Annotated in this window: 104 protein-coding genes, 1 tRNA gene and 2 pseudogenes (2 of these 107 only partly in view); 56 read left to right on the forward strand and 51 right to left on the reverse strand. The window is 67.6% G+C overall.

The features are described from left to right. Window positions 1-35, reverse strand: the beginning of a protein-coding gene (locus AB4Z48_RS23815; RefSeq protein WP_441618493.1) for an HAD family hydrolase. The gene continues 640 nt to the left of window position 1, outside the view; only the first 35 of its 675 coding nucleotides appear in the window; the start codon lies at window positions 33-35; the stop codon falls past the left edge of the window. 115 nt (window positions 36-150) lie between these two features. Next, window positions 151-858, reverse strand: coding sequence for a DnaA regulatory inactivator Hda (gene hda, locus AB4Z48_RS23820; RefSeq protein WP_441618495.1), 708 nt, complete (start codon window positions 856-858; stop codon window positions 151-153). 19 nt (window positions 859-877) lie between these two features. On the opposite strand from hda, the gene AB4Z48_RS23825 reads away from it, so the two are divergent. Together AB4Z48_RS23825 and purM are read left to right on the forward strand one after the other, a co-directional pair. Beyond that, entirely contained in the window at window positions 878-1093 is a 216-nt protein-coding gene (locus tag AB4Z48_RS23825) for a hypothetical protein (protein WP_441618497.1), read from the forward strand. A gap of 43 nt (window positions 1094-1136) precedes the next feature. Continuing rightward, window positions 1137-2189, forward strand: coding sequence for a phosphoribosylformylglycinamidine cyclo-ligase (gene purM, locus AB4Z48_RS23830; protein ID WP_441618499.1), 1053 nt, complete (start codon window positions 1137-1139; stop codon window positions 2187-2189). 72 nt (window positions 2190-2261) lie between these two features. On the opposite strand, the gene AB4Z48_RS23835 is transcribed toward purM, so the two are convergent. The 3 genes from AB4Z48_RS23835 to mutL form a co-directional block, all read right to left on the reverse strand. Then, window positions 2262-2774, reverse strand: coding sequence for a GNAT family N-acetyltransferase (locus AB4Z48_RS23835; RefSeq protein ID WP_441618501.1), 513 nt, complete (start codon window positions 2772-2774; stop codon window positions 2262-2264). A 118-nt stretch (window positions 2775-2892) separates the two neighbouring features. Beyond that, on the reverse strand, window positions 2893-3861 hold the full coding sequence (gene miaA / locus AB4Z48_RS23840) for a tRNA (adenosine(37)-N6)-dimethylallyltransferase MiaA (RefSeq protein ID WP_441618503.1): 969 nt from the start codon (window positions 3859-3861) through the stop codon (window positions 2893-2895). Between the two features lie 34 nt (window positions 3862-3895). Further along, entirely contained in the window at window positions 3896-5923 is a 2028-nt protein-coding gene (mutL, locus tag AB4Z48_RS23845) for a DNA mismatch repair endonuclease MutL (protein ID WP_441618505.1), read from the reverse strand. Window positions 5924-6082: 159 nt separating this feature from the next. Here mutL and AB4Z48_RS23850 point away from each other — a divergent pair, with 159 nt between their 5' ends. After that, the gene (locus tag AB4Z48_RS23850) at window positions 6083-6709 is read left to right on the forward strand and encodes a VTT domain-containing protein (RefSeq protein ID WP_441618722.1); all 627 of its coding nucleotides are present in this window, start codon (window positions 6083-6085) and stop codon (window positions 6707-6709) included. A gap of 42 nt (window positions 6710-6751) precedes the next feature. On the opposite strand, the gene AB4Z48_RS23855 is transcribed toward AB4Z48_RS23850, so the two are convergent. Next, window positions 6752-7600 (reverse strand): SirB1 family protein, encoded by an 849-nt coding sequence (locus tag AB4Z48_RS23855; RefSeq protein WP_441618507.1) that lies wholly within the window; start codon window positions 7598-7600, stop codon window positions 6752-6754. Between the two features lie 151 nt (window positions 7601-7751). Then, on the reverse strand, window positions 7752-9305 hold the full coding sequence (murJ, locus tag AB4Z48_RS23860; RefSeq protein WP_441618509.1) for a murein biosynthesis integral membrane protein MurJ: 1554 nt from the start codon (window positions 9303-9305) through the stop codon (window positions 7752-7754). Window positions 9306-9667: 362 nt separating this feature from the next. Between murJ and rpsT the strand changes: the two genes are divergently transcribed. Then, the gene (gene rpsT / locus AB4Z48_RS23865; RefSeq protein ID WP_006157537.1) at window positions 9668-9934 is read left to right on the forward strand and encodes a 30S ribosomal protein S20; all 267 of its coding nucleotides are present in this window, start codon (window positions 9668-9670) and stop codon (window positions 9932-9934) included. Between the two features lie 296 nt (window positions 9935-10230). On the opposite strand, the gene AB4Z48_RS23870 is transcribed toward rpsT, so the two are convergent. Next, a complete protein-coding gene (locus AB4Z48_RS23870) occupies window positions 10231-10530 on the reverse strand; it encodes a DUF3579 domain-containing protein (protein WP_441618511.1) in 300 nt (99 codons plus the stop codon). A gap of 400 nt (window positions 10531-10930) precedes the next feature. On the opposite strand from AB4Z48_RS23870, the gene argF reads away from it, so the two are divergent. From argF to ppnP, 3 genes are all read left to right on the forward strand, one after another. After that, window positions 10931-11854 carry an ornithine carbamoyltransferase gene (gene argF / locus AB4Z48_RS23875; protein WP_441618513.1) on the forward strand — a complete coding sequence of 308 codons (924 nt, stop codon included), beginning with the start codon at window positions 10931-10933 and terminating at the stop codon, window positions 11852-11854. A 195-nt stretch (window positions 11855-12049) separates the two neighbouring features. After that, a complete protein-coding gene (locus AB4Z48_RS23880; RefSeq protein ID WP_043349357.1) occupies window positions 12050-13279 on the forward strand; it encodes an argininosuccinate synthase in 1230 nt (409 codons plus the stop codon). A 138-nt stretch (window positions 13280-13417) separates the two neighbouring features. Continuing rightward, window positions 13418-13729: a pyrimidine/purine nucleoside phosphorylase gene (ppnP, locus tag AB4Z48_RS23885; RefSeq protein WP_441618515.1), complete on the forward strand. Its 312-nt coding sequence runs from the start codon at window positions 13418-13420 to the stop codon at window positions 13727-13729. Between the two features lie 36 nt (window positions 13730-13765). On the opposite strand, the gene murB is transcribed toward ppnP, so the two are convergent. Continuing rightward, window positions 13766-14782 (reverse strand): UDP-N-acetylmuramate dehydrogenase, encoded by a 1017-nt coding sequence (gene murB / locus AB4Z48_RS23890; protein WP_441618517.1) that lies wholly within the window; start codon window positions 14780-14782, stop codon window positions 13766-13768. 156 nt (window positions 14783-14938) lie between these two features. Between murB and AB4Z48_RS23895 the strand changes: the two genes are divergently transcribed. Further along, on the forward strand, window positions 14939-15424 hold the full coding sequence (locus AB4Z48_RS23895) for a YajQ family cyclic di-GMP-binding protein (protein WP_441618519.1): 486 nt from the start codon (window positions 14939-14941) through the stop codon (window positions 15422-15424). Window positions 15425-15468: 44 nt separating this feature from the next. Here the strand turns inward: AB4Z48_RS23895 and AB4Z48_RS23900 are convergent, their stop codons facing one another. The 3 genes from AB4Z48_RS23900 to AB4Z48_RS23910 all read right to left on the reverse strand — a co-directional run bounded on the left by AB4Z48_RS23900 (window position 15469) and on the right by AB4Z48_RS23910 (window position 17108). Further along, a complete protein-coding gene (locus AB4Z48_RS23900) occupies window positions 15469-15918 on the reverse strand; it encodes a DUF192 domain-containing protein (protein WP_441618521.1) in 450 nt (149 codons plus the stop codon). A 207-nt stretch (window positions 15919-16125) separates the two neighbouring features. Further along, window positions 16126-16347 carry a hypothetical protein gene (locus AB4Z48_RS23905; protein WP_441618523.1) on the reverse strand — a complete coding sequence of 74 codons (222 nt, stop codon included), beginning with the start codon at window positions 16345-16347 and terminating at the stop codon, window positions 16126-16128. A 104-nt stretch (window positions 16348-16451) separates the two neighbouring features. Next, window positions 16452-17108, reverse strand: a complete 657-nt coding sequence (locus AB4Z48_RS23910; RefSeq protein WP_441618525.1) for a pseudouridine synthase — start codon at window positions 17106-17108, stop codon at window positions 16452-16454. 350 nt (window positions 17109-17458) lie between these two features. Here AB4Z48_RS23910 and icd point away from each other — a divergent pair, with 350 nt between their 5' ends. Further along, window positions 17459-18709, forward strand: coding sequence for an NADP-dependent isocitrate dehydrogenase (gene icd / locus AB4Z48_RS23915; RefSeq protein WP_441618527.1), 1251 nt, complete (start codon window positions 17459-17461; stop codon window positions 18707-18709). Window positions 18710-18877: 168 nt separating this feature from the next. Then, window positions 18878-19339 carry a VOC family protein gene (locus AB4Z48_RS23920; protein ID WP_441618724.1) on the forward strand — a complete coding sequence of 154 codons (462 nt, stop codon included), beginning with the start codon at window positions 18878-18880 and terminating at the stop codon, window positions 19337-19339. 225 nt (window positions 19340-19564) lie between these two features. On the opposite strand, the gene AB4Z48_RS23925 is transcribed toward AB4Z48_RS23920, so the two are convergent. Next, window positions 19565-19771 (reverse strand): cold-shock protein, encoded by a 207-nt coding sequence (locus AB4Z48_RS23925; RefSeq protein WP_441618726.1) that lies wholly within the window; start codon window positions 19769-19771, stop codon window positions 19565-19567. A 499-nt stretch (window positions 19772-20270) separates the two neighbouring features. On the opposite strand from AB4Z48_RS23925, the gene clpS reads away from it, so the two are divergent. The 4 genes from clpS to AB4Z48_RS23945 all read left to right on the forward strand — a co-directional run bounded on the left by clpS (window position 20271) and on the right by AB4Z48_RS23945 (window position 24934). Beyond that, entirely contained in the window at window positions 20271-20597 is a 327-nt protein-coding gene (gene clpS, locus AB4Z48_RS23930; protein WP_006157525.1) for an ATP-dependent Clp protease adapter ClpS, read from the forward strand. After that, window positions 20594-22897 (forward strand): ATP-dependent Clp protease ATP-binding subunit ClpA, encoded by a 2304-nt coding sequence (gene clpA, locus AB4Z48_RS23935; protein ID WP_441618529.1) that lies wholly within the window; start codon window positions 20594-20596, stop codon window positions 22895-22897. The genes clpS and clpA overlap by 4 nt, the downstream gene beginning before the upstream one ends. Window positions 22898-23043: 146 nt before the next feature. Further along, entirely contained in the window at window positions 23044-24057 is a 1014-nt protein-coding gene (locus AB4Z48_RS23940) for a Bug family tripartite tricarboxylate transporter substrate binding protein (protein WP_441618531.1), read from the forward strand. 34 nt (window positions 24058-24091) lie between these two features. Then, window positions 24092-24934 carry a VOC family protein gene (locus tag AB4Z48_RS23945; RefSeq protein WP_441618533.1) on the forward strand — a complete coding sequence of 281 codons (843 nt, stop codon included), beginning with the start codon at window positions 24092-24094 and terminating at the stop codon, window positions 24932-24934. 25 nt (window positions 24935-24959) lie between these two features. Here AB4Z48_RS23945 and dut read toward each other — a convergent pair whose 3' ends face one another. From dut to coaBC, 3 genes are all read right to left on the reverse strand, one after another. Then, on the reverse strand, window positions 24960-25460 hold the full coding sequence (gene dut / locus AB4Z48_RS23950; protein WP_441618535.1) for a dUTP diphosphatase: 501 nt from the start codon (window positions 25458-25460) through the stop codon (window positions 24960-24962). 76 nt (window positions 25461-25536) lie between these two features. Then, on the reverse strand, window positions 25537-26559 hold the full coding sequence (locus AB4Z48_RS23955) for an LLM class flavin-dependent oxidoreductase (protein ID WP_441618537.1): 1023 nt from the start codon (window positions 26557-26559) through the stop codon (window positions 25537-25539). Window positions 26560-26582: 23 nt separating this feature from the next. Then, on the reverse strand, window positions 26583-27779 hold the full coding sequence (gene coaBC / locus AB4Z48_RS23960) for a bifunctional phosphopantothenoylcysteine decarboxylase/phosphopantothenate--cysteine ligase CoaBC (protein ID WP_441618539.1): 1197 nt from the start codon (window positions 27777-27779) through the stop codon (window positions 26583-26585). A gap of 185 nt (window positions 27780-27964) precedes the next feature. On the opposite strand from coaBC, the gene AB4Z48_RS23965 reads away from it, so the two are divergent. Further along, window positions 27965-28558 carry a YdcF family protein gene (locus AB4Z48_RS23965; protein ID WP_441618541.1) on the forward strand — a complete coding sequence of 198 codons (594 nt, stop codon included), beginning with the start codon at window positions 27965-27967 and terminating at the stop codon, window positions 28556-28558. Between the two features lie 32 nt (window positions 28559-28590). Here the strand turns inward: AB4Z48_RS23965 and lspA are convergent, their stop codons facing one another. The 3 genes from lspA to AB4Z48_RS23980 form a co-directional block, all read right to left on the reverse strand. Continuing rightward, entirely contained in the window at window positions 28591-29118 is a 528-nt protein-coding gene (gene lspA, locus AB4Z48_RS23970) for a signal peptidase II (RefSeq protein WP_441618543.1), read from the reverse strand. Next, the gene (gene ileS, locus AB4Z48_RS23975) at window positions 29118-31997 is read right to left on the reverse strand and encodes an isoleucine--tRNA ligase (protein WP_441618545.1); all 2880 of its coding nucleotides are present in this window, start codon (window positions 31995-31997) and stop codon (window positions 29118-29120) included. Before ileS ends, lspA begins: the two co-directional genes overlap by 1 nt. Window positions 31998-32139: 142 nt before the next feature. Next, window positions 32140-33147: a bifunctional riboflavin kinase/FAD synthetase gene (locus AB4Z48_RS23980; protein WP_441618547.1), complete on the reverse strand. Its 1008-nt coding sequence runs from the start codon at window positions 33145-33147 to the stop codon at window positions 32140-32142. 148 nt (window positions 33148-33295) lie between these two features. Between AB4Z48_RS23980 and AB4Z48_RS23985 the strand changes: the two genes are divergently transcribed. Next, window positions 33296-35125, forward strand: a complete 1830-nt coding sequence (locus AB4Z48_RS23985; RefSeq protein ID WP_441618549.1) for an ATP-binding protein — start codon at window positions 33296-33298, stop codon at window positions 35123-35125. Between the two features lie 181 nt (window positions 35126-35306). Here AB4Z48_RS23985 and AB4Z48_RS23990 read toward each other — a convergent pair whose 3' ends face one another. Beyond that, complete coding sequence (locus AB4Z48_RS23990) at window positions 35307-35966, reverse strand: response regulator (protein WP_441618551.1); 660 nt, start codon at window positions 35964-35966, stop codon at window positions 35307-35309. Between the two features lie 241 nt (window positions 35967-36207). On the opposite strand from AB4Z48_RS23990, the gene purN reads away from it, so the two are divergent. Both purN and AB4Z48_RS24000 read left to right on the forward strand, forming a co-directional pair. After that, window positions 36208-36864, forward strand: coding sequence for a phosphoribosylglycinamide formyltransferase (gene purN / locus AB4Z48_RS23995; protein WP_441618553.1), 657 nt, complete (start codon window positions 36208-36210; stop codon window positions 36862-36864). Further along, on the forward strand, window positions 36861-38261 hold the full coding sequence (locus AB4Z48_RS24000; RefSeq protein WP_441618555.1) for an RsmB/NOP family class I SAM-dependent RNA methyltransferase: 1401 nt from the start codon (window positions 36861-36863) through the stop codon (window positions 38259-38261). Before purN ends, AB4Z48_RS24000 begins: the two co-directional genes overlap by 4 nt. Window positions 38262-38369: 108 nt before the next feature. Here AB4Z48_RS24000 and AB4Z48_RS24005 read toward each other — a convergent pair whose 3' ends face one another. Both AB4Z48_RS24005 and AB4Z48_RS24010 read right to left on the reverse strand, forming a co-directional pair. Continuing rightward, entirely contained in the window at window positions 38370-39164 is a 795-nt protein-coding gene (locus tag AB4Z48_RS24005) for an IclR family transcriptional regulator (protein ID WP_441618557.1), read from the reverse strand. Beyond that, window positions 39161-39943, reverse strand: coding sequence for an IclR family transcriptional regulator (locus tag AB4Z48_RS24010; RefSeq protein ID WP_441618559.1), 783 nt, complete (start codon window positions 39941-39943; stop codon window positions 39161-39163). The genes AB4Z48_RS24005 and AB4Z48_RS24010 overlap by 4 nt, the downstream gene beginning before the upstream one ends. A gap of 170 nt (window positions 39944-40113) precedes the next feature. Here AB4Z48_RS24010 and AB4Z48_RS24015 point away from each other — a divergent pair, with 170 nt between their 5' ends. From AB4Z48_RS24015 to nadC, 9 genes and pseudogenes are all read left to right on the forward strand, one after another. Beyond that, a complete protein-coding gene (locus AB4Z48_RS24015; RefSeq protein ID WP_441618561.1) occupies window positions 40114-41274 on the forward strand; it encodes an acyl-CoA dehydrogenase family protein in 1161 nt (386 codons plus the stop codon). 39 nt (window positions 41275-41313) lie between these two features. Beyond that, window positions 41314-42291 carry a Bug family tripartite tricarboxylate transporter substrate binding protein gene (locus AB4Z48_RS24020; RefSeq protein WP_441618563.1) on the forward strand — a complete coding sequence of 326 codons (978 nt, stop codon included), beginning with the start codon at window positions 41314-41316 and terminating at the stop codon, window positions 42289-42291. Window positions 42292-42386: 95 nt separating this feature from the next. Then, window positions 42387-43069: pseudogene (locus AB4Z48_RS24025) on the forward strand (CoA transferase). Between the two features lie 479 nt (window positions 43070-43548). Then, window positions 43549-45198: an amino acid adenylation domain-containing protein gene (locus AB4Z48_RS24030; RefSeq protein ID WP_441618565.1), complete on the forward strand. Its 1650-nt coding sequence runs from the start codon at window positions 43549-43551 to the stop codon at window positions 45196-45198. Between the two features lie 54 nt (window positions 45199-45252). Further along, entirely contained in the window at window positions 45253-46998 is a 1746-nt protein-coding gene (locus AB4Z48_RS24035) for a serine aminopeptidase domain-containing protein (RefSeq protein ID WP_441618566.1), read from the forward strand. Between the two features lie 141 nt (window positions 46999-47139). Next, a complete protein-coding gene (locus tag AB4Z48_RS24040; RefSeq protein WP_441618568.1) occupies window positions 47140-48543 on the forward strand; it encodes a mechanosensitive ion channel family protein in 1404 nt (467 codons plus the stop codon). Window positions 48544-48912: 369 nt separating this feature from the next. Next, window positions 48913-50103: a DesA family fatty acid desaturase gene (locus AB4Z48_RS24045; RefSeq protein ID WP_441618570.1), complete on the forward strand. Its 1191-nt coding sequence runs from the start codon at window positions 48913-48915 to the stop codon at window positions 50101-50103. A 150-nt stretch (window positions 50104-50253) separates the two neighbouring features. Further along, window positions 50254-51405 (forward strand): quinolinate synthase NadA, encoded by a 1152-nt coding sequence (gene nadA / locus AB4Z48_RS24050; protein WP_441618572.1) that lies wholly within the window; start codon window positions 50254-50256, stop codon window positions 51403-51405. Between the two features lie 32 nt (window positions 51406-51437). Beyond that, window positions 51438-52301, forward strand: coding sequence for a carboxylating nicotinate-nucleotide diphosphorylase (nadC, locus tag AB4Z48_RS24055; RefSeq protein WP_441618574.1), 864 nt, complete (start codon window positions 51438-51440; stop codon window positions 52299-52301). Between the two features lie 111 nt (window positions 52302-52412). Here the strand turns inward: nadC and nadB are convergent, their stop codons facing one another. The 4 genes from nadB to radC all read right to left on the reverse strand — a co-directional run bounded on the left by nadB (window position 52413) and on the right by radC (window position 55514). Then, window positions 52413-54011: an L-aspartate oxidase gene (gene nadB / locus AB4Z48_RS24060; RefSeq protein ID WP_441618576.1), complete on the reverse strand. Its 1599-nt coding sequence runs from the start codon at window positions 54009-54011 to the stop codon at window positions 52413-52415. A gap of 198 nt (window positions 54012-54209) precedes the next feature. Next, a complete protein-coding gene (rpmG, locus tag AB4Z48_RS24065; RefSeq protein WP_006157508.1) occupies window positions 54210-54380 on the reverse strand; it encodes a 50S ribosomal protein L33 in 171 nt (56 codons plus the stop codon). Window positions 54381-54393: 13 nt separating this feature from the next. After that, on the reverse strand, window positions 54394-54627 hold the full coding sequence (gene rpmB / locus AB4Z48_RS24070; RefSeq protein WP_006575661.1) for a 50S ribosomal protein L28: 234 nt from the start codon (window positions 54625-54627) through the stop codon (window positions 54394-54396). A 212-nt stretch (window positions 54628-54839) separates the two neighbouring features. Then, window positions 54840-55514 carry a RadC family protein gene (radC, locus tag AB4Z48_RS24075; RefSeq protein ID WP_441618578.1) on the reverse strand — a complete coding sequence of 225 codons (675 nt, stop codon included), beginning with the start codon at window positions 55512-55514 and terminating at the stop codon, window positions 54840-54842. A gap of 111 nt (window positions 55515-55625) precedes the next feature. Between radC and AB4Z48_RS24080 the strand changes: the two genes are divergently transcribed. The 7 genes from AB4Z48_RS24080 to AB4Z48_RS24110 all read left to right on the forward strand — a co-directional run bounded on the left by AB4Z48_RS24080 (window position 55626) and on the right by AB4Z48_RS24110 (window position 62884). After that, entirely contained in the window at window positions 55626-56117 is a 492-nt protein-coding gene (locus tag AB4Z48_RS24080) for an FKBP-type peptidyl-prolyl cis-trans isomerase (RefSeq protein WP_441618580.1), read from the forward strand. A 49-nt stretch (window positions 56118-56166) separates the two neighbouring features. Beyond that, a complete protein-coding gene (gene ispH / locus AB4Z48_RS24085) occupies window positions 56167-57123 on the forward strand; it encodes a 4-hydroxy-3-methylbut-2-enyl diphosphate reductase (protein WP_441618582.1) in 957 nt (318 codons plus the stop codon). A gap of 726 nt (window positions 57124-57849) precedes the next feature. Beyond that, window positions 57850-59055 (forward strand): branched-chain amino acid ABC transporter substrate-binding protein, encoded by a 1206-nt coding sequence (locus AB4Z48_RS24090; RefSeq protein WP_441618584.1) that lies wholly within the window; start codon window positions 57850-57852, stop codon window positions 59053-59055. A gap of 207 nt (window positions 59056-59262) precedes the next feature. Beyond that, window positions 59263-60198: a branched-chain amino acid ABC transporter permease gene (locus tag AB4Z48_RS24095; RefSeq protein ID WP_441618586.1), complete on the forward strand. Its 936-nt coding sequence runs from the start codon at window positions 59263-59265 to the stop codon at window positions 60196-60198. 11 nt (window positions 60199-60209) lie between these two features. After that, window positions 60210-61367: an ABC transporter permease subunit gene (locus AB4Z48_RS24100; protein ID WP_441618588.1), complete on the forward strand. Its 1158-nt coding sequence runs from the start codon at window positions 60210-60212 to the stop codon at window positions 61365-61367. 13 nt (window positions 61368-61380) lie between these two features. After that, entirely contained in the window at window positions 61381-62157 is a 777-nt protein-coding gene (locus AB4Z48_RS24105) for an ABC transporter ATP-binding protein (protein WP_441618590.1), read from the forward strand. 10 nt (window positions 62158-62167) lie between these two features. Then, window positions 62168-62884, forward strand: a complete 717-nt coding sequence (locus AB4Z48_RS24110) for an ABC transporter ATP-binding protein (protein WP_441618592.1) — start codon at window positions 62168-62170, stop codon at window positions 62882-62884. A 107-nt stretch (window positions 62885-62991) separates the two neighbouring features. Here the strand turns inward: AB4Z48_RS24110 and AB4Z48_RS24115 are convergent, their stop codons facing one another. Continuing rightward, a complete protein-coding gene (locus tag AB4Z48_RS24115; RefSeq protein ID WP_441618594.1) occupies window positions 62992-64179 on the reverse strand; it encodes an acetylornithine transaminase in 1188 nt (395 codons plus the stop codon). Window positions 64180-64467: 288 nt separating this feature from the next. After that, entirely contained in the window at window positions 64468-65523 is a 1056-nt protein-coding gene (locus tag AB4Z48_RS24120; RefSeq protein ID WP_441618596.1) for a CDP-6-deoxy-delta-3,4-glucoseen reductase, read from the reverse strand. A gap of 9 nt (window positions 65524-65532) precedes the next feature. On the opposite strand from AB4Z48_RS24120, the gene AB4Z48_RS24125 reads away from it, so the two are divergent. The 12 genes from AB4Z48_RS24125 (at window position 65533) to AB4Z48_RS24180 (ending at window position 78613) form a co-directional block, all read left to right on the forward strand. Continuing rightward, a complete protein-coding gene (locus tag AB4Z48_RS24125) occupies window positions 65533-66525 on the forward strand; it encodes an NAD-dependent epimerase/dehydratase family protein (RefSeq protein WP_441618597.1) in 993 nt (330 codons plus the stop codon). Window positions 66526-66963: 438 nt separating this feature from the next. After that, the gene (locus AB4Z48_RS24130) at window positions 66964-67929 is read left to right on the forward strand and encodes an ABC transporter substrate-binding protein (protein ID WP_441618599.1); all 966 of its coding nucleotides are present in this window, start codon (window positions 66964-66966) and stop codon (window positions 67927-67929) included. Window positions 67930-67942: 13 nt separating this feature from the next. Continuing rightward, a complete protein-coding gene (locus AB4Z48_RS24135) occupies window positions 67943-68824 on the forward strand; it encodes an ABC transporter permease (RefSeq protein ID WP_441618601.1) in 882 nt (293 codons plus the stop codon). Continuing rightward, on the forward strand, window positions 68821-69600 hold the full coding sequence (locus AB4Z48_RS24140; RefSeq protein WP_441618603.1) for an ABC transporter ATP-binding protein: 780 nt from the start codon (window positions 68821-68823) through the stop codon (window positions 69598-69600). The genes AB4Z48_RS24135 and AB4Z48_RS24140 overlap by 4 nt, the downstream gene beginning before the upstream one ends. 4 nt (window positions 69601-69604) lie before the next feature. Beyond that, window positions 69605-70378, forward strand: a complete 774-nt coding sequence (gene hutC, locus AB4Z48_RS24145; RefSeq protein WP_441618605.1) for a histidine utilization repressor — start codon at window positions 69605-69607, stop codon at window positions 70376-70378. A gap of 80 nt (window positions 70379-70458) precedes the next feature. Beyond that, a complete protein-coding gene (gene hutH / locus AB4Z48_RS24150; protein WP_441618607.1) occupies window positions 70459-72045 on the forward strand; it encodes a histidine ammonia-lyase in 1587 nt (528 codons plus the stop codon). Between the two features lie 45 nt (window positions 72046-72090). After that, window positions 72091-73812 (forward strand): urocanate hydratase, encoded by a 1722-nt coding sequence (gene hutU / locus AB4Z48_RS24155; protein ID WP_441618609.1) that lies wholly within the window; start codon window positions 72091-72093, stop codon window positions 73810-73812. Further along, on the forward strand, window positions 73809-74396 hold the full coding sequence (locus tag AB4Z48_RS24160) for a HutD/Ves family protein (protein ID WP_441618611.1): 588 nt from the start codon (window positions 73809-73811) through the stop codon (window positions 74394-74396). The genes hutU and AB4Z48_RS24160 overlap by 4 nt, the downstream gene beginning before the upstream one ends. After that, window positions 74393-75643, forward strand: coding sequence for an imidazolonepropionase (hutI, locus tag AB4Z48_RS24165; protein WP_441618613.1), 1251 nt, complete (start codon window positions 74393-74395; stop codon window positions 75641-75643). The genes AB4Z48_RS24160 and hutI overlap by 4 nt, the downstream gene beginning before the upstream one ends. Next, window positions 75640-77040, forward strand: coding sequence for a formimidoylglutamate deiminase (locus AB4Z48_RS24170; RefSeq protein ID WP_441618615.1), 1401 nt, complete (start codon window positions 75640-75642; stop codon window positions 77038-77040). Before hutI ends, AB4Z48_RS24170 begins: the two co-directional genes overlap by 4 nt. A 109-nt stretch (window positions 77041-77149) precedes the next feature. Further along, window positions 77150-77962 (forward strand): N-formylglutamate deformylase, encoded by an 813-nt coding sequence (gene hutG / locus AB4Z48_RS24175; protein WP_441618616.1) that lies wholly within the window; start codon window positions 77150-77152, stop codon window positions 77960-77962. 501 nt (window positions 77963-78463) lie between these two features. Beyond that, on the forward strand, window positions 78464-78613 hold the full coding sequence (locus tag AB4Z48_RS24180) for a hypothetical protein (RefSeq protein WP_441618618.1): 150 nt from the start codon (window positions 78464-78466) through the stop codon (window positions 78611-78613). A gap of 81 nt (window positions 78614-78694) precedes the next feature. On the opposite strand, the gene cls is transcribed toward AB4Z48_RS24180, so the two are convergent. The 5 genes and pseudogenes from cls to AB4Z48_RS24205 form a co-directional block, all read right to left on the reverse strand. After that, window positions 78695-80230, reverse strand: a complete 1536-nt coding sequence (cls, locus tag AB4Z48_RS24185; protein WP_441618620.1) for a cardiolipin synthase — start codon at window positions 80228-80230, stop codon at window positions 78695-78697. A gap of 128 nt (window positions 80231-80358) precedes the next feature. Next, a pseudogene (locus tag AB4Z48_RS24190) lies at window positions 80359-80514 on the reverse strand (bifunctional aspartate transaminase/aspartate 4-decarboxylase); the annotation flags it as partial. Window positions 80515-80754: 240 nt separating this feature from the next. Then, complete coding sequence (aspT, locus tag AB4Z48_RS24195) at window positions 80755-82440, reverse strand: aspartate-alanine antiporter (protein ID WP_441618622.1); 1686 nt, start codon at window positions 82438-82440, stop codon at window positions 80755-80757. Window positions 82441-82510: 70 nt separating this feature from the next. Then, on the reverse strand, window positions 82511-84211 hold the full coding sequence (aspT, locus tag AB4Z48_RS24200) for an aspartate-alanine antiporter (protein ID WP_441618624.1): 1701 nt from the start codon (window positions 84209-84211) through the stop codon (window positions 82511-82513). Window positions 84212-84557: 346 nt separating this feature from the next. Beyond that, window positions 84558-85049, reverse strand: coding sequence for a MarR family winged helix-turn-helix transcriptional regulator (locus AB4Z48_RS24205; protein WP_441618626.1), 492 nt, complete (start codon window positions 85047-85049; stop codon window positions 84558-84560). 267 nt (window positions 85050-85316) lie between these two features. Here AB4Z48_RS24205 and AB4Z48_RS24210 point away from each other — a divergent pair, with 267 nt between their 5' ends. Then, on the forward strand, window positions 85317-86732 hold the full coding sequence (locus tag AB4Z48_RS24210) for an MATE family efflux transporter (protein ID WP_441618628.1): 1416 nt from the start codon (window positions 85317-85319) through the stop codon (window positions 86730-86732). Between the two features lie 146 nt (window positions 86733-86878). Here the strand turns inward: AB4Z48_RS24210 and AB4Z48_RS24215 are convergent. Further along, window positions 86879-86963, reverse strand: a tRNA-Leu gene (locus tag AB4Z48_RS24215). Window positions 86964-87076: 113 nt separating this feature from the next. Then, the gene (locus tag AB4Z48_RS24220) at window positions 87077-87436 is read right to left on the reverse strand and encodes an HNH endonuclease (RefSeq protein WP_441618630.1); all 360 of its coding nucleotides are present in this window, start codon (window positions 87434-87436) and stop codon (window positions 87077-87079) included. A 260-nt stretch (window positions 87437-87696) separates the two neighbouring features. Between AB4Z48_RS24220 and AB4Z48_RS24225 the strand changes: the two genes are divergently transcribed. Continuing rightward, entirely contained in the window at window positions 87697-88653 is a 957-nt protein-coding gene (locus tag AB4Z48_RS24225; protein ID WP_441618632.1) for an alpha/beta hydrolase, read from the forward strand. 129 nt (window positions 88654-88782) lie between these two features. On the opposite strand, the gene AB4Z48_RS24230 is transcribed toward AB4Z48_RS24225, so the two are convergent. The 3 genes from AB4Z48_RS24230 to AB4Z48_RS24240 form a co-directional block, all read right to left on the reverse strand. After that, entirely contained in the window at window positions 88783-90696 is a 1914-nt protein-coding gene (locus AB4Z48_RS24230; protein ID WP_441618634.1) for an amidohydrolase, read from the reverse strand. 193 nt (window positions 90697-90889) lie between these two features. Next, window positions 90890-91783: an NAD(P)-dependent oxidoreductase gene (locus tag AB4Z48_RS24235; RefSeq protein WP_441618636.1), complete on the reverse strand. Its 894-nt coding sequence runs from the start codon at window positions 91781-91783 to the stop codon at window positions 90890-90892. A 12-nt stretch (window positions 91784-91795) separates the two neighbouring features. Next, window positions 91796-93001: an ABC transporter substrate-binding protein gene (locus AB4Z48_RS24240; RefSeq protein WP_441618638.1), complete on the reverse strand. Its 1206-nt coding sequence runs from the start codon at window positions 92999-93001 to the stop codon at window positions 91796-91798. A gap of 243 nt (window positions 93002-93244) precedes the next feature. Between AB4Z48_RS24240 and AB4Z48_RS24245 the strand changes: the two genes are divergently transcribed. The 3 genes from AB4Z48_RS24245 to AB4Z48_RS24255 are packed head-to-tail and all read left to right on the forward strand — an operon-like array spanning window position 93245 to window position 95712. Further along, complete coding sequence (locus AB4Z48_RS24245) at window positions 93245-93757, forward strand: DUF6622 family protein (RefSeq protein ID WP_441618640.1); 513 nt, start codon at window positions 93245-93247, stop codon at window positions 93755-93757. A gap of 26 nt (window positions 93758-93783) precedes the next feature. Further along, window positions 93784-94872 carry a sensor histidine kinase gene (locus AB4Z48_RS24250; RefSeq protein ID WP_441618642.1) on the forward strand — a complete coding sequence of 363 codons (1089 nt, stop codon included), beginning with the start codon at window positions 93784-93786 and terminating at the stop codon, window positions 94870-94872. A gap of 30 nt (window positions 94873-94902) precedes the next feature. Then, a complete protein-coding gene (locus AB4Z48_RS24255) occupies window positions 94903-95712 on the forward strand; it encodes a LytR/AlgR family response regulator transcription factor (RefSeq protein ID WP_441618644.1) in 810 nt (269 codons plus the stop codon). A gap of 224 nt (window positions 95713-95936) precedes the next feature. On the opposite strand, the gene AB4Z48_RS24260 is transcribed toward AB4Z48_RS24255, so the two are convergent. The 8 genes from AB4Z48_RS24260 to AB4Z48_RS24295 all read right to left on the reverse strand — a co-directional run bounded on the left by AB4Z48_RS24260 (window position 95937) and on the right by AB4Z48_RS24295 (window position 103596). Then, the gene (locus tag AB4Z48_RS24260) at window positions 95937-96803 is read right to left on the reverse strand and encodes an IclR family transcriptional regulator (RefSeq protein WP_441618646.1); all 867 of its coding nucleotides are present in this window, start codon (window positions 96801-96803) and stop codon (window positions 95937-95939) included. Between the two features lie 147 nt (window positions 96804-96950). Then, window positions 96951-98591 (reverse strand): fatty acid--CoA ligase, encoded by a 1641-nt coding sequence (locus AB4Z48_RS24265; protein WP_441618648.1) that lies wholly within the window; start codon window positions 98589-98591, stop codon window positions 96951-96953. A gap of 72 nt (window positions 98592-98663) precedes the next feature. Further along, window positions 98664-99476 (reverse strand): alpha/beta fold hydrolase, encoded by an 813-nt coding sequence (locus AB4Z48_RS24270; RefSeq protein ID WP_441618649.1) that lies wholly within the window; start codon window positions 99474-99476, stop codon window positions 98664-98666. Between the two features lie 14 nt (window positions 99477-99490). Then, window positions 99491-100405, reverse strand: coding sequence for an alpha/beta hydrolase (locus AB4Z48_RS24275; protein WP_441618651.1), 915 nt, complete (start codon window positions 100403-100405; stop codon window positions 99491-99493). A gap of 63 nt (window positions 100406-100468) precedes the next feature. After that, window positions 100469-101275: an enoyl-CoA hydratase/isomerase family protein gene (locus AB4Z48_RS24280; protein ID WP_441618653.1), complete on the reverse strand. Its 807-nt coding sequence runs from the start codon at window positions 101273-101275 to the stop codon at window positions 100469-100471. 10 nt (window positions 101276-101285) lie between these two features. Then, window positions 101286-101765 (reverse strand): DUF6841 family protein, encoded by a 480-nt coding sequence (locus AB4Z48_RS24285; RefSeq protein WP_441618654.1) that lies wholly within the window; start codon window positions 101763-101765, stop codon window positions 101286-101288. A 36-nt stretch (window positions 101766-101801) separates the two neighbouring features. Further along, a complete protein-coding gene (locus AB4Z48_RS24290) occupies window positions 101802-102791 on the reverse strand; it encodes a Bug family tripartite tricarboxylate transporter substrate binding protein (protein ID WP_441618656.1) in 990 nt (329 codons plus the stop codon). 28 nt (window positions 102792-102819) lie between these two features. Continuing rightward, a complete protein-coding gene (locus AB4Z48_RS24295; protein ID WP_441618658.1) occupies window positions 102820-103596 on the reverse strand; it encodes an SDR family NAD(P)-dependent oxidoreductase in 777 nt (258 codons plus the stop codon). Between the two features lie 106 nt (window positions 103597-103702). Here AB4Z48_RS24295 and AB4Z48_RS24300 point away from each other — a divergent pair, with 106 nt between their 5' ends. Then, the gene (locus AB4Z48_RS24300; RefSeq protein ID WP_441618659.1) at window positions 103703-103993 is read left to right on the forward strand and encodes a hypothetical protein; all 291 of its coding nucleotides are present in this window, start codon (window positions 103703-103705) and stop codon (window positions 103991-103993) included. Window positions 103994-104176: 183 nt separating this feature from the next. Here AB4Z48_RS24300 and AB4Z48_RS24305 read toward each other — a convergent pair whose 3' ends face one another. From AB4Z48_RS24305 to AB4Z48_RS24325, 5 genes are all read right to left on the reverse strand, one after another. Beyond that, entirely contained in the window at window positions 104177-104833 is a 657-nt protein-coding gene (locus tag AB4Z48_RS24305; RefSeq protein ID WP_441618661.1) for a peroxiredoxin, read from the reverse strand. A gap of 408 nt (window positions 104834-105241) precedes the next feature. Beyond that, on the reverse strand, window positions 105242-105592 hold the full coding sequence (locus tag AB4Z48_RS24310; RefSeq protein ID WP_441618663.1) for a DUF1428 domain-containing protein: 351 nt from the start codon (window positions 105590-105592) through the stop codon (window positions 105242-105244). Window positions 105593-105790: 198 nt separating this feature from the next. Beyond that, window positions 105791-106351 carry a hypothetical protein gene (locus AB4Z48_RS24315; RefSeq protein ID WP_441618665.1) on the reverse strand — a complete coding sequence of 187 codons (561 nt, stop codon included), beginning with the start codon at window positions 106349-106351 and terminating at the stop codon, window positions 105791-105793. Window positions 106352-106496: 145 nt separating this feature from the next. After that, a complete protein-coding gene (locus AB4Z48_RS24320; RefSeq protein ID WP_441618667.1) occupies window positions 106497-107651 on the reverse strand; it encodes a methyltransferase in 1155 nt (384 codons plus the stop codon). A 107-nt stretch (window positions 107652-107758) separates the two neighbouring features. Continuing rightward, a complete protein-coding gene (locus tag AB4Z48_RS24325; RefSeq protein WP_441618669.1) occupies window positions 107759-108700 on the reverse strand; it encodes a CysB family HTH-type transcriptional regulator in 942 nt (313 codons plus the stop codon). A 157-nt stretch (window positions 108701-108857) separates the two neighbouring features. Here AB4Z48_RS24325 and AB4Z48_RS24330 point away from each other — a divergent pair, with 157 nt between their 5' ends. The 4 genes in view from AB4Z48_RS24330 to AB4Z48_RS24345 are tightly spaced (at most 36 nt apart) and all read left to right on the forward strand, a layout consistent with a single transcriptional unit that may run on beyond the window. Continuing rightward, window positions 108858-109631 (forward strand): sulfite exporter TauE/SafE family protein, encoded by a 774-nt coding sequence (locus AB4Z48_RS24330; RefSeq protein WP_441618671.1) that lies wholly within the window; start codon window positions 108858-108860, stop codon window positions 109629-109631. 36 nt (window positions 109632-109667) lie between these two features. Then, window positions 109668-111347 (forward strand): nitrite/sulfite reductase, encoded by a 1680-nt coding sequence (locus tag AB4Z48_RS24335; protein WP_441618673.1) that lies wholly within the window; start codon window positions 109668-109670, stop codon window positions 111345-111347. Window positions 111348-111365: 18 nt separating this feature from the next. Beyond that, window positions 111366-111950 (forward strand): DUF934 domain-containing protein, encoded by a 585-nt coding sequence (locus AB4Z48_RS24340; protein ID WP_441618675.1) that lies wholly within the window; start codon window positions 111366-111368, stop codon window positions 111948-111950. Beyond that, window positions 111947-112144: the 5' end (the start) of a phosphoadenylyl-sulfate reductase gene (locus tag AB4Z48_RS24345; protein ID WP_441618677.1), read on the forward strand. 633 nt of this gene lie beyond the right edge of the window; 198 of the gene's 831 nt are visible here — the first part of the coding sequence; the start codon lies at window positions 111947-111949; the stop codon falls past the right edge of the window. The genes AB4Z48_RS24340 and AB4Z48_RS24345 overlap by 4 nt, the downstream gene beginning before the upstream one ends.

Consider the following 112144-nt stretch of genomic DNA (forward strand, 5'->3'; position numbering starts at 1 on the left):
AGGGTGTGGTCGAGGTCGAACAATGCCAGATTCATGGGCGGCGATTTTACATTAACGTGATTGTTGCCGGTTTCTTGGCGTCACTGCACCGCGGTACATGCAAGCACGGGGCATGCCAGTGGCCGCGGGCACCGTGCCGGTAGCCTGCGCTCACTCGCGCAGCTCCGCAAACATTTCCCGCAGCAGCGGCAGGGTGACGGCGCGCTTGCGCTCGAGCGAATAGGTGTCGAGCGCGTCCAGCAAGGCCATCAGGCTGGGCATGTCGCGGTAGTGGCGCGTGACCAGCCAGTGCGGGATTTCGGGCGAAAGCTGCAGGCCGCGCTCGCGCGCCGCCTGCACCAGCGCCGTCATCTTGTCTTCGTCCGACAGCGGTGCAAGCTGGTAGACCAGGCCCCAGCCCAGGCGCGTGCGCAGGTCCTCGCGCACCGGCATGGCCAGCGGCGCCACGCTGCCGGCCACCACGATGGCGGTGCGCACGTGGGCGCGCACCTCGTTGTAGAGCGAGAACACCGCGATCTGGCGCGCTTCGTCAAGCAGTTCCACGTCGTCGACGGTGTAGAGTTGGCAACTGGGATCGAAGATGAAGTCCGACAGGGCATGGTGCGGGCTCAGGTAGCGGCAGCCGATGCCGGCCTGGTAGCCGCTTTCGCAGATCGCGTGCAGCAGGTGGGTGCGGCCCGAGCCCGTTTCACCCCACAGGTAGATCAGGCGGTCGGACGCGCGCTCCTGCGCGACGGCCGTGGCCAGGTCGCTCAGGCGCTGCACCGGCTCGCGGTTGGCGGCCACGAAGAAATTCTCGAAGGTCGACGGCGGCGGACTGCCAAGTTCAAGCGAAAGCTGCTTGGGACGCGGATACATGACGTTTCGGTTACTTGGGATGAAAGCCAGCTACCGGGTAAACGCGTCGCGGCATGCTTGCGCCGACCGCCCGCAGGGCGCATGCGCGCTGGCCGGGGGCCGCCTGATTGATGTGCATCGGCATGGTGTGGGGGCAAGACTTCATGACGCGGGAAACCGGAAACTGGAAGCCGGAAGCCTGTATCCGTTAAAATTGCGATTCTACTGGACTCGCGGCCGCAAATCGCCGTCGTGAGCGCCGCATTCCTCACTTCACACCCCCAGGACGAGCAGGTTCTATGAGCGCATCCCCCACTTCCGGCCAGGCAGGCCTTTCCTACCGCGATGCCGGCGTCGATATCGATGCGGGCGACGCGCTCGTAGACCGCATCAAGCCGTTCGCCAAGCGCACCATGCGCGAAGGCGTGATGGCCGGCATCGGGGGCTTCGGCGCGCTGTTCGAGCTGTCGAAGAAATACAAGGAGCCGGTGCTGGTTTCCGGCACCGACGGCGTGGGCACCAAGCTCAAGCTGGCGTTCCAGCTCAACCGCCACGACACCGTGGGCCAGGATCTGGTCGCGATGAGCGTCAACGACATCCTGGTGCAGGGCGCCGAGCCGCTGTTCTTCCTCGACTACTTCGCCTGCGGCAAGCTCGACGTGGAAACCGCGGCCACCGTGATCCAGGGCATCGCCCACGGCTGCGAGCTGTCCGGCTGCGCGCTGATCGGCGGCGAGACCGCCGAAATGCCGAGCATGTACCCCGACGGCGAATACGACCTGGCCGGCTTCGCCGTCGGCGCGGTCGAGAAAAGCCGCATCATCGACGGCAGCACCATCGTCCCGGGCGACGTGGTGCTGGGCCTGGCCTCGTCGGGCGCGCACTCCAACGGCTACTCGCTGGTGCGCAAGATCATCGAGGTGGCCAAGCCGGACCTGAACGCCGATTTCCACGGCCAGCGCCTGCAGGACGCCATCATGGCGCCGACCCGCATCTACGTGAAGCCGCTGCTGTCGCTGATCGAGACCCTGCCGGTCAAGGGCATGGCCCACATCACCGGCGGCGGCCTGACCGAGAACGTGCCGCGCGTGCTGGCGCAGAACGTGACCGCCGTGCTGCAGCGCGATGCGTGGACCCTGCCGCCGCTGTTCCAGTGGCTGCAGGCGCAAGGCAACGTGGCCGACGACGAAATGCACCGCGTGTTCAATTGCGGCATCGGCATGGTGGTGATCGTGGCCAAGGAAGACGCCGAGCGCGCCATCCGCCATCTGCAGGCAGCCGGCGAAGCTGTGTGGCAGATCGGCGAAATCCGCGAGCGCGCGGAAGGCCAGGCGCAGACCGTGGTGGTCTGAGCGTCAGCGCCCCGGCAGCAAAAACGGCACATGCGAGCATGTGCCGTTTTTTTTTTGCGCGCGCCAATCCGCCTATTCAGCCCCACCCATCTTGGTCAGTGCCTCTCCCGTCACCCGGCAGATGCGCCAGTCCGGCAGCACGTCCGCGCCCATGGCCCGGTAGAAATCGATCGACGGCGTGTTCCAGTCGAGCACGGTCCACTCGAAGCGGCCGCAGCCCCGCTCGACCGCCAGCGCCGCCAGGTGCTTGAGCAGCGCCTTGCCCATGCCGTGGCCGCGCCAGGCCGGTTCCACGTAGAGGTCTTCCAGGTAGAGGCCGCGCCTGGACAGGAACGTCGAGAAGTTGTGGAAGAACAGCGCGAAGCCGACCGCCTGCGGCCCTTGCGCACCGGGCACCTCCACCAGTACCGCCTCGGCCAGCGGGCGCGGGCTGAACAGCGCCTCATGCAGCTTCTGCGGGGTGGCTTCGAGGAGGTGGGTCAGCTTTTCGTACTCCGCCAGCGCCGAGATCAGCTGGAGCAGCGTGTCGCAGTCGGCGGCGGTGGCGGGGCGCAGGACAAAACGGGGAGCGGCGGCGGTGGTCATGGCAGTGCGCGGGGCGAGTCGAGAAACGCGGATTATCGCCCAGGCATCACTTTGGCCGGCGCTTCTGGTGCAATTGTTGCGAATGCCTGCGCCGGTCCAGGCGCGGCTGCCGGGCCGCTCAGGCCTGCCCGATGCGGGCCAGCTCCGCCACCCGCGCCACATAGCCGGGCGCGAGGCAGTCCACCACCTCGCGCTCGGGCGTGCTGCGCAGCCACGTGAGCTGGCGCTTGCAGAGCTGGCGCGTGGCGGCCAGTCCGCGCTCGCGCATGGTGGCGAAGTCGGTCTCGCCGTCGAGGTATTCCCACACTTGCCGGTAGCCCACGCAGCGGATCGAGGGTAGCGTGGGCTGCAGGTCGCCGCGCGCGCGCAGGCGTTCCACTTCCTCGATGAAGCCACCGGCCAGCATGGCGTCGTAGCGGGATTCGATGCGCGCATGCAGCGCCGCGCGGTCCGATGGCTCCAGCGCGATCACGCGAAAGCGGCGATCGGCCGTGCCGGCAAACGTGCGCTCGTCCGCCTGCCGCGCCAGCAGCGTGGACATCGGCTGGCCGCTGAGCCGGTGGATTTCCAGCGCGCGCTGGATGCGCTGCGCGTCGTTGGGCGCCAGCCGCGCGGCGGTGACCGGGTCGACCTCGGCCAGCATCGCGTGCAGGGCCGGCCAGCCGCGCTCGGCGGCCAGCGCGTCGAGTTCCGCGCGCACTGCGGGGTCGGCCTGCGGCAGGTCGTTCAGGCCCTGCGTCAACGCTTTGTAGTAGAGCATGGTGCCGCCGACGATCAGCGGCTCGCGGCCGCGCGCGCGGATCTCGCCGGTCAGGCGTTCGGCGTCCGCCACGAACTGCGCGGCCGAATAGCTCTCGGCCGGGTCGATGATGTCGATCAGGTGGTGCGGCACCGAGGCGAGCTCGGCCGCGGACGGCTTGGCGGTGCCGATATCCATCCCGCGATAGACCAGGGCCGAATCGAGGCTGATGATCTCGACAGGTGTCTGCGCCGCCAGCGCGAGCGCGGCGGCGGTCTTGCCCGATGCGGTGGGGCCGAGCAGGCAGACGACGGGCGCGGCGTGGCCGGGGGGAGCGGAGGCTGTCAAGGCGATGCGATGCTATGCGATGCGATCGGCCGGCTTACTGGCCGCGCAGGAACAACCGGTCCAGTTCCGCCACCGACAGCTGCACCCAGGTGGGCCGGCCGTGATTGCACTGGTCGGCGCGCTCGGTCTGCTCCATCTGGCGCAGCAGCGCGTTCATTTCTTCCACGGTGAGCTTGCGGTTGGCGCGCACCGCGTTGTGGCAGGCCAGCGTGGCGAGCAGCTCGTTTTGCCGCTCGGCCAGCACGCGCGAGCCGCCGAACGATTGCAGGTCGCGCAGGACGTCGCGCGCCAGCGCCTCGGTGTCGGCCTGCTTGAGCAGCGCGGGGATGGCGCGCACCGCAAGCGTGGTGGGCGAGACCGGCGCGATATCGAAGCCCAGCAGCGCGAGCGTTTCCTGGTGTTCCTCGGCGGCGCCGATCTCCATCGGGCTGGCGGTCAGCGTGACCGGGATCAGCAGCGGCTGCACCGCCAGCTCGCGCGTCTCGAGGGCGGTCTTGATCTGCTCGTAGAGGATGCGTTCGTGGGCGGCGTGCATGTCCACCAGCACCAGGCCGCGCGCGTTCTGCGCGAGCACGTAGATGCCGTGCAGTTGCGCGATGGCGAAGCCAAGCGGGTTGGCGTCGCCGGCTGCCGGTTCCTGCCGCACGGGGGCGTCGAGCAGTCCGGGCGGGTCGTTTTCGCGCGCGGCCTGGGCGTCGGCCAGCCAGGCCGGAGGCGTGGACGAGCCGCCCGCGTAGCCGGCCGATGCCGGCGCGGCGGGGCGCGGGAAGCCGCCGCCGGGCTGGATCGCGTCGCGCACCATGCCGAGGTAGGCCTGGCGCGGCTGGGCGATGCCGAGCTCGGTCTGGCGCGCGGCGGCGGTGTAGTCGACCCAGGGGCGCGCGCCGGCGCCGCCGCCCATGCCACCGCCCGTGCCGCCACCCATGCCGCCACCCGGCGCGCTGCCTCGTGCCGCGGCGGCGCTGCCGAAGCTGCCGGGGCCGGCGCGCGGCACCATGGCGGGCGCGCCTTCGTCGACCGCGCTGCTATGCAGGCTGTCGCCCTGTTCGCCGGCCTGGCGGGCCAGGCAGCGCTGCACCGCGTGGTAGACGAACTGGTGCACCGCGCGCGATTCGCGGAAGCGCACTTCGATCTTGGACGGGTGCACGTTCACGTCCACCATTTCCGGCGGCAGGTCCATGCACAGCACGTAGGACGGAAAGCGGTCGCCGTGCAGCACGTCCTGGTAGGCGCTGCGCACCGCGTGGTTCAGCAGCTTGTCGCGCACGTAGCGGCCGTTGACGAAGAAGAACTGCTGGTCAGGGCGGCCGCGCGAGGCGGTCGGCAGGCCGGCGAAGCCGTACAGGTGCAGGGTGTCGGCTTCCTCGTCGAGCGGCAGGCGGGCCCGCGCAAAGTCGGCGCCGAGCACCTGCGCCGTGCGCGTGGCCACGTCGCCGCTGTTCCAGTGCTCCATCGGGCGGCCGTTGTGATGGACCGTGATGCTCACGTCCGGGCGCGCCAGCGCGGCGCGCCGGACCATCTCCAGGCAATGCCCGAACTCCGTCTGTTCCGATTTGAGGAACTTTCTGCGCGCCGGCGTGTTGAAGTAAAGGTGCTGCACGTCGACGGTGGTGCCGACGCCCCCGGATGCCGGCTGCACGCTGCCAGTATCGGCGGCGACCTGCGTGGCATGGGCGTCGTCGGCGGTGCGGCTGGTCAGGGTCAGCTCGGAAACCGAGGCGATCGAGGCCAGCGCTTCGCCGCGAAAGCCCAGCGTGAGCACGGACTCCAGCTCGTCGAGCGAGGCGATCTTGCTGGTGGCGTGCCGCATCAGCGCGACCGGCAGTTCGGCGGCGGGGATGCCGCAGCCGTTGTCGGCGATCACGATGCGGCGCACGCCGCCTTCCTCGAGACGGATATTGAGCTGGGTGGCGCCCGCGTCGAGCGCGTTCTCCAGCAGCTCCTTGACCACGGAGGCGGGGCGTTCCACCACCTCGCCGGCAGCGATCTGGCTGATCAGCTGGTCGGGCAGGGGGCGGATGGGGCGGGGCGGCTGGGCGGGGCGTGTGGCTTCGGCAGGCATGGGCGGAATTATACGTGGGCGGCGCGCCCGGCCGGCAGGTCAGCGCGGCGGCTGCGGAAGCGAACGGATCGGGTGACTTTGAAGCCGGTCCGCTCTTGTATGATGTGGGCTGAATCTAGAACGGGGATCGAATTGGATATCGCTTTGCAGTTCATCGACATGTTGCTGCACGTCGACAAATACCTTGGCACCGTCATCCAGAACTATGGCGCGTGGGTCTATGCCATTCTTTTCGCGATCGTCTTCGCGGAAACCGGGCTGGTGGTGCTGCCGTTCCTGCCGGGCGATTCCCTGCTGTTCATCGCCGGCGCCTTCTGCGCCACGGGCGCCATGAACGAGTGGGCCCTGGTGGGCCTGCTGCTGGTGGCGGCCATCGGCGGCAATACCGTCAACTACATGGTGGGAAGCTGGGTGGGGCCGAAGGTGTTCGACGGCCATTGGCGCTTCCTCGACCAGACTGCCCTGCGCAAGACGCACAATTTCTATGAACGGCACGGCGGCAAGACCCTGGTGATGGCCCGCTTCCTGCCGATCGTGCGCACCTTCGCGCCGTTCGTCGCCGGCGTGTCGCAGATGACCTTCGCCAAGTTCCAGCTCTTCAACGTGCTGGGCGCGGCGGCCTGGGTGCTGGGCCTGGTGTTCGCGGGCTATTTCTTCGGCAACCTGCCCTTCATCAAGCAATACCTGAACCTGATCGTGCTGGCAGGCATCGGCGCGGCCGTCGTGCCGCTGGTGCTGGGCGGGCTGTGGAAGCTGGTGCGCGGCGGCAAGCGCCGGCCTTCCTGAGGGTGGCAATGGGCGGGCTGCGCGGCGCGCGGCCCGCCTGGCTCAGTTCACGCTGCGGCTCATCATGCGCAGCGCCGGCATGCGGTCCCGGATCTGGGTCGTGTCGGCCGCATCGGGGCGCGCTATCACATAGGCTTCCAGGTCTTCCAGCGCCGGGCGGAAACACTCCAGGTTGGCATAGGCCAGGCCCCGGTCGCGCACCTCCTCGATCGAGCCCGGCAACAGGATCACCAGGCGGTTCTGCACCGCCAGCAGGCGCTGCCAGCGCGACTCCTGCAGATAGATCGACTTGAGGTTGCGCAGCACGCGCGCCACGATCTCGCGGTGGCTGGCCACCTGCAGGAACAGGCCCAGCGGCACTTCGTTGGGATCGGCGATGCCCTCGCGTTCGAGATGCGGGTCCAGCATCTCCTGCAATTGCTCCTTCGACAGCGTCTCGCCCGTGAGCGGGTCCACCACCACCTCGCCCGCCGGGATCGACATCCGCACCAGGAAATGATTGGGGAAGGACACGCCCTTGAGTGGCAGGCCGATATGCTGCCCCAGCTCCATATAGAGCACCGCCAGCGAGATGGGGATGCCGCGGCGCTGCTTGAGCACCACGTTCAGGTAGGAGTTGTCGGGGTCGTAGTAATCGTTCGCGTTGGCGCCGAAGCCCAGGTCGCGGTAGAAGAAATGATTGAGCAGGCGCAGGCGCTGGATGGCCGGCGTGCCCTCCGCGACGCGGCGCTTGAGCCGTGCCGCGAGCACGTCCAGGGCGGCCAGCTCGGCCTGCAGGTCCAGGTCCGGATAGGCATCCTGGGCGAGCGAGAGCACGGCCTCGGTCAGTGGGATACCGTGCTCGTCTGCCACGAGGCTGGCGAAGTAATCCAGGACTTTCGTGGTTGTCATTGCGGCTTTCCTGAATACGGCGTGTTGGCCATGCCTGCCGGCACGACCTCGACTGCCTTGACCCTGTACCGCGCGCTGTCTCCCGGTTCTGTGCGGCGCGTACGCACGCATACGGCGCCGCTGCATCCGGCCGATAGACAGGCGGGGCTTCCTAGCCGGCTCTCCGCTTGAATGCGGAGTATCTCAGCCCCATGAGCCACAGTGTACCGAAGTAGACGACCGCTGCAAGTACCAGGCAGGAAGCGAGCAGCGCGATGCGCAACAGCGGCGTGGCACCCAGGGCCACCCAGTCGAAGGTACGCGCGAACCACAGCAGCATGCCGGCCAGCAACAGGACCGCAGTCAGCAGCTGGGCCAGGAACAGCAGCCAGCCCTTGGCCGGCGTGTAGAAACCGCGTTTGCGCAGGCCCAGGAACAGCAGCAGCGCGTTGACCGTGGCGCCGAAGCTGATCGACAGCGCCAGCCCGGCATGGCCGAAGCGCGGCACGAACACATAGTTGGACAGCTGCGTGATCACCAGCACCAGCAAGGCGATCTTGACCGGCGTGCGGATATCCTGGCGCGCGTAGAAGCCCGGCGCCAGGATCTTGATCAGGATCAGTCCGAGCAGGCCCGTGCCGTAGGAAACCAGCGCCTGGCGCGTCATTTCCACCGCGTGGGCGTCGAACTTGCCGTAGTTGAACAGCACCGCGGTCAGCGGCGCGCCGAACACGAACAGCCCCACCGCGCACGGCACGGCCAGCAGGAAGGTCAGGCGCAGGCCCCAGTCGAGCAGGCCGGAGTATTCGGCGCGGTTGTCGTCTGCGCTGGCCTTGGACAGGCTGGGCAGCAGGATGGTCCCCAGCGCCACGCCCAGCAGCGCGGTGGGAAACTCCATCAGGCGGTCGGCGTAGGTCAGGTAGGACACGCTGCCCGCGGCCAGGCGCGAGGCGATATTGGTATTGATGATCAGGCTGATCTGCGCCACCGAGACCGCCAGCAGCGCCGGTGCCATCTGCCGCATGACGCGGCGCACGCCGGGGTCCGACCAGGCCGCGCGCAGGTCGAAGGTCAGGCGCGGCATGACGCCGAGCCGCCGCAGCGCGGGGACCTGCACCGCCAGCTGCAGGATGCCGCCCACCAGCACGCCCCACGCCTGCGCGTAGATCGGCTGCGCCATGTGCGGCCCGACGAACAGCGCGGCCACGATCAGGCACAGGTTGAGCAGCACCGGCGTGAAGGCCGGCATGGCAAAGCGGCGCCAGGTATTGAGGATGCCCGAGGCCAGCGCCACCAGCGAGATCAGGCCGATGTACGGGAACATCACCCGGGTCATGAAGACCGCCGCGTCGTAGGTCTCGCCGCCTTGCCGGTGGAAGCCGGTAGCGACCACCAGCATCACCAGCGGCGCGCCGATCACGCCGAGCAGCGACACGCCCATCAGCACCCAGGTCATCACCGTGGCGACTGCGTCGATCAGGGCGCGGGTCTCGCCTTCGCCGCGCTTGCTGTGATATTCGCCCAGGATCGGCACGAAGGCCTGCGAGAACGCGCCTTCGCCGAAAATGCGCCGCAGCAGGTTGGGGATGCGGAACGCCACATTGAAGGCGTCGGTCATGTCCGAGGCACCGAAGGCCCGGGCGATCAGGATCTCGCGCACGAGGCCGGTGATGCGCGACAGCATCGTCAGGCTGCTGATGGTGGCGAGCGCTTTGAGCAGGTTCAAGATGGGTCGGCGGCAAGGGGAGAGGCGGCGGTGGCATGCTGCGTGCCACCGGGCGGACCGGCTTGAGACGCCGGGCGCGCGCCAAAGTTGCATCGGGGCCACGCGGGGCGGGGCCGGTGTGGCGCGTATTATACGGTTTGGCCCGGCGGCTCCCCGTCCGCGGCCGTTTGCGTCACCCCGCCAGTGTTCGGACGTGGTCCGGCTTGCCAGCTGCTTTTTCTTCTGTGTATAATTGCCGATTCACAAGGATAGTTGCGTTCCGGATTCGTGTGCCAGTGCATCCCGGGTCGCTTGATGTGCACTTAATTGTGTCTGCGGTTTTGTCCGTGGGGCACGCATCTGAATTCAGGATATCTACTTAAATGGCAAATTCCGCACAAGCCCGTAAGCGCGCTCGCCAGGCCGTCGCCCAAAACGCTCACAACTCCAGCCTGCGCTCGCGTCTGCGCACCGCCGTGAAGGCCGTCCGCAAGGCGATCGAAGCTGGCGACAAGGCCGCCGCCGCCGAGATCTTCAAGAACTCGCAATCGATCATCGACGCCATCGCCGACAAGAAGATCGTGCACAAGAACAAGGCTGCACGCCACAAGTCGCGCCTGTCGTCGGCCATCAAGTCGATGGCTGCCTGATAGCAGCCGCTGCGCCCGGCGCATGCCAGGCGCCTTCCGGCACCACGCCGGCCATCGTGTTCCATACCGGCCTTCTGGTGGGTACGTAGCGCGGCGGTCCGGTGGCAAGCCGGGAGCGCGAATCGCATTGCGCGATTCCGCACGATAAAAAAGCTCGTCATTCGACGAGCTTTTTTATTTTCCGCTTCTCTTTGCCGTTGCCGCGCCTTTCCTTGTCGCTTCGCTATCCCTTCGCCGGGCGCATCGCCGTTCACGCCGGTGCCGCCGCTGCGGGGCGACCGGCCGGCCCCGCCCGCTTACTCGAGCGAGCAGGCCTCGACCAGTTGCAGGTCGTTGTCGCGCGCGAAGTTGAGCACGAAGTCTAGCGCCTTGGGTTCGATGTCGCGCAGGCGCGCGTCCACCACCACGGTCTTCACGTTGCTGGTCATCACGGGCCGCACGTAAGGGGAGTAGGTGAGGCGTGGATCCCCGGTGTCCCCTTCGGGGCGGAATTGCGCCATCACGCCACACAGCCGTTCAGCCCAGTCGCTTGGACGGAAGGTCTTGCCTTCCTTGGTAATGCCTTGGATGAAATATTCGCGAACGATGGGCTTCATTGGACTGCGGGGATAAGACGGGTGACTCGACGGTAAACCCGCCAGACTTGACCAGACGGAAGCCCTTTTGACGCGGCCAGGAAACGTTTGGTTCGTTTCTTTTCCGGCCAGGGGCAGCGGGGGCGTCGGTGTCGGCGGGGGCACTTTTGATRCCGGCAGCGGGCGGGGGCATGGGTATGCCTGGCCCCGCGTGAATCAGCCAGTATTATATCTTATATAAGACTGGCGCATAAGCTCCGGCGCCGGTCCTCCGCGCGCCGCAGGCTCGCCAAAGCAGAAATAATCCCTTATGATTCTTACAGTTAAATTGCGCAAGCGACGCGAAAGGCGGCTCCGCGGCATGCTCGGGTCATGAATCCTTCATGACGGTGTGCCCCAACCGAGCCGCCTTCTTTGTTTTATGAGCCCAACTTCGATCAAGCATTACCTCCAGTTCAGCGACCTGACTCCCGACGAGTATGAGTACCTGCTGGACCGCGCGCGGATTCTGAAGGCCAAGTTCAAGAATTACGAGACATGGCACCCGTTGCACGACCGCACGCTGTCCATGATCTTCGAGAAGAATTCGACGCGCACGCGCCTGTCGTTCGAGGCCGGCATCCACCAGTTGGGTGGCCATGCGGTCTTCCTGAACACCCGCGATTCCCAGCTCGGGCGCGGCGAGCCGATCGAGGATGCGGCGCAGGTGATCTCGCGCATGGTCGACATCATCATGATCCGCACCTTCGGCCAGGAGATCATCGAGCGTTTCGCCGCGCATTCGCGCGTGCCGGTGATCAACGGCCTGACCAACGAATACCATCCCTGCCAGGTGCTGGCGGATGTGTTCACCTATATAGAGCAGCGCGGCAGTATCCGCGGCAAGATCGTGGCCTGGATCGGCGACGCCAACAACATGGCCTACACCTGGATCCAGGCGGCCGAGCGGCTTGGCTTCACCTTCCATTTCTCGGCGCCGCCGGGCTACCAGCTCGACCCGGCCATGGTGCCGCCTTCGGCCGCGCACCTGGTCAAGGTATTTGCCGATCCGCTGGCCGCCTGCCAGGGCGCGGACCTGGTCACCACCGACGTGTGGACCAGCATGGGCTTCGAGGCCGAGAACGACGTGCGCAAGCGCGCCTTCCAGGACTGGATGGTGACCACGGCCATGATGGACCGCGCCGGCCCCGACGCGCTGTTCATGCACTGCCTGCCCGCCCACCGCGGCGAGGAAGTCGAAGCGGCGGTGATCGACGGGCCCAAGAGCGTGGTGTGGGAAGAGGCCGAGAACCGCCTGCACGTGCAGAAGGCCCTGATGGAATACCTGCTCTGCGGCCGTTACTGAGCAGGGCCGGCCGGAGGCGCCGTGCGCAGCGCATGGCGCACATCGGTCACGCCGGGGCGGCGACCCCGCGCCGCCTGAGGGCCGCAAGTGCCGCCCAAGCCCGGGCGGACGTGTCAAAATAGCGGTTTTCCGCATCAATCTCTCGCGTGTCCGGCAACCATGCCGGCCGCGCTTACTTTGCGCATCGAGTCGAACATGAGCGATATCAAGAAAGTCGTGCTTGCCTACTCCGGCGGGCTGGACACTTCGGTGATCCTGAAGTGGCTGCAAGACACCTATCAATGCGAGGTCGTGACCTTCACCGCCGACATCGGCCAGGGCGAGGAACTCGAACCTGCCCGCCAGAAGGCGCTCAAGTTCGGCATCAAGCCGGAAAACATTTTCATCGACGACCTGCGTGAAGAGTTCGTGCGCGACTTCGTCTTCCCGATGTTCCGCGCCAACGCGGTCTACGAAGGCGAATACCTGCTGGGCACCTCGATCGCGCGTCCGCTGATCGCCAAGCGCCAGATCGAGATCCTGCGCAGCACCGGCGCGGATGCCGTGTCGCACGGCGCCACCGGCAAGGGCAACGACCAGGTCCGCTTCGAACTGGGCTATTACGGCCTCGAGCCGGGCGTGAAGGTCATCGCCCCGTGGCGCGAATGGGACCTGCTGTCGCGCGAAAAGCTGCTGGCCTACGCTGAAAAGGCCGGCATCGACATCGACATGAAGCACAAGAAGGGCGGCGCGCCGTACTCGATGGACGCCAACCTGCTGCATATCTCCTTCGAAGGCCGCCACCTGGAAGATCCCAAGGCCGAGGCCGAGGAAGACATGTGGCGCTGGACCGTGTCGCCGGAGAACGCACCGGACGCGGCCGAATACCTGGACGTCGAGTTTGAGGGCGGCGACATCGTCGGCCTGAACGGCAAGCGCATGACCCCGGCCGAAGTGCTGACCGAGCTGAACCGCCTGGGCGGCAAGCACGGCATCGGCCGCCTGGACCTGGTGGAAAACCGCTACGTCGGCATGAAGAGCCGCGGCTGCTACGAAACCCCCGGCGGCACCATCATCCTGAAGGCCCACCGCGCCATCGAGTCGATCACGCTCGACCGCGAAGTCGCGCACCTGAAGGACGACCTGATGCCGCGCTACGCCAGCCTGATCTACAACGGCTACTGGTGGAGCCCGGAGCGCCGCGCGCTGCAGGTCCTGATCGACCATACCCAGGCCAAGGTCAACGGCTGGGTTCGCGTGAAGCTGTACAAGGGCAACGTGATCGTGGTCGCGCGCGATTCGAAGGACACGCTGTTCGACAAGACCATCGCGACCTTCGACGACGACGGCGGCGCCTACAACCAGGCCGACGCCGGCGGCTTCATCAAGCTCAATGCGCTGCGCATGCGCATCGCTGAAAACGCCCGTCGCCAGCGTGGCGAATAAGGCGAGTTGATCCCGCCCCGGCACGGTCCGGGCGTGGCAGCAAGGAAGAGGGGCCGTCACGGCCCCTTTTTTGCGCCGCGCCCGCGTCGCCGTGCCGCCCATCCAGACACCCAGAACCCGCATCAAAGGAGAAAAAGCATGAGCCAGTTCGACAACGTTTCCGTCGTCAAGAAAGCCAACCTCTACTTCGACGGCAAGTGCGTCAGCCACACCGTGCTGTTCCCGGATGGCACCCGCAAGACGCTGGGCGTGATCTTCCCCGCCACGCTGACCTTCGGCACGGGCGCGCCGGAAATCATGGAAATCAACGCGGGCAGCTGCCGCGTGCGCCTGGCGGGCGAGGAGCAATGGAACACGTACGGCGCAGGCCAGCAGTTCAATGTGCCGGGCAACAGCAGCTTCGACATCGACGTGCAGGAAACCCTGGACTACGTCTGCCACTTCGCCTGAAGAACGGCAGCGCAGCCGGGCCCGGCTGCGCCGCTCTTACAGGACGACCGGCTCGGGCTCGATGCGCACGCCAAAGCGCGCCGCCACGGTATCGGCGATGCGGCTTGCCAGCGCCAGCAGTTCCTGCCCGCTGCCGCCGCCGTGGTGCACCAGCACCAGGGCCTGTTTGCCGTAGACGCCGACCGCGCCGTCGCTCAGGCCCTTGAACCCGCACTGGTCGATCAGCCAGCCGGCTGCCAGCTTGTAGCTGCCGTCCGGCTGGGCATGGCTGACCAGGCCGGGGTGCTGCGCCAGCAGCGCATCGCGTTGCCCGGCGCCGACCACCGGATTCTTGAAGAAGCTGCCCGCGTTGCCGATTTCGGCCGGGTCGGGCAGCTTGCGCGAGCGGATGGCGATGACGGCATCGCGGATGCGGCTGGCCGTGGCCGGCGCGGCCGGATCCTGCGCGACTTCCCGCGCGAGCTCCGCGTAGCCGAGCACCGGCTGCCACGGTCGCGGCAGGCGCAGCGTGACGGCGGTGATGATGTAGCGGTCGCGGCCCTCGCCCTTGAACAGGCTGTCGCGATAGGCGAAACGGCACTGGTCCAGCGTCAGGTCGACGAATTCGCCGGCGCGGCGGTCCCATGCGCGCAGGCGCTCGAAGCGCTCGCGCAGTTCCACGCCGTAGGCGCCGATGTTCTGGATCGGCGCGGCGCCCGCCGTGCCGGGAATCAGCGCCAGGTTTTCCAGGCCGGGCATGCCGTCGGCGACCGTGCGGCAGACCAGCGCGTGCCAGTTCTCGCCGGCGCCGGCGGTCACCAGGAAGGTATCGTCGGCCGCGCTCACGGTGTAGCCGGGGATTTCCATCAGCAGGACCAGGGCATCCAGGTCCTGCGTCAGCACCACATTGCTGCCGCCGCCCAGCACCACCAGCGGCAAGCCATGCGCGCGGGGATCCGCCAGCGCATGCAGCAGGTCGGCTTCGCTGCGCACATGGACGGCGAAGCGCGCGCGCACGTCGAATCCGAATGTATTGTGGCGGCGCAGGGGATAAAATTCGTGGAAATCTGCCATGCAAGGGAAAGGTGAAGCGGCGGCCGCGCGGCGGCGCCGGACTGCAGGGTAGGCTGGATTATACGTAAGCGCCGCCATCGGCCTGCCGCTGCGGGCGAACGGCGCTACACCGCAACATCAGCAACATCAGCAACACGCAAGACAAAGGAGAATGCAATGCCGTCGTTTGACGTAGTGTGCGAAGCGAATATGGTCGAGGTGAAGAACTCGGTCGAACAGGCCAACAAGGAGATCACCACCCGTTTCGACTTCAAGGGATCGGACGCCCGGGTCGAGCACAAGGAAAACGAGCTGACCGCCTTCGCCGATGACGATTTCAAGCTCGGCCAGGTCAAGGACGTGCTCATCAGCAAGATGGCCAAGCGCAATGTGGACGTGCGCTTCCTCGACTACGGCAAGACCGACAAGATCAGTGGCGACAAGGTCAAGCAGGTCATCACCATCAAGAAGGGCGTCACCGGCGACCTGGCCAAGAAGATCGTGCGGATGATCAAGGACAGCAAGATCAAGGTGCAGGCCAGCATCCAGGGCGATGCGGTGCGCGTGTCCGGCACCAAGCGCGACGACCTGCAGAGCGTGATCGCCCTGCTGCGCAAGGACGTTCCCGAGGCGCCGCTGGACTTCAACAACTTCCGCGACTGATCTCGTCGCAGGGCGCGGCGGCCGGACCGCCGCGCCCTGCGCCTTCAGCGCGGCTGCGGCAGGCCGCCGATCTTCGCGCCGGCCTTCAGGCCCTTCTGCGCAAACCATCCCTTGTTCATTTCCAGCGCATAGCGCACGGCTGCGCGCGGGCAATGGTTGTCTTCCGTCTGCGGCGCCATGTCCTCGATATTGACGATGGCGCCATCATCGGCGAGGAAGGCGATCGACAGCGGCAGGTCGGTGTTCTTCATCCAGAAGCAATGCCCTGCCTTCTCCTCGAAGACAAAGAGCATGCCCTCGTTGGCGGGCATGGTCTTGCGGTACATCAGCCCGAGTTCGCGGGATTCCGGCGTGGCGGCAATCTCCGCCTTGATCGCGTACATGCCTGCGGTGAGCTGCCTGACCGGCAGGCTGGCCTGCGCCTGGGCAAACGCGGAAGTCAGGGCGGCAACGGCGCAGCCGCCGGCGAGAAGTAACGGGAGGACAGGGCGCATGAAAGGGAGGCGGCGTATGACGGGTTCAGGACAGCCGCCAGCATAACGCAGCTGCGAGGCGGGCGGCTGGCTCGCATATTTCGCCGCGTTGCACGGGCGTGCCACGCGCGCGGCACGCCGGGGCGGACAACAAAAAAGGCAGGCACCCGACGGGCAGCCTGCCTCTCTCATGCCGGACCCAAAGGACCCGGCGTGCCAGCAATGCGCTTACTGGGGAGCAGCTTCGGTCTTGGCAGCCGGAGCAGCCTTGGTCTTGTTGTGAGCGTGCTTCTTGTGGGTCTTCTTGGTGCTCTTGGTCGCGGGCTTTGCGGCCGGAGCTTCAGCTGCCGGTGCTGCGGCAGCCGGTGCTGCCGGTGCGGGAGCGGCGGCTTGGGCGAAAGCGCCGGTGGCGAACAGGCCGGCAACCAGAGCAGCGATCAGTTTGTTCATGCTATCTACCTTGGAAGGTTGAATTCGATTCGAAAGAGTGACTCGTATGCGACGCGTCAGTGTCAAAAACGAAACCGAGTGGTGAGTCGTTGACCTTCTCTCTGTTAATTTTTGTAACTTCCTGGGCGGGGGCGCGCGGGGCGCCGTCCCTGAGGGGCGGCGGACCCGCCTGGTGCGCCTGCGCGTGGCGAGCCCGGGGTGTCGAGGCCAAGGTCCGCGGGCGCGATTTCGCGCCATTGTCCCGGCGCCAGCCCGAGCGTGCGCAGGTCGAGCGCGCCGATCTTCAGCCGCACCAGCCGCAGGGTGGGAAAGCCCACCGCCGCCGTCATGCGCCGCACCTGCCGGTTTTTCCCTTCGCGGATCTCCAGCTCCAGCCACTGCGTCGGGATGGCGGCGCGAAACCGCACCGGCGGATTGCGCGGCCACAGGAAGACGGGCTCCTCGATGCAGCGCGCCCGTGCCGGCAGCGTGCGGAAATCGCCAAGATCGACGCCCTCGCGCAGGCGCGCGAGCGCTTGGTCTTGCGGAATGTTCTCCACCTGGGCCAGGTAGGTCTTCGGCAACTTATGGTGTGGATCCGCGATACGCGCCTGCAGGGCGCCATCATCGGTCAGTAGCAGCAGGCCCTCGCTGTCGGCGTCGAGCCGGCCCGCCGGATACACGCCGGGCAGCGCCACGCAGTCGGCCAGCGTCGGCCGCGTGGGGTGGGCGGAAAACTGGCTCATGGTGCCGAAGGGCTTGTTCAGGGCAATCAGGGTCATGCGGATACGAGGAAACGGTGCAGGCCGGGCGCCCGCCGGCGCCAGTATGCCGCAGCCGGGCGCCCGGTTGCGGGGCGGTGGCAGGATTCGGGGGTGCCGCGGAGATGGCGGATCATGAAATTTTGCTGCATAATACAAAACGGTCTTATGTCTTATATAAGACCAAATTTTGCACATAGGGATAGAGGATTTGCGCGCACCGGGGTGCGCGCGGACGCTCCGTCGTGATGCGACGCAGCATCGTGGCCATGCCGTTCCCCGTTAAAATGCCCCCGCGCGTCACCCACATCTCGCCGTCCGGTCACGGGCCTGGCGGCAGTTTCAATCCCCCGTTCCGCACTGGAGACGTCATGTATCAACACATCAAGGTTCCGGCCGGCGAAAAGATCACGGTCAACCAGGATTTTTCGCTGAATGTTCCGGACAATCCGATCATTCCCTTTATCGAGGGTGACGGGACGGGCCTGGACATCACCCCGGTGATGATCAAGGTGGTTGACGCTGCCGTGGCCAAGGCCTACGCAGGCAAGCGCAAGATTTCCTGGATGGAGATCTACGCCGGCGAGAAGTCCACCAAGGTGTACGGTCCCGATGTCTGGCTGCCGGAAGAAACCCTCGCGGCCCTGAAGGAATACGTGGTGTCGATCAAGGGCCCGCTGACAACGCCGGTCGGCGGCGGCATCCGTTCGCTGAACGTAGCGCTGCGCCAGCAACTGGACCTGTACGTCTGTCTGCGCCCGGTCGCCTATTTCAAGGGCGTGCCTTCGCCGGTGCGCGAGCCGCAGAAGATCGACATGGTCATCTTCCGCGAGAACTCGGAAGACATCTACGCCGGCATCGAATGGGAAGCCGAAAGCGACCAGGCCAAGAAGCTGATCGCCTTCCTGCAGAATGAAATGGGCGTCAAGAAGATCCGTTTCCCGGACACCTCCGGGATCGGCGTCAAGCCGGTTTCCCGCCAGGGCACCCAGCGCCTGGTGCGCAAGGCGATCCAGTACGCGATCGACAACGACAAGCCGTCGGTGACCATCGTGCACAAGGGCAACATCATGAAGTTCACCGAAGGTGGCTTCCGTGACTGGGCCTACGAACTGGCGCAGAAGGAGTTCGGTGCGGAACTGATCGACGGCGGCCCGTGGTGCAAGTTCAAGAACCCGAAGACCGGCCGCGAGATCGTGATCAAGGACGCCATTGCCGACGCCTTCCTGCAGCAGATCCTGCTGCGCCCGGCCGAGTACTCGGTGATCGCCACGCTGAACCTGAACGGCGACTACATCTCCGACGCGCTGGCCGCGCAGGTCGGCGGCATCGGCATTGCCCCCGGCGCCAATCTGTCGGACTCCGTGGCCATGTTCGAAGCGACCCACGGCACCGCGCCGAAGTATGCCGGCAAGGACTACGTGAACCCGGGTTCCGAAATCCTTTCCGCCGAAATGATGCTGCGCCACATGGGCTGGACCGAAGCTGCCGACCTGATCATCGCGTCGATGGAGAAATCGATCCTGTCGAAAAAGGTCACTTATGACTTCGCCCGCCTGCTGGAAGGCGCGACCCAGGTGTCGTGCTCGGGCTTTGGCCAGGTCTTGATCGACAATATGTAAGCGGCTGCCGGCCTCCGCGCCGCCCAGGCGCCGCCGCACACCGACCAACCCCGGTCCCGCGCAAGCAGGCCCGGGGTTTTTTCATGAGGCCGCGCCGGGCCGCCTTGCAATCGGGCAGGGCGTTACCTAGCTTGTTCAGTGTCGAGGGAAACTGCCCGGGGAGGCATGATGGAAGATCCGTTCCGGCGCGCGGCCTTCGGCTCCGCGCTCTATTACCGCGACCCGCTCGCGGCCCTGGACTGGCTGGAAAAGGCGTTCGGCTTCGAGCGCGCCATGGTCATCACCGACCGCGAAGGCAAGCTGGTCCATTCCGAGATGCGCTTCGGCGGCGGCTATATCATGATCGGCAGCGCCTGGACGGATTACACCGCCAGTCCCGCCGCGGCAGGCGGCATGAACACGCAGTCGGTCCATGTTCACTTGCTGGAGGGGATCGATGCCCACTGCGAGCGGGCGCGGGCCGCCGGCGCGGAAATCGTCAGGGAACCGGCAGACCAGTTCTACGGCGACCGGGTCTATGGCGCGCGGGATCCCGAAGGCCATGTCTGGACCTTTGGCCAGACCGTGCGCGCGGTCACGCGGGAGGCGGCCGAGCAGGCCAGCGGGCTGCACATCGAGGGCTGGGTGTAGCGCGGCGCATGGCAAACAAAAAGCCCGGCATTGACCTGACCGGGCTTTTTGACGGATGCGTTGCGTACTGCTGTTCAGCCTGCTTTTCCGTCCATGGCGCGCTGGCTGTCTAGGCCAGGCGATGTCCGGGGGGCGCGGACCGATCCCGTTCCGGGGAGAGCTTCCCCCGCATCCTTTCGTGGCCGCCTCGCGCTCTGTCGGCGGGTGCGGCCGCGCACAGAGGCCTCAGGCGCCGTCCTGGATATTGGTGGCTTGTTTGCCCTTGGGCCCCTGGATGACTTCGAAGGACACGCGCTGACCCTCTTTCAGGGTCTTGAAGCCACTCATCTGGATGGCCGAAAAGTGCGCAAACAGTTCCTCTTCGCCGTCGTCCGGCTTGATGAACCCAAAGCCCTTGGCGTCATTGAACCATTTGACGATACCGCTTGCCATAAACTCCCCCAACAGAAAAAGCAGGATACGAGCGGGGGAAAGCGCCGCGGCCAGCCGGGCACCCGGCATGCGGCCTCGCGCTCGGACCGGTCAGACCGGGCCGGGCACGATGGCACGACTTGCGGGTACCGCGTGGCGGCCAGTTTCTGTATCTGACTCGCCGCCGCCGGATTCGTGGGCCTCCCTGCTCACGGATCACCCAGGTCCGGCTTGTTGCTTTGGCTCGCGTAACCAGACGTGAATGTGCGAACGATTCTTCTGTCAAACCTGACCCCTGTCAAGTTGGCAGATTCCCCACTCCCCGTAGGGTGTGGCGGGAAAGGAACGGCGGTCGGTGGTATTTTGGAGGGGACTGGAGCCCGGCAGCGCCGCGGCTCCCGCGAGGTGTACCCGGATGCATTCGGCATCTCCGGAATTTCGACGGTCGCTGCATCGGCCTCTTGAATCCGGCGTCTTTTCCCCAAATTGCAGAGTTGTGCGTAAGGGTTAGAATAAAGCCATGGCTACACGGCTGGCAAATGTCCCACAACGCGAAGCAGGCACCGTACTGGAGCGGAAAGAGCAGGCGCTCAAGCCGCCCGCGATGTACAAGGTCCTGCTGCTGAATGACGACTTCACCCCGATGGAGTTCGTCGTGATGATCCTGCAGCAGTATTTCAGCAGGGACCGGGAGACGGCGACGCAGATCATGCTGACCGTCCACCGGGAAGGCAAGGGGGTTTGCGGTATCTATACCAGGGATATCGCGGCGACGAAGGTCGAGCTGGTGTCAACGCACGCGCGGCAGGCGGGTCATCCGTTGCAGTGCGTGATGGAGGAAGCATGATTGCGCAAGAATTGGAAGTCAGCCTGCACATGGCGTTTGTTGAAGCGCGGCAGGCACGCCACGAGTTCATTACCGTGGAGCACCTGCTATTGGCGTTGCTTGACAACCCCACGGCAGCGGAAGTCTTGCGCGCCTGCGCAGCCAATATCGAGGATCTGCGCACCAGTCTGAAGAATTTCATCGCGGACAACACCCCGGTGGTGCCCGGCACCGACGAGGTGGATACCCAGCCCACGCTGGGTTTCCAGCGCGTGATCCAGCGCGCCATCATGCACGTTCAGTCCACTTCGAACGGCAAGAAGGAAGTGACCGGCGCCAATGTGCTGGTCGCGATCTTCGGCGAGAAGGACTCGCACGCGGTGTACTACCTCCAGCAGCAGGGCGTGACGCGGCTGGATGTGGTCAATTTCATCAGCCATGGTATCCGCAAGGACCAGGCCGAGCCGGCCAAGCATGGCGACGGCACGGCCGAGGGCGAGGGCGGCGATGGCAAGGAAAGCCCGCTGGAGCAGTTCACCCAGAACCTGAACGTGCTGGCCAAGGCCGGCAAGATCGATCCGCTGATCGGCCGCGAGAGCGAAGTCGAGCGCGTGGTTCAGGTGCTGTGCCGCCGGCGCAAGAACAACCCGCTGCTGGTGGGCGAGGCCGGCGTAGGCAAGACCGCCATCGCGGAAGGCCTGGCGTGGCGCATCACCAAGAACGAAGTGCCCGACATCCTGGAAAAGGCGGTCGTGTACTCGCTCGACATGGGCGCGCTGCTGGCCGGCACCAAGTACCGCGGCGATTTCGAGCAGCGCCTCAAGGGCGTGCTCAAGTCGCTCAAGGACAATCCGAACGCGATCCTGTTCATCGACGAGATCCACACGCTGATCGGCGCGGGCGCCGCTTCGGGCGGCACGCTGGACGCCAGCAACCTGCTCAAGCCGGCGCTGTCGTCGGGCCAGCTCAAGTGCATCGGCGCGACCACCTTCACGGAATACCGCGGCATCTTCGAGAAAGACGCGGCACTGTCGCGCCGCTTCCAGAAGATCGACGTGGTGGAGCCGTCGGTCGACCAGACCGTGCAGATCCTGCGCGGCCTGAAGTCGCGCTTCGAGGAGCACCACGGCGTCAAGTACGCGGCGGCGGCGCTGACTGCCGCAGCCGAGCTGTCGGCCCGCTTCATCACCGACCGCCACCTGCCGGACAAGGCCATCGATGTGATCGACGAGGCAGGCGCCGCGCAGCGCATCCTGCCGAAGTCCAAGCAGAAGAAGACCATCGGCAAGAGCGAGATCGAGGACATCGTTTCGCGCATCGCCCGCATCCCGCCGCAGAGCGTCAACCAGGACGACCGCAGCAAGCTGCAGACCCTGGACCGCGACCTGAAGTCGGTGGTGTTCGGCCAGGATCCCGCCATCGAGGCACTGGCTTCGGCCATCAAGATGTCGCGCGCTGGCCTGGGCAAGACCGACAAGCCGATCGGCTCCTTCCTGTTCTCGGGCCCGACCGGCGTCGGCAAGACCGAAGTCGCCAAGCAGCTCGCCTTCATCATGGGCATCGAGCTGCTGCGCTTCGACATGTCCGAATACATGGAGCGCCATGCGGTGAGCCGGCTGATCGGCGCGCCCCCGGGCTACGTCGGCTTCGACCAGGGCGGCCTGCTGACCGAGGCCGTCACCAAGAAGCCGCACTGCGTGCTGCTGCTGGACGAAATCGAGAAGGCGCATCCGGATATCTTCAATATCCTGCTGCAGGTGATGGACCATGGCGCGCTGACCGACAACAACGGTCGCCGAGCCGACTTCCGCAACGTGATCATCATCATGACCACCAATGCGGGAGCCGAGACCATGAACCGCGCCACCATCGGCTTCACCTCGTCGCGCGAGCAAGGCGACGAGATGGCCGACATCAAGCGCATGTTCACGCCGGAGTTCCGCAACCGCCTGGACGCCATGATCAGCTTCCGCTCGCTGGACGAGGAAATCATCCTGCGCGTGGTCGACAAGTTCCTGATGCAGCTCGAGGAACAGCTCCACGAGAAGAAGGTGGAAGCCAGCTTCAGCGAGAAACTGCGCAAGTTCCTGGCGAAGAAGGGCTTCGATCCGCTGATGGGTGCGCGGCCGATGCAGCGCCTGATCCAGGACCTGATCCGCAAGGCGCTGGCCGACGAACTGCTGTTCGGCAAGCTGGTTTCGGGCGGCAAGGTCGTGGTCGATCTCGACGAGCAGGACCAGATCAAGCTGGACTTCGCGGAGGCTGCGGCCGAACCGCCGGAACCGCCGGAGGCGCCGGAAAACGAGAAGGCAGAAGTCTGAGGCGTGTGGACGGCGGCCGGGCCGTCGTCTGCAATCCGTGCTATCCTCGGGCAAAATACAGGGCGGCAGCAATGCCGCCCTTTTTGTTATGGCCGGGTGCGACTGCCGCTGCAGCCGCGCGAGCCCGCCATTCGCCTGAGTACCCGATGTCCCGACCCGATTGCTCGCGGCTGCGCCGCCTGCTCCTCAAATCGCTGCCGCTGGGCGCGATGCCCCTGATTCCCGTGCCCGGCCTGGCCGCCGCCGGTGGCGAAGCCGCAATCGGCGGTGCCGGCCACCCGATCTCGATGGTGCTGCCTTTCCCCCCGGGCGGCAGCGTCGACATCGTCGCCCGCCAGCTCCAGCCTGGCCTCAAGAGCCTGCTGGGCCAGACCGTGGTGATCGACAACAAGCCAGGCGCGGGTGGCCTGATCGCATCCAGCACGGTGGCGCGCGCCAAGCCGGACGGCACCACCTTGCTGATGGCGTTCGATACCCACGCGATCAACCCGTTTGCCTACAAGCACCTGCCTTACGACACCTTCCGCGATTTCACGCCGATCTCGCAGCTGGTGCGCTTCCCTCTTGTGATTGCGGCCAATCCCTCGCTGCCCGCCTCCAATGTGAAGGAGTTGGTGCAGATGGCGCGCGAGAAGCCGGAGAGCATCCACTATGCGTCGTCGGGCATCGGCAGCCTGAACCAGCTGGCTGCGGAAGCCCTGGCGACGGAAGCCGGGGTGCGTTTCCTCCATGTTCCATACAAAGGGGGTGGCCCGGCGGTACAGGCCGTGCTGTCCAACGAAGTCGACGTCTTTTTCTCGAGCTATGCCGCCGTGCAGGCGCACGTGGCGGCCAAGACGGTCAAGCTGCTGGGCGTGACCGGCACCACGCGCCTGCGCCAGTTCCCGCAACTGCCCACCGTGAGCGAGCAGGGCTACCGTGGCTTCGAGGCCTATTCCTGGATCGGCGTGTTCGGCCCGGCCGGCTTGCCCGAGGCGACGGTGATGCGGCTGCACGATGCGCTGGTGCGCGCGCTGCGCCAGCAGCGCGTGATGGACGCGCTGGCCACGCAGGGGTTCGAGATCGTCGGTGGCAGCCCCGCCGAACTCGCCAGCCTGGTGCGGCACGAGCACGACAAATGGCAGGCCGTGGCGCGCAAGGCCAATATCCAGTTCGATTGATGACAGAGATTTGCAGAGAATTGCCGAGGCAGCGATGACGACGGAACCGCTAGACCATGCCGTGATGGTGTGCCCAGACCTCGATGCCGCGGCGCAGGCGTGGCGCGGGCTCGGCTTTACCTTGACGCCGCGCGGCTACCATACGCTCGGCTCGCAAAACCATTGCGTGATGCTGGGGAGCGACTATCTCGAATTGCTGCATGTCACGGCCCCCAGCCCCACGCGGCAGTATTACTGGGATGCCCAGCAAGCCGGCGGCGGATGCGCGGCGTTGTCCTGCAAGAGCGCCGACAGCTTCGAGGCCTCGGCGCAACTGCGTCGCGGCGGCTGGCACACCTCGGATCCGATCGAATTCTCGCGCCCGGTGCGCCTGGACGACGGCAGCGAGCATCCTGCCACGTTCCGCGTCACCGCCATCGACGACGCTCCCGGCGCCCGCTTTTTCTTGTGCGAGCACCGCACCCCGGAGTTGCTGTGGCGCCCCGAATGGACCACGCACGCCAACGGCGCCACCGGTATCGCCGCGATGTTCCTGGTGGTCGCGCCGGCGCTGGTGGAAGCGGCTGGCCGCGCCTATGCCGAACTCACCGGCGGCGAGATGACGCAGCTCAGCGATCACATCTGCAGCCTGGCGCTGGATGGCGCCACGCTGGTGGTGACCACGCCGCAGGCGCTGCCGGCCGCCACCGGCACGGAGCACGTCCGGCGCGCGGTGCCGGGCTATGCGGCCATCCGGCTGAGCACCGGCGACCTGGCCGCGGCTCGCGCGGGCTGGCGCGCCGCCGGCGTGGGCGCACTGGACCTGGGCCCCGAAGAAAGCCTGATACCGGCCTCGGTGGCCGGCGGCGTGGCGCTGCTGTTCGAACAGGCGCGCTGAGCGCGCCGGATCCCTGCCGGGGCGCTCAGGCGCCCTTGCCGGCGTGATGCACGCCGGTCGAGCCGAATCCGCCCGCGCCGCGCGCGGTGTCGGCGGAGAAATCTTCCACCGTCTTGAACACCGGCCGCAGCACCGGCACGAACATCATCTGCGCGATGCGCTCGCCCGGCTGGATCACGATCGGCTCGGTGCCGGGCGCGTTGCGGTTCCATACGCTGACCATGATCGGGCCCTGGTAGTCTGCATCGATCACACCGATGGAATTGCCCAGCACGAGTCCCTTCTTGTGGCCCAGCCCCGAGCGCGGCGCGATGGTGGCCGCCATATAGGGGTTGGCCATGTGCACGGCAAAGCCGGCCGGCACCAGTTGCGCCGGCGTGCCGGGCTCGATGGCCAGCGGCGCGTCCAGGCAGGCGTGCAGGTCGATCGCCGCCGCCATGTCGCTCTGGTAGGCGGGCAGGCCCCACTCGTGCAGGCGTGCGTCGAGCACCTTGATTTCGACGGTGGGGTTCGCTTCGATGGTCATGGCTGGTCGGTTCCGGAAAACTAAAAACGTTGGCAACCCGAGATGATAGCCGAGCGGACCCGGACGGCCACCGGACTCAGGCCGCCGGGAGCGCGAAGGCCTGCGCCAGCAGCTCGTAGGTGCGCAGCCGCGCCGCATAGCTCGCGGCCACGCTCAGCACCACCAGTTCATCGGCCTCGAAGCGCTCGCGCAGGTCCAGCATGCGCTGCGCCACCTGCTCCGGCGTGCCGCAAATGGTGCGCGGGCGCTCGCGCTCGACGATCAGGCGGTCGCGTTCCGTCAGTTCGTGCTGTGCGGCCTGCGCCAGCGAAGGGATCGGCGCGTTGACGCCATAGGCCATCTGCAGCCGGCGCAGGTCCACGGCGCGCTCCAGCTCCGCGGCCTCGGCTTCGGTGTCGGCGCAGATCACGAAGATCGCCGCCGCGCTGTACGGCCGCTCTTCATAGGCGGGCGCGAAATCCTCGCGGTAATGGCGCGCCACCGCGTGGCCCATATGCGGATTGATGAAATGGGCGAAGGCGAAACGCAGCCCCAGCCGGGCCGCCAGCGCGCCGCCGTAGTCGCTCGAACCCAGCACCCAGAGCTCGGGCCGGGTATCGATCTCCGGCTGCAGCACCACGCCCTCGGCGACATGTCCCGGCGGCACTTCGCCGCGCACCAGCCAGGACAGATCCTGCACCTGCTCGGCAAAGCGGTCGCCGCGGTTGTAGTCGCCCATCGCCACCGCCTGCGCGGTGCGCATGTCGCCGCCCGGCGCGCGGCCCACGCCGAGGTCGATGCGGCCGGGGAACAGGCCCTCCAGCATGCGGAATTGCTCTGCCACCTTGAAGGGACTGTAGTAGGGCAGCATCACGCCGCCCGAGCCCAGCCGGATCCGTTGCGTGACGCTGCCCAGGCGCGCCAGCATGACTTCCGGCGCGGGGTTGCACACGCCGCGCAGGCCGTGGTGCTCGGCGCACCAGTAGCGCGTGTAGCCGAGCGCATCGGCGGCCTGGGCCAGATCCACCGTGGCGGCCAGTGCATCGCGCGCGCTATGGCCCGCGATGACCGGGCTCTGGTCCAGCACCGAGAGGCGCAGCTTGGGTTTGCTTTCTGACATGGTCGGGGCTCGTGCGAGGGGGTTCAGCCGCGGGCGGGCAGGCGCTGGCCGATGGCCGCGACAAGGTCGCGCGCCAGCGTCAGCTTGTCGGCGCGCGGCAGGCGCGTCATGCCCTTGGCATCGAACAGCACGATCTCGTTGTCGTCCAGGCCAAAGGTGTGGTGGCCGATATTGCCTACCAGCAAGGGCACGTTCTTGCGCTGGCGCTTTTGTTCGCCGTACTGCTCGAGCTTCTCGCTCTCGGCGGCGAATCCCACGCAGTAGGGCGCGTCCGGCCGCGCGGCCACGGCGGCGAGGATGTCCGGGTTCTGCACGAATTGCAGCGTCGGCGTGTCGGTGTCGTTGGCTTTCTTGAGCTTCTGCGTGGCCACCTCGGCCGGGCGCCAGTCGGCCACGGCCGCCACGGCGATGAACACGTCGGCGGCGGGCAGGCTCGCCAGCACCGCGTCGTGCATCTGCTGGGCGCTTTCCACGTTGGTGCGCGCCACGCCGCGCGGCGTCGGCTGGGCGGTCGGGCCGGCCACCAGGATCACGTCGGCGCCGGCCTCGCGGGCCGCGCGCGCAATGGCGAAGCCCATCTTGCCGGACGAGCGGTTGGTGATGCCGCGCACCGGGTCGATGGCCTCGAAGGTGGGTCCGGCGGTGATCACCACGCGGCGCCCGGAAAGCGGCTTGGGCTGGAAGAATGCGACGATGTCCTCCACCAGCTCCGCCGGCTCCAGCATGCGGCCGTCGCCGACTTCGCCGCAGGCCTGGTCGCCACTGCCCGGGCCCAGCACCGTCACGCCGTCGGCGCGCAGCTGCGCGGCATTGCGCTGGGTCGCCGGTGCCGCCCACATCTGCCGGTTCATGGCGGGTGCCACCAGCAGCGGGCAGTCGCGCGCGATGCACAGCGTGGACAGCAGGTCGTCGCACAGGCCGTGGGCCAGCCGTGCAAGGAAATCGGTGGAGGCGGGCGCGATCACGATGGCGTCGGCTTCGCGCGAGAGGTCGATATGGGCCATGTTGTTGCCCACGCGCGCGTCCCATTGCGAGGTAAACACCGTGCGGCCGGACAGCGCCTGCATGGTGACCGGGGTGATGAACTGGGTGGCGGCCTCGGTCATGACCACCTGCACGGTGGCGCCGGCCTTGGTCAGCAGGCGGACCAGCTCGGCCGATTTATAGCAGGCGATGCCGCCGGTCATGCCAAGGACGAGATGCTTGCCTCGCAGATCCATGGATATGCTCTTTGCTCGAAGTTGTGATCCGGGTGCCGCGGCCGGGTTGCCCATCGATTGCATTCCGCCGCGCCGGAGAAACGTCAATAATACCGGCTTGCCCGCGTGCGCGTTGGCGGGCGCGCCGTCACCGGCGCTCCCGCCCCCGTTGCCGCCTCTGCCGAGCCACCTTCCTCGCCGTCCTCATGTCGCCACGTCCCTTGTTTCGCCAGCACCGCCCGCAGCGGCCCCTGCGCCTGCAGAACCTGATCCTGCTGTTGCTGGCCTGCGCGCTGGCGCTCGCCGTGCTGCTGCTGGCCTTCGCCAGGCAATGGCTGCCGCGCGAGGACGTACCGGCGCGGGCGGACTGGATCGTGGTGCTGGGCGGGGAGTCGGGCGAGCGCGTGATCGGCGCGGCGGAGCTGTACCACGCCGGCGTGGCGCCCTTCGTGTTCGTCACCGGCACCGGAGACTGCCTGTTGAACGTGCGCCGGCTGGTCATGGCCGGTGTGCCGCGCGGGCGTATCGGCTACGAGTGCTTTTCGCGCAGCACCATGGAAAACGCCCGCATGACGCGGGCGCAACTGGAGCGCTTCGCGCCCCGCCAGGCGGTGCTGGTGACCAGCTGGTATCACACCAGCCGGGCCCTGCAATCGTTCCGCCAGACCTGGGGCGAGGTCGAGTGGGGCGCTCATGGCGTCTATCCCGGCGCGAGCCTGACGAACTCGCTGGTGATCTACGAGGGCAGCGCCGTGCTTGCCGAATACCTCAAGCATGCCTGGTACGCGATCCGCTATTGAGCGGGGCGCGTGCCTGCCGCCGGCGGCCGCCCTCAGTGGCGGCGCACGCGGCGCAGTTCATCGACGATCAGCAGCACCGCGCCCACCGTGATGGCGCAGTCCGCCACGTTGAACGCGGGCCAGTGGTAGTTGCGCATGTGGAAGTCGAGGAAGTCGATCACATGGCCGTAGGCCACCCGGTCCACCACGTTGCCGATGGCGCCGCCCAGGATCAGCGAGATCGCGAAGCAGAACAGGCGCTGGCCGGTGTGGCGGTACAGCATCCACACGATGAACAGTCCCACCACCACGCCGAGCCCGGTGAAGAACCAGCGCTGCCAGCCGCCGGCGTCGGCCAGGAAGCTGAACGCCGCGCCCTTGTTGTAGACCAGCACCAGGTTGAAGAAGCCGGTCACGGGACGCGACTCGCCGTAGGCGAAGGTCCGGACGATGACGATCTTGAAGAACTGGTCGAGCACGATCACCAGCAGGGCGAACGCCAGCCACAGCAGCGGCGTGGTGCTGCTGCCCTTGCTGGCGCGCTTGGTGCCGCGCGCGCTACGCGTGGTGGTGGTGGCCATCAGGCGTGGCTCCTGTGTTCACCGGCGCCGAACAGGTTGCTGTCGCAGCGGCCGCAGAGGGTAGGGTGGGCCGGGTCGCGGCCGACGTCGGCGCGGTAGTGCCAGCAACGCTCGCACTTGGCGTGCACCGACGGCGTGACCGTGACCAGCAGGTCGCCGCCTTCCGGCGCGGGCGCCACCTTGGCGGCGGAGGTCAGCAGCACGAAGCGCAGGTCGTCGGCCAGGCTTTGCAGCGCGGCCAGCACGGGGCCGCCGGCCTGGATGGTGACCTCGGCCTGCAGCGACGAGCCGATCTCGCCGTCCACGCGCACCGACTCCAGTTGCTTGGTGACTTCCGCGCGTACTTCGCGGATGGCGTGCCACTTCTGCAGCAGCTCGTCGGCCTGGTCGACCGCCGGCACCTCGTAGTAGGTGCTGGTGAAGATGGTGTCGCGGTGCTCGGTGCCGTGGCCGAAGATCTGCCAGGCTTCCTCGGCGGTGAACGAGAGGAAGGGCGCCATCCAGTGCAGCATGGCCTGGGTGATGTGGTAGATCGCGTTCTGCGCGGCGCGGCGCTCCTTGGAGCCGGCGGCCGTGGTGTAGAGGCGGTCCTTGAGCACGTCGAGGTAGAAGCCGCCGAGGTCTTCCGAGCAGAACGTCTGCAGCTTGGCCACCACCGGGTGGAACTCGTAGCCGTCGTAGTGCGACAGGATCTCGCGCTGCAGGCGGTCGGCCAGCGCCACCGCGTAGCGGTCGATCTCCAGCCATTCCGACACCGGCAGCGCATGCTGCGCGTGGTCGTAGTCGGCCAGGTTGGCCAGCAGGAAGCGCAGCGTGTTGCGGATGCGGCGATAGCCCTCCACCACGCGCTTGAGGATCTCGTCGGAGATCGACAGTTCGCCGGAGTAGTCGGTCGAAGCCACCCACAGGCGGATGATCTCGGCGCCCATCTTGTTCGACACATCCTGCGGCGAGACCGTGTTGCCGACCGACTTCGACATCTTGCGGCCTTCGCCGTCCACGGTGAAGCCGTGCGTCAGCAGCGCCTTGTAGGGCGGCTTGCCATACAGCATCGAGGCGGTCAGCAGCGAGGAGTGGAACCAGCCGCGGTGCTGGTCCGAGCCTTCCAGGTACAGGTCCGCCAGGCGGCCTTCGGGCAGGTCGGCCGACGGATCGTACAGGTCTTCCCGGTGCGAGCTGCGGATCACGCTCCAGTGCGTGGTGCCGGAGTCGAACCAGACATCGAGCGTGTCGCGGTTCTTCTCATAGAGGGCGGCCTCGTCGCCGAGCAACTCCTTCGGGTCCAGCGTCTGCCAGGCTTCGATGCCGTGCTGCTCCACGCGCCTGGCCACTTCTTCCAGCAGTTCCGGCGTGCGCGGGTGCAGCGCGCCGGTTTCCTTGTGCAGGAAGAAGGCCATCGGCACGCCCCACTGGCGCTGGCGCGACAGGGTCCAGTCGGGCCGGTTGGCGATCATGTTGTGCAGGCGCTGCTTGCCCCAGGCGGGGAAGAACTCGGTAGCCTCGATGCCGGCCAGCGCGGTCTCGCGCAGGGTGGGGCCATCGTCGACCGGGTCCACGTCCATGCCCGCGAACCACTGCGAGGTGGCGCGGTAGATGATCGGCGTCTTGTGGCGCCAGCAATGCATGTAGCTGTGGGTGTACTTGTGCGAGTTGAACAGGTTGCCCGAGGCCTTGAGCGTGTCCACGATCTTCGGGTTGGCGTCCCAGATCTTCTCGCCGCCGAACAGCGCCAGGGTGCTGGCGTAGACGCCGTCGCCCATCACCGGGCTGATGATGTCGGCGTCCTTCATGCCGTGCGCCTTGCACGACTGGAAGTCTTCCACGCCGTAGGCCGGCGCCGAGTGCACGATGCCGGTGCCGGTATCGGTGGTGACGTAGTCGCCCAGGTAGACCGGCGAGAGGCGGTCGTAGCCCGCGTCCATCTTGGCCAGCGGATGGTGGAAGCGGATCTCCGACAGCGCCGCGCCGGTGGTGGTGGCCAGCACGCTGCCTTCGAGCTCGTAGACCTTGAGCTGTTCCTCGACACGCTCGGTGGCCAGGATCAGGTAGCCGCGCGGCGTGTCGACCAGCGCGTACTCCACTTCCGGGTGCACGTTGAGCGCCTGGTTGGACGGGATGGTCCACGGCGTGGTGGTCCAGATCACGATCCAGCCGGGCTTGGCGGCCAGCTGTGCCGCGGGCAGCTTGAACGCATGCGCGAGCTTGTCGGCCTCGGCGAAGGGGAAGCCCACGTCGATCGAGAGGTCGGTCTTGTCCTTGTACTCGACCTCGGCCTCGGCCAGCGCCGAGCCGCAGTCGAAGCACCAGTTCACCGGCTTGAGGCCGCGGAACACGTAGCCTTTTTCCATGATCTTGCCCAGCGCGCGCAGCTCGTCGGCTTCGTTGCTGTAGTTCATGGTCAGGTAGGGGTGTTCCCAGTCGCCCAGCACGCCCAGGCGCTCGAAGTCCAGCTTCTGGCGGGCGATCTGTTCGGTGGCGTAGGCGCGCGCCTTCGACTGGACTTCCTGCACCGGCAGGCCCTTGCCGAACTGCTTTTCGATCTGGATCTCGATCGGCATGCCGTGGCAGTCCCAGCCCGGCACGTAGACCGCGTCGAGGCCGGACAGGCCGCGCGCCTTGACGATCATGTCCTTGAGGATCTTGTTGACGGCGTGGCCGATGTGGATGTCGCCATTGGCGTACGGCGGGCCGTCGTGCAGGATGAACTTCTTGGCGCCTTTGCGGGCGGCCCGGATCTTCTTGTAGATCTGCTTTTCCTGCCACTGCTTGACCCACAGCGGCTCGCGCTTGGGCAGGTCGCCGCGCATCGGGAAGGGGGTCTCGAGCAGGTTGACCGGATACTTGCTTTTTTCGGGCTTGGCGCGTTTGTCGTTGGACATGTCGATTCTCGGGGCAATTCGGTTGCCGCGCGGGGCACTAGCTCGGCTGGGTGCGGGCGCGCGGTACGGCGTGGGCAGGCTGCGGGGAAGCCACGGTTTTGAAGGGGTAGCGACCCGGGTCCCGCTGCGCGGGAACGGGGCGCTAGCTAATTCGGTCGGTGGCGGAAGTGGCGAAGTCGCGCCCGCCCGCTGCCAGCGTGGTGCCCGCGGGCGAGCCCGGCGCGGTCAGGCCGAAGAAGGCGCGGGCGTCCGCGCTGTCCTTGGCGATGGCCGCGGTCAGCGCTTCGAGGCCGTCGAAGCGGGCCTCGTCGCGCAGCTTCTTCATGAATTCGACCCGCACCAGCTTGCCGTAGATGCTCTCGCTGAAGTCGAACAGGTGGACTTCCAGCAGGACCCGGCCGGCATCCTCGATGGTCGGGCGCACGCCGATGCTGGCCACGCCCGGTACCGGATGCTCGCCCAGCCCGTGCACCTGCACCACGAAGATGCCGCTGACCGCCGGCCGCTTGTGGGAGATGCGCAGGTTGAGGGTGGGGAAACCGAGGTCGCGCCCCAGCTTGCGGCCATGGATCACGTGGCCGCTGATGGCGTAGCCGTGGCCGAGCAGGCGGCGCGCATGCTCGAGATCGCCGTCGGCCAGCGCCTGGCGCACCGCGGAGCTGGAGATGCGCACGCCGCCTTCGGAGACCGAACCCATCTGTTCCACGTCGAAGCCGAACTGGCCGCCGGCCTGCTGCAGGTAGGCAAAGTCGCCGGCACGCTTGGCACCGAAGCGGAAATCGTCGCCGACCAGCAGCCAGCGCGTGTGCAGGCCATGCCAGAGCACGTTCTCCACGAACGCTTGCGGAGACTGGGCGGCGAAATGGGCGTTGAAATGCTCGACGACGACGCGGTCGACCCCGTTGCGGCGCAGGCTCTCGAGCTTGTCGCGCAGCAGCGCGATGCGCGTGGGCGCCTTGTCCGGGGTGAAGAACTCGCGCGGGTGCGGCTCGAAGGTCATCACGCACAGCGGCAGGCCGCGCGCGTCTGCCGCCGCGCGCGCGCGGGCGAGCAGCGACTGGTGGCCACGGTGGACACCGTCGAAATTGCCGATGGTGAGGGCGCAGGGCGCACGGCTCTCGGCATTGGGCAGGCCACGGAAGACTTTCACGAGGACGGCGTCAGGCGTTCGGATAAAGCGAGCATTATAAGGCGAATGGGGGGCAAGTTTCGCCCGGCCGCGCCGCAGCGGGGCCGGGAGCTGGCGTTTTTGTGCACGGATCGACCCATCGGCGTGGCGCCGCGCCCCAAAAGGCGGCATGATACGGCGGATCGCTTCCGACGCCCCAGCCCTTCCCTTGATCGCGCTGCTCAACCGAATCCTGCCGCCGCCAGGGCCTCCGCTCGATACCGACACGCGGGCCAAGCTGCTGGCGACCATCCACCGCGTCTCTCCCACCGCCATCGTCGCCTCGCTGGTGCTGCCGGTCCTGACCGCGATCGCCTTCTGGTCCGCTGCCGACCATGCCGCGCTGCTGGGCTGGTGCGGCGTGATGCTGGTGTTGACCACCGCTACGGGCTGGTTCTATTTCGGCTACCTGCGCGACGGCGCCACCATGAGCCGCTCGGCGCATACGCGCAAGTGGTGGGCCAATATGCGGGCAATGGCCTTCCTGACCGGCCTGACCTGGGGCAGCTCCGCCCTGCTGCATCTCTTTACCGGCTCGACCGTGTTCTCCAGCGTGCTGTACCTGCTGGCGCTCGGCGTGCTGGCGGGCGGGGTCACCGCCCAGTCGCCGGTGCCGTCGAACCTGGTCTACGCCGGCGTCCCGATCCTGGTGCCCAATATCCTGCTGGCCGACTATGCATTTCCCGGTCACGGCACCTACGTGCAACTGCTGCTGATGGTCTACGCCATCATGCTCACGCGCCATGCGCTGAACCTGCAGCGCACGCTGGTGCGGGCGATCCAGCTCGAAAGCGACAGCCGGCGACTGGCCAAGCAGTTCCAGGAAGAAAAGGAAAGGGCGCTGCACGCCAGCGAGGAGAAATCCCGCTTCCTCGCCGCCGCCAGCCATGACCTGCGCCAGCCCGTGCATGCGCTCGTGATGCTGGTCGAGGCGCTGCGCGCGCGCAACAAGTCGTCTTCGCTGCATCCGCTGGTCGAGCAGGTGGCGGCCGGCACCCAGACCATCGACCTGCTGTTCCGCTCGCTGCTGGACCTGTCCAAGCTCGAAGGCCGCAAGGTGTTGCCCACGCTGGAGCCGTGCGAACTCGGCCATCTCATCAACGAGGTGATGAGCCAGTTCGCCGCGGATGCGCGCGAAAGCGGGCTGACGCTGACGCCGCGCGTGCCTGAGGAACTGTATGCCATGGCCGAGCCGGTGCTGCTGCGCCGCGCGCTGTTCAACCTGGTGCAGAACGCGCTGCGCTACACGCGCCGCGGCGGCGTGCTGGTGACCGCGCGCGAGCGCCGCAAGCATATCCGCGTGGAGGTGTGGGACACCGGCGCCGGCATCACGCCGGAGCACCTGCCCGATATCTTCTCGCCTTACTACCAGGTGCATAACCCGCAGCGCGATCCGTCCCAGGGGCTGGGGCTGGGGCTGGCCATCTTCAAGGAGTGCGTGCGCCTGATGCGCGGCACCTATGGTGTGCGCTCGGTGCCGGGGCGGGGGTCGGTATTCTGGTTCTCGCTGGCGCCGGTGGAGGCCGAGACCGTCGCCACGATCCGGGCCGTGCGCGCCTCGGCGCAGGCCGAGGACGCCAAGCCGGACCGCCTGCGCGGCACCGTGCTGGTGGTGGACGACGATACGCAGATCCGCAAGGCCTGGATCGCGCTGATGGAAGCCTGGGGTATCGAGGTAGCCTGCGCGGCCCACGGCGCGGACGCCGACCACCTGTTCGGGCAGGGGCTCAAGCCGGACATCATCTTCTGCGACCTGCGCCTGCCTGGCAGCGAGAATGGCCTGGACCTGCTCGAGCGCTGGCAGAACACGCAGCCGCAGGCGCGCAGCGCGCTGTTGTCCGGCGACCTGAAATCCGACGCGCTGGCGGCGGCCGAGGAAGCCGGCTACTTCGTGCTGCCCAAGCCGGTCGATCCGGCGGCGCTGCGCCTGTTGCTGCGGCGCTGGCTGCGCCCGGCCTGACAGGCGCCATCGGAAGGTCCCGGCGCCGCGTTACGCGGCCACGGCCAGCGCCGTTTGCAAAGTTGCACGCCCAGCGCTTCGCCTTGTTCCGAACATTCCGATCATGCAGATATCCGATCGCGCTGATCGAGTTGATCGTGCTGATCGTGCTTCCCGGCCCGATCCGCCGGGCTTCGTGCGCTTACTGGCGCAGGCGGAACCGCTCCATGCGCGACATCACCTGCATGCGCGTGCGCACGCCGAGCCGTTGCAGGATGGCCGAGACGTGTTCCTTGACGGTGTTCTCGGTCAGTCCCAGGCGCCGTGCGATGACCTTGTTGGGCAGGCCTTCGAGCACCAGCGCGAGCACCGAGCCCTGGCGCGGGGTCAGCCCCAGTTCGGCCGGAGTGACAGGAATGCCGTGGGCCGGCCCGAAGGACTGGGCGCGGCCGTTGAGGGCTTCGTCGGAGGGGAAGGAGGTGTCGCCCGCCAGCACCTTGCGTACCGCCGCGGTGAAGGCATTGGCGTCGAGGTGCTTGCCGACGAAGCCGTAGGCGGCCAGCGCGCGCGCACGGCCCACGATCTCGGGCGTGGCTTCGGCCGACATGAAGATGAAGCGCGCGGAGGGGACCAGCGTCTTGAGCGCCTGCATGGCATCGAAGCCGGTGCCGTCCGTCAGCCAGATATCGAGCAGCACGATGTCCGGGCGCAACCCCTGTTGCAAGGTGGTGAGCGCCTCCTTGGCGCTCCCGGCGGCATGGACCGCGACGTCGGGCATCACTTCCGCCAGGAAGGCGGTGGTGCCGGACAAGGCCATTGGATGATCATCGACCACCAGCAAGGTCGGTGCAGCGTTCGACATGCGATATCCCGTCTAATTTCTCACTTCGTCCTTGTTGTCACTTGAAGCCGCGTGAAACGGTCTGCGCGTGGACGATAGCAGCCACTCTAGCAGAGCGGGCGAGGCGTCACAATCATGCGACAAGGAACACCGTTGCGCGCAGGCCATGCAAATCGTTGCGCCGACGGGGGTTTAGCGTGTTTTAAGTGCCTAATGCGCTCGCTTTGGTCGTGTACGGGTCCTCCCTTGGTAGAATTGCGCGATGAAAAATATCGTTATCCTGATTTCAGGGCGTGGCTCCAACATGGAAGCCATCGTCCGCGCCTGTGCCGCCGAGGGCTGGCCGGCGCGCGTGGCGGCCGTCCTGTCCAACCGGCCTGATGCCGAAGGCCTGCAGTTCGCCGCCGATCATGGCGTGCCGACCGGCGTGGTCGATCACAAGAAATATGCAGATCGCGCCTCTTTTGACGCGGCGCTCGGTGCTGCCATCGATGCCCATGCCCCCGATCTGGTCGTGCTGGCCGGCTTCATGCGTATCCTGACGCCGGGGTTTGTCGACAAATATGCGGGGCGCATGCTGAATATCCATCCTTCGCTGCTGCCTTGCTTTCCCGGCATGCATACGCATCGCCAGGCCATCGAGGCAGGCGTCAAAGTGCATGGCGCAAGCGTCCATTTCGTCACACCCGAGCTCGATCACGGCCCGGTGATCGTCCAGGCCGCGCTCGACGTGCTGCCCGGCGACACGCCCGAGAGCCTGGCCGAGCGCCTGTTGCCGGCCGAACACGCAATCTACCCGCGCGCAGTGCGCTGGTTCGTCGAGGACCGGCTGCGCGTGCATGCCGGCGTGGTCAGCGTCGACCCCGCCGAATCCCAGCTTTTCACGGCCTTTGCTGCCGCTAAGGAGGTGCAGTCATGAGCCGGAATACCGCAGGGGCACGCCAGCCCGTCCGCAACAAGCGCAAGGCCACGCCGATCCGCCAGGCCGCGCGCACCAGCGACAGCCGCGACGGCCACGCGCCGCAGCAGGGCCGCGCGCCGCACGGCGGCCTGCACGCCGTCCATATCCAGCACATCGACCGCCTGCTGGGCAAGGTGCTGATGTTCACGCGCCCGTCCGACGTGGTGGTGAGCTATTACTTCCGCGAAAACCCGAAACTGGGGCACCGCGAGCGCGGCATCATCGCCGAAGCCGTGTTCGCGGTGTTGCGCCGGCGGGTCGAGTTCTCGCAGTTCGCCGCTTCCGGCACGGGCGCCTCGCAGCGCCGCCTCGCCCTGCTGGGCCTGGCAGCCACGCTCGGCCGCGACGTGCTGACCCCCTTCCTGCTGCCCGAGGAAGGCGAGTGGCTGGACCGGCTGACCACCATCGAACGCGCCAGCCTGGCCCCGCGCGTGCGCGCCAACCTGCCCGAGTGGCTGTTCGACGAGCTCGCGGCGCGCCACGACGCGGCCTTCGTCGAAGCGCTGGGCGATGCCTGGCTGCGCCCGGCTCCGCTGGACCTGCGCGCCAACCTGGCCAAGACCTCGCGCGAAGCCGCGCTGGCCGAGCTGGAGGCCGCAGGCCTGAAGGCCGAGGCCACGCCGATGGCGCCCGCGGGCATCCGCCTGGCTGGCAAGCCTGCGCTGAACCAGCTGCCCTTGTTCGTCAATGGCCTGGTCGAAGTGCAGGATGAAGGCAGCCAGTTGCTGTGCAACCTGGTTGCACCCAAGCGCGGCGAGATGGTGGTCGATTTCTGCGCGGGCGCGGGCGGCAAGACGCTGGCGCTGGGCGCGCTGATGCGCTCGACCGGCCGTCTCTACGCATTCGACGTGTCCGAGAAGCGGTTGGCCAACCTCAAGCCGCGCCTGGCGCGCAGCGGGCTGTCCAACGTGCATCCGGTGCAGATCGATTCCGAGCACGACGCCAAGATCAAGCGCCTGGCCGGCAAGATCGACCGCGTGCTGGTGGACGCGCCCTGCAGCGGCCTCGGCACGCTGCGGCGCAATCCGGACCTGAAGTGGCGCCAGTCGCCGCAGTCGGTGCTGGAGCTGACCGCCAAGCAGGCATCGATCCTCGAGTCCGCCGCGCGCCTGGTGAAGGTCGGCGGGCGCGTGGTCTATGCCACCTGCAGCGTGCTGGAGGCCGAGAACGAGGGCATCGTGCGCGGTTTCCTCGGCTCGCATCCGGGCTTCCGCCTGGTGCCGGCCTCGCAGGTGCTGGCCGAGCAGAAGATCGTGGTGCCGGGCTTGCCCGAGGATGCCGAAATGCTGGCGCTCTATCCGCACGTGCACCAGACCGACGGCTTCTTTGCCGCAGTGCTGGAGCGCGTCAGTTAAGCGTTGGCCAGGGTTGGCCCGGGTTAGCCGGGCTTAGCCGGCGTCCTGTCACCGGCGTCCTGTCGCCGGTGACAGGACAGGGACGCTGCCACGCAGCGTCTCTGTCGTTCAGCGCATCCCGAGCAGGCCTTCGACCGTCTGCACCAGCGTCACCAGCCGGGGCGCCACGTCCTTCTCGACCGCGGCGAAGCTGCCCGCGCGTGCCGGCACCCCGCAGTTGAGCACGAGCAGTTGCGCGTCCACGGGTTGCAGCAAAGGCACCGCGAAGCCGTACACCTCATCGCGCCATTCGCCGCGGTTGATGCAATAGCCGCGCCGCGCAAAATCCTGCCGGGCTCTTTCCGCCGCCGGTGCGAGTCGCCGGAACATCTCCGGATCCTCCAGCCTGAGCCGGTTGAGCACCGCCGTGCGCTCCGCGGCCGGCGCGCGGGCCAGCCAGGCGCGCCCGATCGCCGTGGCGAGCATGGGCAGCGCCGCGCCGATATCGGGCGTGACCACCAGGCTGTCGGTCGAGCGCGCGGTCTCCACGTAGATCATCCGCGTGCGCTCGCGCATGCCCAGCGACACGGCGCCACCGACGTGGTCGGCGAGCGCTTTCATCAGCGGTCGCGCGATCTGGCGGACCTGCATGCCCGCCAGCAGCGGATAGCCCATCGACACCACGGCAGCACCTAGCCGGTACTTGCCCAGCGCCGCATCGTGGCGCAGGTAGCCCAGCGCGCAGAGCGTGTGCGTGAGCCGCGCCACGGTGGATTTCGACAGGCCCGCGCGCCGCGCGAAGTCTGCGTTGCCGAGCAGGGCCTCGCCGGGCCGGTAGGCCAGCAGGATGTCGATGCCGCGGGCCAGCGTGCTGGCGAACTGGCGGTCGCGTTCGCCGGTTTGCCCTGCAGGCTGCATCGTCATGCCTTTGCCAGTGCGGCTTCGACGCCGTGCACCAGCCGCAGCAGCCGCGGGCCCATGTCGCGTTCGAGCTTGCGCGGCGCCATGCGCGCGCCGGGCACGCCGCAGTTGAACACCAGGATCTCCCCGTCGATCGGCTCGTGCATCGGCACCGCGACCGCATGCACGTCTGACTGCCATTCGCCGCGCGCAAGACAGAAGCCTCGCGTGGCCAGGTCGTGCGCGGCCTCTTCCAGCGCCGCGCCGTGTTCGCGCCACTGCGCGGGCTCGGTCTCGCGCAAGGCCGCGAGCACGCTCTCTCGTGCATCTTGCGGCGCCCGGCACAGCCAGGCGCGGCCCATCGCCGTGGCCAGCATCGGCAGCGTGGCGCCGATGTCGGGCCGGAACGCGATGGCTTCATGGCCGCGACTGGTTTCCACATAGACCATCTCCAAGCGGTCGCGCAGGCCGAGCGAGACCGAGCCGCCGACGCGGTCGGCGAGCGCTTTCATCAGCGGCCGCGCCAGCTGCCGCACGCGCATGCTGGCCAGCAGCGGATAGCCGAGCGACAGCGTGGTGGTGCCGAGCCGGTAGCGACGCAGTTCGCCGTCGTAGTGCAGCAGCCCGCGCGCGGCCAGCGTGTAGGTGAGGCGCGAGATCGTGGCCTTGGACAGCCCGGTGCGTTCGGCCAGCTCCTTGTTGCTCAGCACCGGCTCGCCCATGCGGAAGCACTGCAGCAGCGCCAGCCCGTGCGCCAGCGTGGTGGCGAAGGCCGGATCGGGATGATGCGGGCGGCTTGGCATGAATGGGCGGCAGGGCTGTGGGGAACGAGCCTCCATCATAGCCATCGCCGCCTCGCGCGGCGGATCTGGGGTTCAAGATAGCGAAACAACGGTCCTGTTTCCGCGCGCCGCTTACTACGCTGCTTCGCACACCGTCCCCCCAGGGCGGAAAGAACAGTGGAGACAGACAGATGATCAGGGACCCGGAAACCTTCCAGCCTTTCCTGGCGGAGCTGCGCCGTTTCGTGCGCGAACGGCTGGTGCCGCGCGAGGCCGAGGTGGCCGCGCGCGACGAGGTGCCGGCGGCACTGGTGCGCGAGATGGCCGGGGCCGGCCTGTTCGGCTATTCCATTCCGGAGGCCTACGGCGGCGCGGGCATGACCACCGAGGAACTGGTGCTGGCCGCCATCGAGCTGTCGCAGTGCTCGGTGGCGTTCCGCGCGCGCGTCGGCACCAATACCGGCATCGGCTCGGAAGCGCTGGTGGCCGACGGCACGCCCGAGCAGAAGCAGCGCTACCTGCCGCTGCTGGCCAGCGGCGCGCTCACCGGCGCCTTCGCGCTCACCGAGCCCGAGGCCGGCTCGGACGCCACAGCGCTGCGTACTTCCGCGCGCCGCGAGGGCGATCACTACGTGCTCAACGGCAGCAAGTGCTTCATCACCAATGCGCCCATCGCCGGCTTGTTTACCGTGCTGGCGCGCACCGACCCGGAGCGCGGCGGCGCCGCCGGCATCTCCGCGTTCCTGGTCGAGCGCGACACGCCGGGCCTGAGCACCGGCCAGCCGTACCAGAAGATGGGGCAGGCCGGATCGCCCGTGTCCGAAGTGCATTTCCAGGATTGCCGCGTGCCGGCCGCCAGCCTGATCGGTGGCGAGGAAGGGCAGGGCTTCCGCACCGCGATGAAGGTGCTCAACAAGCAACGCATCCACCTGGCGGCACTGTGCACGGGGCCCGCCATCCGCATGCTCGACGAAGCCGTGCGCTTCGTCAGCGAGCGCCGCCAGTTCGGCCAGCCGCTGGCCGATTTCCAGCTCGTGCAGGCCCTGATCGCCGACTGCCAGACCGAGATCCACGCCGCGCGCGCGCTGGTTCTGGAAACGGCGCGCGCACGCGACCGCGGCGAGGACGTGACCATGCAGGCGTCGATCTGCAAATACTTTGCGTCCGAAATGTGCGGTCGGGTGGCGGACCGCTGCGTGCAGATGTTCGGTGGCTACGGCTATATCGCCGATTTCGGCATCGAGCGTTTCTATCGCGACGTGCGGCTGTTCCGCCTCTACGAAGGCACCAGCCAGATCCACCAGCTCAATATCGCCAAGCGCACGCTCGCGCTTGCCGCCGCGCGCGGCTGAGCCTGCCCGCGGCGTGCGCCCATCGTCCGAGGAGACACCATGATCAAACACATTCTCGCCGCCCTGCCCATGCTGCTGGGCGCGCTGGTCCCGCTGCGGCCCGCGCTGGCGGACGCGCCGTATCCCGGCAAGGTGATCCGGCTGGTGGTGCCGTTCGCGCCCGGCGGCTCCACCGACATCCTGGCGCGGCTGTTGTCGGAGCGCCTCAAGGACGAACTCGGCCAGACGGTGATCGTGGAGAACCGGCCCGGCGCCGGCGGCAATATCGGCGCAGAGCTCGTCGCGCGCGCGGCGCCGGACGGCTACACGCTGCTGCTGGCCGCCGCCGGTCCCACGGTGATCAATCCCAGTCTCTACGCCAAGATGCCGTTCGACCCGGCGCGCGACCTGGCACCCGTGGTCATGCTGGTGCGCGAGCACAACCTGATGGTGGTGAACGCGGGCCTGCCGGTGCGCAACCTGAAGGAATTCATCGCCTATGCCAAGGCGCATCCCGCGCAGCTCAGTTTCGGCTCGCCCGGCAATGGCTCGCCGGCCCAGCTCGGCGGCGAGCTGTTCAACCAGCTCACCGGCCTCAAGCTCCAGCACGTGCCCTACAAGGGCAGCGGCCCGGCGGTGGCCGACCTCATCGCCGGCCACATCAACCTCATGATCGACAACATGCCCGCGCTGATGCCGCATATGCAATCCGGCAAGCTGCGCGCGCTGGCGGTGGCGAGCGAGCAGCGCGCAAGCGCGCTGCCGGACGTGCCGACCGCCGAGCAAGCCGGCGTCAAGGGCTTCGTGGTGACCGCATGGAAGGGCCTGATGGCACCGGCCGGCACGCCACCGGCGGTGATCGCAAGGCTGAACCAGGCGAGCGTGAAGATCCTGGCGTCGCAGGCCATGCGCAAGCGCCTTGCCGATCTCGGCGCCGAGCCGGTCGGCAACACGCCGGAACAGTTCGCCGCGCAGATCCGCAACGATTCGCGCTGGTGGGCCGCGTTGGTCAAGTCGACCGGCACCACGCTGGATTGAGGGCCGTCACGATGCATGCCGCCACCTCTGCCGCCACCTCTTGCGCCGCCGCGCCTGCCGCGCTGCCCGGGCCTGCGGGCAACCCTGAGAAAGACATGACACAAGACAGCGCTCAACAGCCTTCCCGCCGCGCCGGCCCGCTGGCCGGCATCCGCATCCTCGACATGGCCACCGTGGTGGCCGCGCCGTTCGCAAGCACGCTGTGCGCCGACATGGGCGCCGACGTGGTCAAGCTGGAGCTGCCCGACGGCTCGGACCCGCTGCGCGGGCTGGCGCCGGTCAAGGGCGATCTGTCGCTCTACTGGAAGATCACCAACCGCGGCAAGCGCTGGTGGCGTCGTCCGACCCGATCTTCCGGCGCCTGTGCGCCGCGCTCGGGCAGCCGGCGATGGCGCAGGACGCGCGCTACGCCAGCAATCCTTCGCGCGTGCGCCATATCGATGCGCTCGACGCAGAGATCGCCACCTGGTTCGCCGCGCATGCCTATGCGGACGCCGCCGCCACGCTGGCGGCGCACGAGGTTCCGTTCAGCAAGATCTTCACCATCGCCGATATCCTGGACGACCCCCACTTCCAGGCGCGCGGGGCCGTCGTGCGCCTGCCCGATCCCGACCTCGGCACCGTGCCGGCGCCCTGCGTGGTGCCGCGCTTTTCCGGACACGACGCGCCTGCGCCGCGCAGCGGCCCCGGAGTCGGCGAGCACAACGCGGATATCTATGGCGCGCTCGGGCTGACGCAGGAGTCCTTGCGGACGCTGCGCGGGCAGGGCGTGATCTGAACTGTCGGGCACGTCACAATCGGCTGGCGAATGTCTGTGCGCACTGCCTGTTTCGGTGGACTAAGCCGTCTGGCGGAAGGGCCGGCGTGCCCATCGCGCAGTCGTCCTGCCACCATCGCCCGGTGCCGGCGGCCGCTTACGGGCCGCGCCTCGCGTGACAATGGCGAAACGAGCCGCGGGCCGCGGCGTGCGCCGCCGCGCCACGGCATATGACGCTGCGGCGTTTTGGCCCCAGCGTGCGATTGGCCACACGCCTATCCGCCATTCGGACTACCCCCTTGTAGGTATAGGTTCAATACATTGAAAGCATCGCAGCTTGTTTTGAATTGCGAAGCGGCATACCTTGGCAGGACAGCGCGGCGCCGTGAAAGCAATGGCGGGCGATAGAGCACGGCCCTGCGAGCCGGTGCCATTTCAGTGGGGAAGCAGTCGTGCCGGCGTCTTCCCGGGCCGGTACCCAGGGGTGGGAGGCAGGCAGGATGCTGCACGCATTTTTCTTCAATTCGGCCGCGCAGAGCCCGGCTGATCATGCATTGTGGGTCGAGGGGCGCTATTACACCTACGAGGAAGTCCGCGCCCGTGCGCAAGGCGTCAGCGCCGCGCTGACCCCGTTTGCCGGCGGCGCGAACCGCAACTGCATCCTTTTCGCGCATCGCAGCGCGTGCGCCTACGCCGGCCTGCTCGGCGTGCTGGCCGCCGGCATGGCCTACGTGCCGATCCACCCGCGCTTTCCCGCTGCGCGCAACGCGGCCATCGTGGCGCGCTCCGGTGCGCGCGTCATGCTGGTCGACCATGTCTGCGCGCCGCAACTGGCCGCGCTCATGCCGCTGCTGCCGCCGGACCTGCGCATCGTCATGCTCGATGCGCAAGCGTGGGATTCTCCGGGCGGCGACCCACAACATGCGCCGACCCCGTCCGCGCCATTCGTTCACGATCCGCCGCCCTGGCCGGCCCTCGTCGCGCAGGATGACCTGGCCTACCTGATCTTCACCTCGGGCACCAGCGGGCCGCCCAAGGGGGTCATGATCCCGCACGGCAGCGCAGTGGCTTACGTCAGCGCGCACATGCAGCGCTATCCTTGCGAGCCCGGCGGCCGCTTCAGCCAGTTCGCCGATCTCACCTTCGATTTTTCCGTGCACGACGTGCATGTGTGCTGGGCCACCGGCGGCTGCCTCTATGTGCCGGCGCTGCAGGATCCGCTCTACCTGGCGGGCTTCATCCGCGAGCACCAGATCACCCACTGGGCCAGCGTGCCCTCCGTCCTGGCTTTGCTGCAGCAGTTCCGCAAGCTGGCGCCGGGTGCCTTTCCAAGCGTGAAGATGACCTTGATGGGCGGCGAGGCGCTGCCCAAGACGCTTGCCCAGGCATGGTCGCAGGCAGCGCCGAACACGCGCATCGTCAATGGCTACGGCCCCACGGAAACGACGGTCATCGTGCTGACCTTCGAGCTGACGCCGGCATTTCTCGCGGATGCATCGCGCCCCGCGGTGCCGCTGGGCCAGCCCTACCCGGGCATCGAGGTCGTGGTGGCCGACAAGTATCTCGTGCCGGTGCCAGCGGGCGCGCGAGGTGAACTGCTGGTCGGCGGCCTGCAACTGGCGAGCGGCTACCTGTCGGACAACCCGCTCGACGACACGCGCTTCTTTGCGCGCGCCTATCCCGGGCGCAGCTATCGCCGCTGGTACCGCACCGGCGATGCCGTGAGCGCGTCGCCCGATGGCCTGCTTTACCACGGGCGCATCGATACGCAGGTCAAGATCCGTGGCAATCGCATCGAACTGCAGGAGATCGAACAGGTCGTGCAGGCCGCCAGCGGCAGCGCCCAGTGTGCGGTGCTGGCGTGGCCGCTGGACGAGGCCGGCAAGCCGGTTGGCCTGGTGGCATTCGTGCTGGCGCCCGCTGCCGAGGCCCAGGGGGCAAGGGGCGCGCGCACGGCGCGTATCCGCCACGCCTGCAAGCAAAGCCTGCCGGTCTATGCACGGCCCGACCGCATCGTGTGTCTCGACGACTTTCCGGTCAACGTGAACGGCAAGATCGATCGCGCCCTGTTGCTGGCCCGGTACGAGCGCCTGGCTGGTGGCAAAGAAGGGGGGAACGAGCGCCGCCGCAATGACGCCCTTGCGCTCTGATATCCGCATGTTCCCGTCGTACCCGCGGGCCCCCGGCGCGCACGGAGTTCGTCCATGACGCCTTTGCATTTCAACGGATGTTTCGGCTGGTATCACGCCGCGCGCGGTCCGCGCGCGCTGCTGGTGTGCAACGCGATCGGCCACGAGGCCTTGTGGACCCATGCCGGCCTGGCACGCCTGGCCGAGCAGCTGGCGGCGCAGGGCGTGCCGGTGCTGCGGTTCGACTATCCCGGGACCGGGGATTCGGGCGAATGCGATGCCGGCGATGAAGCGCCGCCGTCCTGCGTCGATTCGTGCGTGGCGTCGATCGGCGGGGCAGGCAAGCTGCTGCTGCGCTTGTCCGGCGCGCGCGAGATCGTACTGCTCGGCGTGCGTGGCGGGGCATCGCTGGCCGCGCTGGCGGCCGCGCGTCGCGCGGGCGGGCTCGACGTCGCCGGGCTGGCGCTGCTCGCGCCCGTGGCGCAGGGGCGCATGCTGGTGCGCGAGATGAAGATGATCGCGCAGACCTGGCGCTCGCTGGCCGGGCGCGCGGTGGAGCAGACGGCGCCGGGGCACCGGCAGGACGGCACGGACATCCTTGGCATTCATTTCCCGGCGGCTGCCATCGACGCGTTCGCGCGGATTGATCTGCTGGAGGCCGGGCGCGCGCCGGCGCCGCATGTTTTCATTGCCGGTGCGGCGCAGGGCGAACCGCTGGCGCGGCACTATGCCGCGCTGGGCGCGCGGGTCCGCACGGCGCCGTTTCCCGAAGTGGTCGGCTGGCTGCAGGATCCGCTGTACTGCACGCCACCCGACGCGACCTTCGCGGCCGTCTCAGACTGGTTCGCTGCCCTGGCGCCGGCCGGCGGTAGCGTCGGGCAAGGGCATCGCGCGGCGGCGGCACGCCTTGCCGTGGCCGCAGTGGAACCCTGCCTGCGCGCGGGCGACTGGGTGGAAACGCCGGTCCGCTTTGGCCAGGGCCTGTTCGGCATGCTGTGCGAGCCGCGCGCCCAGCGGCTCGAGCGGCCGGCCGTGCTGATCAACAATTCGGGAGGCACGCACCATGTGGGCGCCGGTCGCGGCAGCGTCATGCTGGCGCGGCAACTTGCCGCGCACGGCATTGCCTCGTTCCGCATCGATGTGCGTGGCATCGGCGATGCATCGGTCGGCGCGCAGGCGGTGCCGGCCGTACCTGCCGATCCGGATGGCTATCTCGATGCGGTGACCGCCTGCGACTGGCTGCAGGCCCACGGGCACCGGGAAATCGTGACGTTCGGCGTGAGCTACGGTGCGAATGTCAGCCTGCATGCAGCCGCGGCCCATCCCGGCGTGGTGGGGGCCGTCCTGGTGAACCTGCAGCGCCTGCTGCGCAGGGAGACCTTTACCCGGCCACGCTGGCTGATCCATGGCCGCAGCGCGCCCACGGAGCAAGAGGGCGGGGCCGGCTTCGACGCCGCCACGGTCTTGCCCAGGCCGGCGCCGCCGGAGCAGCAGGAGATCGAGGCCCTGCTGCGCGCGCTCGATGCGCGCGGCACGGTCCTGCGCCTGCTGTTCGGCCCGGCGGATCCCGGGCCATTCGAGCTGGCCCGTTTTTTCGGGCCGAAGCTGGAAGGCCTGGCCGGGTTCGCGCAACTGCAGATCGAGACCGTCGAAGGCCTTGACCATGGCATGCTGAATCCGCCGGGGCGCGCGCGCGTGATCGACTATTGCGTCAGTCTGCTGTGCGGCCCCTTTCATCCGGGCTCGGACTTGCCGGCGCGGCTGCAGCGCGCGGCCGAACCGTGGCGCCGCGAGCCGGGCTGCCGGGGACGGTGCGGCTGAGGGTCCCGACCCCGCAGCACGGCGCGTGCAGGCCGCGGGCGGCTAGAATGGCTGGTTTCCGACGGGCAGGGCGCCAGGCGCCTTGCCTGCCCGCCGGCCCGCGCCGATTGCATCCGCGTGCCCGGCCAGCCACGCCTGAGCATGAATCCGAATCCCTTGAACGAACTCCATGTGGCGCATCCGGCTTTTGGCCGGATGCTCGACGACCTCATCCGCGATGCCGGCGGCCCCGGCTTCATCTGGCAACTGGTGGTGCTGGCCGGCTGCCTCGCCGTGGCCTGGCCGCTGGCGCGGCTGGTGGTGAAGCGGCTGGAAGCCCGCTACGACGGCTCCAGCTTTGCCTTGCGTTTCGCCGCCTCGAGCCTCGAGCGCGCCATGTTCCCGCTGTTCGGCTGGCTTCTGGTGATGGCCGCGCGCTTCGGGCTGGAGCAACTGATGTCGGCCAGCGTGCTGCGGCTGGCGCTGGTGCCGCTGTTCGGCATCACCTTCCTGTATTTCGCCTTCTATATCCTGCGGCGCGTGCTGTCCGGCAATGGCCAGCTGCACGGCATGCTGCTGCTGGTGGAAAAGGTGCTGACCACGCTGGTATGGGTGGCCATGGCGCTCTATGTGCTTGGTGTGCTGTGGGAGGTGGTCGGCTGGATGGAATCCATCCGCTTCTCCGTCGGCGGCAAGCAGAAGATCAACCTGGCCGACACGCTGGTGGCGGTGGTGTGGATCCTGCTCACCGTGCTGGTGGCGATGTGGTTCGGCTCGTGGCTCGAAGAGCGCCTGATGCGGTCCCGTGGGCTGGACAGCAACCTGAAAGTGGTTCTGACGCGACTTTCCAAGGCCTTGCTCCTGCTGGTCTCGCTGCTGCTGAGCCTTTCGCTGGTCGGTATCGACCTCACCGTGCTGTCGGTATTCGGCGGCGCGCTCGGCGTGGGCCTGGGCCTGGGCTTGCAGAAGATCGCCAGCAATTACATCTCGGGATTCATCATCCTCCTGGATCACTCGGTCAAGCTCGGCGACCAGATCACGGTGGATAAATTCAGCGGCACGGTCTCGCAGATCCGCACGCGCTACACCGTGGTCCGCAACGGTGACGGCGAAACCCTGGTGCCGAACGAACAACTGGTGGCGCAGGCGGTCCAGAACCATTCGTTCTCCAACACCAATGTGCGCGTGGCGACACGTGTGCAGGCTGATTACGCCGCCGATCCGGAGACGGTGCTCGCCCTGCTGGTGGAAGCCGCCCAGGGAATTCCCCGCCTGCTGGCCGAACCGGCGCCCTCGGCGTTTCTGGTGCTGTTCGCCGACAATGGCATCGAATACGAGCTGGCAGGCTATATTGCCGATCCGCAGAACGGCAAGCTGGGGGTCCAGTCAGCGATGAACCGGGCAATTTGGCGCAAATTCCGGGAACATGGGATCTCGATCCCCTACCCCCAGCGCGAGGTGCGCGTCCTTGGGCGCGAGGCAGCGGTTGACGGCAATGAACYGGAAAAAGTCGCAAACAAGACGCTTTCGGCGTCTCCCGGGGTTGTGGTGGGCAGTGCGAACTGAACTTTCGCGGGGCGTTTGGGGCACCTTGCGGAACGTTATGTGTTGCTTGACATCAAACTCGGGGAAAAACGGATGTTCCCTTGTTGGCGTTCCGGTAGAATCATAGTAGTTGCGGGTTCCGAGTTTTCGACCTCCCGCCCCCACACCAGACAGCCGCCAGATTGCAGCGGCTCGTGCCAGTCCCGCCGGGAGGCAGCATCTGCCCACGGCGCCAGACGCGCATGCCATGGGGGCTCCGGCGAGTGCCGGGGTTTCAGGCAGACGCCATACGACGCAATCACTGAGTTTGCAGTCCTTTTTCTGCACCCTGTTTGCGGCCCGCCGTGTCGTGCCGCGATGAATGCACCTGTTTAACCGACGGAGAACAGTTTGTTCGACACTATTCTTGACTGGGCCTCGAACGGCCTTGCCAACTGGTCCTGGTGGGAGATCGTGATCTACACCCTGGTGGTGACGCACATCACCATCGCGGGCGTCACCATCTACCTGCACCGCTGCATGGCGCACCGGTCGCTGGATCTGCACCCGATTGCTTCGCATTTCTTCCGCTTCTGGCTGTGGCTGACCACCGGGATGGTCACCAAGGAGTGGACCGCCATCCACCGCAAGCACCACGCCAAGTGCGAGACCGAGGACGATCCGCACAGCCCGCAGACCCGCGGCATCCGCAAGGTGCTGCTGGAAGGCGCGGAACTCTATCGCGCCGAGTCCAAGAACAAGGAAACCGTCGCCAAGTTCGGTCACGGCACGCCCAACGACTGGGTCGAGCGCAATGTGTACTCGCGCTTCGGCTGGCAAGGCGTGGGCCTGATGCTGATCATCGACGTGGCGCTGTTCGGCGTGATCGGCCTGACCGTGTGGGCCGTGCAGATGCTGTGGATCCCGATCCATGCCGCCGGCATCATCAATGGTCTTGGCCACTGGTGGGGCTATCGCAATTACGATTGCGAGGACGCTTCGACCAATGTCTCGTTCTGGGGCATCATCATCGGCGGCGAAGAACTGCACAACAACCACCACACCTACCCGACCTCGGCCAAGTTCTCGGTCAAGTGGTACGAGTTCGATATCGGCTGGGGTTATATCCGCGCGATGCAGGCGGTCGGCCTGGCCAAGGTCAAGAAGACCCCGCCCAAGGCACGCCTGGTGGATGCCCGCCCGGTGGACCACAACACGCTGGAAGCCATCATCGCCAACCGCTACGACGTGATGGCGCGCTACGCCAAGGCCGTCAAGAGCGCCTACAAGCAGGAACTGGAAAAGCTGAAGGAAGCCCGCGTGGCGGAATACAGCAGCTTCAAGCCGGCGCGCAAGTGGTTCCACCGCGAGGAAGCCAAGCTGGCCGATCCGCAGCGCAAGCAGCTGGCCAGCATCGTGGAGCAGAACAAGTCGCTGCACACCTTCGTGGAAATGCGCCGCGAACTGGCCGCGATCTGGGGCCGTTCCAACCTGACGCGCGAACAGCTTCTGCAGCAGCTGCAAGCCTGGTGCCATCGCGCCGAGGCAAGCGGCATCCAGGCCCTGCATGACTTTTCGCTGCGCCTGCGCCGCTACGCATGATGGCTGTCGTGGCCTGAAGCCCGAGCCGGCGTGGCTGCTACAAAGCACCGCGCCCAAAAGCCCCGCCCATGGCGGGGCTTTTGTTTTAGTTAAACTCCCCCATGTACAGGCCGGCGGCATGATGCGCGGCGGCCAAGAGGAGTATCGGAGATGACCCCCCAAACGATAAAGACCGTCGAGTTCGAGAAACCGAATATTTCGACGGAGTCCCCCGACGGCGCCAGCTGCGTCGCCCATGCCTGGGCGAAAGTACCGCCAGTGCTCTCCAGCGGCGAGCGCACTGCGCTCAAGACGCGCATCAGGGAGCTGCTCAAGGCGCGCAACGCTGTCCTGGTCGCGCACTATTACGTCGATGCCGACCTGCAGGACCTGGCGGAGGAAACCGGCGGCTGCGTGTCGGATTCGCTCGAAATGGCGCGCTTCGGCCGCGACCATCCGGCCAAGACGCTGGTGGTGGCGGGCGTGCGCTTCATGGGCGAGACCGCCAAGATCCTGAGCCCGGAAAAGACCGTGCTGATGCCGGACCTGGACGCGACCTGCTCGCTGGACCTGGGTTGCCCGGCCGACGAGTTCGCGGCGTTCTGCGACGCGCACCCCGACCGTACCGTGGTGGTCTACGCCAATACCAGCGCCGCCGTGAAGGCGCGCGCGGACTGGATGGTGACGTCCAGCATCGGCCTGAAGATCGTCGAGCACCTGCACGCGCGCGGCGAGAAGATCCTGTGGGCGCCGGACAAGCACCTCGGCAGCTATATCCAGAAGCAGACCGGCGCCGACATGCTGCTGTGGCAGGGCTCCTGCCTGGTGCATGACGAATTCAAGGGCATCGAGCTGGACCTGCTGCGCCGCGAATTCCCCAAGGCCAAGATCCTGGTGCACCCGGAATCGCCGGCAAACGTGGTGGAGCAGGCCGATGTCGTCGGCTCCACTTCGCAGCTGATCGCGGCCGCGCGGGAACTGGACGCCACCGAGTTCATCGTCGCCACCGACAACGGCATCCTGCACAAGATGCGCATGGCAGCGCCGGGCAAGCATTTCATCGAAGCGCCCACCGCCGGCAACAGCGCCACCTGCAAGAGTTGCGCGCACTGCCCGTGGATGGCCATGAACGCGTTGACCAACCTGGCCGAGGTGCTCGAGCACGGCCACAACGAAATTCACGTCGATGCATCGATCGGCCGGCAGGCGGTGACCTGCATCGACCGCATGCTCGACTTCGCCGCCCAGCAGAAGGCCAATGTGCGCCCGCGCGCGGATCTCGCCGCCGAGCAGGCATTGTTCAAGGGAATCGGTCCGGCATGAGCGACGCAAGCAAAACGAACAATACGAGCAGCATGAACGCCAACCGCGTCTTCGATAGCTTCGGTCCGGCGCTCGTCGAGGCGCTGCAGGCCAATGTGCGCGCCGCCATTGACGAGGACGTCGGCAGCGGCGACCTGACTGGCCTGCTGGTGCCCGAGGGCAAGCCCGCGCACGCGCGCGTGATCGTGCGCGAGCAGGCTGTGCTGTGCGGCCAGGCCTGGTTCGAGGCGTGCATGAGCGCCATCGATCCGGCGCTCGAGGTGCACTGGCTGCAGGCAGAAGGTGCGCGCATGGCGGCCGATTCCGTGGTGTGCGAGATTGCGGGCCCGGCGCGTTCGTTGCTGACCGCCGAACGCCCGTCGCTGAATTTCCTGCAGTTGCTGTCCGGCGTGGCCACCGCCACGCGGCGTTACGCCGATATCATCGAGGGCACCCGCGCGCGCGTGCTCGACACGCGCAAGACGCTGCCCGGCCTGCGCCTGGCGCAGAAGTACGCGGTGCGCATGGGCGGCGGCGAAAACCAGCGGCTGGCACTGTACGACGGCATCCTGATCAAGGAGAACCACATTGCCGCCGCCGGCAGCATCACCGCGGCGATGCAGGCGGCGCTGGCGCTCCAGGCCGGCGTGTCGGTGCAGGTGGAAGTGGAAACCCTGGCGGAGCTGGAGGAAGCGCTGGCCGCCGGTGCAAAGTCGATCCTGATCGACAACTTCACCGTGGCGATGATGCATGACGCCGTGCGCATCAATGATGGACGTGCGCTGCTGGAAGTCTCGGGCGGGGTCAATGCCGACACCATCCGCGTTTTTGCCGAAACCGGCGTGGACCGGATCTCGGTCGGTGCGCTGACAAAGGATGTGCGGGCGACGGACTACTCGCTGCGGATCCTGGCCTGAGCGCGGCCGGCCACGCTTCGCTTCCATCCTCTGCCTTCGAGGAAGAGGGCGGGGGAAGGGTGGCCTGGCGGGGCTTAGTTCGGCAGCTTCGCTGCCGGACGCAACGCTTTCCTACTTCCCTCGCTCCCGCTTGAATTCCGGCTGCATGACCGTCGGCAGCGCCTTGGGCAAGGTCTCCGGATAATCCCGGCTGTAGTGCAGGCCGCGGCTCTCGTGGCGCGAATAGGCGCTATCGACGATCAGCGATGCCACCTCGACCAGGTTGCGCAGTTCCAGCAGGTCGCGCGTCACGCGGAAATTGGCGTAGTACTCGGCGATTTCCTCGCGCAGCAGGCTGATGCGATGCTGCGCGCGTTCGAGCCGCTTGCTGGTGCGCACGATGCCGACGTAGTTCCACATCATGCGGCGCAGTTCGTCCCAATTGTGCGACACCACGACTTCCTCGTCGGCATCCGCCACGCGGCTCTCATCCCACTTCGGCAGGGCAATGTCCGGCTGGCCGGCCTTGTCCTGCGAGGCGATATCGAGGGCCGCGGCGCGCCCGATCACCATGCATTCCAGCAGTGAGTTCGAAGCCAAGCGGTTCGCGCCGTGCAAGCCGGTGCAGCCGGTCTCGCCCACGGCATACAGGTTGGTCAGGTCAGTGCGGCCGGTGGTGTCGGTCACCACGCCGCCGCAGGTGTAGTGCGCAGCAGGCACCACCGGGATCGGCTCGCGCGTGATGTCGATGCCCAGTTCCAGGCAGCGCGCGTGGATGGTGGGAAAGTGCTCGCGCAGGAAGGACTCAGGCTGGTGGCTGATGTCGAGGTGCACATAGTCCAGGCCGCGCTTCTTCATTTCGAAGTCGATCGCGCGCGCCACCACGTCGCGCGGAGCCAGTTCGGCGCGCTCGTCATGCTCGGGCATGAAGCGCGTGCCGTCGGGCAGCTTCAGCAGGCCGCCTTCGCCGCGCACCGCTTCCGAGATCAGGAAGGACTTGGCGTAAGGGTGATAGAGGCAGGTCGGGTGGAACTGGATGAACTCCATGTTCGAGACCCGGCAGCCCGCCCGCCATGCCATCGCGATGCCGTCGCCGGTGGCCGTGTCGGGATTGGTGGTGTAGAGATAGACCTTGCCCGCGCCGCCGGTGGCCAGCACCGTGTGGGTGGCGGTGATGGTGCGCACTTCACCGCTGGCATCGTCCAGCACGTAGAGGCCGTAGCAGCGATTGCCCGGCATGCCGAGCTTGCGCGAAGTGATCAGGTCTACCGCGAAGTGATCCTCGATCACGGTGATGTTCGGGTGCCGGCGCGCCTGCTCGGTGAGCGTGGTCACCACCGCGTGCCCGGTAGCGTCCGCCGCGTGGATGATGCGGCGGCGGCTGTGGCCGCCTTCGCGCGTCAGGTGGAAACCCAGTTCGGCCTGGTCGTCGCGCGTGAACGGCACGCCACGGTCGATCAGCCACTGGATCGCCTCGCGCCCATGCTCCACGATGAAGCGCGTGGCACCGTCATCGCACAGCCCGGCACCGGCCACCAGCGTGTCCTGGGTGTGCTCGTCATGACTGTCGCCGGAATCCAGCACGGCCGCGATGCCGCCCTGGGCCCAGTCGCTGGCGCCCTGCGTCATGGCGCGTTTGCAGATAATGACAACCCGATGGGTGTCGGCCAGTTGCAGCGCGACCGTCAGACCGGCCAGTCCGCTGCCGACAATGGCGACATCGAAGTTCATGATGCGAGAGACGCGCGCGCGAAACGCGGTCGGGAGGCAGGAAAGCTGGAAAGTGTACACCCGCCGCGACTTTGCGTGGGGCACCGCGGGCATCCCCGCGATTGACGGCCATTGCAGGCCCGAAAAAGCAAAAACCCCGCAGATGCGGGGTTTTTACAGACATGCCGCGCGAATCGGCATGCGGAAAGCCAGGATCAATTACTTGATCTTGGTTTCCTTGTACGACACATGCTTGCGGGCGACGGGATCGAACTTCATGATCTCCATCTTTTCCGGCATGGTGCGCTTGTTCTTGGTGGTCGTGTAGAAGTGACCCGTACCTGCAGTCGACTCCAACTTGATCTTATCGCGTCCGCCTTTGCTGGCCATGATGTACTCCTAATTAGACTTCGCCGCGTGCGCGCAGGTCGGCGAGCACGGAGTCGATGCCTTTCTTGTCGATCAGGCGCAGGCCGGCGTTCGAGACGCGCAGGCTCACCCAGCGGTTTTCCGATTCAACAAAGAAACGACGATTCTGCAGGTTGGGCAGAAAACGGCGCTTGGTCTTGTTGTTTGCGTGGGAAACGTTGTTGCCGACCATCGGCGCTTTCCCGGTCACTTGACAGACGCGTGCCATGAAGCACTCCTAACTCTTCTATTCGTGGACAATGTTCGCAACAGATCAACAAAAGGCGCGCGGCCCGGACTGCAGCGGTTAAGACTTCAGCAAAACGAGCATTATAGACCGGAAAACCTCAACCGATCAATGCCTTCCGTGGTTTACCGTGCACAGATGCCACATTGGTGGCGTCTGCTGCACAATCAGCCGGCGCATATGGCCCATCACCATCAGAGTTCGCCATGTTCCGCGAACGAGTGGATGGTGGTGCCCGCCACGATGAAGTGGTCGAGCACCTTCACGTCGATCAGGGCCAGCGAGCGTGTGAGCGAGCGGGTCATGGCCAGATCGGCCCCACTCGGCAGTGCATTGCCCGACGGATGGTTGTGCGCGACGATCACGGAGGCCGCATTATGCAGCAAAGCCTGGCGCGCCACCTCACGCGGATAGACACTGGTCTGCGTCAGGCTGCCGCGGAACAGCTCTTCGCTGGCCAGCAGCCGGTTGCGCGCATCGAGGAACAGGCACATGAAGACCTCATGCGGGTGTGCCGCCAGCGTCAGGCGCAGGTAGTCGCGCACCGCCGCCGGTGAATCGAGGCCGCCCGGCAGGGCAAGCCGCTCGGCCAGGGCGCGCCGGGTGAGCTCCTGGGCGGCCTGCAACTGGGCATACTTGGCCGCGCCCATGCCCTTGATCCGGGCGAATTCGTCGGTCCCGGCGGAAAAAAGGCCGCTCAGCGTGCCGAAGTCGTTCAGCAGCTCCCGCGCCAGGTCGACCGCGCTCTTGCCGGCCACGCCCACGCGCAGGAAGACGGCGAGCAGTTCGGCGTCCGAAAGCGCCGTGGCACCGTCGCGCAGCAGTTTTTCGCGCGGGCGTTCGCTGCTGGGCCAGTCCGTAATGCGCATGACACGATCCCCCCGTGAGAATGGAACTGCATGGCGGTGCACGCCGGGCGCAGACAAGGCGGCGCGCGGTCGAGTCGCTTACAATACGGGTTGTCGACAGGTTGAGCACCCATGAATTTGCAAACTTTTGCGTCAGGGCCGCAGGACGGCGCCGCTGACGGTCGCAAGACCGTGCAGCCGGACTCCTTCCTGACCCTGCACTACAGCATTTCCCTCGAGAACGGCACGGAAATCGTCAGCACGTTCGAAGAGAAGCCCGCAACGCTGCTGCTGGGCCAGGGGCAGTTCGCGCCCACCCTGGAGCAAGCCCTGCTGGGCATGCCCGAGGGCGAGCGCATGACTTACCGCCTGGCGCCCGAGCACGCGTTCGGCCCGCGCAACCCGGAGCTGCTGCAACGGGTCTCGCTGAACACGCTGCGTGAAAACAGTTCGTTTGAAGAGGACTACACCCCGGGCGACCTGGTCGAGTTCAACGCGCCCGGCGGCGGCAAGTACGCCGGGGTGCTCAAGGAAATCGGCGAGACCTCGGCCCTGTTCGATTTCAACCACCCGCTCGCCGGACAGACTATCTTGTTCGACGTCCAGCTGATCGGCATTCTCTGATGCTGAACCAGGCCGGCCCAGCGCCGGCCGCATTGAACTGAATTCCTGCATGTCCGAACTCACCACAGCCGCCGATGCCGAGATCCTGATGGCGCAGCCCCGCGGCTTCTGCGCCGGCGTGGATCGCGCCATCGAGATCGTCGAGCGTGCCCTTGCCCGCTACGGCGCACCGATCTACGTGCGCCACGAGATTGTCCACAATGCCTATGTGGTGGAGGACCTGCGCCGCAAGGGTGCGATCTTCGTACAGGAACTCGAGGAAGTGCCGTCCGGCTCCACCGTCATCTTCAGCGCGCACGGCGTGTCCAAGGAAGTGCGTGCCGATGCGACCGTGCGCGGCCTCAACGTGTTCGACGCCACCTGTCCGCTGGTGACCAAGGTGCACGTCGAAGTGGGCAAGATGCGCGCCGAGGGTTGCGAGATCATCATGATCGGCCACGCCGGTCACCCCGAGGTCGAGGGCACCATGGGCCAGACCGAAGGCGGCATGCTGCTGGTCGAGTCCGCCGCCGATGTGGCCAGGCTGGAGGTGTCCAATCCGGATCGCCTGGCCTTCGTGACCCAGACCACGCTGTCGGTGGACGAGACGGTGGAGATCGTCGCCGCGCTCAAGGCGCGTTTCCCGCAGATCCGCGAGCCCAAGAAGCAGGATATCTGCTATGCCACGCAGAATCGCCAGGACGCGGTGAAGTTCATGGCGCCGCAGGTCGAGGTCGTGATCGTGGTGGGCAGCCCCAACAGCTCGAACTCCAACCGCCTGCGCGAACTGGCCGAGCGCCTGGGCGTGCCGGCCTACATGATCGATTCACCCGACCAGCTCCAGCCGGAATGGGTGGAAGGCAAGCGCCGCATCGGCCTGACCGCCGGCGCGTCGGCGCCCGAAGCGCTGGCGCAGTCCATCGTCGAACGCCTGCGCCTGCTTGGCGTGCGCAATGTGCGCGCGCTCGACGGCATCGAGGAAAAGATGTCGTTCCCCCTGCCGCGCGGCCTGGTCACGCCGGCCTGATCGCTGCCGCGATCGCTGGCATGGCCCGCTCCGGGCCATGCCAGCGCGCCGGCGCAACGCGCCGCGCGCCCCCTTGAGTCTCTTCCGTTTCCCTCGCTGGTTTCCTCCGCTGCGCTGCATGCGTGACGCCGTGCCGCATTCCGTCGGCGGCGCAGACGCCGTGCGCGCGGGCCATCCGCCTTGCCTCATGCCAATGCGCGGCCCCAGTGCCGAAGTGCACCGATATATTGCACGGGTATATCGCCGTCCAACACGCAATAATGCACAATCGCGGTGCGTCGTTTTCTTATGCTTGTCTGAACTATAAGACAAATTAGGGAATTCCCTAGAATTAGGAGTTTCCCTATTATGGTGCCGGACAAATAGCGTCTTCTATTAGGAGAGGCAGAGGCGGGCTCATATTAAATGAAACGCCTATTTAATACGGCTGGCCCGGGAGTGATGCAAACGCTGCAAAAGCCATGTGCGGGCAAAGGCGGGCACGAATCTTGTTAGTTACGAAGGCTAGCCCACAAGTAGGCGGGAATTGCCCCAATCTGTGCATTGGGGAAATTCCCTAGCTCATTTCGTGGGTTAATCATTCAGGTTGTTGCGTCGCATATTGCATCCGCAAAAAAAGGGGATACAATTCGCGCGTTTCAAATTGAAACTAAACTAAGGCGGTTCAGGGGAAACGTCCGGGGGGCGTTGGTTTACCCTGATCATGTGAATCCTAGGAGATCACTCATGCAAATCACGTTTGCCAAGATTCTGCCGATCGCAGCCGCAGTGGCGCTGGTTACTGCTTGCGGCAAGAAAGAAGAAAAGCCGGCTGACGCGGCAGCGTCCGCACCTGCAGCCGCAGCGGCACCCGCTGCCGGCGCCGGCGAAACCGTAGTCAAGATCGGCCACGCGGCTCCGCTCACCGGCGGTATCGCCCACCTTGGCAAGGACAATGAAAACGGCGCCCGCCTGGCCGTCGAAGAAGTCAACAAGGCAGGCCTGGAGATCAACGGCAAGAAGATCAAGCTCGAACTGGTCGGCGAAGACGACGCGGGCGATCCGAAGACCGGCACCTCCGTGGCGCAGAAGCTGGTCGACGAGAAGGTCGTGGCCGTGGTCGGCCACCTGAACTCGGGCGTATCGATCCCGGCCTCCAAGATCTACAGCGATGCCGGCATCGTCCAGATCTCGCCGTCGTCGACCAACCCCGACTACACCAAGCAAGGCTTCAAGACCACGTTCCGCGTGGTCGCGACCGACGCCCAGCAAGGTCCGGCACTGGCCAACTACGCCACCAAGAGCCTGCACGCCAAGACCGTGGCCATCGTCGACGACGCCACCGCCTACGGCAAGGGCCTGGCCGACGAGTTCGAGAAGACCGCCAAGGCTTCGGGCGTGAACGTGGTGGCGCGTGAAGCCACCAACGACAAGGCCACCGACTTCAAGGCCATTCTGACCAAGATCAAGGGCAAGAAGCCGGACGTGATCATGTACGGCGGCATGGACGCCACCGGCGGCCCGTTCGCCAAGCAGGCCAAGGAACTCGGCATCGGCGCCAAGATCGTTGGCGGCGACGGCGTGTGTACCGACAAGGTGGCCGAACTGGCTGGCGATGCCGTGTCCAACATCATCTGCTCGGAAGCCGGTCTGGCTCTGTCGAAGATGGAGCAGGGCGCCGACTTCGACAAGCGCTACCAGGCTCGCTTCAACGCGCCGGTGCAGATCTACGCACCGTTCACCTATGACGCCGTGATGGTCATCGTCGACGCCATGAAGCGCGCCAACTCGACCGAACCGGCTGCCATCCTGGCCGAAGTGCCCAAGACGAACTACAAGGGCCTGATCGGCAACATCGCCTTCGACGAGAAGGGCGACATGAAGGAAGGCACGATCACCCTTTACGAGTACAAGGACAAGAAAAAGACCGTCCTCGACGTCGTGAAGATGTAATCCGGGCTTACCGGCCCATCCGAACGGCACCGCGAGCACTTTGCGGTGCCGTTTTTTTAGCCTCGCCAAACGTACAGCATCCTTACCATGGGTGAACTAGGCAGGCCGCTTACCAGCACATAAACACACTACCAAACCACTCACACACCACCGTCCGCCCGGCAACCACTCCATGCCGCGGGACTTCGGACGGAGCAAGGAGTTTTCATGGATATCTTTATCCAGCAGATCGTGAATGGTCTGGTGCTCGGCAGCATCTATGCGCTGATTGCACTTGGCTACACCATGGTCTACGGCATTCTCGGGATCATCAACTTCGCCCACGGCGACGTCCTGATGATCGGCGCGCTGACCGCCCTCTCAGCCATTCTCGGCATCCAGAAAATCGCCCCGGGCCTGCCCGAGTGGCTCACCCTCGTCATTGCCACGCTGATCGCCATGCCGGTCTGCGCGGTGCTCGCGTACACCATCGAGCGGGTTGCCTACCGGCCGTTGCGCAATGCGCCGCGGCTCGCCCCGCTGATCACCGCCATCGGCGTATCCATCATCCTGCAGACGATGGGCATGCTGATCTGGTCGCGCAACCCGCTCACCTTCCCGCAACTGCTGCCGTCGGAGCCGATCGATATCGGGTCGACCGGCGCGACGATCACGGGCAAGGAAATGGTCATCATCGGCATGGCCGTGATGGTCATGGCCGGCCTGCTGGCCCTGGTCAACCGCACCAAGCTCGGCCGCGCGATGCGCGCCACCGCCGAGAACCAGAAGGTGGCGGGCCTGATGGGCGTGAACCCGAACTTCGTGATCTCCGCCACCTTCATGATCGGCGCCACGCTGGCCGCGCTGGCCGGCGTGATGATGGCCACCAACTACGGTAACGCCCACTTCTACATGGGCTTCATCCCGGGCCTGAAGGCGTTCACCGCCGCGGTGCTGGGCGGCATCGGCAACCTCGCCGGCGCCATGGTCGGCGGCATGCTGCTGGGCCTGATCGAAGCGCTGGGCGCCGGCTATATCGGCGACCTCACCAACGGAGTATTCGGCTCCAACTACCAGGACGTGTTCGCCTTCATCGTGCTGATCATCGTCCTTGTCTTCCGACCGTCCGGCATCATGGGCGAGCGGGTTTCCGAACGCGCCTGAGGAGAGAATCCATGAATGCCCCGATTCCATCCACGGCGCAACCCGCGCCGCTGACCAAGACGCCGGCCAAGACCATGGCCGCGCTGCTTGCCTTCCTGGTGATCGCCCTGTGCGCGCCGTTCCTCGTGCAGACGCTGGGCGGCAACTACTGGGTGCGCGTGCTCGACTTCGCGCTGATCTACATCATGCTGGCCCTGGGCCTGAACATCGTGGTGGGCTTCGCCGGCCTGCTCGATCTCGGCTACATCGCCTTCTATGCGGTCGGTGCCTACCTGATGGCGCTGCTCGGCTCGCCGCACCTGGCCAACCAGTTCGAATGGATCCACAACCTGTTCCCGAACGGGTTGCACCTGTCGATGTGGTTCGTCCTGCCGATCGCCGTGGCGGTGGCGGCCACGTTCGGCGTGCTGCTCGGCGCACCAACGCTCAAGCTGCGCGGTGACTACCTGGCCATCGTGACGCTGGGCTTCGGCGAGATCATCCGCATTTTCATGAACAACCTCGATCGCCCGATCAACATCACGAACGGGCCGAAGGGGATCACCGCGGTGGACCCGGTCCATATCTTCGGCTTCGATTTCTCGAAGTCGCACGAGATCTTCGGGCTCAAGTTCACGCCGGTGTTCATGTACTACTACCTGCTGGTGGTGCTGGTGATCGCCATCGTGTTCATCTGCCTGCGCTTGCAGAACTCGCGCATCGGCCGCGCCTTCGTGGCCATCCGCGAGGACGAGATCGCCGCCAAGGCGATGGGCATCAACACCCGCAACATCRAGCTGCTGGCCTTTGCCATGGGCGCGTCGTTCGGCGGCGCGTCGGGCGCGGTGTTCGGCGCGTTCCAGGGCTTCGTCTCGCCGGAATCGTTCGTGCTGTGGGAGTCGATCTACATCCTCGCCATCGTGGTGCTGGGCGGCATGGGCCATATCCCGGGCGTGATCCTGGGCGGCATCCTGCTGGTCGGCTTCCAGGAGCTGCTGCGTGTCGTGGCCGAGCCGGTACAGCGCCTGATCTTCGGCCACGCCATCGTCGACGCCGAAGTGCTGCGCCAGTTGCTGTTCGGCCTGGCGCTGGTGGGCGTGATGCTGTATCGCCCGGCCGGCCTGTGGCCGTCGCCGCGCAAGGAAGACCGCCCGGTGGTTCGCCGTCCGGGCAGTGTCGGCCGTTTCTGACCAGGAGGATGAGATGAGCAATGGAAACTTCCTCCTGTCGGTACAGGGGGTCAACAAGCGATTCGGCGGGCTTCAGGCCCTGTGCGAAGTGGGCCTGCAGATCAATCCGGGCGAGATCTACGGACTGATCGGTCCCAACGGCGCCGGCAAGACCACGTTCTTCAACGTGATCACCGGCCTCTACACGCCGGACTCGGGCGAGTTCACGCTGGGTGGCGAGCCCTACCAGCCCACCGCCGTGCATGAGGTGGCCAAGGCGGGCATTGCCCGCACGTTCCAGAACATCCGCCTGTTCGGCGAGATGACCGCGCTGGAAAACGTCATGGTGGGCCGCCACGTGCGCACCAAGGCCGGCCTGTTCGGCGCCATCTTCCGTCCGCCGCAGGTGCGGCGCGAGGAGGAGGGCATCGAGGACATGGCGCACGACCTGCTCGAGTACGTAGGCATCGGCAAGTACGCCAACTTCACCGCGCGCAACCTCTCGTACGGCCACCAGCGCCGCCTCGAGATCGCACGCGCCCTCGCCACCGAACCCAAGCTGCTCGCGCTCGACGAGCCGGCGGCCGGCATGAACGCCACCGAGAAGGTGGAGCTGCGCGGGCTGCTCGACAAGATCCGCTCGGATGGCAGGACCATCCTGCTGATCGAGCACGATGTGAAGCTGGTGATGGGCCTGTGCAACCGCCTGACCGTGCTCGACTACGGCAAGGTGATCGCACAGGGCCTGCCGCAAGAGGTCCAGAGCAATCCAGCGGTGATCGAGGCTTACCTCGGTACGGCGGCGCACTGAGGGCGAGACGATGAAAGACACACTACTGAAGATTTCCGGCCTCAAGGTGGCCTACGGCGGCATCCAGGCCGTCAAGGGCATCGACCTCGAGATCCGCGAAGGCGAGCTCGTCACGCTGATCGGCGCCAACGGCGCCGGCAAGACCACCACCATGAAGGCCATCACCGGCCTGCAGGGCTGGGCCGGCGGCGATGTCGAGTACATGGGCAAGTCCATCAAGGGCGTGCCCAGCTACAAGCTGCTCAAGCAGGGGCTGGCGATGGTGCCGGAAGGCCGCGGCGTGTTCGCGCGCATGACCATCACCGAGAACCTGCAGATGGGCGCGTACACGCGTGACGACGAGGGCGGCATCAAGTCCGACATCGACCGCATGTTCGGCATCTTCCCGCGCCTGAAGGAGCGCGCCAACCAGCTCGCCGGCACCATGTCCGGCGGCGAGCAGCAGATGCTGGCGATGGCGCGCGCGCTGATGAGCCAGCCCAAGCTGCTGCTGCTGGACGAGCCGTCGATGGGCCTCTCGCCGATCATGGTCGAGAAGATCTTCGAGGTCGTGCGCGCGGTGTCGGCGCAGGGCGTGACCGTGCTGCTCGTCGAGCAGAACGCGCGCCTGGCGCTGCAGGCCGCGCATCGCGGCTACGTGATGGAGTCCGGCCTGGTCACCATGAGCGGCGACGCCAAGCAGATGCTGGACGATCCGAAGGTGAGGGCGGCTTACCTGGGCGAGTGATCGTCCGCGCCGCGCCATGAAAAAGCCCCGCAGCGATGAACTGCGGGGCTTTTTCTTTCTGTGCCGGCCTGCGCCGGCCGCGGCCGGCGCGGCGACGCAGCCGCGGCTCAGGCCAGCTTCTTGAGCAGCGTGCGCAGCATGCCGATCATCTGGTCGATCTCTTCGGTGGTGACGTTCAGCGCGGGCATGAAGCGCAGCAGGTTGGGGCGCGGCGAATTCAGCAGCAGGCCTTGCGGCTGCATGTCGCGCGCTTCTTCCACGATCTGCGGGCCGATGTCCTTGTCCAGCACCAGCGCGCGCAGCAGGCCTTCGCCGCGTTCGCCGCCCAGGCCGAACTCGGACGACAGCGCCAGCAACTGCTCGCGCAAGTAGGCGCCTTTCTCCTGCACGCTCTGCAGGAAGCCGGGCGCGCTCAACTGCGCCATCACGGCGCTGCCGACCGCGGTCATCACCGGGTTGCCATTGTAGGTGCCGCCCTGGTCGCCGGCCTCGAAGCTGGCCACTTCGGCCTTGCACAGCAGGGCCGCCAGCGGCACGCCGCCGCCGATGCCCTTGCCCAGCGTCATGATGTCCGGCTCCACGCCCGACAGCACGTACGCGAACATCGGGCCRCAGCGCCCGCAGCCGGTCTGCACTTCATCGACGATGAACAGCAGCTTGTGCTTGTCGGCCAGCTTGCGCAGGCCCTGCATGAATTCGCGCGAGGCGGGGATCACGCCGCCTTCGCCCTGCACCGGTTCGAGCATGATGCCCACGGTCTTGTCGGTGATCAGCTTCTCCACCGAGGCCAGGTCGTTGAGGTCCGCCTTGGGGAAGCCCGGCACCTGCGGGGCGAAGATGGTGTCCCAGCCGGCCTTGCCCGACGCGCTCATGGTGGCGAGCGTGCGGCCATGGAAGCTGTGGTCCATGGTGATGATCTCGTACGCGCCGTCCTTGTGCTTGCGGCCCCATTTGCGTGCCAGCTTGATCGCGCCTTCGTTGGCCTCGGCGCCGCTGTTGGTGAAGAAGACCTTGTCGAAGCAGCTGCTGTCGGTGAGCTGCCTGGCCAGCCTGAGCATGGGCTCGTTGTAGAACGCCGGGCTCGGGTTGAACAGCTTTTGCGATTGCGCCACCAGCGCATCGATCATGCCCTGGTTTGAGTGTCCCAGGCAATTGACCGCCCAGCCTTGCACGAAGTCCAGGTATCGCTTGCCGTTATGGTCCGTGAGCCACGAGCCCTTGCCTTCGGTGAAGACCAGTTCGGGCCGGTTGGTGATGTACATCAGGGATTGGACGGGATACTCAGCAAATGCCATGGCGGACTCCAAGGGTCGGCGTGAAACAGGGGAGAGGAGAGGGAACCGGCACGCGCAAGAACGCGCGCAAAAACAAAAAGCCACGGGGGTTGCCCGTGGCTTGTCGATCTGAACAAAAGCGATGGACGGTCAGCCGCGCGGCACCCCGGTGGGGAGCATCGTACGGAAGCTGCGTCGGACCATAGCGTAGTTCATGGCGGCAAATATAAGGCGCATGCGCCCGGCTGTCAAAACGAATTTTCAACGGGCCGGGCATTGTTGTCGCGCTGGGACTGCGTCCGGTGGCGCTCAGGCCGCCGGGGCCGGGTGCATGTCGGCCTCCGAGGTGAACGAGTCGGCGAAGAAGGCGTCCTCGTGCAGGTCGCAGCGCAGGGAGAAGTCCTTGCGCGCTGCATTGACCATCACCGGCGCGCCGCAGGCGTAGACCTCGAAGCCTGCCATGTCGGGGTGGTCTTCCATCACCGCCTCGTGGACAAAACCGGTGCGGCCGTCCCAGTCGTCGGCGGGCTGCGCGTTCGAGATCACGGGCACGTAGCGGAAGTTGGGCAGATCGCGCGCCCACTGTTCGCACAGCGCGTTCATGTACAGGTCGGCCGGGCGGCGGCCGCCCCAGTACAGCGTCATCGGCCGCGTGATGCCGGTGTAGGCGACGTGCTCGACGATCGCCTTGATCGGCGCGAAGCCCGTGCCCGAAGCCAGCAGGATGATGGGCTTTTCGGAGTCTTCGCGCAGGAAGAAGCTGCCGAGCGGGCCTTCGAAGCGCAGGATGTCGCGCTCCTTCATGACCGGCTGGCCTTCCCTGGCGCCGAACACGTAGTCGGTGAACGTGCCGCCGGGCATATGGCGGAAGTGCAGCTCGATCGGACCCTCCTGGTGCGGCGGCGTGGCGATCGAATAGCTGCGGCGCTTGCCGTCGCGCAGCAGGAACTCCACGTACTGGCCGGCCAGGTACTGCATGCGCTCGGTGGCGGGCAGCTGCAGGCGGGCGATAATGACGTCGTCGGCCACGCGCTCCAGGCTCGCCACGCGGCACGGCACCTTCTTGATGGGGATGTCGCCCGCGCCCTGCACCTCGCGGCATTCGATGGTGATGTCCGAGCTGGCCGTGGCGCAGCAGAACAGCGCACGGCCCTCCGTCTCTTCCTGCGCCGACAGCGCGGAAGCGGCATGATCGCCCTGGACAACGCTGCCGGCGGTGACGCGGCCCTTGCAGGAGCCGCATGCGCCGTTCTTGCAGCCGTAGGGCAGGCCGATGCTGTGGCGCAGGGCCGCCGCGAGGATGGTTTCATCAGCGGCTGCTTCGAACTGGCGCCCGCTGGGCATGACGGTAACTTGGTAAGCCATAATCACTGTATGAGCAAAAATCTGTCGCGACGCCGCCTGGGCCGGCCGCGCCTGCTGATCGTAGGCTGCGGGGACGTGGGCACGCGCTGCCTTCGTATTCTTTCGACGCGCTGGCGCGTCTTTGCCACCACTTCGCAGCCATCGCGCAGCCGTGAGCTGCGCGACAACGGCGCCGTGCCGCTGCTGGCCGACCTGGACCGGCCCGCCACGCTGGCGCGCCTTGCCGGGCTGGCCGGTCGCGTACTGCACCTGGCGCCGCCGCCGGCCAGCGGCGAGGGCGACCCCCGCACCGCGGCGCTGTTGCGCGTATTGCGGCGGGGCGCCTGGCGGCGCTCGCCGGCGCGTGCCGGCGGCTGGTCTGCCAAGCCCGCCATTCTACCCGAGCGGGGCGGCAGGGGGGCCGGCGGCGGCCGCGGTAAACGGGCTGCGCGTCCTGCCTTCGTCTATGCGAGCACCTCCGGCGTGTACGGCGACCGCGCCGGCGCGCGGCTCAAGGAATCCCACCCGGTGCGCCCGCAGACGGCGCGCGCGCGGCGCCGCGTGGCGGCCGAGCGTATCGTGCGCGAATTCGGCCGCGACGCCGGCTGGCGCGCGTCGATCGTGCGCATTCCCGGCATCTATGCCGAAAACCGCCTGCCGCTGGCCCGGCTGGCCAAGGGCACGCCGGCGCTGGCGCCGCAGGACGACGTCTATACCAACCACATCCACGCACTGGACCTGGCCCGCACCATGGTGGCCGCGCTGTTTCGGGGCCGCGCCCAGCGCGTGGTGCACGCCAGCGACGACTCCGAGATGCGCATGGCAGACTACTTCGACCTGGTCGCGGACCGCCGTGGCCTGCCGCGTCCCCCGCGGCTGAATCGCGCGCAACTGCGCGACGTGGTGGAGCCCGCCTTGCTCAGCTTCATGAGCGAGTCGCGCCGGCTCGACAACCTTCGCCTCAAGCGCGAACTGCGCCTGCGCCTGCGCTATCCCACGGTGGCGTCCTTCTTCGACGCCTGACGCCCCCCGAGGCTCCCCCCGGCCACTTTCCTGTGATGCCTGCTGCCCGCCGCGTTCGCCCGCGGTGGCACGGCATTTGCGTTCAGCACGCCCCATTCGATCCTGTATAGACAGTACGCGGCAAATGCGTGATGCGGGGCACCGGCGTGGTGCGCGCGGCGTTTCCCGCGCTGGAAGCCGCCCTGCGTTGACGCATGGCGGGGAGCGGCCGGTGCGGCACGATGGCATGGCCGGCGCGCCCTGGCAGCCAAGTGCCGGTTAAGCCAGTGCGGTGCCCGCCCTCGGGTTAACTACTGCATTGACTTGTATATACAGGGTTGCTAAATTGCCTGGCAAATGACCGGCGCCGCAGGTACGGCGCCGCCCCGAGCCGGGCGATGCGGCTGCTGCCAAGGCTGGCGCGGCCCTCGTTCGCATCACACCAAAGGAGCCAGGAAGATGGGATTTCGTATCCGTAGCGGTTTCTCGCTAGCCGCGTTCGCCGCCGTTGCCATGCTGGGTGCCGCCGGCACCGCGCAGGCGCAAGCCACGCAAGTCACGCTGGGCATGAGTGGCTGGACCGGCTTCGCGCCGCTGACGCTGGCCGACAAGGCCGGCATCTTCAAGAAGCACGGCGTGGACGTCGACATCAAGATGATCCCGCAGAAGGACCGCCACCTCGCGCTGGCCTCCGGCGCCATCCAGTGCGCGGCCACCACGGTGGAAACCCACGTGGCCTGGAACGCCAACGGCGTGCCCATCACCCAGATCGTCCAGCTCGACAAGTCCTACGGCGCCGACGGCCTTGCCGTGCGCGCCGACGTCAAGGGCTTCGCCGATCTCAAGGGCAAGACCGTGGGCGTCGATGCGCCGGGTACCGCCCCGTACTTCGGCCTGGCCTGGATGCTCAAGAAGAACGGCATGAGCCTGAAGGACGTCAAGACCACCACGCTGTCGCCGCAGGCGGCCGCGCAGGCCTTCGTTTCCGGCCAGAACGATGCGGCCATGACCTATGAGCCGTATCTCTCCAGCGTCCGCCAGAACCCGGACAAGGGCAAGATCCTCGCCACCACGCTCGACTACCCGATGGTGATGGACACCCTGGGCTGCGCGCCCAAGTGGCTCAAGGACAATCCCCGCGCCGCGCAGGCGCTGGTCGACAGCTACTTCGAGGCGCTCGACATGATCAAGACCGAGCCGGCCAAGGCCAACGACATCATGGGCGCGGCCGTCAAGCAAAGCGGCGAGCAGTTCGCCAAGTCGTCGGCCTACCTGCGCTGGCAGGACCGCGACGCCAACCGCAAGTTCTTCGGCGGCGAGCTGGCCAGCTTCAGCAAGGAAGCCGCGCAGGTGCTGCTGGACATCGGCGTGATCCGCCAGGTGCCCGACGTCACGGCGCTGTACGACGCGCGCTTCATCAAGTAAGGAAGGCGGTGCCATGTCGCAGGCTCATCTCGGTTCTTCCCCCGCTCCCGCCGGCTCCCCGGCGGCCAAGCCGTCCATGACGGCGCCGCCGGCCGCGCCGGCGCGCCGCCACCCCTGGCTGGCGCCGCTGGCGCCGGTCTCCCAGCGCGCGCGCTGGACGCTGGGGCTGCTGTTCTTCGTGCTGTTCTTCGGCGTGTGGGCGGCGGTGACCCTGGGCGGCATGGTGCCGCGCACCTTCCTGGCCGATCCCATGACCATGGCGCGCGAAGGCGTGCTGCTGTTCGCCGAGTACAACTTCATCGGCGACATCGGCATGACCGTGTGGCGCGTGCTGGGCGGCTTCGTGCTGGCCGCCGCGCTGGCCGTGCCGCTGGGCATCTTCATGGGCGCGTACAAGGCGGCGGAAGCGTTCTTCGAGCCCTTCGTCTCGTTCTGCCGCTACCTGCCAGCCTCGGCCTTCATCCCGCTGCTGATCCTGTGGGCCGGCATCGGCGAGGCGCAGAAGGTGCTGGTGATCTTCATCGGTTCGTTCTTCCAGATCGTGCTGATGGTGGCGGTGACCGTGGGCGGCGCGCGCCGCGACCTGGTGGAGGCGGCCTACACGCTGGGCGCCACCAGCCGCGGCATCGTGCGGCGCGTGCTGATTCCGGGCGCCGCGCCGGAGATCGCCGAGATCCTGCGCCTGGTGCTGGGCTGGGCCTGGACCTACGTGATCGTGGCCGAGCTGATCGGCTCGTCCTCCGGCATCGGCCACATGATCACCGACAGCCAGGCGCTGCTCAACACCGGGCAGATCATCTTCGGCATCATCGTGATCGGCTGCATCGGCCTGGTCTCCGACCTGGCATTCAAGCTGGCCAACCAGCGCCTGTTCCCGTGGAGTTCGATCAAATGAGCGCGCTGTCGATCCAGCAGGTCTCGCGTACCTTCGTCAATCCGCGCGGCGGCCAGACCGTGGCGCTGCAGCCCACCGACTTCGAGGTGGCGGACAACGACTTCGTCACCATCCTCGGCCCCTCGGGCTGCGGCAAGTCCACGCTGCTGCGCATCGTGGCCGGGCTCGACGTGCCTACCACCGGGCGCGTGCTGCTCGACGGCCAGCCGGTCACCGGCCCCGGCGCGGAGCGCGGCATGGTGTTCCAGTCGTACACGCTGTTCCCGTGGCTGACCATCGAACAGAACGTGCGCTTCGGCCTGCGCGAGCGCGGCATGAGCGAGGCCGAGCAGCGCGAGCGCAGCGACTTCTTCATCCAGCGCGTGGGCCTGCGCGGCTTCGAGCACCATTTCCCCAAGCAGCTCTCGGGCGGCATGCAGCAGCGCACGGCGATCGCGCGGGCGCTGGCCAACGACCCCAAGATCCTGCTGCTCGACGAGCCGTTCGGCGCGCTCGACAACCAGACCCGCGTGCTGATGCAGGAACTGCTGCTGGGCATCTGGGAGGCGTCGCGCAAGACCGTGCTGTTCGTCACCCACGATATCGACGAGGCCATCTTCATGGCCAACCGCGTGGCGGTGTTCTCGGCGCGGCCAGGCCGCATCAAGCGCACCATCGATGTGGATTTCCCGCACCCGCGCCACTACACCATCAAGACCTCGCCGGCGTTCTCCGAACTCAAGGCGCTGCTGACCGAGGAAATCCGCGCCGAAGCCATGGCCGCGGCCGAGCACTGAATCCATGAAACCCGCCACCGCCGCCCGCCGGGGCGTCCCCGACGCCGCTCCCGCTGCCCTGTACCAGCAGGTCAAGGAGTACATCGCGCGCCAGATCCAGAGCCGCGCGTGGCAGCCGGGCGACCGCGTGCCGTCCGAGCAGGAGCTTGTCACCCGCTTCGGCGTGTCGCGCATGACGGTCAACCGCGCGCTGCGCGAACTGGCCGAGCAGGGCAGGGTGGTGCGCGTGGCCGGCGTGGGCACGTTCGTGGCCGAGCACAAGCCGCAGTCCACGCTGCTCAGCGTGGTCAACCTGCAGGACGAGATCCGCATGCGCGGCCATGACTACGCCTGCGACGTCATGGTGGTGGAGCGTGTTGCCGCATCCATCGAGGTGGCCGCGGCGCTCGACCTGCGCACCGGCGAATCGGTGTTCCACTCGGTGTGCGTGCACCGCGAGGACGGCGTGCCGATCCAGCTCGAAGACCGCTATGTGAATCCGCGCGTGGCGCCGGACTTCATCAACCAGGATTTCGCCGCGGCCAGCGCCATGAAGCCCGGCGAATACCTGCTGCGCCACGTGCCCTACGACCAGATCGAACATGTGGTGGACGCCATCGCCGCCACGCCCGAGCAGGCCGCGCAGCTGGAAATGCCCGGCAACCAGCCGTGCCTGCTGCTGACCCGCCGCACCTGGACCGGCGGCACCCCCGTCACCTTTGTGCGCTGCCTGCATCCAGGCAGCCGATACCGCCTCGGCAGCCGCTTCCGCGCCGATGGCAACCCGGCCTTCGGCTAACCCGCCGAGCGCCGAATTTTTTCGCAAAGCCACCCGGACAACCCAATTCCGAACCCGGCTGTATAGACAGGGATATACAAATGACAGACACCAGCACTAGCCCCAAGCAACAATCCTCCCGCCCGCTGCTCACTCTGCAGCCCGGCACCGTCACGCTGGCAGACCTGCGCCGCATCCATCGCGGCGAAGTGCGCCTGGCCATGGACGATGCCGCCTGGGCCGGCGTGCGCGCGTCGCAGGCCACCGTGCAGGACATCATCGATGCCGACGCCGTGGTCTATGGCATCAACACCGGCTTCGGCAAGCTGGCGCAGACGCGCATCCCGCACGACAAGCTGGCCGAGCTGCAGCGCAACCTGGTGCTGTCGCACAGCGTGGGCACCGGCGCTGATCTCGCGCCCGACACCGTGCGCCTGGTGCTGGCGACCAAGGCCGTGAGCCTGGCGCGCGGCCATTCGGGCATCCGCCCCGAGATCATCGAAGCGCTGCTGGCGCTGGCCAACCACGGCGTCACGCCGTGCATCCCCGCCAAGGGCTCGGTCGGCGCCTCGGGCGACCTGGCGCCGCTGGCGCATATGTCGTGCACGCTGATCGGCGTGGGCGAGGTGATGATCGATGGCCAGCGCCGCCCCGCCGCAGAAGGGCTGGCCCACGCCGGGCTGGCGCCGTTCACGCTGGGCCCCAAGGAAGGGCTGGCGCTGCTCAACGGCACCCAGGTTTCCACCGCGCTGGCGCTGGCCGGCCTGTTCGCCGCCGAGGACCTGCTGGCCGCCGGGCTGGTGGCGGGCGCGCTGTCGCTCGAAGCCATCAAGGGTTCGGTCAAGCCGTTCGACGCGCGCATCCACGCCGCGCGCGGCCAGCCTGGCCAGATCGCCGTGGCCGGCGCGGTGCGCGCGCTGCTCGACGGCAGCAAGATCGTCGATTCGCACCAGACCTGCGGCCGCGTGCAGGACCCGTACTCGATCCGCTGCCAGCCGCAGGTGATGGGCGCCTGCCTGGACAACCTGCAGCACGCCGCGCGCGTGCTCGGCATCGAGGCCAACGCTGCCTCGGACAACCCGCTGGTGTTCCCCGAACAGGGCGACGTGATCTCCGGCGGCAACTTCCACGCCGAGCCGGTGGCCTTCGCCGCCGACATCATCGCGCTGGCGATCGCGGAGATCGGCGCCATCTCCGAGCGCCGCCTGGCGTTGCTGCTGGACACCGGCCTGTCCGGCCTGCCGCCGTTCCTGGTGCGCGACGGCGGCCTCAACTCCGGCTTCATGATCGCGCAGGTCACGGCCGCCGCGCTGGCCTCCGAGAACAAGGCGCTGGCGCATCCGTCCAGCGTGGACAGCTTGCCCACCTCGGCCAACCAGGAGGACCATGTGTCGATGGCCACCTACGGCGCGCGCCGCCTGGGCGAGATGGCGGAGAACACCGCCGTGGTGGTCGGCATCGAAGCCATGGCCGCCGCGCAGGGCATCGAATTCCACCGCCCGCTGCAGTCCTCGCCGCTGATCGAAAGCGAGCTGGCACGCATCCGCGCGCGCGTAGCCTTCGTCGAAGGCGACCGCTACCTGGCGCCGGACATCGAGGCGATGAAGCAGTGGGTCAGGCAGGGCGACGCTGGCGCGGGCTGGCCGGCGGCGGTGCGGGCCGTGCTGCCGTCGTATGCCACGGCCTGAGGCCGGACCACGCAGGTGAAACCAGACACGCAGGAGAGACCTCACATGAATGCCAACGAACACCAATTCACCCAGGCCGCGGCCCAGCGCGGCCCGCGCGAGATCCGCGCGCCGCACGGCACCCAGCTGCATTGCAAGAACTGGCTGATCGAAGCCGCCTACCGCATGGTCCAGAACAACCTGGACCCGGACGTGGCCGAGCGCCCGCAGGACCTGGTGGTGTATGGCGGCATCGGCAAGGCAGCACGCAACTGGGAATGCTTCGACGCCATCCTCGACAGCCTGCGCCGCCTGGGCGAGGACGAGWCGCTGCTSGTGCAGTCCGGCAAGCCGGTCGGCGTGTTCCGCACCCAYRMSGAYGCGCCGCGCGTSCTGATCGCCAACTCSAACCTSGTGCCGCAYTGGGCCACCTGGGACAAGTTCAACGAGCTCGACCGCGCCGGCCTGATGATGTACGGCCAGATGACCGCCGGCTCGTGGATCTACATCGGCACGCAGGGCATCGTGCAAGGCACCTATGAAACCTTCGTCGAGGCCGGCCGCCAGCACTACGGCGGCGACCTCGCCGGCAAGTGGATCCTGACCGCGGGCCTCGGCGGCATGGGCGGCGCACAGACGCTGGCCGGCGTGCTGGCCGGTGCCTGCGTGCTGGCCATCGAATGCCAGGAGTCGCGCATCGACTTCCGCCTGCGCACGCGCTACGTGGACAAGAAAGCCACCAGCATCGACGAAGCGCTGGCCATGATCGGTGAAGCCACGCGCAACAAGGAGGCCATCTCGGTCGGCCTGCTCGGCAACGCCGCCGAGATCCTGCCGGAACTGGTCCGGCGCGCGCAGGCCGGCGGCATGCGCCCCGACATCGTCACCGACCAGACCTCCGCGCACGACCTCGTCAACGGCTACCTGCCCGAAGGCTGGAGCGTGCCGCAATGGGAAGCCGCGCGCACGGCCGAGCCGAAATCCGTCGAGGCCGCCGCCAGGGCCTCCATCGTCAAGCACGTGAACGCCATGCTGGCATTCCAGCAGATGGGCGTGCCCACGCTGGACTACGGCAACAATATCCGCCAGGTGGCATTCGATGAAGGCGTGCAGAACGCCTTCGACTTCCCCGGTTTCGTGCCGGCCTATATCCGCCCGCTGTTCTGCCGCGGCAAGGGTCCGTTCCGCTGGGTGGCGCTGTCCGGCGACCCCGAGGACATCTACAAGACCGACGCCAAGATGAAGGAGCTGTTCCCCGAGGACAAGTCCCTGCACCGCTGGCTCGACATGGCGCGCGACCGCATCGCCTTCCAGGGCCTGCCTGCGCGCATCTGCTGGGTGGGGCTGGACGAGCGCCACCGCGCCGGCCTGGCCTTCAACGAGATGGTCAGGAACGGCGAGCTGAAGGCGCCCATCGTGATCGGCCGCGACCACCTGGATACCGGCTCGGTCGCCAGCCCCAACCGCGAGACCGAAGCCATGCGCGACGGCTCCGACGCGGTTTCCGACTGGCCGCTGCTCAATGCGTTGCTCAACACCGCGGGCGGCGCCACCTGGGTCAGCCTGCATCACGGCGGCGGCGTCGGCATGGGTTTCTCGCAACATGCGGGCGTGGTGATCGTGTGCGACGGCACCGATGCCGCTGCCAAACGCATCGAGCGCGTGCTCTGGAACGATCCCGCCACCGGCGTGATGCGACATGCGGATGCGGGCTACGAAAGCGCCATCGAATGCGCGCACGAGAAGGGCCTCGATCTGCCGATGCTGCCGAAGGCCAAGGGCGCATGAACGGCGCGCAACGCTTCTCGCTCGCCGCGCTGGCGCCGCGGCCGTGGAAGAACGGCGGCGGCGTCACGCGCGAGATCGCGGCCTTCCCGCCCGGCGCCGGCATGGATACGTTCCTGTGGCGCGTGAGCGTGGCGGACATCGCCGCCGACGGCCCGTTCTCGGCCTTCCCGGGCATCGACCGCCAGATCGTGCTGCTCGATGGCGCGGGCGTGCGCCTGCTGGCCGATGACGGCAGCTTCGACCATCGCCTCGATGCGGTCGGCGTGCCGTTCGCCTTCGCCGGCGAGCGCGGCGTGCAGGCCACGCTGATCGATGGTGCCACGCGCGATTTCAATGTCATGACGCGCCGCGGCCAGTGCCGCGCCGGCGTGGTTGCGCAGCATGGCGATTTCACCGTCGCGCCCGGCACGGATGCGGTGCTGCTGTTCGTCATCGCGGGCACATGGCGCCTTGGCGATGCGGAACTCGCCTGCGGCGATGGCCTGCTGTTTGCCACCGGCGCGGCCGCCGCGCAGCAATTGCGTGCCATGGAAGGCCCCGCGCGCTGCCTGTGCGTCACCCTCGCAATGGAGAAAGCCCAATGAATCAGAATCCGGCGCAGGCCACTTCGGCCGACGGCGTCTGGCACCGCTGCCACCTGCTGCCCGATGCCGATCCCGCCAACGCCATCCGCGACGCGGCGCTGGTCGTGCGGCAAGGCCTCATCGCCTGGCTGGGACCACTCGCCGAACTGCCGGCAGACTACGCCAGCCTGCCGCGCCACGACGCCGGCAATGCCTGGATCACGCCGGGCCTGGTCGATTGCCATACCCACCTGGTCTACGGCGGGCAGCGCGCCGACGAATTCGCCATGCGCCTGGCCGGTGCCGGCTATGAAGAAATCGCGCGCGCCGGCGGCGGCATCGTCTCCACCGTGCGCGCCACCCGCGCCGCCGACGAAGACACGCTGTTCGCGCTCGCCGCCGGGCGCCTGGCGCCGCTGCTGGCCGAGGGCGTGACCGCGCTCGAGATCAAGTCCGGCTACGGCCTGGACCTCGCCACCGAGCGCAAGCAACTGCGCGTGGCGCGCCGCCTGGGCGAAGCCTTCGGCGTCACGGTGCACACCACCTTCCTCGGCGCACACGCGCTGCCGCCGGAATACGCCGGCCGCGCCGACGACTACATCGCGCTGGTGTGCGACACCATGATGCCGGCGCTGGCCGGGGAAGGGCTGGTCGATGCCGTGGACGCCTTCTGCGAATCGGTCGGCTTCAGCCTGGCGCAGACCGGGCGCGTGTTCGAGGCCGCGGCGCGCCACGGCCTGCGCGTCAAGCTCCATGCCGAGCAACTGAGCAACCTCGGCGGCAGCGCGCTGGCCGCGCGCCACCAGGCACTTTCCGCCGATCATCTGGAACATCTGGACGAAGCGGGCGTGGCCGCCATGGCCGAGTCCGGCACGGTGGCGGTCCTGCTGCCCGGCGCCTATTATTTCCTGCGTGACACCAAGCTGCCGCCGCTTGCGCTGCTGCGCCAGTACGGCGTGCCGATGGCGATCTCCACCGACCACAATCCCGGTACCTCGCCGGTCACTTCGCTGCTGCTGATGATGAATATGGCGTGCACCCTGTTCAGGATGACCGTGCCGGAAGTGCTGGCGGGCGTCACGCGGCATGCCGCGCGCGCACTGGGCGCGGCCGACCGGCATGGCTTGCTGGCGGCCGGGCGCGCCGCCGATTTCGTGCTGTGGCAGGTCGACTCTCCCGCCGAGCTGGCTTACTGGTTCGGCCGCAATCCGGCCGCGGCGGTGGTGCGGCAAGGCCGCGTCTATCCGGCCAAGGGAGCCCAGGCATGAGCGCCAGCCAGTTGTTTGCCGCCGAGGCGCTGCTGCCCCAGGGCTGGGCGCGCGACGTGCTGCTGCAATGGGATGACAGCGGCCGCCTCACCACCGTGCAGGCCGGTGCCGTTGCCGCGGCGGGCGTGCCGCGCGCCGCCGGCCCGGTGCTGCCCGGGATGCCCAACCTGCATTCGCACGCCTTCCAGCGCGGCTTCGCCGGCCTGACCGAGTACCGCAGCGATGCGGCCGGCGACAGCGGCGAGAGCGACTCCTTCTGGAGCTGGCGCAGGCTGATGTACCAGTTCGCGCTGCGGCTCTCGCCCGACACGCTGGAAGCCATCGCCACGCAGCTCTATATCGAGATGCTGCGCGCCGGCTACACCAGCGTGTGCGAGTTCCACTACGTGCATCACGCCGAGGACGGCAAGCCCTACGCCGATCCCGCCGAGATGTCGCTGCGCCTGCTGCGCGCGGCACACAATGCCGGCATCGGCATCACGCTGCTGCCGGTGCTGTACCAGAGCGCCGGCTTCGGCGGCAAGCCCGCGCTGGCCGAACAGCGCCGCTTCCTGCACGAGACCGGCGCCATGCTCGACCTGCTTGCACGGCTGGCTCCGCATTGCCACGGACAGGCGCGCCTGGGGCTGGCCCCGCACTCGCTGCGCGCGGTGCCGCCGCAAAGCCTGGCCGAAGCCGTGGCCGGCCTGCACGCGATGGACGCGCACGCCCCGGTGCATATCCATATCGCCGAGCAGCAGCGCGAGGTGGACGAATGCATCACGCTCACCGGCACGCGCCCGGTGGCCTGGCTGCTCGACCATGCCGAGGTCGACGCGCGCTGGTGCCTGGTGCACGCCACCCACATGGACTGGGACGAACGGCGGCGCCTGGCGCACAGCGGCGCGGTGGCCGGCATCTGCCCCACCACCGAGGCCAATCTCGGCGACGGCGTGTTCGAGGCCGCGCCCTACCTGGCGCAGGGCGGCGTGTGGGGCATCGGCTCGGACAGCCACGCCAGCGTCAGCGTGGCGGAAGAACTGCGGCTGTTCGAGTACGGCCAGCGCCTCGGCCTGCAGCGCCGCAATGTGCTGGCATCCGAGACGCACCGCCAGGTGGCGGACCGTCTCTACCTCGACGCCGCGGCCGGCGGCGCGCGCGCTTCTGGCCGTGCCATCGGCGCGCTGGCGGTCGGGCAGCAGGCGGACTTCGCCGTGCTCGACGGCGCGCATCCGGCCCTGGCCGGCCTCGCCGGCAGCCAGGCGCTGGCGGTCCATGTGTTCGCCAGCCACGGGCATGAGACACTAGCGGAAGTCCGCACCGCCGGCCGCATCCGGGTGCAGCATGGCGCTCACCCCCTGCAGGCGCAGTCAGGCGAGCGTTTCGCCGCTGCCCGTGCCAGCCTGCTGACCGACTGAATCCCGGCGCCGCCTCGCGTGCCGATGCTTGACGCTACAAGCTTCTGGCGCGCAAGCGGGCGGCACAGGATCGGACCCAACGGCAACATCAAGCAGCAAACAATACGATATGTCCTTCTCGACCGATACCCCCGCCTTCATGCTCCATCGCGGCACCCGCCCGCTGCTGGTGTCGATGCCGCATGTCGGCACCCATCTGCCTGCCTCCGTGTCCGGCCGCCTCACGGCCGAGGCGCGCACCGTGCCCGATACCGACTGGCACCTCGAGCGTCTCTACGATTTCGCGCGCGAACTCGGCGCCTCCATCCTGGTGGCCACGCACTCGCGCTACGTGGTGGACCTGAACCGCCCGCCCGACAACGCCAACCTCTATCCCGGCCAGGACACCACCGGCCTGTGCCCGGTCGATACCTTCGACAAGACCCCGGTCTACGCCGACGGCAGCCTGCCCACCGACGACGAGATCGCCGCGCGCCGCGAAGCTGTCTGGCAACCGTACCACGCCGCCATTCGCGCGGAACTCGCCCGCCTGCAGGCCGAGCACGGCACCATCGCGCTGTGGGACGCGCATTCGATCCGCTCGGTGCTGCCGCGTTTCTTCGAGGGCAAGCTGCCGGACTTCAATCTCGGCACCGCCGACGGCGCGAGCTGCGACCTGGAGCTCGCCAGCCAGTTGCTGGACATCGCCAGCGCCGTGCCGGGCCACACCGCGGTGCTGAACGGGCGCTACAAGGGCGGCTATATCACCCGCCAGTACGGCGCGCCCGCGCAAGGCGTGCATGCCGTGCAGCTGGAGCTGACGCAGTCGGCGTATATGAGTGAGGTTTATCCGTTTGCTTATGAGGAGGCGCTGGCTACGCGGATCCAGCCCGCGTTGCGGGTGATGTTGGAGACTGTATTGGGGTTTGTTGAGGCGCGTTGAGTTTGTGTTATTTGATTTTTTATGGTTTTGGCGGGGGGTGGTGTTTTGAGGTCGATAGGTTTTGACATCAAAGTCAAGGTCTTAACGTCAACGTCAGCTTCAAAGTCAAAGTCAAAGGCTTTCGCTCCCCCGGAGCGACCTACTTTCTTTTTTCCGAAAAGAAAGTAGGCAAAGAAAGCGGACTGCCTGGCCGGCAGGGGCAGAGCCGAACAGTGTTACTGAGGCTGGAGGTTTCGTGGTGGGGCCTGTGGTTCGCTCAGTGAAGTAACCCAGCGCACCCGCGGCCCGGTCCACCAAGCCCACCACGAAACCATGACAGTGCTATGCCGTGGTGGCCAAGGCCGGTAACGGCAGATGGCCGCACAAGCAGTGCGCCCGCCATCATAGGTCTGACCCCGAAACCGACAAGACCCGGAGCTTAGTGGCCGCCCGCACCGGTAACGGCAGGATGCGCGCAGAACCAAGAACCCCACGACGAAACCAGAAACACAAGAAATCCCAATGTTTCTGCCCCTGCCGGCCAGGCAGCCCGCTTTCTTTGCCTACTTTCTTTTCGGGGAAAAGAAAGTAGGTCGCTCCGGGGGAGCGAAAGCCTTTGACTTTGAATTTAAAGCCTTTGAATTTAAAGCCTTTGACTTCGAAGTTAAATAATTAGGCTAGGATATCACCGCATCCAATGCCAAATCCAACACCAAAAATTAAAATCAGTAACCGCCCCCAAGGCGCCCAACCCTACAACAACGAATCCGCCAGCCGGCAAAGATTCTGCCAGGTCCGCCTCCGCAGCGGCCGGCGCTGCCAGACCTCGCGCACCACCTGCGCGCTGTTCGCGAAGTACCGTTCCTGGATCTCCCGCATCCGCGCCACGACCGCGCGGTCGTAGATCACCAGCGCAGCCTCTGCATTCAAGGCAAACGAGCGGATATCCATATTGGTCGACCCCACCATCGCGACCTCGTCGTCGATGGTCACGTGCTTGGCATGCAGGAAGGCCGGCTTGTACAAGTGGATCAGCACCCCCGCATCGAGCAATACGCCGAAGTAGGCCTCCTGCGCGGCCTGCGTGAAGCGCTGGTCGATCCGTTGCGACAGTACCAGGTGCACGGCCACGCCGCGGTAGCAGGCGAGTTGCAGGGCTTGCAGGAAGGCCTCGTCGGGCACGAAGTAGGGGGTGGTGATGACGATCCGTTCGCGCGCGCGATGGACCATGCTCACCAGCGCCATCTGCGCGTTCTGCGTGCCGTAGCCGGGGCCGCTGGGCAGCATCTGGGCTGTGTGCGTGCCCTCGGCGCGCAGGGCGGGAAAGTTCTCGGGCGCGAAGCCGCCGTCCGGGGTCTCGCCGGTCTCCAGGTAGCGGTCGGCCAGGAACAACGCCTGCAGTTGCCCCGCCACCGGGCCGGTCACGCGCGCCACCAGTTCCTCGTTGGGCAGGCCGGGCATGGATTCGGCATCGATCACGTTCTGCGAGCCGATATAGCCGACGCTGCCGTCCACCACCAGGATCTTGCGATGGTTGCGCAGGTCGAAGCGCGCGCTCTTGCCCTTGAGCACGGCGCTCAGCGAGCGCATCGGCAGGGCCTGTATCACCTCCACGCCGCCCTGGCGCAGTTCGTCCGAGAACGCGCGCCAGCCGGCGCGGGCGCCGAGCGCATCCAGCAGCAGGCGGCAGCGCACGCCGCGTGCGCTGGCGCGCAGCAGCGCATCGGTCATGGCGCGCGCGGTGGCGTCGGCGGCGTAGATGTAGACCAGCAGGTGAACCTGGCGCGCGGCGCCGTCGATGTCGGCGATCATGCGGGCCACCACGGCGTCATAGTCGTCCATCAGTTCCACCGCGTTGCCCTGCATGGGCCAGTAGGAGCCCAGCCGCTCGATCAGGGCGGCGGCGTCGGCGGCTACGCCCGCGGGCAGCGGCTGCACCGGCGCGAAGCGCTCCAGCGGGCCGCGCACGCGCTCGATGCCGCGGTTGATGCGCAGCAGCTTCAGGCGGCGCGATTTGGGATAGTAGATGCGGCCGAACAGCGCGTACAGCAGCAGGCCGAGCCATGGCAGGAAGAAGATCAGCAGCAGCCAGGTGCGCGCCGCCGCCGGCGCGCGACGCTGCGGCACATAGACCAGCATGGTCAGGCGGATCAGCCATTCGGCCAGCGTGAACAGCGAGGGCCACCACCACAGGTCGGCGGCGATGCCGCCGGGCAGCGCCGAAAGCCAGCCGGCGGGTACCGCGGGCAAGAGCAGGGCAGGAAGGTCGGTGGACAGGGAGGCTGGCATGAGGCTAGGACTGCAGGCGGGATCGCAGCGTCGGGAAGCGGAGCGCCAACCATACCAGAGCCGTGCGGCGCGAGGATGCGGACACTTCCGCCGCCGTCGCGCCGCGCGCCATGCGGGTCAGCGCAGGCCTACTTCTTCGTCACGTCCTTGTTCGCCTTGTTGCCGGTGGCCTTGTTGTACTGTTCTACGTACTCCTCGAACAGCTTGCGGATCGAGCGGCCGATCTTGACGTAGTCCGACTCGTTGAGATTGGCCAGCGACACGCGTCCGGACGGGTGGCGCGAAAGGTCAGGTTTGGTCATGACTTGCTCCACGGAAAGGCTTGTTGGCGAGGGGCCAGGCCGGGACGGCGCCGTCGCGCCGGCCGCACTGGTCCGGAAACAGAAAACCGGAAACGGAGAACCGGAAACCGAGAACCGGAAACCGAGAACCGGAAACCGAGAACCGGAAACGGAAACGGAAACGGAAGAGGGGAGACGGGCGACAGGCAACAGGCAACAGGAAAGAACGCGAAGGCCGGCGCGCTACACCAGGCCCACCACCAGCGGCCCCAGCAGCGTCAGCAGCACGTTGGCCAGCGCATAGGTGATGGCGAAGGGCACCGTCGGCACCGGGCTTTCGGCCTTGTCGAGGATGCCGCCGAAGGCCGGGTTGGCGCTGCGCGAGCCCGACAGCGCGCCCGCCAGCAGCGCCGCGTTGTCGTACTTGAGCACGTAGCGGCCGAACAGCATGGTCAGGAACAGCGGCAGCAGCGTCACCACCGCGCCCAGCAGGAAGATCGTCAGCCCGCTTTGCTTGAGCGTGGTCACTGCCTGCAGCCCGGAGTTGATGCCCACGATGGCGACGAAGGCCGCCAGCCCGAAATCCTTGAGCAGCTGGCAGGCCGCGGTCGGCATGGCGCCGTACATGGGATGCTTGGAACGCGCCCAGCCGAACACCAGCCCGGAGAGCAGCGCGCCGCCGCCGGAGCCCAGCGTCAGCGGGATCGAACCCACCCGCCACACCAGCAGGCCGATCAGCAGGCCTACCAGCACGCCGGCGCCGAAGTAGACGAAGTCCGTCTTCTCGCTCGGCACCAGTTCATAGCCCGCCGTCCTGGCCGCGCGCGCGGTGTCGGCCGGGGTGCCGTAGAAGGTGATGATGTCGCCGTGCTGCAGCTTCAGCTCGGGCAGGATCGGCAGCGGGTGGTCATAGCGCTCGATATGCTCGATATACACGCCGTGCCGCTGTTCGCGCTCCACCATGCCGATGATCTGCGCGATGGACTTGTTGTTCATGTCCTTGTGGGTAAACACAGCGCGCCGCGTCTGCATCACCACGCCCATGCCCTCGGGCTCGGCCACCTCCTCGCCGACCACCAGCGCAGTGGGCACCATGGCGTCGCGCCGTCCCACCATCAGGACCAGGTCGCCGGGCTGCAGCACCAGCTCCTGCGTGACCTCGACCGCCTTGCCCGCGCGCATCACCTTTTCCACCGTGACCAGGTCCTCGCCCTTGGTCTCGATCTGCGCCACCGTCTTGCCAGCCGCGCCGGTCACGCGGAACACGCGCCCCACCAGGCGCGGCAGCGCGCCGCGCTGGCCGGGGCCGAACTGCGCCACGCCACCGTGCATGGCCGCCTCCACCTTCTTGGCGTCGGTCTTCAGGTCCGTCTTCATGAAGCGCGGCAGGATGTTTACGCACACGATGATCGCGCCCAGCGAGCCGAACACATAGGTCACCGCATAGCCGATCGCCACGTTGGACTGCAGCACCTTCACCTCTTCGGCCGACAGCCCGAGCTTGGTGATGGCGTCGCCCGCGGTGCCGATGATGGCCGACTGCGTCATGCCGCCGGCAGCCAGCCCGGCGGCCAGGCCCTTGTCGAGGTGGAACAGCTTGGCCAGGATCACCACCGTGGCCAGGCCCACCACCGCCATGAAGATCGCCATGGCGATCTCGCGCAGCGAGCTGCGGTTGAGCGAGTTGAAGAACTGCGGCCCGCTCTCGTAGCCCACGGCATAGATGAACACGGCGAACATCACCGCCTTCACGCCGTTGTCGATCTCCACGCCCACCTGGCTGATGACCACCGCCGCCAGCAGCGAGCCGGCCACGCCGCCCAGCTGGAAGCGCCCGAAGGTGATCTTGCCGATTGCGTAGCCGATGGCCAGCGACAGGAACAACGCCGCTTCGGGAGACTTCTGGAAGATGCCGTGCAACCACTCCATGCCTTGCTCCTGCTGCGTGAGAAATCGGTCGGGCCCGCCGCGGCGCGCACTTGCCCGGCCGGCGCGGTCTTCAATGCGCCAGCGAGCCGGCCACCGCCACCGCGATCGGTCCCATCAGCGGCAGCAGCACATTGGAGATCGCATAGGTGATGGTGTAGCCGATCACCGGCGTGCTGTTGCCCGCCGCGCTGGTCAGCGCCATGATGGCCGGCGTGCTGCATTGCTGGCCCGCCACCGCGCCGAGCAGGATCGGCGCCTCGATCTTCAGCCAGCGGCCGATCAGCAGCGACAGCGTCGCCGGGACCAGCGAAATCAGCACGCCCGCCACCGGCAGCGCCAGGCCATAGGTCTTCACCAGCTTGATCGCGTCCGGTCCGGCCGACAGGCCCACCGCCGCAATGAAGGTGGCGAGGCCGAAGTCCTTCAGGATCTCCGCGGCCGGCGAGGGCAGGGAGCCGATCAGCGGCATGCGCGCGCGCAGCCAGCCGAACGCCAGGCCCGAGACCAGGCAGCCGCCGCCGGTGCCCAGCGTCAGGTCCACGCTGCCCAGCTGCACGTCCAGCTTGCCGATCAGGATCCCCAGCAGCACGCCAATGCCGAGGAACACGAAATCGGTCTTGATGGTGGGCACCACGCGGTAGCCCAGCTCCGGCACCACGYGCTCCACCGCCTCGGACGGGCCGCTCAGGCTCAGCACGTCGCCGCGCTCCAGCACCGTGTTGGGCAGGGGCGGAATCGGGCGGCCGACGCGGCTGATGCCGTCGACATAGACGCCGCGGCCCAGGCCCACGTCGGCCATGCGGCGCAGCGCGGCCAGCGTCAGGCCACTGATCTCGCGGCGCGCGAGCAGCACGTCCTGCTCCACCTGCACCACCGTGTCCATGTCCGCGTCGCCGGCCGTGTCGAGGATCTCGGTGCCGGTTTCCTGCACGAAGCGCACCATCGCCTCGCGCCGGCCATAGGCCAGCACCACGTCGCCGATATGCAGGACTTCTTCGGGCGCGGGCTTGAAGGTCACGCCGTTGCGGCGGATGCGCCGGATCGTCACGCCCAGCGATACTGCCTGTTCGGCCTGCAGCACCGTGCGCCCGGCCGCGTCGCGCACCGACAGCAGGCGGCCCACCAGCGCCGGCAGCGCGGCGTACTGGCGCGCGCCCATGTCGCCTTCGCCACCGAGCTTGCGCCACAGCGCGGCGGCCGCCTCGCGCAGGTCGATGCGCATCAGCCACGGTGCGACCTGGCTGGTGAATAGCACGATCGTGATCAGCCCGAACAGGTAGGTGACGCTGTACGCCGTGACGATATTGGTCTGCAGCTCGCGCACGCGGTCGGCGGAGAGGCCCAGCCGGGCAATGGCTTCCGAGGCCGTGCCGATCACCGCCGACTCCGTCGCCGCACCGGCCAGCAGCCCGGCCGCGGTGCCCTGGTCGAGGTTCAGCACCACCACCGCCAGCGACATCAGCGCCAGCACCGAGGCCACCTCCACCAGCGAGAGCAGGCCGATGCGCCAGCTGCGCGCCACGTTGGCAAAGAACTGCGGACCACCGGTGAAGCCCAGCGCGAAGATGAACAGCGCGAAGAACACGTTGCGCACGTCGGCCTCGAGCCGCGCGCCGCTCTGGCCGATCACCAGCGCGGCAATCAAGGTGCCGCAGATGCCGCCGAGCTGGAACGGGCCCACCTTGACCGCACCCACGGCGTGACCCACGGCCAGCGCCAGGAACAGGGCGATCTCGGGTTGCGTTGCGAGCAGACGGACGATGGTTTCCATGAGGCGGCCAGCCGTGCGGAGGGATCACTGGTCCATGGGGCGCCCGCGCAAGGCTGCGCGCGGCACGGATATTCGCCGGGCCCGGCCTCGCCGGCCGGCGGCACGGGATCGGCGTGGGCCATTATCCCTGCCGTCACTTGGCGCGCGTGCTGAAAGCTTTTGTTTGTGATTTAAGCGGCGTCGATGTGCCGCGTGGGGCGCAGGGATCAGCGCATTCCTGCCGGCCGATGGATGGCGGGCGCATCGCGGCATCGCCCGGCGCGTAGGTCGCGCATGCGTGGATCAGGGGGCGTGGAGCAGCCGCGGGCCGGGGGCGCTTGCCGCGAGGCGCGGGCAGCGGTGTGGCTCAGGCCGGCGTTCGGCCTGTCTTGCCGGCGCTGGCGCCGGGCTCCGTGAATCCCGACGCAAAGGCCGGGGAAGCGATGCGGTTGAGTACGCCGCGCAGCGCGCTGGCTTCGGCCTGGCCCAGCGAGGCTTCGAAGCGCGCCTGCGCTTCGCTCCATAGCGCCCGCGACTCCTTCAGCTTGCTCTTGCCGCTCGTCGTCAGGCTGACGCGGCGGCTGCGCCGGTCATTCTCGTCGGGCACCAGTTCGACATAGCCATCGCGCGCCAGCGGCTTGAGCGTATGTCCGAGCGCGGAAAGGTCCATCACCAGCGCATCGGCCAGGGCCCGCATGGTGGGACGGTCGGCGCGGTCGATCTGGGATAGCAGCGCGTGCTGCGTGGCGCGCAGGCCGCTCGGTGCCAGCACGTCGTCGTAGAGCTGGCCCAGCCGGCGCGCGGCCCGGCGCAGTGCGGCGTTGTTGCAGATCGGCTCGCTCGGTGCAGGGGAATTCATGGTGAGGTCAGGCCCGTTCGCGGAGGTGGAAATCGAGTTGTGGCGCAGAGTGCGCTTGACGGCGCCCAAGGGAAAACGCCGGCAGGCCGTCTTGTTGACAGCGGCGGGCACCATCCATATAGTGGCATATGCCTGTAATTAAAACATCCCGGCAATACCCGCAGGGGTGGCCGGAGTGGCAGGGACAGGCTGCCCCCAAGCCGGGAATTCTAGAGGAATTCGCCTGCGCCCGGGCTCGACGCAATGCACGGTTCCCGGACAATACCCATGAATGATCGTCTCGCACAAGCCACTGCTGCCGCAAGCCCCGCCATCCCGGCCCCGCCGGCCGGCGCCAGTGCCGCCCGGCAACGGACCGAGCTGATGCTGCGGGCGCCGGTCCTGCCCACGCTGTTGCGCCTCGCCGCGCCCAACGTCGTGGTGATGCTGGCGCAGGCCACGGCCAATTTCCTTGAAAGCTACTATGTGGGCCGGCTGGGCGTGGAGGCGCTGGCCGGTGCCGCGCTGGTCTTCCCGCTGGTCATGCTGGTGCAGATGATGTCGGCGGGCGGGATCGGCGGCGGCATCTCGTCGGCCATTGCGCGCGCGCTCGGCGCAGGGCGCCAGCAAGACGCGCAGTCGCTCGCCCTGCACGCCGTGGTGATCGCACTGGTGCTGGGACTGGTGTCGACGCTGGTCGTGGTCCTCGGCGGAGCGCAGATCTATACGATGATGGGCGGACGAGGCGAAGCGCTGAAGGCAGCCCTTACCTACTCGAACGCCATCTTCGCGGGCGCGATCTTCCTCTGGCTGCTCAACACGCTGGCAAGCGTGCTGCGCGGCACCGGCAACATGAAGCTGCCGGCGGCAGTACTGACCGGCGGCGTATTCATCCTGCTGGTGTTGTCGCCGGCATTCATTTTCGGCTTTGGCCCGATCCCCGCCATGGGCATCGCGGGCGCGGGGCTGGCACTTGTGGCGTACTACGTCATCGGCACGGTCGTGCTCATGTGGAGCCTGCTGCGCGGCAGGGGCGGCTTCCGCCTGAGTTTCAGGCACCGGCTTCGCTGGTCGCAGTTCGCCGAGATCCTTGGCGTGGGCGGCGCCGCCGCACTGAACAATACGACGGCCAACCTGGCGGTCACGCTGGCGACGGCATTCGTCGCCGCCATGGGCACGAGGGAGCTGGCCGGCTTTGGCCTGGGCATCCGCATCGAATACCTGCAGATCCCGATCGTGTTCGGGGTCGGCTCTGGCATGGTGGCGATGATCGGCATGAACACGGGCGCCGGGCAACTGGAGCGGGCGCGCGAGGTTGCCTGGAAGGGCGCCTGTATCGCCGCGCTGGCCACCGAAGTCGTCGGGCTGGCCGCGGCCGTGTTTCCCACCGCATGGCTGCACCTGTTCTCGACGGATGCGGAGGCGGTCGCCACCGGCACCACGTATCTCAGGATCGTGGCGCCGGCCTATGGCCTGCTTGGCTGCGGGCTGGCCCTGTATTTCGCCTCGCAAGGGGCGAAGCGGATGCGCTGGTCCGTGATCGCCGGCATCGGCCGGGTGGTCGTGATCGCGCTGGGCAGCAGCCTGGTGGTGCAAGTCTTCGGCAGCAGCCTGGCGGCGCTGTGCGCGGTGCTGGTGCTGGCCTTTGCCGTATTCGCACTGCTCAATGCGGTGCCGTGGATGGCGGCGCCGGCGAAGCGATGACAGGTGCGGGGCAAGGCCTGGCGGCCGCGCCGCTGCGACCGGTGCCTTGCGCATGAAGGGAGCCGGCCTGCCCCGGTGCCGCCGCCCGGCGCCGCAAAACAAAAAACCCGCCGTGCTCGAAAGCACTGCGGGTTTTTCGTTGGATCTGGTGCCCGGGGTCGGACTCGAACCGACACGCCTTGCGGCGGGGGATTTTGAGTCCCCTGCGTCTACCTGTTTCACCACCCGGGCGGAGTGGATGCCGGCGGCCTGGACCGGAAACCGGCTTGCCAGCGGCGCACTGAGCCGGGAATTATGCCGCAAATCCCGCGCGCCCACAACCGGACGCCGGGCGGCGGGCAAGCCTAGTCGCCGCGCCTGCTCCGGGTGGCGCGGCTGCGGTCGTAGTATTCGGGCGGCTTGCGGGCGATCCAGCGGATGAAGTCGGCCATGGCGGGGTGGGCGCGCAGGCGGTCCCAGTCATGGTAAGTACGGGCAAGTTCGGCCTCGGTGAATACGGAGTGGATCTTCTGGTGGCAGACGCGGTGCATGGCCACGGCGTCGCGTCCACCCTGGCTGCGTGGCACGAGGTGGTGCAGGTCGATGCTGGGGCCGGGTGCCAGCGGCCGTCCGCACAGGGGGCATGGCGCGGCGGCGGCAGGGGCGCCGGCGGGCGGACCTTGCTGGTGGTCCTGACCGGCGCGCAGATGGCGTTTGACGACCATGAACGGGGCGTGGCTGGAGGGATAGGCGCAAGCGGCCACAACTGGCCGCAACTGGCGGATGTCTCCGTCCGATTCCGGGAATCTTCCGGCTGGAACGCCGCCTGCGAACTCGGATAGCATTATTGCCGCCGCAGCGCCCGCCGGGCTACCGGGATCGTCCCGGATCTGCCCGGCGCGTGCGGTGCAGGCAAATTCTTCCCCCGCAGGCCGCTACGCCAAGACAACAAGAGGCGGCCTCGGTCCAATCGTCCCGGAGACCTATGTCCAACCCTTCGTCCCTCGCCAGCCTCGCAGAGCTGCCGTCGCAGGATCCCGCCTTTTTCGAACGCGAGTACAACAACCGGGCCATGGTGCCGGACAACGCCGCCTACATGGCCCAGTGGGCCGAGCTGTCGCGGCAGGTGCGCGAGCGCGACGGCTGGCTCGAAGATCTGAGCTATGCCGATGCCCCGCCCGGCCCGAACGCAGCGGCCGAGCGGCTGGACTATTTCCCGGCGCACGCCGCCGCATCGAAGGGCAACGCGGGCAATGCCGGCCATGCCGGCCATGCGCCGCCGCTGCTGGTGTTCCTGCATGGCGGCTACTGGCGCGCGCTGGACAAGCGCGACCATAGCCTCGTAGCCAATGCGCTGCCGGGCTGCGGCGTCTCGGTGGCGGTGGTCGGCTACTCGCTGGCACCGGCGGTGGCGGTGCCTGCCATCCTGCTGCAGGCGGCGCGCAGCGTGGCCTGGCTGTACCGGCAGTCGGAGCGGCTCGGGCACGACCGGTCCCGCATCTTCGTCGCGGGGCATTCGGTGGGCGGCAACATGGCGGCGATGATGCTCGCCACGCACTGGCCGGGCCTTGGCGCCGACCTGCCTGCCGACCTGGTCAAGGGCGCGGTGTCGGTCAGCGGCGTGCACGAACTGGAGCCGCTGCGCCGCGCGCCGTTCCTGGCCAACCTGTGCCTGTCGGAGCAGGACGTGGCGCGCATGTCGCCGGCCCGCCTGCTGCCGGCCACGGCGGCGCCGCTGGTGACCGCGGTGGGCGAACTGGAATCCGGCGAATACCAACGCCAGAGCGCGCTGCTGCGGGCCGCCTGGCCAGCCAATGCATCGGTGCCGGGCGCCGTGCATTTACCGATGCCGGGCAAGCACCATTTCAGCGTGGTGAACGATTTCGCCGAGCGGGACAGCCCGCTGCTGCGGGCAGTGCGGCGCATGATCGGGGTGGACTGAGGCGCCTGATCTGCCGAGGCCCCGCAGGCGGGAATGGGGAGCCAGCCGGCGCCGCGTCGATGCCAGATGGCTGCCGCCGCCCTCCCATCGCAGGGGAGAGGGCAGCAAACCTTCGCCATCGGGGTGCGGCTACTTCCCTTTCGCGGGTTCGCTCCAGAGCTGGTCGAGAATCACCTCCAGCGCCGCGGGCAGGTCGCCATCGCCCTGCGCGGGGTAGGCGAGGCCGGCCGCGGGCGCCAGCTCCGGGTTGCCATGCATGGCGAATTCCGCGGGGCGCGAAGCCACGGGCGGTTGCGCCAGCGCACGGTCATAGATCAGATTGCCTTCCTTGAAGGTCTGCAGCACCTTGATGCTGGCCAGGGTGTCGCGCGGCACGCTCAGCGGATTGGCCGACAACACGGCAAAGTCGGCCAGCTTGCCGGGCGTGATGCTGCCCTTGGTGTTTTCCTCGAAGTGCTGGTACGCGGCCCAGATCGTCATGCTCTTGAGCGCGGTCAGCGGATCGAGCCGCTGGCCCGCGCCAAGCACGAAGCCGCTGCGCGTAGTGCGGTTGACCGTGGCCGAGAGCACGCGCATGGAATCGGGCAATGCCACCGGGGCGTCGTGGTGGGAGCTGACCCGCATGCCGGCATCGACCACCCATTTCATCGGCGAGATATTCTCCGCGCGCTGCGGTCCCAGCACCGACTGGCGGTGCCAGTCGCCCCAGTAGTAGGTATGCATGGGGAACAGCGAGGGGAAGACGCCGAGCGCCTTCAGCTCCGGCACCTGGTCCTTGCGCAGCGTCTGCCCGTGGACCAGCACCGGCCGCACGTCCACGCCGGGGTTGGCCTGCTCGGCCTTGCGCATGGCGGTGATCATCTGGTCGATGGCGCGGTCGCCGTTGGCGTGGGTCAGTACCTGCCAGCGGTGCGACAGCGCCTTGTCGTAGACCTCGAAGACCCCGGCGTCCTTCACCACGCCATAGCCGGCATAGTCCGGCTTGTTGCCGGCCGGCACCTTGAAATACGGCCGGCTCAGCCACGCGGTCTTGCCCTGCGGCGAGCCGTCGAGCGTCAGCTTGACGCCGCCGATGCGGAAGTGGCCGGTGTACTGGGGCGGCTCCGTCACCGGATGGAAGAAGGGCGCCTGCATGAGGGCCTCCGCGCCGGGCTTCAGGATGTCCGGGTAGGACACCACGTCGGCCTGCAGCACGCCTTTTTGCGCCGCGGCCATGGTGGCCTTGACCTGGGCCGGGGCGGTGCGCCCGTCCTGGAGCGTGGTGTAGCCATGGCTGACGTAGAGCTTCTGGCCGGCAGCGAGCATGGCGATGGCCTCGGCTTCGCCAAGCCTGGGGAACAGCCTGGCCAGCGCGAGGAAGAAGGCATTCTCCTCCAGCACGCCGTCCGGCTCGCGGCTGCCGGGGCGCCGGCGGATCACGCCGCCGTCGGGATCGTTGCTCGCGGCGCTGATGCCGGCCATCTCCAGCGCGCGGCTGTTGAGCGCGCCGAAATGGCCCGACTGGTGCACCAGCGCGACCGGCATGTCGGTGGCCACGGCGTCGAGGTCCTGCCGGGTCGGATGGCGCTTTTCCCTGAGCTGGGAGTCGTCATAGCCAAAGCCGAACAGGACCTTGAGGTGCGCCGGCATCGGGGACTGGCGGCGAAAGTCGCGCAGCGTCTTCTGCAGCTCGGCAATCGATGCATTCGGGCCGTCGGGCGGCGGCAGCAGGTTGGCGCTCTGTGCCTGGAAGCCGACCATGGTGACATGGCCGTGCGCGTCGACAAAACCGGGGATCAGCGTGCCGCCGTTGAGATCGTTCATGCGCGTGGCGCTGCCGCGGTACTGCATGATTTCGGCGGCGGAGCCCACCGCCAGGATCTTGCCGCCCCTGGACGCCACCGCTTCGGCAGCGGGGATCGCCTCATCGATCGTCACGACTGCCCCGTTGTGCCAGATCGCGTCCGCCACCACCGGCGGCGGTCCGGGCGGGGCGCAGGCGCTGGCGAGCAGGGCGGCGGCCAGGGCCTGCGCGGCCCTGGCGGCGGGATGGGAAGTCTTCATTGCGGGATCCTTGCGGCGGCCAGCGAACGCCCACGGGCGGCTGCGCCATTGTCGGCCGCGAGCGCGCCGAAAGAGCGCCATGCCAGGTCCGGTCGATTTCTTTCATGACGCGCGACGATAACGTTTAATTCTCTCCCGCCCGCCCGCCCGCCCGCCCGCCCGCCCGCCCGCCCGCCCTCCCGGCCTTCGGTCCTCAGCCCTCCAGCACGCGTAGCAAGGACGACGTATCGTCCTTGCCCCAGCCCTTCTCCATCAGCGTGGCGAGCTGGCGCGAGGTGGCCTGCATGGCGGGCAGCGCCAGGCCGAGCTGCCCGGCGATCTCCGCCGCCAGCCCGAAATCCTTGTCGTGCAGGCGCGCTTCGATGCCGGCGGCGAAGTCGTGCGCCACCATCTTCGGCCCCATCAGGTCCAGCATGCGGCTGCCCGCCATGCCGGTGGCCATGGCCTGCAGCACGCGGGTGCCGTCGACCTGCTGCGCCTGCGCGAAGCGCATGGCCTCGGCGATGCCTTCGATATTCACCACCTGCGCGATCTGGTTGCACAGCTTGGCCACCTGGCCCGCGCCGCTGTCGCCGATATGGGTGATGGTCTTGCCCAGCAGCGCCAGCAACGGGCGCACGCGCTCCAGCACCTCGGCCTTGCCGCCCGCCATGATGGTCAGGCTGGCCGCCTGCGCGCCGGCGGTGCCGCCGGACACCGGGCAGTCCAGCGCCTCGATGCCGCGCTCGGCCAGCCGCGCGGCGATCTCGCGCGTGACGATGGGCGAGATGGTGCTGTGGTCCACGCAGACGGTGCCCGGCGCCGCGCCCTCGATCACGCCGTGCTCGCCCAGCAGCACCGCGCGCACGTCTTCGGACGAGGTCACGTTGGTGAACACCACCGCCGCGCCGCGCGCGGCCTCGGCCGGCGTGGCGCACGGCACCGCGCCAAGCGCGCGCGCCGCATCGGCGGCCTCGGGGCGGCGCACAAGGGCGCGCACGCCGTGGCCGGCGGCGATCAGGTGGCGCACCATCGGCGTGCCCATGGCGCCCAGGCCGATAAAGCCGAGGGTCAGGGATTCAGGGGGCCGGGAAACTGTATCGGTCATGGCAGGACATCCTTACTTGTCAGACGCGTAGGCAAACTTGCCGTTGCGGATCACGCCCATCACGCGCGAGCGCTGATCGAAGCCCTGGTGGTCCTTCTCGCTCATGTTCATCACGCCGTTGGGAATGGTCAGGTTGGTGGTGTTCTCCAGCGCATCGCGCATGGCATGGCGGAATGCCTTCGTGCCCGGCTGCGCGCCGCCCTTGCCCGCGCGGCGCACCGCATCGTCGAGCAGCATCCACGCGCCCCAGGCGTCGCCGGCGAACTGGGTGATGCTGTCGGTGCCATATCTGGCCTCGTAGCGCGTCAGGAAATCCAGCGCCACCTTCTTCACCGGATGGCTGTCCGGCAGCTGGCGCGCCACCACCACCGGCCCGGTGGGGAACAGCGTGCCTTCCACGTCCTTGCCGCCCATGCGCAGGAAATCCCAGGTGGCGATGCCGTGCGTCTGGTACACGCGGCCCTTGTAGCCGCGCTCGGCCAGCGTCTTCTGCGGCAGCACCGACGGCGTGCCCGCGCCGGCGACCAGGATCGCATCCGGATTGGCGGCCATCAGCTTGAGCACCTGCCCGGTCACCGAGGTATCGTTGCGCGAGAAGCGCTCGCTGGCCACCACCTTGATCTTGCGCAGTTCCGCCAGCCTGGAGAACTCGCGCCACCAGCTCTCGCCATAGGCGTCACTGAAGCCGATGAAGCCCACCGTCGTCACGCCGTGGTTGCTCATGTACTCGGTCAGCACCGTGGCCATGTGCGAATCGTTCTGCGGCATCTTGAAGGCCCAGCGCCGCTTCGGGTCCGACTGCGGCTCGATGATGGCGGCCGATGCCGCCAGCGCCACCATCGGCGTCTCGCCTTCGGCCACCGCGTCCAGCGCGGCGATCGCCGTGGGGGTGATATTGGGGCCTACCACCACGTCGACCTTTTCCTCGGAAATCAGCTTGCGCACGTTGCGCACGGCCGCGGCCGGGTCGGAGCCATCGTCCAGGATCACGTACTGCGCGCGCTGCCCGCCCAGCGTCTGCGGCCACATCAGCACCGTGTTCTTGGACGGGATGCCGATGGAGGCGGCCGGGCCGGTGGTGGACACGTCGATGCCCACGCGGATGTCGGCGCGGGCCGTGCCGGCCGCGAGCGCGGCGACGCCACAGGCGACGGCGGCGGCAAGGCGCAGGGTGGAGGCAGCGGAGGCAGCGGGGGCAGGGCGGCTGGGCAAGGGCATGCGTGTCTTCCTCGTTTTATGTTCTGGCTCGATGTACTACCGCGGGAAACCGTGCGTGGCTGGCCGCCATCGTATCCGGAATCGCCCATGTTGCGAAAGCTGCCCGCCACGGCTCGCGCCGCGCCGCCCGCATCTGGCGACGCGCACCCGCATTCCGTCACGGGCGGCTCCCCGCCGGCGGCGTGCCCCGGCACCATGGCGCATCCCGACGCCTTTCATGCCTTCATACACCGGAGCGCCGCCATGACAGCCAATCTCCTCCAACATACGCCCGCCTGGGTCTGGATCCTGCTGGCCGCACTCGTCGCGCTGGGCCGGGCGCAGGCCGTGCCCCGCCGCATGACCCTGTTGCGCGGCGCCGCCATGCCTGGGGCCATGGCCGTGGTCTCGCTCGTCGGGACCCTCGGCTTCTTCCCGGGGCAGCCGGGCGCGCTGGCCGCCTGGAGCGCCGGCGCCGCCGCCGCGCTGGTGCTGTGCAACATGGCCGGCGCCTGGGGCGGGATCCGCCGGGAGGATGCCGCGCGGCGGCTGTACGTGCCCGGCAGCTGGGTGCCGCTGGGGCTGATCCTGTGCATGTTCGCCATGCGCTTCGGCCTGGGCGCCGGCCACGCCATGCACGCGGCGTGGCTGGCCGATCCGCGCGCCGCGCTGGCGGCCGGCTTTGCTTCCGGCGCGGTTAGCGGTATCTTCCTCGCACGCGGCCTGGCGATGTGGCGGGCGGCCAGGCAGACGCCAGCGGCCGGCGTCATCGGCTGAACGCTTCGATACCGGTTTCCCTCTCCATGCAAGCCACCATTCCACGCCGCCCCTTGCACTGGTTCCTGCGCGAGCTGCGCATCGGCGTGCCCGTGGCATTCGGCGCCGCGCTGTTCTTCAGCACGCTTTACCGCGAGCAGTTCGGCACCAACCTGATCTATTCCATCTGCATCACCGCGCTGATCCAGGCGCTTATCCAGGGCGGGCGCTACGGCATGCTGCGCCTGGGCGTGCAGTCGGAGCGCGCCCCGGGCGGGCGTGCCTGGCCGGACTACCGGCTGATGTTCCCGTGGGTGCTGGTGTCCGGCGTGCTGGGCTATTTCGGCGGCAGTGCCGTGGCCGGCTGGCTGACCGGCTCCTACGGCAGCCCGGCGGAGCTGGCACGCAACCCGCGCGCGCTCGCGCTCAGCACCACCGTGGTCATGGCGCTGGCCGCCGCCATCAGCTACTTCTTCTACACGCGCGGCCGCATGGCCGCCATGGCCGCGCGCGAGCAGGCCGCGCTGCGCAGCGCGGCGGAGAACCAGCTGCGGCTGCTGGAGTCACAGCTCGAGCCGCACATGCTGTTCAACACGCTGGGCAACCTGCGCGCGCTGATCGGCCAGGACCCGCAGCGCGCCCAGCACATGCTCAACCAGCTGATCGCGTTCCTGCGCGCCACGCTGGAGGCATCGCGTTCCGGTCCGCATCCGCTGTCGTCGGAGTTCGCGCGCGTGGCCGACTACCTCGGCCTGATGGAGGTCCGCATGGGCGAGCGCCTGCGCACCGAACTGGACCTGCCGCCCGAACTCGCCGGCCTGCCGGTGCCGCCGCTGCTGCTGCAGCCGCTGGTGGAGAACGCCATCAAGCACGGGCTGGAGCCCAAGCTCGCAGGTGGCGTGATCCGGCTCGCCGCGCGCCGGGATGGCAATGTGCTGGTCCTGACGGTGCGCGACACCGGCATGGGCCTGCGCGTGTCGCCGCTGGCGCCGCCGAAGGACGCCACCTGCTTCGGCACCGCGCAAGTGCGCGAGCGGCTGGCCCAGCTCTTCGGCACCCAGGCCAGCTTCACCCTGGACAAGGCCGGCGATGCCGATGGCGGCACGCTGGCCACCGTACGCATCCCGCTCTCCTGACCCGACGCTCCCGCCGCCACGTCATACCCAATGCAAGCCACCGCCCTCATCGCCGAAGACGAAATCCTGCTCGCCGCCGACCTGCGGGCCGAGCTCTCGCGCTTGTGGCCGGACCTGCGCATCCTCGCCACCGTGGGCGACGGCGCCGCCGCCGTGACGCAGGCGCTGGCGCTGCAACCGGACCTGCTTTTCCTCGATATCCGCATGCCTGGCATGTCCGGACTGGAAGCCGCGCAGGTCCTGGCCGAGGACTGGCCTGCCGGGGGCAAGCCGTTCCCGCTGGTGGTGTTCGTCACCGCGTTCGACAACTATGCGCTGCACGCCTTCGAGCAGGCCGCGGCGGACTACATCCTCAAGCCCGTGCAGCCCGAGCGGCTGGCCAAGGCATGCACGCGCCTGCAGGCCGCGCTGGCGCAGCGCGCGCAGAGCCCCGCGTCCGACGCCACGCTGGCACAGTTGCGCACGCTGCTCGGCGCGGGCTCGCCGCTGGCGCCGGCTTCCGGATCCAGCCAGCCACTCAAGGTCATCCAGGCCAGCGCGGGCAGCACCATCACCATGGTGCCCGTCGCGGAGGTGCTCTACTTCGAGGCCGACGACAAATACGTGCGCGTGGTCACCGCGGGCGGCGGCCAGCACTGGATTCGCCTGTCGCTGCGCGAGTTGCAGGCGCGGCTGGACCCGCAGGTGTTCTGGCAGGTCCACCGCGGCACCATCGTGCGCGCGGACGCCATCGTCACCGCCACGCGCGACGATGCCGGCAAGATCACGCTGACCCTGCGCGGCAGCGACGACAAGGTCGGCGTGAGCCGGCTCTATGCCGACCTGTTCAAGGGGATGTAGGCGCCTGCGCACTTGCTGGCGCGGAACCAGACGCGAAACCAGGCGCGAAACCAGGCGCGAAACCAGGCGCGGATCGCGCGTTCTTGCCGTTTCCGCGCGTCGCGCAATTCACGTTTGTGGTGCGCTCGGCGCTGCAGGCGCCGGCGAAGCCATGACGCATCGGTATGCCAGGTGCCGGGCTGATCGGCGCGGCCGCCCGGTCAGCGTCGGCGGCGGCGCGCCGCTTACCTTGCCCCGAACTGCTGCCCGAGGGTGCGCTCGATTTCGCGAACCGTCTCGATCAGCAGCGGCCTTACCTGTTCGCGCATGCGCTGCGCCGAGAACGTCTGCGCCGGACCGGCGACGCTGATCGCCATCGCGGGCAGGCCGCGTCCGGGGGTGAAGGAGGTGGCGATGCCGTGGACTTCCTTGACCCATTCGCCGAGGGAGGTGACGCAGCCGGTGGTGCGCAATTCCTCCATCGCGCTGGCGATGCCGTGCTCCACGGCAGGCCAGGCGCCTTCATCCAGTGCGCGGATGCGCTCCATGACTTCGGCGCGCTCGCCGGCGGGCAGGCTGGCGAGGTACACGCGGCCGGCGGCGGAGGTGCCGAGCGCGATGCGCGATCCCACGTCGAGGCTGAGGGTGACGATGGACGTGCTGCGGCAGCATTCCAGGTAGAGCATGGAAAGCCGGTCGCGGGTGGACATGGCCACCACGGCGCCGGTGTCGACCGCGAGGCGCTGCATGAACGGGCGCGCGACCTGGCGCACGTCCAGGTTGGAGAGCATGGCGCTGCCCAGCGCGCCGGTGGCGGTGCCGAGGCGGTACTTGCCGCTGTCCGGCACCACATGCAGGTAGCCGAGCTTGGTCAGCGTGTAGGTCAGCCGCGTGACGGTGGACTTGGGCAGGCCGCAGCGCTCGGCGATCTCGTGGTTGGCCAGGAAGGTGTCGCCGCTGCGGAAGGCGCTGAGCACTTCCAGCCCGCGTGCCAGCGCGGTCACGAAGTGGCGGTCCTGCGCGCCTTCGGGGGACGCTTCGTCCTCGCCGTCCTCACGTTCCTCCGCGGTGGAAAGCTCTCGTTCAGCGGAAGTCTCGTTGCGCCTTGCCATCTTGTCCTGTTCCCATCTAGCCGAAAAATCGTGGTGTTGCGCGTGCGCGCCGCCCGGTGGTTGGTGCGCCAGGCCGGTCACCACCGTCCAGCCGCACAAAATAGCATAGATGCCGCCACGCGCCGGATGCCAGGGCTTGCCATGCCGTCATGCCAGGGCGGCGCGCATGGCCTTCTTGTCATACTTCCCCACGCTGGTTCGCGGCAGGCTGGCAACGAAGAGATATCGCTCCGGCACCGCGTACCGGGAAATCGTGCCGCTGGCCACATACGCGTGCAGATGCGCGCGAATGGCATCGGCGCTCACGCTCTCGTCCGCGGGGGACTTGAGCACGACCAGCGCCATCGGGCGTTCGCCCCATTTCTCGTCGCTCACGCCGATCACCGCCGCTTCGCTGACCGAAGGGTGCTGGCAGATGCAGTCTTCCACCGCGTAGGAGGAGATCCATTCGCCGCCGGTCTTGATGACATCCTTGAGCCGGTCGCTGATGCGCAGGTAGCCGCCGGCGTCGATCGTGCCGATGTCGCCGGTGTGCAGGTAGCCGCCGGTCCACAGCTTGCGCGATGCGTCGTCGTCGCCCAGGTAGCCGGGCGTGAGCCACGGTGCGCGCAAGACGATCTCGCCGGCGGATTCGCCGTCGTGCGGCTGGAAGGCCATCTGCGGATCGGCAAGCCTGAGATCGACCAGCGGCAGCGGCCGGCCGGCGGACAGCCGCGCCGGCAGCCACTCGGCCGGTTCGCCCGCCAGCATGGCTTCGTCGACCTGGGCGCTGGTGATGAACGGGCAGGTCTCGGACATGCCGTAGCCGCAGAAGACGTCGATGCCGCGCGCCAGCGCCGCGCCTGCGAGGCTCTTCGACAAGGCGGCGCCGCCCACGATGATCTTCCAGCCGGCCAGGTCGGATTGCGTCTTCTGCGCCTCTGCCAGCAGCATGTGAAGGATGGTCGGCACGCAGTGCGAGAAGGTCACGCCCTCGCGCTGCTGCAGTTGCAATAGCTGGTCGGCCGAGTAGCGCCCCGGGTAGACCTGCTTCACGCCCATCATGGTGGCGGCGTAGGGCATGCCCCAGGCGTGCACGTGGAACATCGGCGTGATCGGCATGTAGACGTCGCCGCGGTGGAAGCGCCCCTGCTGCGCCGGCATGGCAAACATGGCGACGACCGCCAGCGTGTGCAACACGATCTGGCGGTGCGTGTAGTAGACGCCCTTGGGCAGCCCCGTGGTGCCGCTGGTATAGAAGACGGTGGCACGCGTGTTCTCGCTGAAATCCCGGAACGCGAAGTCCGGCGCGGACGCGGCCAGCAGCGCCTCGTAGGCAGGCGCCTGCGAAGCGGCATGCCCGTCGTCGATCACGACCACATGCTCCACCGACGGGAGCTGGTCGCGCATGCCGAGCACCAGGTCGAGGAAATCATGGTGGACCAGCATCACCTTCGGCGCGGCGTGCGCCAGCGTGTAGCGCACGTGCTCGGGGCTCAGCCGTACGTTCACCGTCTGCAGCACGGCGCCCATCATGGGCACGGCAAAGAAGCATTCCAGGTAGCGATGGCTGTCCCAGTCGAGGATGGCCACTGTGTCGCCGTAGCCGACGCCCAGCGAAGCCAGGCCACTGGCAAGGCGGCCGATGCGCTCGCCCAGCGTGCGGTAGGTGTAGCGCGCGGCGTCCCGGTACACGATCTCCTGCCCGGGCGCGTACGAGAGCGGCGATAGCAGGAGCTGCCTGATCAGCAACTGGTAGTCCGGTGCGTGTGCGGTATCTGCATTGTCCGCTTGGTCCGTGGCCGGCATCGTTGGTCTCCTCGTCATGCTTTTGTCGTTGGTCTCCGGGAGCCTGCACTTGCGTGCAAGGCTGCCCGGTGGTCACTGCGGGCCGATGCGCGCAATGCGGCGTTCGATGATGCGTTCGATAAAGCGCTCGATGAAGCGGGCCAGCCGTGCCGGCTGCTCTACCTGGGGCCAGTGTCCGGCGTCGGCCACATGGTCGATCGTGGCGCTGGCGAAGCGCTTCGCCCCGTCTTCCAGCAAGGCGGCGGTGAAGAACTTGTCATCGGTCGTGATGGTCAGGACAGGGGAGCCGACAGCCGACGCATCGGCACCGGCCGGATGCCCGCCGCTCCAGGCGCGCAGCTGTTCCAGCGCGAACGCGCGGCTGGTCCTGGCGGTGGTGGCGGCGAGCACATCCAGCGCGGCGTCGTCGGGATTGATCGTCAACGCGCGCTTGCCGTCCCTGATCTGCGCCAGGTCGGTCAGGCCGGCGCGGGACTGGAATTTCTCCAGCACCGCCGGGGGAAGCGGGTAGCCGCGCAGCGGCGCGGGCGTGATGAGTACCAGGCCCGAGACACCGCCCGCCACCCCCGCCGCCGCGAGTTCGGCAACCTGGCCGCCCATGCTGTGGCCGATCACCACCACCGGTTGCCCGGCGTGGTGGCCGGACGCGGCGACACCCGCGGCCACCTGCGCCGCATAGGCTGCCAGCAGGGCCTGCGAGCTTGCCGAGGCGTCGCCGCTCGCCGCCAGCCGGACGACAAGGTGGCGCCATCCTGGCAGGTGCAGCGCCGCAAGGAGCGGCTGCCAGGTCTCGGGGCCGTCGAGGTAGCCGTGCACGAAGACCAGCAGGCCCTTGCCGGCGCCGGCTTGCGTCGCCTCCGGATGCGTCATTGCAGTGGGATCCATGGGCGCTCCGGACATCATCGTTGCGACAAGTGCTCGGCAAACCAGTCGCGCGCGGCGGTGCTGGAGTGCTCGAACTCGCCCTGGTAGGCGTCGAAGTGACCGCCCTTGATCATCTTGAGCCGCTTGGGTTCCAGCGCGCGTTCGTAGCCGGCGAGCGCGAGGTCCGTCGGCGTGATCACGTCGTTGTCGGCCACCACCATCAGCAGCGGCTTGGGCGCGATGCGGGAGATCCAGTGCCAGGGCTCGTACATCTGCGCCATGCGGGTGGAGCGGATGGTGACGTACTCGCTGTCTTCCACGCCGTCGGGCGTGTGGAATGCATCGTGGAAATCGATCATGTCCTGCGAGCGATAAGCCGCGCGCACGGACATATCGGTGCTGACCACCCGCTGCCGCATGGGCGGCTCGCCGCGCAGCTGCGCGCGGTCGTCGTCGTTGAACAGCGCCTGCTGCGCCGGCCGTATCTCGGCGGACACGCGCCGCAGGCTCTGTTCGTAGCCGCTCATCAGCGGCACCTGTGCCACGACCGTGCGGATGCGCGAATCGGTGGCGCCCAGGACGATGGCATGGCCGCCCGCGTAGCTGGTCCCCCACACGCCGATCCGCGATGTGTCGACGCCAGGCAAGGATTCCAGGTACGAGACGACGCGCCGCCAGTCCGCGATCTGTTGCCACGGATCGATATCGCCGCGCACGGCGCCGCCGCTGAGCGCGAAGTTGCGGTGGTCGTGCACGATGACGATGAATCCCGCCGCGGCGAAGCGCTCGGCGTACTGTTGCAGGCCGCGGTACTTGATGCCCGAGAAGCCGTGGGCCATCGTGATCGCGGGGAACGGGCCGGTGCCCGCGACGGGGCGGAATACCCAGGCGTGGAGATTGACGTCGTCCCCGACCGGGACATAGTGTTCTTCGGGTTGCATGGTGTGCATGGCTTGGACCGGGGGAAGGCTAGGGAAACCTAGGGAAGGCTGTGGAAGGCTGGGGAGGGCGCTCTACTGCCCGCTGAATTCGATGGCGGGGCGCGCGGCACCCGACTCGAAGGCCTGGGTGGCCGACGCCACGCCGCGCCGCACGTCGTCCGTCGTCAACAGCACCGAGACGTGTTCGATCATGGCTTCGTCCGCCGCGCGCACGCCACCGGCCGACCACGCGGCGAGGATCGCCTTGGTGACGGCGTGCGCGCGGGTGGGGCCGGCGGCCAGCTTCGCCGCGCAGTCGAAGGCGGCATCGCTCAGTTCCGCGTCCGGCACGACCCTGGCCACGATGTTCATGGCCTTGGCCTCGCCCGCGCCGATTTCCTCGGACAGGATCACCAGCCGGCTGGCCACCGCGCGGCCGGCGCGCTCGGCGATGCGCTGCACGCCGCCGGCCAGCGGCGCCACGCCCAGCGTGGCTTCGGAGAAGCGGAAGCGCGCGGATTCGGCGGCGATGATGATGTCCGTATGCAGGGCGAGTTCGAAGCCGCCACCGAACGCGCGGCCGTGCACCTGCGTCACCGTCGGGATCGAGAGCGACTCGATCATGTTCAGCACGCCGTTGGAGAAGCCAAAGCGCTCGCGCCGCTCGGCGTGGGTCTTCAGGTCGGGCCATTCGCGGAAATCGCCGCCCTGGCAGAAGTCGTCGCCGTTGCCCCGGAACAGGATGCAGCGGGCGCCTTCGCGCACGCCGCGGCGCACCGCCTGGTCGAGCTGCGTGAACAGGGGCCGCGTCAGGCGGTTCTGCGGCGCGCGGTTGAGCGTCACGATGGCGACGTTCTGCTTCAGTTCGTAGAGAACGATGTCGGATGGTTGCGATGTCATGTCGTGTTCCTTAAGCGGTTTCCCAGATGTCGTCCAGCGCGTCGCGGTCGGTCAGCAGGCTGGCGAGCGCGAGGATGCGCCACCCCTGCGCGGTGCGATGGATCTCGAAATGGACGGCACGCCGCTCGATCTCCGATTCGTCCGCGCGGCGGCGGGACCAGATCACGTCGATGGAGCCTGCGTTGCTGTTGTAGCCGACCACCTTGCGGTCGAGGATCGTCGTGTGGGTATAGTGCTGCGCCTGCAGCGGGTCCTGGTTGGCCCGCAGCAGCCTGATGACGTCGTCGCCGGTCATCAGGCAAGTGGTCATGTTGACGGAGGCCGCATGCAGCGGGTATCCCCAGTAATCGAGGATGCCGTCGACGCTGTCGGAGGGGTTCGCACCCATGCCGATCCAGGCGGGCAGGTAGATGTCGAAGAACCACTCGCTGATTTCCTGTGCCGCGGTTTGCGCGGGAACGGTCTGCGCGATGCGCTGTGCTGTCGTCATGGCTGTCTCGTGTCTGGTCATGGTCATGCGGCGGGATCAGTCGAGCGTTGCGCCGGATTGCTTCACGAGGCCCTTCCACAGCGGAAGCTCGCGCTGGTACGTGGCGGCGAAATCCGCGGGACCGAGGTAGCTGGGCGCCCATCCAAGATCCTTGATGCGCTGCTGCACATCGGGCAGGCTGAGCGCGGCCCGGACTTCGTCGGAGATACGCTGGACGACCGCCTTCGGCGTGGCCGCTGGCGCGGACAGCCCGATCCACCCCACCGCGCGGAAGATCTGGTCGTCGAAGCCGGCCTCGACCAGGGTCGGGATCTTCGGCAGCGAACCGATGCGCGTGGTGCCCGTGACGCCGATCGCCTTCACGCGGCCGGCCGAGATGAATTGCCCCGCCTGCACGGTGGTCGCGAAGGACATCGGCAAGTTGCCGCCGACCAGGTCCTGCAGCATCGGCACTTCGCCGCGATACGCCACGTGCGTCATGTCGGCGCCGACGATCTCGCTCAGATGGCTGGCCGTCAGGTGCGCCACTGTGCCGATGCCCCATGAGCCGTACGACAGCTTGCCCTTGTTCGCCGTCAGGTATTTGCGCAGCTCCGCGCCATTGCTGGCCGGCACGTTGGCATTCACCAGCAGCACGAGGGGCGAGTCCGCGACCTTGGCGACCAGGACCAGGTCCTTCTGCGAGTCGTAGGGCAGCTTCTTGAACAGGTACTGGTTGATCATCAGCTGCGAGCTCAGCGCGAGCGAGAGCGTGTAGCCATCGCCGGGCGACTTGGCGACCGCATCCACGCCGATCGTTCCCGAGCCGCCCGAGCGGTTGTCGACGATGACCGGCTGGCCAAGGCGCGGCGACATCTTCTCGGCCAGCGTGCGCGCGACGATGTCCGCGGCGCCGCCGGCGGCGAATGGCACGATGATCCGGATCGGCTTCTGCGGATAGGTCTGCGCTTGCGCGGGGCACAGCGCGCCGGCGAGCGCGAGTGCCGCCGCGCCGGCGGCGCCCCTGAGGAATTGCGTACGGTGCATGGCTTGTCTCCTTTGTTTTTTTATGGGGTCACATCCAGCTGAGCGTCTGGCCGCCGTCGACCGGGATGACGGCACCGGTGATGTAGCGGCTCGCATCCGACGCCAGCAGCAAGGTGATGCCGTCGAGGTCGTCCATCTCGCCGAAGCGCCGCATGGGAATGCGCTTGCCGATGGCTTCCTCGAAGCCGTGTTCCTGGAACTTGCCGTGCATGTCGGTGCGGAAATTGCCGGGCGCGAGCGCATTGACCCGGACCCCGCGGCTACCGAGTTCGAGCGCCATGATGTGCGTGAGGTGGACCAGCCCGGCCTTGGAGGCACCATAGCTGGCGAGCTGGCCGCTGGCGCGCAGCCCGGCCGAGGAGGTCACGTTGATGATGGAGCCGGTCTTGCGGGCGGCCATCGAGCGGGCAGCTTCCTGCGCCACGAGGAAGGCGCCCTTCAGGTTCGTATCGAAGATGCGCGCCACCTCGGCGGGGTCCTGGTCGACAAAGCGCTCGATGTAGATGATCCCGGCGTTGTTGAAGAGGATGTCGATGGGCTGTCCGAGCGCCGCCTGCGCTTCGGCCCATGCCGGCGCGATGGTCTCGGGCACGGTGACATCCAGGTTCACCGCGCAGCTTCGATGGCCCTGCCCGGCGAGCGCCTTCACGGCGTCCTGCAGCCGGTCGGCACGCCGTGCCCCCAAGGCGACGGCGGCGCCCGCCGCGGCGAGCACCTGGGCGACATGCAGCCCGATGCCGCTCGAAGCCCCGGCGACAAATGCTGCCTTCCCGCTCAGATCGAACATGACTGGTACGTTGTTCATTTCCACACCTCGATTCGAATAGTCCGGCACCAACGGTGGCGCCGTGTCTCCTGTCGCCCCGCCGGAACAGGCACGGCAGCGAGCGCTTCGCCGGAACCTGGCCTGCGTGCCAAATCCAGAGCAACTGCGGAACAATGTACTGCACAGCAGTTTTCATATCAAGAAAAAGACTGTGTTTGCGGAACAAAGTTTAAAAGCGTTTCGCTATGCAGTTCAAATTGAGTTAAGAGTGATGATAATGCCGCTTTTATGGGCAATGTCCGCCGATCCGGTGGCGGGCAGGCGGACAGGAGGGGGCGTGATCTGTTTTCTTGCGGCGCGGGCGTGGCGCGTGCCCGTCCGCACGGCGGCGGGGGCCCGGGAGACGTCAGGAGATATCCGGGCTAGTGCGGCCTGATGCGGGCTGGCGTGGGGTTGTGCGGGGGGAGTGCGCGTGGCGAGTGCGCGGGATGGTGCGGAAGGTGGTGCGGAAGGTGGTGCGGAAGGTAGGGCGGAGAGTAGCGCGGGGGCGTACGGAAACCGGCGCCATGGCGCGCGGGATGTCCCATCCCACGCGCCATGGCCGGCCAGGGGGTATGGCTTACCTGGGCTGCTCGACCACCCTCAGATAGGGCTTGAGCGTCTTGAACCCTTGCGGGTACTTCTTCTTGGCGTCTTCGTCCGACACCGAGGTGGGGATGATGACGTCCTCGCCCGGCTTCCAGTTCACCGGCGTGGCCACCGTGTGCTTGGCGTTGAGCTGGACCGAATCCAGCAGCCGCATGACCTCGTCGAAGTTGCGCCCGGAGCTCATCGGGTAGATCAGCATCGCCTTGACCTTCTTGTCCGGGCCGATGATGAAGACCGAGCGCACGGTGGCATTGTCCACCGCGGTGCGCGGCGCGGCGCCGCTGGCATTCGGGTGGATCATGTCGTACAGCTTGGCCACGTTGAGGTCGGCGTCGCCGATGACGGGATAGTTGAGCGCGTGCCCCTGGGTTTCTTCGATGTCCTTGGCCCAGGCGTGGTGATCGCTGACAGGATCCACGCTCAGGCCGACGACCTTGGTGTTGCGCTTGTCGAACTCGGGTTTCAGCTTTGCGAGGTAGCCCAGTTCGGTGGTGCAGACAGGGGTGAAGTCCTTCGGGTGGGAGAAGAGGATGGCCCAACCGTCACCAATCCACTCGTGAAAAGTGAGTTTCCCTTCGGTGGTGTCCGCGGTGAAATCGGGCGCCACGTCACCAATGCGAATCGACATGCTGAGCCTCCGTATCTTTGGGTTTGGGGAATCCGCCAGGCCGTCATGGCCAGGTGAGCGCAGTGCAGATGAAATTCATGGCGGAACCTGCACGGGAAATATATGCGTTCCGGAGCGATCCACAAAGGGTTCGCTGTGGCCCATGCGATATTGGCCGGTCTGGCTGGGGGCGCGCGGGGCGGGGGCGCGCGGCCTTGCCGCATGCCGTTGTTTCAAGATTGGAACAGCAAGGGGGGAGGGCCTGCGGGCTGGCATGGGTCGCGGCCGGTGCGTGAGCGGATGTGATGGGGGCTTTGCAATCGCCGGCGCGGTGGCGCCGGCTTTCCTGTCGGGCGCGTGGCGAGCGCGTCGCGCCTGCGGCGCCGGTCGCAGGCGAGGCCGCCTGCCGGCGGCATCGGCTTCCCTGCCTCAGGCGTCCACCAGCACCTCGAAGCCGCCAAAGATCATCCGCTTGCCATCGAACGGCATCTCGCCCTGCATCTTCAGGCGCGGGTCTTCCATGGCGGCTTTCATGCCGGCGTCGCGGGTCTTGCGGTCGGGCCACGTGATCCAGGAGAAGACGACGGCTTCGTCGTCCTTGCGCTGGACGGCCATGCTGAACGAAGTGACCTTCCCTTCGGGCACGTCGTCGCCCCAGCATTCGACCAGGGACAGCGCGCCGTTTTCCTTGAAGACCACGCCGGCCGCCTGGGCCATCTTCTTGTAGGTCTCGCGGTTGGCGATGGGGACGGGAACGACAAATCCATCGATGTATGCCATGTCTGATCTCCTTTGGTCGTCGAAAAGGGGGGCGGGCGCGTTGCGCGCCGCTACCAGGACGACGATTCAGTCTGGCCGGGATCGACGGCGGTCGCGGGATTTTTTTTGGGCGCGCGGCCTCGGGTGGCGCGAACGGCATGTTGCGTTTTCCAGGCTTGCGCTCATGGGCCGTGACAGGCACGCCACTGCGCGAGCCGCTTAGCCAAGCGGCAGCAGGTCGCGGAACGAATTCTCGATATGCGTGACCAGGGAAGGGCTGGCCATGCCGCCCAGCACCTGCCGGAAGTCTTCGAATGCCTGCTCGACGGCGGCGCGATCCGTGGCTTCGACAAGCCGGGTGCGGATGGGATGGTCCATGGTGCCGAAGCTGCGCGCCATGACGTCCATCAGGTACATCCGCGCCGCCGCAAGCGAGCGCTTTGCGCCGGCTTCGGCGGGAGGCGCGGCGGGCGATGGCGCGGGCTCTTGCATTGGCGCTTGTACCGGCGCTTGCTCTGGCGCTTGCTCTGGCGCCGGCGCCCCTCGTGCCGCGCCGGCGACCGCGGCCGCGACCTGGATCAGGCCGCCTTCGAGCAGTTGCGTGACGGCGCTGGCTTCGAGCCCGAGCTGCGCGGCCCGGCTGACCATGTCGGCCATGCTGGTGCGGCCATCGACCATGATCAGCAGCGCGCGGCTGCGCCGGTCGAGCGGCCCGCTTCGTTGTCCGATCGCTTCGCGACCTGCCTGCGTTTTTTCCAGCAGCCCAACCAGACCTTGCATGGCTCGTCCTCCCCGGGGTCGGGCCGAGCCTAGTGCGGCCAGGTTACAGCAGCATGACAGCACGGCGGCATGCGCCGCGTGCCTCGCCGCCGGCCGGCCGCACGAGGGAGCGTGACTTCCGGGGGCGTGGCAGGTCAGCCGGCGCTCAGCGCGTGCCCAGGCGCCACAAGGAGGTCACCTCGGCCGCGCGTGCCGTATGCAGCGCATCTGCCTGGTCGGTGGTCTTCGGGTGGCGCGGCTTGACTTCCAGGCGGCCCAGCATCTTCAGCCCGGCCTCATCGATCCAGCCCAGCAGCGTTTCGCGCGTGCGCAGGCCCAGGTGCTCGGCCAGGTCGGAAAGCAGCAGCCAGCCTTCGCCGCCGGGTTCGAGGTGGTCGGCCAGGCCGGCCAGGAAGCCCTTGAGCATCTGGCTGTCCGGGTCGTACACGGCATGTTCGATCGGCGAGTTGGCGCGCGCCGGGACCCAGGGCGGGTTGCAGACCACCAGCGGGGCGCGCCCTTCGGGGAAGAGGTCGGCCTTGACGATCTCCACCTGGCGGTCCAGGCGCAGGCGCTGGATGTTCTCGCTGGCGCAGGCCAGGGCGCGCGGGTCCTGGTCGGTGGCAATCACGCGCTTGACGCCGCGCTGGGCCAGCAGGGCGGCCAGCACGCCGGTGCCGGTGCCGATGTCGAAGGCGAGTTCGGTGGCCTTGGCCGGGAGCTGGGCCTTGGCGACCAGGTCGATGTACTCGCCGCGCACCGGGGAGAACACGCCGTAGTAGGGGTAGATGCGCTCGCCCAGGGCGGGGATCTCTACGCCCTTCTTGCGCCATTCGTGCGCGCCGATCAGGCCGAGCAGTTCGCGCATGGTGGCCACGTAGGGGGCATCGACCTCGCCGTGGGCTTCGCGGCAGGCCTCGGTCACGTCGGGTGCGCGGCGCAGGGGCACGCTGTGGTCGGCCTCGAAGGGCAGCAGCAGCATGCCGAGCGTGCGGGCGCGCTGCGACTGGGCCTGGCGGTGCAGGTGGAAGGCCTCGGTGGGGGTGGGCTTGGCCTGGGCTTTGGCGTTCCGGTGCGCCTTCTTGGGCTTGTCGGCGCGGCGGGCCAGGGCTTGCAGCAACTGGCGCGCGTTCTGGAAGTCGCCGCGCCAGAGCAGGCCGGTGCCCTCGCAGGCCAGGCGGTAGGCGGTGTCGGCGGAGGTGGTGTCGTCGGCGATGACCACGCGCTTGGGCGGGGGCATATTGGATTCGGAGCGCCAGTTGGCACTGCGTTCTTCGCCGTCTTCGGTCCAGTGGATCTTGCTTTGTTCTTGGTTCGTCATATTGGTTTCAGGCCAGTTCAGTGGGCCGGCTCCGCATGGCGGGCGGGCAGGGCGCGCCAGGCCGGGGCGCGCCGTCGGCATCGGACAGGCCGATGCCTTGTAAAAAATCAGAGTTCGTAGGCTTCGTGGTCGCCGGACATGGCCTGTTCCACCAGCTTGCGGTTCAGCGTGGGGGAGAACAGTTCAATAAAGGTATACACAAAGCTGCGCAGGTAGGCACCCTGCTTGACTGCCAGATGCGTCACATTGGTGCCGAACAGATGGCCGGCGGGGATGCCGCGCAGGTTGCGGTCGCGCTCGGCATCGTAGGCCAGCCCGGCCACGATGCCCACGCCCAGGCCGATCTCGACATAGGTCTTGATGACGTCGGCGTCGATGGCTTCGAGCACGATGTCCGGCTGCAGGTGGCGCAGCTCGAAGGCCTTGTTGATCTTGGGGCGGCCGGCGAAGTTGAGGTCGTAGGTGATGATGGGGTAGRCCATCAGGTCTTCCAGCGCCAGGTGCTTCTTTTCCAGCAACGGATGGTCAGGTGGCGTCACCACCACATGTTGCCATTGGTGACCGGGCAGCGAGACCAGGTTCTTGTCCTCGGAGATCCCCTCGGTGGCGATGCCGATGTCGGCCTGGTCGTGCAGCACCATGTCGGCAATCTGGCTGGGATTGCCCTGTTGTATGGAAAGGCGCACTTTCGGGTAGCGCTTGGTAAACTCGGCGATCACCCGCGGCAGGGCGTAGCGCGCCTGGGTATGGGTGGTGGCGATGGTGAAGTTGCCCTGGTCCTGCGCGGCGTAGTCCTTGCCCACCCGCTTGAGGCTCTCCACCTCCTGCAGGATCTTCTCCACTGACTCCAGGATGCGGCGGCCGGGCTCCGTCAGGCTGCGGATGCGCTTGCCGTGGCGGGTAAAGATATCCACCCCGAGTTCTTCCTCGAGCTCGATGATGGCCTTGGAAACACCTGGTTGTGATGTGTAGAGCGCTTTTGCGGCTTCGGTCAGGTTGTAGTTCTGACGTACTGCCTCACGCACAAAGCGGAACTGGTGCAGATTCATATAACTGGGTTCGTATAAACAAACAACTTCTTATTAGTTTGAGATATGAGGCCAGTTTATTACGATTCTCGAACTTTGTTAATGAACGGTCGGATTCTCCGCGCGTGGGCCTGCTTCCTGGCTCCCCCCGGAATACCGGCCGGCACGTGAGTCCTCCATGTCCCTTGCCTATACCGTTTCCGGTCTGCTAGTAGGCGTCCTCGTCGGTCTGACGGGCGTGGGCGGGGGCTCGCTCATGACGCCGCTGCTGACGCTGCTGTTCGGCTTCTCGCCGGCCACGGCGGTCGGTACCGACCTGGCCTTCGCCGCCATCACCAAGGGGTTCGGCACGCTGGCGCATCGCGCCCACGGCCACGTGCAGTGGCAGGTGGTGCGCCGCCTGTGCATCGGCAGCCTGCCGGCCGCGGTGGCGGCCATCCTGGTGCTCAAGAGCGCCGGCGAACTCGACGCGCAGTGGCTGCACGCGATCCGCCTGACGATCGGCGTGTCGGTGATCCTGACGGTGCTGTCGCTGCTGTTCCGCAAGCAGATGCTGGGCTGGCTGGCCCGCAACCCGCGCTTCCAGCTCGAAGGCCGCGCCCAGGCCATCGCCACCGTGCTGGTGGGCGCCGTGATCGGCGTGCTGGTGACGGTGTCCTCGATCGGCGCCGGCGCCGTGGGCGCCACGCTGATCCTGCTGCTCTACCCCAAGATGAAGCCGGCCGAAGTGGCGGGCACCGATATCGCCTACGCCGTGCCGCTGACGGCGCTGGCCGGGCTGGGCCATGTGTGGCTCGGCACCGTGAACTGGACCCTCTTGCTGTCGCTGCTGGTGGGCTCGATCCCCGGCATCTGGCTGGGCGCGCAATTGTCGCGGGCGCTGCCCGAACGGCTGGTGCGCGCCGCGCTGGCAACCACGCTGACGCTGGTCGCCATCAAGCTCGTCTCCTGAATTCAACGCATACCGAATACTGAACGGACCCACACCATGTATCAGTACGACCAATACGACCAGCGCATCGTCAACGAACGCGTCGCCCAGTTCCGTGACCAGGTGCGCCGCCGCCTGTCCGACGAACTGACCGAGGAAGAATTCCTGCCGCTGCGCCTGCAGAACGGCCTGTACATGCAGCGCCATGCCTACATGCTGCGCGTGGCGATTCCGTACGGCCTGCTGTCGAGCAAGCAGATGCGCATGCTGGGCCATATCGCGCGGACCTATGACCGCGGCTACGGCCACTTCTCCACCCGCCAGAACATCCAGTACAACTGGATGGAGCTCGAGCGCGTGCCCGACGTGCTGGCCGACCTGGCCAGCGTGGAAATGCACGGCATCCAGACTTCCGGCAACTGCGTGCGCAATATCACCACCGACCACTTCGCCGGCGTGGCGCCGGACGAATCGGTGGACCCGCGCGTGCTGGCCGAGCTGCTGCGCCAGTGGAGCACGTTCCAGCCGGAATTCGCCTTCCTGCCGCGCAAGTTCAAGATCGCCATCTCGGCTTCGGCCGACGACCGCGCCGTGGTGCAGATGCACGATATCGGCATCTACGCCTACCGCAATGCCGAAGGACAGACGCGCCTGCGCATCCTGGCCGGCGGCGGCCTGGGCCGCACCCCGATCCTGGGTTCGGTGATCAAGGAAGACCTGCCCTGGCAGCACCTGCTGTCGTACGTGGAATCGGCCATTCGCGTGTACAACCGCTATGGCCGCCGCGACAACAAGTACAAGGCGCGCATCAAGATCCTGGTGAAGGCCATCGGCGCGGAGAAGTTCGCGCAGGAAGTCGAGGAAGAATGGCAGCACAGCAAGGATGGTCCCGCCACCATCACGCAGGCCGAGTTCGACCGCGTGGCGCAGTACTTCGCGCCGCCCGCCTATGACAAGCTGGCCGACACCGATGCTTCGTACGAGAAGCACCTGCTGGAAGACAAGGCCTTCGCCCGCTGGGTGAGYCGCAGCGTGCATGCGCACAAGGTGCCGGGCTACGCCGCGGTGACCCTGTCGACCAAGCCGGGCCCGGTGTCCCCCCCGGGAGACGCCACCGATGCGCAGATCGACCTGGTGGCCGATCTGGCCGACCGTTACGGCTACGGCGAACTGCGCGTGGCGCACGAGCAGAACCTGGTGCTGCCGGACGTGCGCAAGCGCGACCTGTTCGCGCTCTGGCAGGAAGCCAGGAAGGCTGGCCTGGCCACCGCCAACATCGGCCTGCTGACCGACATCATCGCCTGCCCGGGCGGGGATTTCTGCTCGCTGGCCAACGCCAAGTCGATCCCCATCGCGCTGGCCATCCAGGAGCGCTTCGACGACCTGGACTACGTGCACGACCTGGGCGAAGTCACGCTGAACATCTCGGGCTGCATCAACGCCTGCGGCCACCACCACGTTGGCAATATCGGCGTGCTCGGCGTGGATAAGGACGGCGAGGAGTGGTACCAGGTGACCCTCGGCGGCGCGCAAGGCAACAAGAGCGCCATCGGCAAGGTGATCGGCCCGTCGTTCAAGGCCGAGGAAATGCCCGACGTGGTGTCGCGCATCATCGACACCTTCGTGGCCAACCGCCATGAGGACGAACGCTTTATCGACGTGCTGGGCCGCATCGGCATCGCACCGTTCAAGGAACGGGTGTACGCCGACAAGCAGCGCGAACGCGCCGAAGCCTGAGCACCGGAGAAACAAGACATGGCAAAGATCATTCAACTGCAACGCGGCGAGCAAGGCGCCAACCCCACGCCGGTCATCATCGACGATGCCTGGACCGTGCTGCGCGGCGCCGAGGGCCAGCCCGTGACCGACGAGCAGGTCGCTGCCGCCGCCCAGGGCAAGGACGCGGTGCTGTTCCCGCTGACCGCCTGGCTGGCGCACAAGGACGGCGTGCTGGCCGGCCGCGCGGCCGGCATCACCGGCGTCTGGCTGGCGCCCGAAGACGAGCCGGCCGATGCGCAGGCAGCCTTCGACAACGTGTCCGTGGTGGCGGTGGACTTCCCCGTGTTCCGCGATGGCCGTGGCTTCTCCACCGCCTACCTGCTGCGCACGCGCTACCACTGGGCCGGCCAGCTGCGCGCCATCGGCGACGTGCTGCGCGACCAGCTCAACTTCATGAAGCGCTGCGGCTTCGATACCTTCGCCGTGCGCGCCGACAAGAACATCGAGGACGCCATCAAGGGCTTCACGGAATTCACCGTGGCGTACCAGGCATCGGTGGACGAGCCGCTGCCGCTGTTCCGTCGCAACCGTGCCGAAGCGCTGGGCAGGGAAACGGCATGAGCGAGATCTCCATTGCCAGCGTGCCGGTGACCGTGCTGTCGCCGCTCGCCGCCGCGCCCGACGCGCCGGTCTCCGGACTGCGCCCGCCGGCGCTGTGGACGGCGCCGGAATACACCGGCAGCGTGGCCGATCTCGAGGCCAAGGAACGCGAGCTGGGCCTGCGCCTGGCCGGCATTGCCGGGCGTTTCTTCCGC

The organism is Cupriavidus sp. 2TAF22, from assembly GCF_052115045.1.
Classification (GTDB): domain Bacteria; phylum Pseudomonadota; class Gammaproteobacteria; order Burkholderiales; family Burkholderiaceae; genus Cupriavidus.

Excerpts from the sequence above, each read along its gene's own strand:
- argF (WP_441618513.1), top strand. The coding sequence starts at position 10,931 with ATGAGCCCAACTTCGATCAAGCATTACCTCCAGTTCAGCGACCTGACT.
- AB4Z48_RS23895 (WP_441618519.1), top strand. The coding sequence starts at position 14,939 with ATGCCGTCGTTTGACGTAGTGTGCGAAGCGAATATGGTCGAGGTGAAG.
- AB4Z48_RS24260 (WP_441618646.1), bottom strand. The coding sequence starts at position 96,803 with ATGGCAAGGCGCAACGAGACTTCCGCTGAACGAGAGCTTTCCACCGCG.
- AB4Z48_RS24120 (WP_441618596.1), bottom strand. The coding sequence starts at position 65,523 with ATGGCTTACCAAGTTACCGTCATGCCCAGCGGGCGCCAGTTCGAAGCA.
- AB4Z48_RS24265 (WP_441618648.1), bottom strand. The coding sequence starts at position 98,591 with ATGCCGGCCACGGACCAAGCGGACAATGCAGATACCGCACACGCACCG.
- AB4Z48_RS23955 (WP_441618537.1), bottom strand. The coding sequence starts at position 26,559 with ATGTCAGAAAGCAAACCCAAGCTGCGCCTCTCGGTGCTGGACCAGAGC.
- AB4Z48_RS24125 (WP_441618597.1), top strand. The coding sequence starts at position 65,533 with ATGAGCAAAAATCTGTCGCGACGCCGCCTGGGCCGGCCGCGCCTGCTG.
- AB4Z48_RS24030 (WP_441618565.1), top strand. The coding sequence starts at position 43,549 with ATGCTGCACGCATTTTTCTTCAATTCGGCCGCGCAGAGCCCGGCTGAT.
- AB4Z48_RS23905 (WP_441618523.1), bottom strand. The coding sequence starts at position 16,347 with ATGAACAAACTGATCGCTGCTCTGGTTGCCGGCCTGTTCGCCACCGGC.
- clpA (WP_441618529.1), top strand. The coding sequence starts at position 20,594 with ATGATTGCGCAAGAATTGGAAGTCAGCCTGCACATGGCGTTTGTTGAA.
- AB4Z48_RS23985 (WP_441618549.1), top strand. The coding sequence starts at position 33,296 with ATGATACGGCGGATCGCTTCCGACGCCCCAGCCCTTCCCTTGATCGCG.
- aspT (WP_441618622.1), bottom strand. The coding sequence starts at position 82,440 with ATGGAGTGGTTGCACGGCATCTTCCAGAAGTCTCCCGAAGCGGCGTTG.
- mutL (WP_441618505.1), bottom strand. The coding sequence starts at position 5,923 with ATGCCTGCCGAAGCCACACGCCCCGCCCAGCCGCCCCGCCCCATCCGC.
- ileS (WP_441618545.1), bottom strand. The coding sequence starts at position 31,997 with ATGTCCAACGACAAACGCGCCAAGCCCGAAAAAAGCAAGTATCCGGTC.
- AB4Z48_RS23855 (WP_441618507.1), bottom strand. The coding sequence starts at position 7,600 with ATGACAACCACGAAAGTCCTGGATTACTTCGCCAGCCTCGTGGCAGAC.
- AB4Z48_RS24020 (WP_441618563.1), top strand. The coding sequence starts at position 41,314 with ATGATCAAACACATTCTCGCCGCCCTGCCCATGCTGCTGGGCGCGCTG.
- AB4Z48_RS24305 (WP_441618661.1), bottom strand. The coding sequence starts at position 104,833 with ATGTCGATTCGCATTGGTGACGTGGCGCCCGATTTCACCGCGGACACC.
- AB4Z48_RS24220 (WP_441618630.1), bottom strand. The coding sequence starts at position 87,436 with ATGGTCGTCAAACGCCATCTGCGCGCCGGTCAGGACCACCAGCAAGGT.
- purN (WP_441618553.1), top strand. The coding sequence starts at position 36,208 with ATGAAAAATATCGTTATCCTGATTTCAGGGCGTGGCTCCAACATGGAA.
- AB4Z48_RS24230 (WP_441618634.1), bottom strand. The coding sequence starts at position 90,696 with ATGAAGACTTCCCATCCCGCCGCCAGGGCCGCGCAGGCCCTGGCCGCC.
- AB4Z48_RS23880 (WP_043349357.1), top strand. The coding sequence starts at position 12,050 with ATGAGCGATATCAAGAAAGTCGTGCTTGCCTACTCCGGCGGGCTGGAC.
- AB4Z48_RS23850 (WP_441618722.1), top strand. The coding sequence starts at position 6,083 with ATGTTGCTGCACGTCGACAAATACCTTGGCACCGTCATCCAGAACTAT.
- AB4Z48_RS24035 (WP_441618566.1), top strand. The coding sequence starts at position 45,253 with ATGACGCCTTTGCATTTCAACGGATGTTTCGGCTGGTATCACGCCGCG.
- AB4Z48_RS23870 (WP_441618511.1), bottom strand. The coding sequence starts at position 10,530 with ATGAAGCCCATCGTTCGCGAATATTTCATCCAAGGCATTACCAAGGAA.
- AB4Z48_RS24160 (WP_441618611.1), top strand. The coding sequence starts at position 73,809 with ATGAACGGCGCGCAACGCTTCTCGCTCGCCGCGCTGGCGCCGCGGCCG.
- AB4Z48_RS24310 (WP_441618663.1), bottom strand. The coding sequence starts at position 105,592 with ATGGCATACATCGATGGATTTGTCGTTCCCGTCCCCATCGCCAACCGC.
- AB4Z48_RS24275 (WP_441618651.1), bottom strand. The coding sequence starts at position 100,405 with ATGCACACCATGCAACCCGAAGAACACTATGTCCCGGTCGGGGACGAC.
- AB4Z48_RS24245 (WP_441618640.1), top strand. The coding sequence starts at position 93,245 with ATGACAGCCAATCTCCTCCAACATACGCCCGCCTGGGTCTGGATCCTG.
- AB4Z48_RS24240 (WP_441618638.1), bottom strand. The coding sequence starts at position 93,001 with ATGCCCTTGCCCAGCCGCCCTGCCCCCGCTGCCTCCGCTGCCTCCACC.
- AB4Z48_RS24225 (WP_441618632.1), top strand. The coding sequence starts at position 87,697 with ATGTCCAACCCTTCGTCCCTCGCCAGCCTCGCAGAGCTGCCGTCGCAG.
- AB4Z48_RS24250 (WP_441618642.1), top strand. The coding sequence starts at position 93,784 with ATGCAAGCCACCATTCCACGCCGCCCCTTGCACTGGTTCCTGCGCGAG.
- AB4Z48_RS23900 (WP_441618521.1), bottom strand. The coding sequence starts at position 15,918 with ATGCGCCCTGTCCTCCCGTTACTTCTCGCCGGCGGCTGCGCCGTTGCC.
- ispH (WP_441618582.1), top strand. The coding sequence starts at position 56,167 with ATGTCCGAACTCACCACAGCCGCCGATGCCGAGATCCTGATGGCGCAG.
- AB4Z48_RS23945 (WP_441618533.1), top strand. The coding sequence starts at position 24,092 with ATGACGACGGAACCGCTAGACCATGCCGTGATGGTGTGCCCAGACCTC.
- AB4Z48_RS24280 (WP_441618653.1), bottom strand. The coding sequence starts at position 101,275 with ATGACATCGCAACCATCCGACATCGTTCTCTACGAACTGAAGCAGAAC.
- AB4Z48_RS24110 (WP_441618592.1), top strand. The coding sequence starts at position 62,168 with ATGAAAGACACACTACTGAAGATTTCCGGCCTCAAGGTGGCCTACGGC.
- AB4Z48_RS24180 (WP_441618618.1), top strand. The coding sequence starts at position 78,464 with ATGTTTCTGCCCCTGCCGGCCAGGCAGCCCGCTTTCTTTGCCTACTTT.
- purM (WP_441618499.1), top strand. The coding sequence starts at position 1,137 with ATGAGCGCATCCCCCACTTCCGGCCAGGCAGGCCTTTCCTACCGCGAT.
- AB4Z48_RS23825 (WP_441618497.1), top strand. The coding sequence starts at position 878 with ATGAAAGCCAGCTACCGGGTAAACGCGTCGCGGCATGCTTGCGCCGAC.
- AB4Z48_RS24015 (WP_441618561.1), top strand. The coding sequence starts at position 40,114 with ATGATCAGGGACCCGGAAACCTTCCAGCCTTTCCTGGCGGAGCTGCGC.
- icd (WP_441618527.1), top strand. The coding sequence starts at position 17,459 with ATGTATCAACACATCAAGGTTCCGGCCGGCGAAAAGATCACGGTCAAC.
- murB (WP_441618517.1), bottom strand. The coding sequence starts at position 14,782 with ATGGCAGATTTCCACGAATTTTATCCCCTGCGCCGCCACAATACATTC.
- AB4Z48_RS24000 (WP_441618555.1), top strand. The coding sequence starts at position 36,861 with ATGAGCCGGAATACCGCAGGGGCACGCCAGCCCGTCCGCAACAAGCGC.
- AB4Z48_RS23910 (WP_441618525.1), bottom strand. The coding sequence starts at position 17,108 with ATGACCCTGATTGCCCTGAACAAGCCCTTCGGCACCATGAGCCAGTTT.
- hutH (WP_441618607.1), top strand. The coding sequence starts at position 70,459 with ATGACAGACACCAGCACTAGCCCCAAGCAACAATCCTCCCGCCCGCTG.
- AB4Z48_RS24140 (WP_441618603.1), top strand. The coding sequence starts at position 68,821 with ATGAGCGCGCTGTCGATCCAGCAGGTCTCGCGTACCTTCGTCAATCCG.
- radC (WP_441618578.1), bottom strand. The coding sequence starts at position 55,514 with ATGCGCATTACGGACTGGCCCAGCAGCGAACGCCCGCGCGAAAAACTG.
- AB4Z48_RS24105 (WP_441618590.1), top strand. The coding sequence starts at position 61,381 with ATGAGCAATGGAAACTTCCTCCTGTCGGTACAGGGGGTCAACAAGCGA.
- hutG (WP_441618616.1), top strand. The coding sequence starts at position 77,150 with ATGTCCTTCTCGACCGATACCCCCGCCTTCATGCTCCATCGCGGCACC.
- AB4Z48_RS23835 (WP_441618501.1), bottom strand. The coding sequence starts at position 2,774 with ATGACCACCGCCGCCGCTCCCCGTTTTGTCCTGCGCCCCGCCACCGCC.
- AB4Z48_RS23965 (WP_441618541.1), top strand. The coding sequence starts at position 27,965 with ATGTCGCCACGTCCCTTGTTTCGCCAGCACCGCCCGCAGCGGCCCCTG.
- AB4Z48_RS24320 (WP_441618667.1), bottom strand. The coding sequence starts at position 107,651 with ATGACGAACCAAGAACAAAGCAAGATCCACTGGACCGAAGACGGCGAA.
- AB4Z48_RS23990 (WP_441618551.1), bottom strand. The coding sequence starts at position 35,966 with ATGTCGAACGCTGCACCGACCTTGCTGGTGGTCGATGATCATCCAATG.
- AB4Z48_RS24130 (WP_441618599.1), top strand. The coding sequence starts at position 66,964 with ATGGGATTTCGTATCCGTAGCGGTTTCTCGCTAGCCGCGTTCGCCGCC.
- AB4Z48_RS24095 (WP_441618586.1), top strand. The coding sequence starts at position 59,263 with ATGGATATCTTTATCCAGCAGATCGTGAATGGTCTGGTGCTCGGCAGC.
- nadA (WP_441618572.1), top strand. The coding sequence starts at position 50,254 with ATGACCCCCCAAACGATAAAGACCGTCGAGTTCGAGAAACCGAATATT.
- rpsT (WP_006157537.1), top strand. The coding sequence starts at position 9,668 with ATGGCAAATTCCGCACAAGCCCGTAAGCGCGCTCGCCAGGCCGTCGCC.
- clpS (WP_006157525.1), top strand. The coding sequence starts at position 20,271 with ATGGCTACACGGCTGGCAAATGTCCCACAACGCGAAGCAGGCACCGTA.
- nadB (WP_441618576.1), bottom strand. The coding sequence starts at position 54,011 with ATGAACTTCGATGTCGCCATTGTCGGCAGCGGACTGGCCGGTCTGACG.
- dut (WP_441618535.1), bottom strand. The coding sequence starts at position 25,460 with ATGACCATCGAAGCGAACCCCACCGTCGAAATCAAGGTGCTCGACGCA.
- hda (WP_441618495.1), bottom strand. The coding sequence starts at position 858 with ATGTATCCGCGTCCCAAGCAGCTTTCGCTTGAACTTGGCAGTCCGCCG.
- AB4Z48_RS24205 (WP_441618626.1), bottom strand. The coding sequence starts at position 85,049 with ATGAATTCCCCTGCACCGAGCGAGCCGATCTGCAACAACGCCGCACTG.
- AB4Z48_RS24010 (WP_441618559.1), bottom strand. The coding sequence starts at position 39,943 with ATGCCAAGCCGCCCGCATCATCCCGATCCGGCCTTCGCCACCACGCTG.
- coaBC (WP_441618539.1), bottom strand. The coding sequence starts at position 27,779 with ATGGATCTGCGAGGCAAGCATCTCGTCCTTGGCATGACCGGCGGCATC.
- AB4Z48_RS24080 (WP_441618580.1), top strand. The coding sequence starts at position 55,626 with ATGAATTTGCAAACTTTTGCGTCAGGGCCGCAGGACGGCGCCGCTGAC.
- AB4Z48_RS24270 (WP_441618649.1), bottom strand. The coding sequence starts at position 99,476 with ATGGATCCCACTGCAATGACGCATCCGGAGGCGACGCAAGCCGGCGCC.
- AB4Z48_RS24290 (WP_441618656.1), bottom strand. The coding sequence starts at position 102,791 with ATGCACCGTACGCAATTCCTCAGGGGCGCCGCCGGCGCGGCGGCACTC.
- AB4Z48_RS24170 (WP_441618615.1), top strand. The coding sequence starts at position 75,640 with ATGAGCGCCAGCCAGTTGTTTGCCGCCGAGGCGCTGCTGCCCCAGGGC.
- rpmG (WP_006157508.1), bottom strand. The coding sequence starts at position 54,380 with ATGGCCAGCAAAGGCGGACGCGATAAGATCAAGTTGGAGTCGACTGCA.
- AB4Z48_RS24295 (WP_441618658.1), bottom strand. The coding sequence starts at position 103,596 with ATGAACAACGTACCAGTCATGTTCGATCTGAGCGGGAAGGCAGCATTT.
- cls (WP_441618620.1), bottom strand. The coding sequence starts at position 80,230 with ATGCCAGCCTCCCTGTCCACCGACCTTCCTGCCCTGCTCTTGCCCGCG.
- AB4Z48_RS24135 (WP_441618601.1), top strand. The coding sequence starts at position 67,943 with ATGTCGCAGGCTCATCTCGGTTCTTCCCCCGCTCCCGCCGGCTCCCCG.
- AB4Z48_RS23925 (WP_441618726.1), bottom strand. The coding sequence starts at position 19,771 with ATGGCAAGCGGTATCGTCAAATGGTTCAATGACGCCAAGGGCTTTGGG.
- AB4Z48_RS24255 (WP_441618644.1), top strand. The coding sequence starts at position 94,903 with ATGCAAGCCACCGCCCTCATCGCCGAAGACGAAATCCTGCTCGCCGCC.
- AB4Z48_RS24090 (WP_441618584.1), top strand. The coding sequence starts at position 57,850 with ATGCAAATCACGTTTGCCAAGATTCTGCCGATCGCAGCCGCAGTGGCG.
- rpmB (WP_006575661.1), bottom strand. The coding sequence starts at position 54,627 with ATGGCACGCGTCTGTCAAGTGACCGGGAAAGCGCCGATGGTCGGCAAC.
- ppnP (WP_441618515.1), top strand. The coding sequence starts at position 13,418 with ATGAGCCAGTTCGACAACGTTTCCGTCGTCAAGAAAGCCAACCTCTAC.
- AB4Z48_RS24330 (WP_441618671.1), top strand. The coding sequence starts at position 108,858 with ATGTCCCTTGCCTATACCGTTTCCGGTCTGCTAGTAGGCGTCCTCGTC.
- hutC (WP_441618605.1), top strand. The coding sequence starts at position 69,605 with ATGAAACCCGCCACCGCCGCCCGCCGGGGCGTCCCCGACGCCGCTCCC.
- hutI (WP_441618613.1), top strand. The coding sequence starts at position 74,393 with ATGAATCAGAATCCGGCGCAGGCCACTTCGGCCGACGGCGTCTGGCAC.
- AB4Z48_RS24315 (WP_441618665.1), bottom strand. The coding sequence starts at position 106,351 with ATGCAAGGTCTGGTTGGGCTGCTGGAAAAAACGCAGGCAGGTCGCGAA.
- AB4Z48_RS24235 (WP_441618636.1), bottom strand. The coding sequence starts at position 91,783 with ATGACCGATACAGTTTCCCGGCCCCCTGAATCCCTGACCCTCGGCTTT.
- AB4Z48_RS24340 (WP_441618675.1), top strand. The coding sequence starts at position 111,366 with ATGGCAAAGATCATTCAACTGCAACGCGGCGAGCAAGGCGCCAACCCC.
- AB4Z48_RS24005 (WP_441618557.1), bottom strand. The coding sequence starts at position 39,164 with ATGACGATGCAGCCTGCAGGGCAAACCGGCGAACGCGACCGCCAGTTC.
- AB4Z48_RS23940 (WP_441618531.1), top strand. The coding sequence starts at position 23,044 with ATGTCCCGACCCGATTGCTCGCGGCTGCGCCGCCTGCTCCTCAAATCG.
- AB4Z48_RS24285 (WP_441618654.1), bottom strand. The coding sequence starts at position 101,765 with ATGACGACAGCACAGCGCATCGCGCAGACCGTTCCCGCGCAAACCGCG.
- AB4Z48_RS24210 (WP_441618628.1), top strand. The coding sequence starts at position 85,317 with ATGAATGATCGTCTCGCACAAGCCACTGCTGCCGCAAGCCCCGCCATC.
- lspA (WP_441618543.1), bottom strand. The coding sequence starts at position 29,118 with ATGGCCACCACCACCACGCGTAGCGCGCGCGGCACCAAGCGCGCCAGC.
- nadC (WP_441618574.1), top strand. The coding sequence starts at position 51,438 with ATGAACGCCAACCGCGTCTTCGATAGCTTCGGTCCGGCGCTCGTCGAG.
- AB4Z48_RS23920 (WP_441618724.1), top strand. The coding sequence starts at position 18,878 with ATGGAAGATCCGTTCCGGCGCGCGGCCTTCGGCTCCGCGCTCTATTAC.